This is a genomic window from Oryzifoliimicrobium ureilyticum (genome assembly GCF_037199735.1).
Taxonomy (GTDB): domain Bacteria; phylum Pseudomonadota; class Alphaproteobacteria; order Rhizobiales; family Rhizobiaceae; genus Rhizobium; species Rhizobium ureilyticus.
Window position 1 is genome coordinate 1 of sequence record NZ_JBBBVQ010000021.1, and the last position, 114,142, is coordinate 114,142.

97 protein-coding genes, 1 pseudogene and 1 riboswitch are annotated in these 114,142 nt (G+C 55.6%); of the genes and pseudogenes, 55 read left to right on the forward strand and 43 right to left on the reverse strand.

What is annotated here, in order from left to right:
- Positions 1-270: 270 nt before the first annotated feature.
- The 9 genes from VQ830_RS22880 (at position 271) to VQ830_RS22925 (ending at position 9,512) form a co-directional block, all read left to right on the forward strand.
- A complete protein-coding gene (locus VQ830_RS22880) occupies positions 271-486 on the forward strand; it encodes a hypothetical protein (protein WP_337270475.1) in 216 nt (71 codons plus the stop codon).
- Positions 487-496: 10 nt separating this feature from the next.
- Entirely contained in the window at positions 497-877 is a 381-nt protein-coding gene (locus VQ830_RS28860) for a hypothetical protein (protein WP_438618524.1), read from the forward strand.
- 226 nt (positions 878-1,103) lie between these two features.
- Positions 1,104-3,302 (forward strand): EAL domain-containing protein, encoded by a 2,199-nt coding sequence (locus VQ830_RS22895; RefSeq protein WP_337270477.1) that lies wholly within the window; start codon positions 1,104-1,106, stop codon positions 3,300-3,302.
- Between the two features lie 230 nt (positions 3,303-3,532).
- Positions 3,533-3,654: riboswitch (TPP riboswitch) on the forward strand.
- 95 nt (positions 3,655-3,749) lie between these two features.
- On the forward strand, positions 3,750-5,573 hold the full coding sequence (gene thiC / locus VQ830_RS22900; RefSeq protein ID WP_337270478.1) for a phosphomethylpyrimidine synthase ThiC: 1,824 nt from the start codon (positions 3,750-3,752) through the stop codon (positions 5,571-5,573).
- Positions 5,573-6,562, forward strand: a complete 990-nt coding sequence (thiO, locus tag VQ830_RS22905) for a glycine oxidase ThiO (RefSeq protein WP_337270479.1) — start codon at positions 5,573-5,575, stop codon at positions 6,560-6,562. The genes thiC and thiO overlap by 1 nt, the downstream gene beginning before the upstream one ends.
- Complete coding sequence (gene thiS, locus VQ830_RS22910) at positions 6,559-6,756, forward strand: sulfur carrier protein ThiS (RefSeq protein ID WP_337270480.1); 198 nt, start codon at positions 6,559-6,561, stop codon at positions 6,754-6,756. Before thiO ends, thiS begins: the two co-directional genes overlap by 4 nt.
- A 3-nt stretch (positions 6,757-6,759) precedes the next feature.
- Positions 6,760-7,533, forward strand: coding sequence for a thiazole synthase (locus tag VQ830_RS22915; RefSeq protein ID WP_337270481.1), 774 nt, complete (start codon positions 6,760-6,762; stop codon positions 7,531-7,533).
- Positions 7,530-8,150: a thiamine phosphate synthase gene (locus tag VQ830_RS22920; RefSeq protein WP_337270482.1), complete on the forward strand. Its 621-nt coding sequence runs from the start codon at positions 7,530-7,532 to the stop codon at positions 8,148-8,150. The genes VQ830_RS22915 and VQ830_RS22920 overlap by 4 nt, the downstream gene beginning before the upstream one ends.
- 282 nt (positions 8,151-8,432) lie before the next feature.
- Entirely contained in the window at positions 8,433-9,512 is a 1,080-nt protein-coding gene (locus VQ830_RS22925) for a capsular polysaccharide export protein, LipB/KpsS family (protein ID WP_337270483.1), read from the forward strand.
- 47 nt (positions 9,513-9,559) lie between these two features.
- Here VQ830_RS22925 and rhaI read toward each other — a convergent pair whose 3' ends face one another.
- Positions 9,560-10,852: an L-rhamnose catabolism isomerase gene (gene rhaI, locus VQ830_RS22930; protein WP_337270484.1), complete on the reverse strand. Its 1,293-nt coding sequence runs from the start codon at positions 10,850-10,852 to the stop codon at positions 9,560-9,562.
- A gap of 106 nt (positions 10,853-10,958) precedes the next feature.
- Between rhaI and VQ830_RS22935 the strand changes: the two genes are divergently transcribed.
- Positions 10,959-11,117 (forward strand): YqaE/Pmp3 family membrane protein, encoded by a 159-nt coding sequence (locus VQ830_RS22935; protein WP_337270485.1) that lies wholly within the window; start codon positions 10,959-10,961, stop codon positions 11,115-11,117.
- A 51-nt stretch (positions 11,118-11,168) separates the two neighbouring features.
- On the opposite strand, the gene VQ830_RS22940 is transcribed toward VQ830_RS22935, so the two are convergent.
- A complete protein-coding gene (locus tag VQ830_RS22940) occupies positions 11,169-13,265 on the reverse strand; it encodes a bifunctional rhamnulose-1-phosphate aldolase/short-chain dehydrogenase (protein ID WP_337270486.1) in 2,097 nt (698 codons plus the stop codon).
- Between the two features lie 194 nt (positions 13,266-13,459).
- On the opposite strand from VQ830_RS22940, the gene VQ830_RS22945 reads away from it, so the two are divergent.
- The 7 genes from VQ830_RS22945 (at position 13,460) to VQ830_RS22975 (ending at position 20,674) form a co-directional block, all read left to right on the forward strand.
- Complete coding sequence (locus tag VQ830_RS22945; protein WP_337270487.1) at positions 13,460-14,272, forward strand: DeoR/GlpR family DNA-binding transcription regulator; 813 nt, start codon at positions 13,460-13,462, stop codon at positions 14,270-14,272.
- A 36-nt stretch (positions 14,273-14,308) separates the two neighbouring features.
- Positions 14,309-15,304, forward strand: coding sequence for a rhamnose ABC transporter substrate-binding protein (gene rhaS / locus VQ830_RS22950; protein ID WP_337270488.1), 996 nt, complete (start codon positions 14,309-14,311; stop codon positions 15,302-15,304).
- 96 nt (positions 15,305-15,400) lie between these two features.
- Complete coding sequence (locus VQ830_RS22955; RefSeq protein WP_337270489.1) at positions 15,401-16,939, forward strand: sugar ABC transporter ATP-binding protein; 1,539 nt, start codon at positions 15,401-15,403, stop codon at positions 16,937-16,939.
- A gap of 9 nt (positions 16,940-16,948) precedes the next feature.
- Positions 16,949-17,950, forward strand: coding sequence for an ABC transporter permease (locus VQ830_RS22960; RefSeq protein ID WP_337270490.1), 1,002 nt, complete (start codon positions 16,949-16,951; stop codon positions 17,948-17,950).
- A complete protein-coding gene (locus VQ830_RS22965) occupies positions 17,947-18,957 on the forward strand; it encodes an ABC transporter permease (RefSeq protein ID WP_337270491.1) in 1,011 nt (336 codons plus the stop codon). The genes VQ830_RS22960 and VQ830_RS22965 overlap by 4 nt, the downstream gene beginning before the upstream one ends.
- On the forward strand, positions 18,954-19,283 hold the full coding sequence (rhaM, locus tag VQ830_RS22970; protein ID WP_337270492.1) for an L-rhamnose mutarotase: 330 nt from the start codon (positions 18,954-18,956) through the stop codon (positions 19,281-19,283). Before VQ830_RS22965 ends, rhaM begins: the two co-directional genes overlap by 4 nt.
- Positions 19,280-20,674 (forward strand): FGGY-family carbohydrate kinase, encoded by a 1,395-nt coding sequence (locus VQ830_RS22975; protein ID WP_337270493.1) that lies wholly within the window; start codon positions 19,280-19,282, stop codon positions 20,672-20,674. Before rhaM ends, VQ830_RS22975 begins: the two co-directional genes overlap by 4 nt.
- 50 nt (positions 20,675-20,724) lie before the next feature.
- Here VQ830_RS22975 and VQ830_RS22980 read toward each other — a convergent pair whose 3' ends face one another.
- Entirely contained in the window at positions 20,725-22,005 is a 1,281-nt protein-coding gene (locus VQ830_RS22980; protein WP_337270494.1) for an ABC transporter substrate-binding protein, read from the reverse strand.
- A gap of 146 nt (positions 22,006-22,151) precedes the next feature.
- Between VQ830_RS22980 and VQ830_RS22985 the strand changes: the two genes are divergently transcribed.
- From VQ830_RS22985 to VQ830_RS23000, 4 genes are read left to right on the forward strand one after another with little or no spacing between them, the layout of a single operon-like run.
- Positions 22,152-23,174 (forward strand): LacI family DNA-binding transcriptional regulator, encoded by a 1,023-nt coding sequence (locus VQ830_RS22985; RefSeq protein WP_337270495.1) that lies wholly within the window; start codon positions 22,152-22,154, stop codon positions 23,172-23,174.
- A 10-nt stretch (positions 23,175-23,184) separates the two neighbouring features.
- Positions 23,185-25,038, forward strand: a complete 1,854-nt coding sequence (locus tag VQ830_RS22990; RefSeq protein WP_337270496.1) for a DUF2264 domain-containing protein — start codon at positions 23,185-23,187, stop codon at positions 25,036-25,038.
- Positions 25,035-26,045: a hydroxyacid dehydrogenase gene (locus VQ830_RS22995; protein ID WP_337270497.1), complete on the forward strand. Its 1,011-nt coding sequence runs from the start codon at positions 25,035-25,037 to the stop codon at positions 26,043-26,045. The genes VQ830_RS22990 and VQ830_RS22995 overlap by 4 nt, the downstream gene beginning before the upstream one ends.
- Positions 26,042-26,824 carry a sugar phosphate isomerase/epimerase family protein gene (locus tag VQ830_RS23000; protein WP_337270498.1) on the forward strand — a complete coding sequence of 261 codons (783 nt, stop codon included), beginning with the start codon at positions 26,042-26,044 and terminating at the stop codon, positions 26,822-26,824. Before VQ830_RS22995 ends, VQ830_RS23000 begins: the two co-directional genes overlap by 4 nt.
- 40 nt (positions 26,825-26,864) lie before the next feature.
- On the opposite strand, the gene VQ830_RS23005 is transcribed toward VQ830_RS23000, so the two are convergent.
- The 6 genes from VQ830_RS23005 to VQ830_RS23030 all read right to left on the reverse strand — a co-directional run bounded on the left by VQ830_RS23005 (position 26,865) and on the right by VQ830_RS23030 (position 33,569).
- Positions 26,865-28,130, reverse strand: a complete 1,266-nt coding sequence (locus tag VQ830_RS23005) for a Gfo/Idh/MocA family protein (RefSeq protein WP_337270499.1) — start codon at positions 28,128-28,130, stop codon at positions 26,865-26,867.
- 24 nt (positions 28,131-28,154) lie between these two features.
- Entirely contained in the window at positions 28,155-28,979 is an 825-nt protein-coding gene (locus VQ830_RS23010) for a sugar phosphate isomerase/epimerase family protein (RefSeq protein WP_337270500.1), read from the reverse strand.
- The gene (locus VQ830_RS23015) at positions 28,979-30,409 is read right to left on the reverse strand and encodes a mandelate racemase (protein WP_337270501.1); all 1,431 of its coding nucleotides are present in this window, start codon (positions 30,407-30,409) and stop codon (positions 28,979-28,981) included. The genes VQ830_RS23010 and VQ830_RS23015 overlap by 1 nt, the downstream gene beginning before the upstream one ends.
- Before the next feature lie 3 nt (positions 30,410-30,412).
- The gene (locus tag VQ830_RS23020; protein WP_337270502.1) at positions 30,413-31,579 is read right to left on the reverse strand and encodes a dihydrodipicolinate synthase family protein; all 1,167 of its coding nucleotides are present in this window, start codon (positions 31,577-31,579) and stop codon (positions 30,413-30,415) included.
- Positions 31,580-31,581: 2 nt separating this feature from the next.
- Positions 31,582-32,727, reverse strand: a complete 1,146-nt coding sequence (locus tag VQ830_RS23025; protein WP_337270503.1) for a Gfo/Idh/MocA family protein — start codon at positions 32,725-32,727, stop codon at positions 31,582-31,584.
- 146 nt (positions 32,728-32,873) lie between these two features.
- Entirely contained in the window at positions 32,874-33,569 is a 696-nt protein-coding gene (locus tag VQ830_RS23030) for a TetR/AcrR family transcriptional regulator (protein WP_337270563.1), read from the reverse strand.
- A 172-nt stretch (positions 33,570-33,741) separates the two neighbouring features.
- Between VQ830_RS23030 and VQ830_RS23035 the strand changes: the two genes are divergently transcribed.
- From VQ830_RS23035 to VQ830_RS23060, 6 genes are all read left to right on the forward strand, one after another.
- Positions 33,742-35,028, forward strand: coding sequence for an ABC transporter substrate-binding protein (locus VQ830_RS23035; protein WP_337270504.1), 1,287 nt, complete (start codon positions 33,742-33,744; stop codon positions 35,026-35,028).
- 79 nt (positions 35,029-35,107) lie between these two features.
- Positions 35,108-35,998, forward strand: a complete 891-nt coding sequence (locus VQ830_RS23040; protein ID WP_337270564.1) for a carbohydrate ABC transporter permease — start codon at positions 35,108-35,110, stop codon at positions 35,996-35,998.
- Complete coding sequence (locus VQ830_RS23045; RefSeq protein ID WP_337270505.1) at positions 35,991-36,872, forward strand: carbohydrate ABC transporter permease; 882 nt, start codon at positions 35,991-35,993, stop codon at positions 36,870-36,872. The genes VQ830_RS23040 and VQ830_RS23045 overlap by 8 nt, the downstream gene beginning before the upstream one ends.
- A gap of 17 nt (positions 36,873-36,889) precedes the next feature.
- Positions 36,890-37,915: a Gfo/Idh/MocA family protein gene (locus VQ830_RS23050; RefSeq protein ID WP_337270506.1), complete on the forward strand. Its 1,026-nt coding sequence runs from the start codon at positions 36,890-36,892 to the stop codon at positions 37,913-37,915.
- Between the two features lie 4 nt (positions 37,916-37,919).
- Positions 37,920-38,990: a Gfo/Idh/MocA family protein gene (locus tag VQ830_RS23055; RefSeq protein ID WP_337270507.1), complete on the forward strand. Its 1,071-nt coding sequence runs from the start codon at positions 37,920-37,922 to the stop codon at positions 38,988-38,990.
- A 38-nt stretch (positions 38,991-39,028) separates the two neighbouring features.
- The gene (locus tag VQ830_RS23060) at positions 39,029-40,129 is read left to right on the forward strand and encodes an ABC transporter ATP-binding protein (RefSeq protein WP_337270508.1); all 1,101 of its coding nucleotides are present in this window, start codon (positions 39,029-39,031) and stop codon (positions 40,127-40,129) included.
- A 213-nt stretch (positions 40,130-40,342) separates the two neighbouring features.
- Here VQ830_RS23060 and VQ830_RS23065 read toward each other — a convergent pair whose 3' ends face one another.
- From VQ830_RS23065 to VQ830_RS23085, 5 genes are all read right to left on the reverse strand, one after another.
- Positions 40,343-40,648, reverse strand: a complete 306-nt coding sequence (locus tag VQ830_RS23065) for a hypothetical protein (protein ID WP_337270509.1) — start codon at positions 40,646-40,648, stop codon at positions 40,343-40,345.
- A 285-nt stretch (positions 40,649-40,933) separates the two neighbouring features.
- Positions 40,934-41,920, reverse strand: coding sequence for a dihydrodipicolinate synthase family protein (locus VQ830_RS23070; RefSeq protein ID WP_337270510.1), 987 nt, complete (start codon positions 41,918-41,920; stop codon positions 40,934-40,936).
- A 6-nt stretch (positions 41,921-41,926) separates the two neighbouring features.
- Positions 41,927-42,349, reverse strand: coding sequence for a hypothetical protein (locus tag VQ830_RS23075; protein ID WP_337270511.1), 423 nt, complete (start codon positions 42,347-42,349; stop codon positions 41,927-41,929).
- Positions 42,350-42,671: 322 nt separating this feature from the next.
- Positions 42,672-44,567 carry a methyl-accepting chemotaxis protein gene (locus tag VQ830_RS23080; protein ID WP_337270512.1) on the reverse strand — a complete coding sequence of 632 codons (1,896 nt, stop codon included), beginning with the start codon at positions 44,565-44,567 and terminating at the stop codon, positions 42,672-42,674.
- Between the two features lie 272 nt (positions 44,568-44,839).
- Positions 44,840-45,934, reverse strand: coding sequence for a GGDEF domain-containing protein (locus tag VQ830_RS23085; RefSeq protein ID WP_337270513.1), 1,095 nt, complete (start codon positions 45,932-45,934; stop codon positions 44,840-44,842).
- Positions 45,935-46,465: 531 nt separating this feature from the next.
- On the opposite strand from VQ830_RS23085, the gene VQ830_RS23090 reads away from it, so the two are divergent.
- From VQ830_RS23090 to VQ830_RS23150, 13 genes are all read left to right on the forward strand, one after another.
- The gene (locus VQ830_RS23090; RefSeq protein ID WP_337270514.1) at positions 46,466-48,166 is read left to right on the forward strand and encodes a type I secretion system permease/ATPase; all 1,701 of its coding nucleotides are present in this window, start codon (positions 46,466-46,468) and stop codon (positions 48,164-48,166) included.
- Entirely contained in the window at positions 48,163-49,479 is a 1,317-nt protein-coding gene (locus tag VQ830_RS23095; protein WP_337270515.1) for an HlyD family type I secretion periplasmic adaptor subunit, read from the forward strand. Before VQ830_RS23090 ends, VQ830_RS23095 begins: the two co-directional genes overlap by 4 nt.
- An 81-nt stretch (positions 49,480-49,560) precedes the next feature.
- Positions 49,561-51,009, forward strand: a complete 1,449-nt coding sequence (eglC, locus tag VQ830_RS23100; protein ID WP_337270516.1) for an endo-1,3-1,4-beta-glycanase EglC — start codon at positions 49,561-49,563, stop codon at positions 51,007-51,009.
- A 251-nt stretch (positions 51,010-51,260) separates the two neighbouring features.
- Positions 51,261-51,923 carry a response regulator gene (locus VQ830_RS23105; protein WP_337270565.1) on the forward strand — a complete coding sequence of 221 codons (663 nt, stop codon included), beginning with the start codon at positions 51,261-51,263 and terminating at the stop codon, positions 51,921-51,923.
- Positions 51,920-53,293: a sensor histidine kinase gene (locus VQ830_RS23110; protein ID WP_337270517.1), complete on the forward strand. Its 1,374-nt coding sequence runs from the start codon at positions 51,920-51,922 to the stop codon at positions 53,291-53,293. Before VQ830_RS23105 ends, VQ830_RS23110 begins: the two co-directional genes overlap by 4 nt.
- Positions 53,294-53,426: 133 nt before the next feature.
- A complete protein-coding gene (locus tag VQ830_RS23115) occupies positions 53,427-54,128 on the forward strand; it encodes an MtnX-like HAD-IB family phosphatase (RefSeq protein WP_337270518.1) in 702 nt (233 codons plus the stop codon).
- A 12-nt stretch (positions 54,129-54,140) separates the two neighbouring features.
- Positions 54,141-55,553: an aspartate aminotransferase family protein gene (locus tag VQ830_RS23120; protein WP_337270519.1), complete on the forward strand. Its 1,413-nt coding sequence runs from the start codon at positions 54,141-54,143 to the stop codon at positions 55,551-55,553.
- A gap of 4 nt (positions 55,554-55,557) precedes the next feature.
- Positions 55,558-56,511 carry an arginase family protein gene (locus VQ830_RS23125; protein ID WP_337270520.1) on the forward strand — a complete coding sequence of 318 codons (954 nt, stop codon included), beginning with the start codon at positions 55,558-55,560 and terminating at the stop codon, positions 56,509-56,511.
- Entirely contained in the window at positions 56,508-56,858 is a 351-nt protein-coding gene (locus tag VQ830_RS23130; protein ID WP_337270521.1) for a DMT family transporter, read from the forward strand. The genes VQ830_RS23125 and VQ830_RS23130 overlap by 4 nt, the downstream gene beginning before the upstream one ends.
- Positions 56,855-57,730, forward strand: a complete 876-nt coding sequence (locus VQ830_RS23135) for a fatty acid desaturase family protein (protein ID WP_337270522.1) — start codon at positions 56,855-56,857, stop codon at positions 57,728-57,730. Before VQ830_RS23130 ends, VQ830_RS23135 begins: the two co-directional genes overlap by 4 nt.
- On the forward strand, positions 57,720-58,532 hold the full coding sequence (locus tag VQ830_RS23140) for an alpha/beta hydrolase (protein ID WP_337270523.1): 813 nt from the start codon (positions 57,720-57,722) through the stop codon (positions 58,530-58,532). Before VQ830_RS23135 ends, VQ830_RS23140 begins: the two co-directional genes overlap by 11 nt.
- A complete protein-coding gene (locus tag VQ830_RS23145; protein ID WP_337270524.1) occupies positions 58,516-59,688 on the forward strand; it encodes a GNAT family N-acetyltransferase in 1,173 nt (390 codons plus the stop codon). The genes VQ830_RS23140 and VQ830_RS23145 overlap by 17 nt, the downstream gene beginning before the upstream one ends.
- Positions 59,675-60,049, forward strand: a complete 375-nt coding sequence (locus VQ830_RS23150) for an EamA family transporter (RefSeq protein ID WP_337270525.1) — start codon at positions 59,675-59,677, stop codon at positions 60,047-60,049. Before VQ830_RS23145 ends, VQ830_RS23150 begins: the two co-directional genes overlap by 14 nt.
- On the opposite strand, the gene VQ830_RS23155 is transcribed toward VQ830_RS23150, so the two are convergent.
- The 3 genes from VQ830_RS23155 to VQ830_RS23165 form a co-directional block, all read right to left on the reverse strand.
- On the reverse strand, positions 60,050-60,880 hold the full coding sequence (locus VQ830_RS23155; RefSeq protein WP_337270526.1) for a MipA/OmpV family protein: 831 nt from the start codon (positions 60,878-60,880) through the stop codon (positions 60,050-60,052).
- A 164-nt stretch (positions 60,881-61,044) separates the two neighbouring features.
- Entirely contained in the window at positions 61,045-62,577 is a 1,533-nt protein-coding gene (locus VQ830_RS23160; RefSeq protein WP_337270566.1) for an aldehyde dehydrogenase (NADP(+)), read from the reverse strand.
- Between the two features lie 278 nt (positions 62,578-62,855).
- Entirely contained in the window at positions 62,856-63,725 is an 870-nt protein-coding gene (locus VQ830_RS23165) for a MerR family transcriptional regulator (RefSeq protein WP_337270527.1), read from the reverse strand.
- A gap of 279 nt (positions 63,726-64,004) precedes the next feature.
- On the opposite strand from VQ830_RS23165, the gene VQ830_RS23170 reads away from it, so the two are divergent.
- Positions 64,005-65,825: a methyl-accepting chemotaxis protein gene (locus tag VQ830_RS23170; RefSeq protein WP_337270528.1), complete on the forward strand. Its 1,821-nt coding sequence runs from the start codon at positions 64,005-64,007 to the stop codon at positions 65,823-65,825.
- 245 nt (positions 65,826-66,070) lie between these two features.
- Positions 66,071-68,020: an adenine deaminase C-terminal domain-containing protein gene (locus VQ830_RS23175; RefSeq protein ID WP_337270529.1), complete on the forward strand. Its 1,950-nt coding sequence runs from the start codon at positions 66,071-66,073 to the stop codon at positions 68,018-68,020.
- 99 nt (positions 68,021-68,119) lie between these two features.
- Here the strand turns inward: VQ830_RS23175 and VQ830_RS23180 are convergent, their stop codons facing one another.
- On the reverse strand, positions 68,120-68,557 hold the full coding sequence (locus VQ830_RS23180) for an Lrp/AsnC family transcriptional regulator (protein ID WP_337270530.1): 438 nt from the start codon (positions 68,555-68,557) through the stop codon (positions 68,120-68,122).
- A gap of 125 nt (positions 68,558-68,682) precedes the next feature.
- On the opposite strand from VQ830_RS23180, the gene ocd reads away from it, so the two are divergent.
- Complete coding sequence (gene ocd / locus VQ830_RS23185; protein WP_438618541.1) at positions 68,683-69,732, forward strand: ornithine cyclodeaminase; 1,050 nt, start codon at positions 68,683-68,685, stop codon at positions 69,730-69,732.
- 27 nt (positions 69,733-69,759) lie between these two features.
- Here ocd and VQ830_RS23190 read toward each other — a convergent pair.
- The 9 genes and pseudogenes from VQ830_RS23190 to VQ830_RS23230 form a co-directional block, all read right to left on the reverse strand.
- A pseudogene (locus tag VQ830_RS23190) lies at positions 69,760-70,008 on the reverse strand (LysR substrate-binding domain-containing protein); the annotation flags it as partial.
- A 15-nt stretch (positions 70,009-70,023) separates the two neighbouring features.
- A complete protein-coding gene (locus VQ830_RS23195; RefSeq protein ID WP_337270532.1) occupies positions 70,024-70,923 on the reverse strand; it encodes a carbohydrate ABC transporter permease in 900 nt (299 codons plus the stop codon).
- A gap of 10 nt (positions 70,924-70,933) precedes the next feature.
- Entirely contained in the window at positions 70,934-71,800 is an 867-nt protein-coding gene (locus VQ830_RS23200) for a carbohydrate ABC transporter permease (RefSeq protein ID WP_337270568.1), read from the reverse strand.
- Between the two features lie 154 nt (positions 71,801-71,954).
- Entirely contained in the window at positions 71,955-73,265 is a 1,311-nt protein-coding gene (locus VQ830_RS23205) for an ABC transporter substrate-binding protein (protein WP_337270533.1), read from the reverse strand.
- Between the two features lie 124 nt (positions 73,266-73,389).
- A complete protein-coding gene (locus VQ830_RS23210) occupies positions 73,390-74,457 on the reverse strand; it encodes an ABC transporter ATP-binding protein (RefSeq protein ID WP_337270534.1) in 1,068 nt (355 codons plus the stop codon).
- Positions 74,458-74,554: 97 nt separating this feature from the next.
- Positions 74,555-75,340, reverse strand: coding sequence for an SDR family oxidoreductase (locus VQ830_RS23215; RefSeq protein WP_337270535.1), 786 nt, complete (start codon positions 75,338-75,340; stop codon positions 74,555-74,557).
- A complete protein-coding gene (gene denD, locus VQ830_RS23220; protein ID WP_337270536.1) occupies positions 75,337-76,323 on the reverse strand; it encodes a D-erythronate dehydrogenase in 987 nt (328 codons plus the stop codon). The genes VQ830_RS23215 and denD overlap by 4 nt, the downstream gene beginning before the upstream one ends.
- A gap of 38 nt (positions 76,324-76,361) precedes the next feature.
- Positions 76,362-77,129: a FadR/GntR family transcriptional regulator gene (locus VQ830_RS23225; RefSeq protein WP_337270537.1), complete on the reverse strand. Its 768-nt coding sequence runs from the start codon at positions 77,127-77,129 to the stop codon at positions 76,362-76,364.
- A 173-nt stretch (positions 77,130-77,302) separates the two neighbouring features.
- On the reverse strand, positions 77,303-78,613 hold the full coding sequence (locus VQ830_RS23230; RefSeq protein ID WP_337270538.1) for an MFS transporter: 1,311 nt from the start codon (positions 78,611-78,613) through the stop codon (positions 77,303-77,305).
- A 438-nt stretch (positions 78,614-79,051) separates the two neighbouring features.
- Here VQ830_RS23230 and VQ830_RS23235 point away from each other — a divergent pair, with 438 nt between their 5' ends.
- Entirely contained in the window at positions 79,052-79,240 is a 189-nt protein-coding gene (locus VQ830_RS23235) for a hypothetical protein (RefSeq protein WP_337270539.1), read from the forward strand.
- Positions 79,241-79,266: 26 nt separating this feature from the next.
- On the opposite strand, the gene hpaI is transcribed toward VQ830_RS23235, so the two are convergent.
- Positions 79,267-80,076, reverse strand: a complete 810-nt coding sequence (gene hpaI / locus VQ830_RS23240) for a 4-hydroxy-2-oxoheptanedioate aldolase (protein ID WP_337270540.1) — start codon at positions 80,074-80,076, stop codon at positions 79,267-79,269.
- Positions 80,077-80,198: 122 nt separating this feature from the next.
- On the opposite strand from hpaI, the gene VQ830_RS23245 reads away from it, so the two are divergent.
- Positions 80,199-80,906: a GntR family transcriptional regulator gene (locus tag VQ830_RS23245; protein ID WP_438618556.1), complete on the forward strand. Its 708-nt coding sequence runs from the start codon at positions 80,199-80,201 to the stop codon at positions 80,904-80,906.
- A gap of 108 nt (positions 80,907-81,014) precedes the next feature.
- Positions 81,015-81,953, forward strand: coding sequence for a dihydrodipicolinate synthase family protein (locus tag VQ830_RS23250; protein ID WP_337270542.1), 939 nt, complete (start codon positions 81,015-81,017; stop codon positions 81,951-81,953).
- Positions 81,954-82,048: 95 nt separating this feature from the next.
- Here the strand turns inward: VQ830_RS23250 and VQ830_RS23255 are convergent, their stop codons facing one another.
- The 11 genes from VQ830_RS23255 to oiaX form a co-directional block, all read right to left on the reverse strand.
- Positions 82,049-83,029 carry an aldo/keto reductase gene (locus VQ830_RS23255; RefSeq protein ID WP_337270543.1) on the reverse strand — a complete coding sequence of 327 codons (981 nt, stop codon included), beginning with the start codon at positions 83,027-83,029 and terminating at the stop codon, positions 82,049-82,051.
- 234 nt (positions 83,030-83,263) lie between these two features.
- Positions 83,264-84,325, reverse strand: coding sequence for an ABC transporter ATP-binding protein (locus VQ830_RS23260; protein WP_337270544.1), 1,062 nt, complete (start codon positions 84,323-84,325; stop codon positions 83,264-83,266).
- A gap of 65 nt (positions 84,326-84,390) precedes the next feature.
- Positions 84,391-85,908, reverse strand: coding sequence for a DUF5060 domain-containing protein (locus VQ830_RS23265; protein ID WP_337270545.1), 1,518 nt, complete (start codon positions 85,906-85,908; stop codon positions 84,391-84,393).
- A gap of 30 nt (positions 85,909-85,938) precedes the next feature.
- Positions 85,939-86,826, reverse strand: coding sequence for a carbohydrate ABC transporter permease (locus tag VQ830_RS23270; RefSeq protein ID WP_337270546.1), 888 nt, complete (start codon positions 86,824-86,826; stop codon positions 85,939-85,941).
- Positions 86,823-87,740 carry a carbohydrate ABC transporter permease gene (locus VQ830_RS23275; RefSeq protein WP_438618547.1) on the reverse strand — a complete coding sequence of 306 codons (918 nt, stop codon included), beginning with the start codon at positions 87,738-87,740 and terminating at the stop codon, positions 86,823-86,825. Before VQ830_RS23275 ends, VQ830_RS23270 begins: the two co-directional genes overlap by 4 nt.
- A gap of 69 nt (positions 87,741-87,809) precedes the next feature.
- Positions 87,810-89,039: an ABC transporter substrate-binding protein gene (locus tag VQ830_RS23280; protein WP_438618558.1), complete on the reverse strand. Its 1,230-nt coding sequence runs from the start codon at positions 89,037-89,039 to the stop codon at positions 87,810-87,812.
- Between the two features lie 90 nt (positions 89,040-89,129).
- Positions 89,130-91,016, reverse strand: a complete 1,887-nt coding sequence (apnL, locus tag VQ830_RS23285) for a D-apionate lactonase (RefSeq protein WP_337270548.1) — start codon at positions 91,014-91,016, stop codon at positions 89,130-89,132.
- Positions 91,013-92,047: a Gfo/Idh/MocA family protein gene (locus tag VQ830_RS23290; protein ID WP_337270549.1), complete on the reverse strand. Its 1,035-nt coding sequence runs from the start codon at positions 92,045-92,047 to the stop codon at positions 91,013-91,015. The genes apnL and VQ830_RS23290 overlap by 4 nt, the downstream gene beginning before the upstream one ends.
- A gap of 80 nt (positions 92,048-92,127) precedes the next feature.
- Positions 92,128-92,955 (reverse strand): phosphogluconate dehydrogenase C-terminal domain-containing protein, encoded by an 828-nt coding sequence (locus VQ830_RS23295; RefSeq protein ID WP_337270550.1) that lies wholly within the window; start codon positions 92,953-92,955, stop codon positions 92,128-92,130.
- Positions 92,956-93,029: 74 nt separating this feature from the next.
- Positions 93,030-94,361 (reverse strand): four-carbon acid sugar kinase family protein, encoded by a 1,332-nt coding sequence (locus VQ830_RS23300; RefSeq protein ID WP_337270551.1) that lies wholly within the window; start codon positions 94,359-94,361, stop codon positions 93,030-93,032.
- Positions 94,362-94,366: 5 nt separating this feature from the next.
- A complete protein-coding gene (oiaX, locus tag VQ830_RS23305) occupies positions 94,367-95,623 on the reverse strand; it encodes a 3-oxo-isoapionate-4-phosphate decarboxylase OiaX (RefSeq protein ID WP_337270552.1) in 1,257 nt (418 codons plus the stop codon).
- Positions 95,624-95,782: 159 nt separating this feature from the next.
- Between oiaX and VQ830_RS23310 the strand changes: the two genes are divergently transcribed.
- Positions 95,783-96,487, forward strand: a complete 705-nt coding sequence (locus tag VQ830_RS23310; RefSeq protein ID WP_337270570.1) for a transcriptional regulator NanR — start codon at positions 95,783-95,785, stop codon at positions 96,485-96,487.
- 83 nt (positions 96,488-96,570) lie between these two features.
- On the opposite strand, the gene lacZ is transcribed toward VQ830_RS23310, so the two are convergent.
- The 3 genes from lacZ to VQ830_RS23325 all read right to left on the reverse strand — a co-directional run bounded on the left by lacZ (position 96,571) and on the right by VQ830_RS23325 (position 101,631).
- Positions 96,571-99,594: a beta-galactosidase, LacZ type gene (gene lacZ, locus VQ830_RS23315; RefSeq protein ID WP_337270553.1), complete on the reverse strand. Its 3,024-nt coding sequence runs from the start codon at positions 99,592-99,594 to the stop codon at positions 96,571-96,573.
- Between the two features lie 276 nt (positions 99,595-99,870).
- Positions 99,871-100,776 carry a proline iminopeptidase-family hydrolase gene (locus VQ830_RS23320; protein ID WP_337270554.1) on the reverse strand — a complete coding sequence of 302 codons (906 nt, stop codon included), beginning with the start codon at positions 100,774-100,776 and terminating at the stop codon, positions 99,871-99,873.
- A gap of 87 nt (positions 100,777-100,863) precedes the next feature.
- Entirely contained in the window at positions 100,864-101,631 is a 768-nt protein-coding gene (locus VQ830_RS23325) for a LuxR family transcriptional regulator (RefSeq protein WP_337270571.1), read from the reverse strand.
- Positions 101,632-101,845: 214 nt separating this feature from the next.
- Between VQ830_RS23325 and VQ830_RS23330 the strand changes: the two genes are divergently transcribed.
- The 4 genes from VQ830_RS23330 to VQ830_RS23345 are packed head-to-tail and all read left to right on the forward strand — an operon-like array spanning position 101,846 to position 106,802.
- Positions 101,846-102,784 (forward strand): ABC transporter permease, encoded by a 939-nt coding sequence (locus tag VQ830_RS23330; RefSeq protein WP_337270555.1) that lies wholly within the window; start codon positions 101,846-101,848, stop codon positions 102,782-102,784.
- Between the two features lie 20 nt (positions 102,785-102,804).
- Positions 102,805-103,605 (forward strand): ABC transporter permease, encoded by an 801-nt coding sequence (locus VQ830_RS23335; protein WP_438618561.1) that lies wholly within the window; start codon positions 102,805-102,807, stop codon positions 103,603-103,605.
- Positions 103,602-105,260, forward strand: coding sequence for a dipeptide ABC transporter ATP-binding protein (locus VQ830_RS23340; RefSeq protein WP_337270557.1), 1,659 nt, complete (start codon positions 103,602-103,604; stop codon positions 105,258-105,260). Before VQ830_RS23335 ends, VQ830_RS23340 begins: the two co-directional genes overlap by 4 nt.
- 27 nt (positions 105,261-105,287) lie before the next feature.
- The gene (locus VQ830_RS23345; protein WP_337270558.1) at positions 105,288-106,802 is read left to right on the forward strand and encodes an ABC transporter substrate-binding protein; all 1,515 of its coding nucleotides are present in this window, start codon (positions 105,288-105,290) and stop codon (positions 106,800-106,802) included.
- A 134-nt stretch (positions 106,803-106,936) separates the two neighbouring features.
- On the opposite strand, the gene VQ830_RS23350 is transcribed toward VQ830_RS23345, so the two are convergent.
- Positions 106,937-108,709 (reverse strand): methyl-accepting chemotaxis protein, encoded by a 1,773-nt coding sequence (locus VQ830_RS23350; RefSeq protein WP_337270559.1) that lies wholly within the window; start codon positions 108,707-108,709, stop codon positions 106,937-106,939.
- A gap of 338 nt (positions 108,710-109,047) precedes the next feature.
- Here VQ830_RS23350 and glgX point away from each other — a divergent pair, with 338 nt between their 5' ends.
- From glgX to VQ830_RS23370, 4 genes are all read left to right on the forward strand, one after another.
- Entirely contained in the window at positions 109,048-111,135 is a 2,088-nt protein-coding gene (gene glgX, locus VQ830_RS23355) for a glycogen debranching protein GlgX (protein ID WP_438618552.1), read from the forward strand.
- A 48-nt stretch (positions 111,136-111,183) separates the two neighbouring features.
- Positions 111,184-112,962, forward strand: a complete 1,779-nt coding sequence (gene treZ / locus VQ830_RS23360) for a malto-oligosyltrehalose trehalohydrolase (RefSeq protein WP_337270561.1) — start codon at positions 111,184-111,186, stop codon at positions 112,960-112,962.
- 403 nt (positions 112,963-113,365) lie between these two features.
- Complete coding sequence (gene rfbC / locus VQ830_RS23365; RefSeq protein ID WP_337270562.1) at positions 113,366-113,929, forward strand: dTDP-4-dehydrorhamnose 3,5-epimerase; 564 nt, start codon at positions 113,366-113,368, stop codon at positions 113,927-113,929.
- A gap of 62 nt (positions 113,930-113,991) precedes the next feature.
- Positions 113,992-114,142 (forward strand): NAD-dependent epimerase/dehydratase family protein (locus VQ830_RS23370; RefSeq protein WP_337270572.1); only part of this gene is annotated, 151 nt, incomplete at its 3' end.

A 114,142-nucleotide genomic window follows, 5' to 3' on the forward strand; every position in this document is an offset into this window, starting at 1 on the left:
GTCCTGATGGTAAATTAGCGAGCCCGGTAGAACTGGGCTGCGCTCTTGAAGGAGAATGGGAAGCCGGGAGCCGAACGTCACTCTGTGACCGAAGCCAAGGCATCAGGTCACGCATTGGAGAATGGTTCAAGAACCGAAGGACAACTCCGTCCTGCGGACGGAAGAGATTTAGCCGATCGGTGCAAACGCCGGTCAAAACATAACCGAACCCAAGGAAATTCCCGCAAATGCTGGTGTTTTGCCCCTTGTGTTCTTTCATTGGAGGAACCCATGGCAAAAGCGGACAGAAAGCATATGGGCGCCGGCTCCCACGGCAAGGGTGACGGCAGCGGCGCAATGACGGATTTGGATCCGAATGTACTGCCGGATAATATGGTGTTGTCCAATAGAGACAAGGCGCAGCACACACGCGAGCGTGGCTTGGACGGCAAGTTTATCCAGACGGAACAATATGGCGATCACAACGCCAATCGCGACCCTAATTGAGGAAATCAAGATGAGCAGCAAACTTCCGCCACGCCCCACCGAGAATTCCAGTCCAAAGGGGACCGGCGAGGCGTCCTCTGCACCGTCAACGCAGGCAGCGGCCAAAACGTCGTCCGTGAATCCCGATAAGATCGGTCAGCAAGGCAACAGCAAGGTCAAATACGACCCACCAAGGATACCAACAGGATCGTTAGGATATCAGATGTCCACTTCCGACAAAAATCCTTCAACAATCCGGCAAGGCGGTCCTGGTTCCTCACATGAAAACGCCGCGGCTCCAGTGGAAATAAAGAAGCCACCTGCGGCTGGTGATCGCCAGTCCCGCAGCCATGTCTCCAGCGGCGGCGGGGAGCAGGACAGTCACCATACACATGAGGCAAACCGGAAATAGGCCGCCCTTCTAAGAACAGATCGATGCCCGTGCCGGTTTTGCGCTGGCTCGGGCGCGACCGCGACAATGACGCAACGACACACTTCATTGAGCGCAATGACCTGAAACGGTTGAGCAAAACCGAGGAGTCATCGGCTGTTAACCAGGAATCGCATTGGCGTCCTGGAGCGGGAAATTATTAGGGGATGACCGATAGTGTGGGCTCTCACCTTTCGTAGAGACCACCATGATCAAACTACGACATAGTTTTTCGCTGACGCAATCCATTTTCATGGTTGTATTCCTTGTGCTTGTTGGCGCGCAAGGCACAGGGATTGTGGTAGAAGCGATTGACGAGCGAAATGAAATTGAAGAGACGGCGGAACGTCAAGCTGTTGCCGCTCTAGATATGCTCCAATCCATACACACGCAAGTCATGCGCGAACGTAGAGCAAATGATGACAGCGCGTTACAAACGCTGAAAGGGGCGATGGAGCTCTTCTCCAACCAGTCGAATGGGACGCGTCTCTGGGTGTTCATGGGCCCGAAATTGCTCGATTATCAGAACTCCATCGGTGCTTCTGAAATCGCCCCTCCGCTTGACGACATCGATGAAAAGGTCAGCCGCACTTCAAAGATGCATAAAGTCGTCGAAGGTAATACCTTTCGATACACGCGGCCAATTATCCTTGGCCGCGGTAGTGCCTCCGACCAAAGCTGCGCGGAGTGTCATACAAAGTTAATGAATATCATGCCGGGGGAACTGATTGGTGGATACAGCGTCGCAACCGACATTTCCGAGAACATATTAGGCTGGCAGCAAAGCATCTTTAAGAGGGTGCTCGGGACTTTGATCACCCTTATCTTGATGCTTGCGGTCATTGCGTTTCTCATAAAGCGCTTTGCGCTTCAGCCGCTCTCCAGGCTGACGACCTCAATGAGGCTATTGGTCGCAGGAACGACTGACGTGGAGGTTGGCTTTGAGAAACGCCGCGACGAGATCGGGGCTCTTGCCGACGCGCTGCGATATTTTCGTACGACATTGATCTCCAGCCGGCGGTTGGAGGCGGCGAATGCCGACGCTGAACGCCAGCTTGCCTATCTGGCCTCCCATGACAAGCTCACGGGACTGGCAACCAGAAGTCTGTTCGTCGAACGCGTTGCTGCAGCACTTCGCAGCGAGGAGCGTGGGGACAAGGAAGTCGTTCTCGCCTGTATTGACATAGACGGCTTCAAGAAGTGGAACGATACGCTGGGTCATACCGGCGGTGACGCCATCATCGAACAACTTGCCGAGCGGGTTCGCAGATTGGCGGGAGAAAATGGCGCGGCGGCACGCCTTGATGGCGATGAGTTTGCTCTCCTGCAAATGAAGGACGCAGGGATATCCCCACAAGCGCACGGTGACGCGCTTATGACCCAATTGAAAAGACCCTTTCTTATAAATGGAATGGAGATCAAACTTAACATCAGCGTCGGCATCTCGATTGAGCAGCTTGCCGACACAGATGAGGAGATGCTGCTCAAACAGGCCGATGTTGCGCTTCGTCAGTCGAAGGCGGAAGGATTGTCGAGCTACAAATTCTTCTGTCAGGACATGAATGCAGCGGTCGAGGCAAGCCGCCAAATTGAAGCCGACCTGCACGAGGCATTCAGAAAGGGGCAGTTTGAGCTTCACTATCAGCCGCTGGTATCCAGCAAAAGTCGCAAGATAATCGGTGTCGAAGCTTTGATGCGCTGGCATCATCCGGCGCGCGGCTGGATTGGCCCGGCTCAATTCATTCCGATCGCTGAAGCCACGAGGCTGATCGTTCCGCTCGGTAAATGGTTGATGGAAACAGCATGCCAGCAGGCGATGAACTGGCATGGCTTGACGCTCGCCATCAATGTATCTCCTGCGCAGTTCAAGGATCCCGACTTTGTCCCCTTCGTGCGCGATCTTCTGGCAAGGACCGGTTTTGATCCCTCTCGACTGGAACTGGAAATCACCGAGGGACTGCTCCTCGATAATAGCTGCAAGCCTCTCGAAAGCCTGAATGCGCTAAAGTCCTTGGGTGTGAAAATCGCAATGGACGACTTTGGGACGGGCTTCTCGAGCCTGACATATCTGCAGAAGTTCCCATTCGATAAAATAAAGATCGACCGTTCCTTCATCAGCTCGCTGGAGAGCGACCGGAACTCTCTTGCCATCGTCCGCTCTGTGTTAGGTCTTGGCCATAGCCTCGGCATTATCACCACCGCAGAAGGGGTGGAAAACCGCGAACAGCTTGAAATCTTGTGCGCGGAAGGCTGCGATCAAATGCAGGGATACCTGTTCTCCAAGCCGTTGGAACATCTCAAATTGACGAGTCTGCTGATGACGTGGGAGGAAACTCCGGCAGCTTCGCCGCCGCCGAAAAAGGTCAAGGCCAAGCGCCCTCGCCTAGCCACGACGACTCAGCTTTAACATATTTCATTCCTCCGGCGATCAGAACAAAGCAGTTATCGTCCCGAATTGCATGATCCGTTGCTCCAGATCAGTTCCTTCCAAGTTGTTGCAACATGACGCGATTGCCCGCCGCAGCCACGCTTTCGGACGACCGGTTGTCACGACCTGATGCCGATCGGCCTGACCGAGCGGACACTTGTTGCGGTGTCATCCTTCTTGACAGGTAGAATCACGAGGTCTAGCCTTATCGCATTCACCAGGGGTGTCCCGACAAGGGGCTGAGATTCCGCTGGGCCTTGATTGGCAGCGCGGTGACCCGTTGAACCTGATCCAGTTCATACTGGCGTAGGGACGGTGCAAGCGCTGTTATGAAAAGCTCCCTTTTTCCGGGAGTCCGATTCCAGCCTCCTTGATCCTTCCGGCTAACATGACTGGGTCTCCAACTTTTAAATTTGGAGCCTCATAATGAATATCGCCCCTCAGCTTCCCAAGCTTACCGTAACCACAGGTCCGCTTCCCGCCTCGCAGAAGGTGCACGTCGCGGGGGAAATCCATCCGCATATCCAGGTCCCGATGAGGCAGATCAGCCTTCATCCGACATCGGGTGAGCCGCCCGTTACCGTTTACGATAGCTCCGGGCCTTACACCGACCCTGCAGCTGAGATCGCAATCGACGCCGGCCTTCCTGCATTGCGGCGGGCCTGGGTGCTGGCACGCGGCGATGTCGAAGCCTATGAAGGGCGCCAGGTGAAGCCTGAGGACAACGGCTTCGTCAGCGCAGATCGCCTGACGCCCGAGTTCCCTGTCCGGAACCAGCCGCTCCGCGCCAAAGGCGGTAAGGCCGTAACCCAGATCGCCTACGCGCGTGCGGGCATCATCACCCCAGAAATGGAATTTATCGCTATTCGCGAAAATCTGGGCCGCAAGGCAGCCAAGGAGGCGCTGAAGCGTGATGGGGAAAGCTTCGGGGCGCATATTCCCGATTACGTGACGCCGGAATTTGTTCGCCAGGAAGTCGTGGCCGGGCGCGCCATCATTCCAGCCAACATCAATCATCCCGAGGCCGAACCGATGATTATCGGCCGAAACTTCCTCGTGAAGATCAACGCTAATATCGGCAATTCAGCCGTCACCTCCTCGATGGCGGAAGAAGTAGAGAAGATGGTTTGGGCGATCCGCTGGGGCGCCGATACCGTCATGGACCTTTCGACCGGCCGTAACATCCACAACATCAGAGAGTGGATCGTTCGCAATTCGCCGGTGCCGATCGGTACGGTCCCACTTTATCAGGCATTGGAAAAAGTCGGCGGCATTGCCGAGGATCTCACATGGGAGGTCTTCCGGGACACGTTGATCGAACAAGCCGAACAGGGCGTGGATTACTTCACTATCCATGCCGGCGTGCGCCTTCCCTACATCCCGCTCACCGTCAATCGCGTCACTGGCATTGTTTCGCGCGGCGGATCGATCATGGCGAAGTGGTGCCTGCATCACCACAAGGAAAGCTTCCTCTACGAACACTTCGAAGAAATCTGCGATATCTGCCGCAGCTACGACGTTTCCTTTTCTTTGGGTGACGGTTTGCGCCCGGGATCGATTGCCGATGCCAATGATGCTGCCCAATTTGCGGAGCTGGAAACCCTGGGGGAGCTGACGAAGATTGCCTGGGCCAAGGACTGTCAGGTCATGATCGAAGGGCCTGGGCACGTGCCCATGCACAAGATCAAGGAGAACATGGACAAGCAGCTGAAAACCTGCGGAGAAGCACCCTTTTATACACTCGGCCCTCTTACCACCGACATCGCACCCGGTTACGATCACATCACGTCTGGAATCGGCGCCGCGATGATCGGTTGGTTTGGCACCGCGATGCTCTGCTATGTTACGCCAAAAGAGCATCTTGGTCTGCCCGACCGTGATGATGTGAAGACCGGCGTCATCACCTACAAGATTGCGGCACATGCCGCCGATCTCGCCAAAGGCCACCCCGCCGCGCAGGTGCGTGACGACGCTCTCTCGAGGGCCCGTTTCGAGTTCCGCTGGGAGGACCAGTTCAACCTGTCGCTCGACCCCGAAACGGCTCGCAACTTTCATGACGAGACCCTGCCGAAGGAAGCGCACAAGGTTGCGCATTTCTGCTCGATGTGCGGCCCGAAATTCTGCTCAATGCGGATTTCTCACGATATTCGAGCCGAAGCGCAGAAGGAAGGTATGGAAGCCATGGCTGCCAAGTATCGTGCCGGCGGTGACCTTTATATGCCGGCGGAAAGCATGCCCGGAGCAGATTGATGCAACGAGTTCTGATCCAGGGAGCCGGCGTTGCCGGCTTGACGGCAGCGCTTGAAATGCGTCGCCGAGGTTTTGCCGTCGAGATCATCGAAAAAGGTCCGGCAGCGGGACTTGGTGCATCGCATTATGCGGGCGGCATGCTGGCTCCCTATTGCGAGCGTGAATCGGCCGACGAGGCTGTTATCAAGCTCGGCCGCAATGCAGCCGATTGGTGGGCGGCCGAACTTCCGGGGGAAGTTCACCGCAATGGGACGCTTGTCGTAGCGCAGCCGCGCGATCTGCCTGAGCTTGAAAGATTTGCAGCCAGAACGCGAGGCTTTCGCCGCATCGAAGGACCTGAAATTGCAGCTCTCGAACCGGCCCTGGCAGGCCGCTTCGAACGGGCGCTTTTCTTCGAGGACGAAGCCCATCTTGACCCTCGAAAGGCTCTTACCGGTCTTGTCGCAAAGCTCCGCGCACAAGGTGTGATCTTTCACTTTGAAGCACATGAAGTCCCGATCGGCGAAATCTACGATGCTGTGATCGATTGCAGGGGGCCCGCCGTGATCGCCGACCTACCGCAGCTCAGAGGCGTGCGGGGCGAAATGCTCTATCTGCACTGCCGCGACCTGACTTTGTCTCGGCCCGTGCGGATGCTGCATCCGCGTCACCCGATCTATATCGTACCGCGGGAAGACCATCGTTTCATGGTTGGGGCGACCATGATCGAGAGCGAGGATGATGGCCCAATCACCGCGCGCTCTATGATGGAATTCCTGAATGCGGCCTATGCCCTGCATCCATCGTTCGGGGAGGCTCGCATTCTCGAGACGGGAACAGGCGTGCGCCCGGCGTTTCAAGATAACCTTCCTCGTGTTGCCAAAACAGCAGCTGGCTTTTTCGTTGGCGGAATGTATCGCCACGGCTTTCTGCTCGCTCCGGCACTGGCGCAGGAGGCCGCTGATCGCCTGACGCGCCGCTTCCACAAATCCGAGAGGCTGACGGCATGAGATTGATCGTAAATGGCGAACCGGAAACAGTCACCGCCGATACGCTGAGCGAGCTTCTGGCACTGCTCGAGTTTGAAGGCGAGTGGTTGGCAACTGCGGTCAATGGCGAAATCGTCCACCGCGAAGATCGCGCTGCGCTTCAGTTGCAGGAGGGCGATCGCATTGAAATTCTGTCCCCTATGCAGGGAGGATGAGCCATGTTGAAACTTTACGATACCACCGTTTCTTCGCGCCTTCTGCTTGGAACGGCACGCTATCCTTCTCCGACGGTATTGGCGCAGGCCGTTCAGTCCTCCGGCAGTGAGATCGTTACCGTCTCGCTCCGGCGCGAGACGTCCGGCGGCAAGACCGGTGGCGCGTTTTTCAATCTGATCAAGGAACTCGGCGTCAGGGTTTTGCCCAATACTGCCGGCTGCCATAGCGCGCCCGAAGCAATTCTGACAGCGAAGATGGCCCGCGAAGTCTTTGCAACCGATTGGATCAAGCTGGAGGTCATCGGCCATCACGACAGTCTGCAGCCAGACGTGTTTGAACTGGTCGAAGCAGCGCGTATTCTGGCTTCTGAAGGCTTTTCCGTTTTCCCGTACACCACGGATGATATTGTGGTAGCCGAGAAATTGCTGGCTGTTGGCTGCCAGGTTCTCATGCCCTGGTGCGCACCGATTGGCAGCGCTGCCGGGCCGCGCAATCCGGCTGCACTGACCGCAATGCGGGCCGCCTTTCCCGAGATCCCGCTGATCGTCGACGCCGGAATCGGACGGCCCTCGCACGCGACGACAGTGATGGAACTCGGTTATGATGCGGTCTTGCTCAATACCGCTGTTGCCGGCGCAAGCGACCCGGCTTCCATGGCGTCGGCATTTGCTAAAGCGATCGATGCAGGCCACCTTGCCTATCGATCAGGCATGCTGGAGCCGCGTGACATGGCCGTGCCTTCGACGCCGGTCATCGGTAAAGGGGTCTTCGCATGAAGCTCGACCCATTCTACCTCATCGTAGACAGTTCCGCCTGGATCGCGCGGCTGGTTCCTATCGGCGTCAAACTCGTGCAACTGCGAATCAAGGATCGTCCACACGAGATTCTGTCGAAAGAAATCCGGCGCGCGAAGGCAATCTGCGCCCAATATGGCTGTCAATTGATCGTCAATGACTACTGGGAGATCGCAATCGATGAAGGATGCGACTTTGTTCATCTTGGCCAGGAAGATCTCGTGGAGGCCGACTGCGCAGCTATTCGCCGTGCTGGAATAAAGCTCGGCGTTTCCACACATGACGACACGGAGCTGGAAAAGGCGCTTGAAGTGGAACCCGATTACGTCGCCCTCGGCCCGGTCTGGCCGACCATTTTGAAGAAGATGAAATGGGCGCCTCAGGGTCTTGATCGCGTGAAGACATGGAAAGACAGGGTGGGAAAAGTTCCATTGGTCGGAATCGGCGGAGTGACTGCCGAACGTGCACCTGAGGTGCTGCGTCACGGTGCAGATATCGCTGCTGTCGTTACCGACATCACGCTCAATGCAGATCCGGAAGCACGGACAAGGCAATGGATTGAGGCGACAGCAGACTGGCGCCCACGAAATGCGACCTAAAGGCTTTAATCTCAGAAGCGGCAACCCTTCCGATTGCGTAAATCGTTCGATCACCTAGTGGCCTTGAGATCGATATTTATGGGACAACCCACCGATCCGCGAAAAAAGGGTGAGCATATCGGGGACGGTCATTCCGACGACTGCCTGCCTATGCTACTGCATGTCTCGCTCAGATGAATTTCTTTGAGCGAAACGACGATGCATCAGAACATCAACGTACGGCAATATGCGCGTCTTTCGCAGAAAGTGCCAGGCTGTGGCGGCTGAGACAGGATGATCTGAATGCCTGGACGCTTGATCGTCCATGAGCAAACGATAGCGGTAGGAATGCTGGAAAAGACAAGGCAAAGCGAACGTATCGGCCAAAAGGACTGGTATCCGCCGCGCGGGATGCGGCTTGGCGCAACACACTTCTTACGCAGCGATTTTCCATGGCTACATCACTACCTGGATCTGCCTGAACTATCCTCCACTCTCGCGCCGGGAATAGGCGGGACGGTGTCCTGGGGAGGACGCATCGCCGCCAAGCTAGGCGAAGCGGTGGGTCGGCTCAGAGGATTGCCACATTGGCATATGGAGGATGGCTTTCTGCGCTCCGTTGCGCTCGGCAAGGCGGGGTCGGTGCCTTTATCGATCGTGATGGACGATCTTGGTCTTTCCACGAAGGCCGCAGCGGGGTCACGTCTAGAACGATTGATTATCGAAGCCGACGAAAATGATGCCGAGAAAGGCCGACAGGCTCGGGACGCGATCGTTTCCCACCGGCTTTCGAAATATAACCATCTCCCGCATAAAGAACCATTTCTTCCTCCTGCGGGCGGGCGACGCCGGATCCTGCTGGTGGACCAGGTCAAGGGCGATGTATCGGTGCCTTTCTCGATGGGTAGCGAACAGTCGTTTCAACAAATGCTGACTGACGCCATCGCAACCAAGGCACAATGTGTGGTGCGGACCCATCCCGATGTCGTTGCCGGCTACCGGAAAGGCTATATGACGGAGCTTGCCGCCAGGCACTCCGATATCGTTCTCTCATCTGAAGCCATCTCGGCCGATGCCATGATCGCAGCTTGCGACGAAGTCTGGACGGTTGCCAGCCAGTTCGGCTTCGATGCCCTGTTACGCGGCAAACCGGTCCGCTGCTATGCAGCGCCTTTCTATGCGGGTTGGGGCCTCACCACCGATATGATGACCCAAAATGCGCGCACGACCATCCTTGCTCGCCGCACTGCGCCCCGCAGCATCGACCATCTGGCGGCGGCGGCCTATCTTGAATATCCGCTCTATCGGAATCCAAAAGACTGGCGCCAAGTCAGCTTCTTCGAGGCGGTCGAGCTCATTCTGGCCGGTCAGTCCTCGAATTGACATCGTCGACAGCGCATAGCGCAAGCACTTAGCCTTCGCACCTTGCTTCAGACGATACCGCCGCTGCCAGCGACAGAGGCCGGACGCTCGGCCGCGACTTTCTGTCGGTAACCGCTCGCGCGATAGGTGGCTACAGGATCAATCGCTCCACCGTGACGACGACGCGCTTCGGCCAGGATCGGCTCGACATCTGTCCGGTAAGCGCGCTTCAGCGTTTCTGTCGCCATCAACGCGTCATTGTCATCCTGGTAACCTTCGAGTGCTGTTCGGTCGACGAGCAGGGCCTGTGCATAGGCGCGGCGGATTTCGTTAGCGCTGGCCATCAGGCTTTCGATCGGATCGGTCACGTTATGTGACTGGTCGATCATGTGCGCCGGCTCAAAGCTAGACACGCCGCGATGCTCCGCATCGACCAATTCGTTGAACACCAGAAACAGCCGGTAAGGTTCGACTGAGCCTGCATCGAGATCGTCGTCGCCATATTTGCTGTCGTTGAAGTGGAAGCCGCCGAGCTTGCCGAATTGAATTAGCCTGGCAACGATCATCTCGATGTTGGTGTTCGGCGCGTGATGTCCGAGATCGACAAGGCAGAAGGCCTTCGGGCCAAGCGTCGACGCGATCAGATAGTTGGTTCCCCAATCCTGGACGACGGTCGAATAGAAAGCCGGTTCGAACATCTTATGTTCGGAAAACAGCCGCCAGTCGTCTGGCAGCGCCTTGTAGATCTCAGCCATGGAAGCGAGATACCGCTCGAAAGCGCGGGTAAAGTGGCTTTGGCCGGGGAAGTTGGAGCCATCGCCGATCCAAACCGTCAGAGCTTTTGATCCAAGCGCTTTGCCGATTTCAATACATTCGAGATTATGCTCGATCGCTTGTCGGCGTGTGGCGGCATCCGTGTGGCTGAGCGAACCGAATTTATAGGACTTTGACTGCTCGGGCGCATCAGAGAAGGTGTTGGAATTCATCGCATCGAATCCAAGACCTAGGGTCTGCGCCTTTGACAGCAACTCGCGCGGATCGGCTTTATCCCAAGGAATGTGCAGAGATACGGTGGGCGTAGCACGCGTCAGTTGTTGGATCACCGAGCAATCATCAAGCTTATCGAATATTCCGCGCGGCTCACCGCCGCCTGGAAACCGCGCAAAGCGTGTACCGCCGGTACCGACGCCCCAGGATGGCACGGCAACCGAGAATGCTGCGACCTTGGTGACAACGGACTCGATATCAACGCCACGCCGGGAGAGATTGTCACCGAGCGCGGTGAAATCGCTGGTCAGGGCGGCGGCACGCTTCTCATTTTCCTTGGCAATAACATCCTGAGATATTTTCAACTCTACCATTCTTTCCTCCCGCGAACGAACCAACGTGCCAGTTTACGCGTTTAGGTCCGCTTTTTGATGTCAATTTTGTCGGCGCTTCGGCGCAAAAGATAGATCAGGAGATATTATGGATATCATCCGCATTTTGCTCGCAATCTTCCTGCCGCCTGTCGGCGTTTTTCTGCAAGTCGGCATCGGCTTGCAATTCTGGCTCAATATTCTCTTGACCCTGCTTGGTTATATTCCAGGCATCATTCACGCGATCTGGGTGATTCTCAGAAAATAACGTGACCTCATGGGATGCGCCTCGGATGAGGACGCATCCCGCCATTTGGCGCTAGCGCGGAAAGCTCTGCGCGTTACCTGCATCCACGTTGATGATGTTTCCTGTCGACTTCGCGGAAAGATCCGAGGCTAGAAAGTAGATCGCCTCCGCAATATCTTCGGGCAGGACATTCAGCTTTAACATCGAGCGCTTGCGATAATGCTCCTCAAGATCGCTGACCTCAATTTTTGATGATGCTGCGCGCTGCTCTCTCCATTCGCCGTTCCAGATCTTCGACCCACGCAGGACCGCATCCGGATTGACGGTGTTGACGCGAATGCCGGCCTCGGCGCCCTCGAGGGCGAGGCAGCGTGCGAGATGAATTTCGGCCGCTTTCGCTGTGCAATAGGCAGCAGCGTTGGGCGAGGAAGCAAGACCGTTCTTGGACGCGACGAAGACGACGTTCCCGCCGATATTCTGCTTGCGGAACAACCGGAATGCCTCACGCGACACCAGAAAGTACCCCGTCGTCAGAATATCGATGTTACGATTCCACATCGAAAGTTCGGTGCTCTCGATAGGCGCAGAGGACGCGATCCCTGCATTCGAAACAAGGATATCGACGCCGCCGAAGGCGACGCACGCCTCGCGGAAGGAGGCAATGACATTATCCTCCTTCGTCACATCAAGCTTGGCGCTGTAAACAGCATCGGAGCCAAAGACTTTTGAAAATTCCGCTTGCGTGGCATCGAGCGCATCCGCATCGATGTCAGCCAAGACCACACAAGCCCCTTCGCTGATGAGACGTGCCGCCGTTGCGCGGCCGATCCCGCCGGCGCCTCCTGTCACGAAGGCAACGCGACCGGCGAGGCTCTTGGGCTTCGGCATGCGCTGGAGCTTAGCCTCTTCGAGAAGCCAATATTCGATATCAAAGGCTTCCTGCTCGGGCAGGCCCTGATATTCCGAAACGGTCGATGCTCCCCGCATGACGTTGATTGCGTTGACGTAAAATTCGCCAGCGATACGCGCAGTAGCCTTGTCCCTTGCAAAAGAAAGCATTCCCACCCCGGGAACAAGAAAAATCACCGGATTCGGATCGCGCATCTTCGGTGAATTCGGGTGTTTGCAGCTTTCATAGTAACGTGCGTAGTCGGCGCGATAGTCCTCAAGAGCCTTGTCCAGGCTCGCGACGACAGCATCGGCGTCCGGCCGAAGAGGATCGAAATCGACGATCAGCGGTCGGATCTTCGTGCGCAGGAAATGGTCGGGGCAGCTCGTGCCCAGGGCACCGAGCGAACGCAGATCGCGCGAGTTAACGAAGTCCAGGACGGCATCCTGATCGTCAAAATGGCCGATCTTACGTTCTTGCCTGCCGATGCGGCCGCGAATCTCCGGCATCAACTGCGCGGCAATAGCGCGGCGCGTCTCAGCCGGTAAACTTTCGCATACCGCCCCGCCAAAGATCGTCTTTCCTGCTGTCCGCTGCGTAAACCAGCCAATCGCCGTATTGATGATATCGAGCGTCAATTCATAACAGCTCTTGGCATCGTTCGCCCAAGTGAAGAGACCGTGGCTCTCAAGAACCACACCCTGCGCATGCGGGTTGGCCTTTACAAATGCCTCAAGATCAAGTCCAAGCTGGAAACCAGGCCGGCGCCAAGGCAGCCAGCCAATACGACTTCCGAAGATCTCCTCCGTCAGCGCTTTCGAATTCTTCGACGCGGCAATTGCAATAATGGCATCGGGATGCATGTGATCGACATGTTTGAACGGCACGAAGCCATGCAAGGGCGTATCGATCGAGGCGGCGCGCGCGTTCAAATTGAAAGTGCAGTGCGGCAGGAAGCCGACCATACGATCTTCGTCTTCAACGCCTTTATACAGACCTTTGAGCGCTTCAAGCTTCTGCTGATAAAGCGTCGCAAAGCCGTCCAGCTTGATTGTGCCGACGTCGCCTCCGGAGCCCTTGACCCACAGCACCTCAACATGATCGCCAGTTAGCGGATCGACTTCCATAACCTTTGCCGACGTATTGCCGCCGCCGTAATTGGTGATGCGCTTATCGGCGCCAAGAAGATTGGATCGATAAAGAAGCTTGCCAGGCTCATCGAGCCCTCCCGCATATGCCTCATCCCAACGATTTTCCAGAAGCCGGGCGTCCGCCGCCATGTTCATCCTCCCATGTAAGCTTATTCTCCGCACTCTGTCCGGAGCCTATTGTCGTCGATATCGCGCAAGTTTGCATCACCTGTCAATCGAAAACGATCAAATATGATTATACTGCAGTGCAATAAGATTTATTTTGATCGGTTATGATTGACAACGCGCGATTTAGGAGGAATTAACTAGGGGCAGGAGGAGCCATGCACGAACGTGAACGCCATCGCATCATCTTGAGCGCGGTTCAGGAGAAATCCGTAATCACCGTGCAGGATATCTGCGAACTGACAGAAGCATCTGAAGCAACGATCCGCCGGGACATTGCGGCTCTGCATGTTCAGGGCAAGATCAGACGCGTTCGCGGCGGCGCCGAGGCGGTCCACCCCCCGCAGCATGGCACAGTCGCTGGCAGACCTTTCCGCGTGGCCGAATCCATCAATATCGACAAGAAACGCGCAATTGCCCGTCATGCAGTCGGTCTTTGTGAAAACGGCGACGCTATCATTATCAACGGCGGCACCACGACGTTTCAAATGGTGCATTTCATGGCAGGTCATCGAATGCAGGTGATGACCAATTCCTTTGCGATCGCCGAGCATCTGGTCAAGCATTCCAAGAACACCGTGACGGTACCTGGAGGCGTCATCTATCGCGAGCAAAGCCTGATCTTGTCGCCATTTGAAAACGACACGACACGGAATTTTTATGCGCGACGCTTTTTCTTTGGCGCCCAAGGTGTGGGGCCGCTCGGCATCATGGAAGCCGATGCACAAATTATTCAAAGCGAACAGAAGCTGATGCGTCAGGCCGAGGAACTGGTTTTGCTGGTGGATTCCAGCAAGTTCAGACAGCGCTCAAGCCTTATTCTGTGTCCGCTCGAACGCGTCTCGACGATCATCACCGATGACGGAATATCCGAGGAATCCGTCAGAATGGTTGAAGATGCAGGTGTTGCGCTCGTGATCGCAAAACCTGCCGCGCAATCGACCGGAGGAGAAGCCTCATCGGTCGCGTAATATCTGCCACATGTTTTTTCACTGGGAGGAGAGACTATGAAACTGACGAGAAGACTGACAATTGGGGCGGCACTGGCGCTTGCTATGATGGGCGGCGCCGCGCAAGCGGCGGAAATGAAGATCGCTCTTGTCGTGAAGTCCCTTGGCAACGGGTTTTTCGAAGCCGCCAACAAAGGCGCCGAAGAAGCTGCCAAGGAACTCGGCAACGTCAAGATCATCTATACAGGTCCCACGTCGACAACTGCCGAGGGTCAGATCGAAGTCATCAACTCGCTGATCGCTCAAGGCGTCGACGCTATCGCGATTTCAGCCAATGATCCGGATGCCGTCGTTCCGGCGCTCAAGAAAGCCAAGCAACGCGGCATCAAGGTCATTTCGTGGGACTCCGGCGTCGCGCCTGAAGGCCGCATCCTGCAGCTCAATCCTTCGTCGAACGAGCTTATTGGTAAAATGTGCCTGACCCTGGCAAAGGACCATCTGCCAGACGGTAAGGGCGATTTTGCAATTCTTTCGGCAACCACCACTTCGACGAACCAGAATATTTGGATTGGCGAGATGAAGAAGCAGCTCAAGGAGTTCCCAGGTCTCAATCTTGTGACGACCGTCTATGGCGATGACCTATCTGACAAATCCTATCGTGAAGCGCAGGGCCTCCTGAAGTCTCACCCCGAGGTAAAGGTCATTGTGGCACCGACCACCGTTGGCGTTCTCGCAGCCTCTCAGGCTGTCAAGGATGCCGGCAAGATCGGTCAGGTATACGTCACGGGTCTTGGTCTGCCGTCCGAGATGGCGGGCGCCATCAAGTCGGGCGCGACGAAGGAGTTTGCGATCTGGAACCCGATCGACCTTGGCTATTCGGCCGCACAGATTGCCTACCATCTTGTCAAGGGCGACGCCGATGGCAAGCCGGGCAGTGAAATTCCCGCAGGCCGCATGGGTAAGATCAAGATTGGGGAAAATGGCGAAGCCGCGATGGCAGATCCGTTCGTTTACAACGCCTCCAATATTGATCAGTTCTCGAAGGTCTTCTGATCGAAGCCAACAAGGAGCCGGCTCGACGAGCGAGCCGGCTTTCCAAAAGACTGGCCAAAGCCAACATTACTTAACAACATATATTTGGTGGTGCTGATGAAGCCCGCACTTCAAAACGTTTCTCCGGCCGCATCGGCGTCCGGCAGCGAAGCTGCCATTCTTGAAATGCGCGGCATTTCGCAAATCTTTCCAGGCGTAAAAGCGCTCGATGGGGTCAGCCTGTCGCTGTACCCTGGAAAAGTGACCGCGCTCATCGGCGAAAACGGTGCCGGAAAATCGACGCTCGTTAAAATCCTGACTGGAATTTATCGCCCGAACGAGGGCGAAATCATCGTCGATGGTCAGCCTATGGCATTTGCCAATGCGCAGGCAGCGATGAATGCGGGTGTAACGGCTATTCATCAAGAAACCGTCCTGTTCGACGAGCTGAGCGTTGGCGAAAATATATTTCTTGGTCACGCGCCGCGGACGCGCTTCGGCACCATCGACTGGTCGAGAATGATGAAGCGCTCGGCTGAGCTTTTGCATCGCCTCGAGAGTAACATTGATCCGCTGGTACGCCTAAAAGACCTGTCCATCGCGCAGCGTCATCTTGTGGCGATCGCCAGGGCGCTCTCCGTCGAAGCGCGCATCGTCATCATGGATGAACCGACGGCAGCGCTCTCGCGCAAGGAAATCGACGATCTTTTCCGGATCGTTCGGTCGCTGAAATCGCAAGGCAAAGCCATCCTTTTCATTAGTCATAAGTTCGATGAGCTTTATGAAATTGCCGATAATTTCGTCGTGTTTCGCGATGGGCGCGCTGTCGGTCACGGCCGGCTTGGCGAGATTGGCCAAGATGAAATCGTTCGCATGATGGTTGGCCGCGAAGTCAAGGATGCCTTCCCAAAGCAAGTCGTCCGGATCGGCGGTCCGGTTCTGGAGGTTGATAACTACTGCCACCCCACCGAGTTCAAGGACATCTCCTTCAATCTGAAACGAGGCGAAATCCTTGGCGTTTATGGGTTGATTGGCGCCGGTCGTTCCGAACTTTGTCAATCCCTGTTCGGCATCACCAAGCCGGCCAAGGGACGGCTGCGACTGGAAGGACGCGATCTTTCGATCCGCTCACCTTCGGACGCGATCAGCGCAGGCATTGTTTATGTCCCGGAAGAACGTGGGCGGCACGGTCTCGCATTGGCGATGCCGATCTACCAGAATATGACGCTGCCATCCCTGACGCGGACGTCGCGCAAGGGCTTTCTTCATGCGGCAAATGAGTTCGCTCTTGCCCGTCGCTATGCGGAAAGACTGGATCTTCGTGCCGCTGCCCTTTCTGTGCCGGTCGGAACGCTCTCCGGCGGCAACCAGCAGAAAGTCGTCATTGGCAAGTGGCTGGCGACACAGCCGAAGGTCATCATTCTCGACGAGCCAACCAAAGGCATAGATATTGGATCCAAGGCTGCCGTTCACGCCTTTATCAGCGAGCTCGCCGCAGAGGGTTTGAGCATCATCATGATTTCCTCCGAACTTCCGGAGATCTTGGGAATGTCGGACCGGGTCCTTGTGATGAAAGAGGGCCTGATGGCCGGCATGTTTGATCGCGATGGTCTGACACCGGAAGCCCTCGTTCGCGCCGCCACCGGTAATGCCTGAGGACACGCCATGATTTCTTTGCTGAAAAGACGTGAAACCCTGCTCCTCCTGATCATCGTCGTGATGATCACGGGCTTTTCGAGCCGCGCCGACGGTTTTGCTTCGCCAACCAACCTCGCCGGGATCTTCAACGACACATCGATCCTGATCATTCTGGCGCTCGCGCAGATGACCGTCATCCTGACGAAGTCGATCGATCTGTCCGTTGCCGCCAACCTTGCTTTTACGGGAATGGCGATCGCAATGATCAACGCCGCCTACCCGGGTATTCCCCTTGTTTTCCTCGTCCTTGCAGCGATCGCAATCGGAGCCGCTCTCGGAGCGATCAACGGCTTCTTTGTCTGGAACCTGGAAATGCCGCCCATTGTCGTTACACTCGGTACGCTGACGATCTACCGCGGCATGACCTTCGTGCTCTCCGGCGGTGCATGGGTGAACGCCCATCAAATGACCCCGACATTCCTAAATGTACCACGCGCCTCAATTCTCGGCCTTCCGGTTCTTGGCTGGATAGGCATCGTCATCGTCGCACTGATCTATCTCATGCTGCGCCATTCGCCGATCGGCCGCTCGATCTATGCCGCGGGCGGAAATCCTACAGCTGCGGTTTATGCGGGTATCGATGTAGGGCGAACCCGATTTTTTGCCTTCGTGTTGTCGGGCGCCCTAGCCGGGCTCTGTGGTTATCTTTGGGTCTCGCGTTATGCGGTTGCCTATGTCGATATCGCCAATGGTTTCGAACTCGACAGCGTTGCAGCTTGCGTTATCGGCGGCATCTCGATTGCAGGCGGTGTAGGTTCGGTTGTCGGTGCTGTGCTGGGATCGCTGTTTCTGGGCGTCATCAAGAATGCACTTCCCGTCATTGGCATCTCGCCTTTCACGCAGATGGCGATTTCAGGCACGGTGATCATCTTCGCCGTCGTCTTCAATGCACGCCGGGAAAAGAATCGCGGCCGCATCATCCTGCGCAATAGATCGGTTGAAGAACCCAGCCAGGAGGTACTGGCATGACGCATCCGTCAGAAGAAACCCAAAAGCGTATCATCCCGGACCGGCTTGGGACCCGTTTCAGCCGACTGCTGACCCGTTGGGAAACGCTCCTGTTCGGGGTTGCCGTCCTGATCTTCATTTTCAACGCATTGGCATCCCCATATTTTCTGAACGCTTGGAACCTTTCGGATGCGACCTTCAACTTTACCGAAAAGGCAATGATTGCCTTTGCTATGGCCATGTTGATCATTGCAGGCGAGATCGATCTTTCCGTGGCTGCAATTATTGCTCTTGCATCAACGGCTATGGGCGCGGCAGCACAAATCGGCGTCGACACGCCAGCGCTGGTGGCCATCGGGATCGGTGTCGGCGTGGCTTGCGGCGCCTTCAACGGCTTCCTCGTCTCGGTGATGAAGCTTCCGTCGATCGTGGTGACGATCGGAACGATGAGCCTCTTCCGTGGTATTTCCTACATCGTGCTCGGCGACCAGGCCTATGGCAAATACCCTGAGAGCTTTGCCTACTTCGGCCAGGGCTATGTGGTGTGGGCATTTTCTTTTGAATTCGTCTTGTTTGCCGTCCTCGCGGTCTTCTTCGCAGTCTTGCTTCACGCCACAAACTTCGGCCGTCAGGTCTTCACGATTGGCAATAACGACTTCGCAGCGCGTTTCTCCGGTCTGCCCGTGGAGCGGATCAAGTTTATCCTTTTCCTTCTCACGGGCTTGATGAGCGGCATCGCCGCCGTTTGCCTCACATCGCGCCTTGGCTCGACCCGACCCTCGATCGCGCAGGGCTGGGAGTTGGAAGTCGTCACCATGGTAGTGCTTGGCGGGGTATCCATCCTCGGCGGTGCAGGGACGATTGGCGGCGTGGTAATTGCCGCTTTTGTGATGGGACTGGTCACTTTTGGTCTGGGACTGCTCAACGTACCCGGCATCGTGATGTCCATCTTTATCGGTCTGCTTTTGATCATCACGATCGCTGTCCCGATCCTTGGCCGCCGGTTCAAAATGATGAGCTCAAAATGATCAACGGGACGCACGAAAAATACGCTTTCAAGATGAAGCTCAATCCTGGAATGGAGGACGAGTACAGGCGTCGTCATGACGAAATCTGGCCCGAGCTCGTAGCGCTTCTCCACGATGCGGGTGTTTCGGACTACGCCATTTACCTCGATCGCGAAACCGGCATCCTCTTTGGGGTTTTGACACGCGCAAGCGCTCACGGAATGGCGGCGCTTCCCGATCATCCGGTGATGAAACGATGGTGGGCACATATGGCAGACATCATGGAAACCAATGCGGACAATTCCCCCCTCAGCCATGATCTGACCTCCGTGTTTTACATGCCATGACACATGCGATCACCACCGCTTATCGCCGAATTGCCGTTCTCGACATCGGCAAGACAAATGCAAAACTCGTGATTGTCGAAGCTGACACGGGCGCAGAAATCGCGGTGCGCAAAACCCGCAATAAGGTGCTCGCGATCGCGCCCTATCCGCATTTCGATATAGACGCGCTGTGGGCTTTTACGCTTGAGGCGCTTGCAAGCTTCGCCTCAGCACCCGGCTTTGATGCAATTTCCATCACAACACATGGCGCTGCAGCTGCCCTGCTTGATGCTGATGGCGAACTCGCTCTCCCAGTGCTGGACTATGAATACAGCTATCCAGCGGCGATCGTCGAGGAGTACGACCGCTTGCGCCCGCCGTTTTCCGAAACCTTCTCACCGCGCCAGCCCATGGGCCTGAACCTTGGTGCGCAGCTGCATTTCCAGAAAACTGCGTTCCAAGAAGCATTCTCCTGCGTTCAAACCATCCTCACTTACCCGCAATATTGGGCATGGCGCTTAACGGGCGCGGCGGCGAACGAGGTGACATCTCTCGGCTGTCATACCGATCTTTGGGCTCCGGAGCATAACCGATATTCCAAGCTCGTCGACAGGCTGGATATCGGCGGGCGAATGGCACCGCTCCACTCCGCCTTCGACGCTCTCGGCGTCCTTAAGCTTGCGATTGCCGTGGAAATCGGCGTTACAGACGAGGTTCCGGTTTATTGCGGCATCCATGATTCAAACGCTTCTCTCTTGCCTCATCTTGTAAAGACGAAGCCTCCTTTTGCCGTCGTTTCAACCGGAACTTGGGTTATTGCCTTCGGCGTGGGGGGCGACCTTGCTCAACTCGATCCAGCGCGCGATACGCTTGCCAATGTGGATGCCTACGGCAGGCCAGTACCGTCGGCGCGGTTCATGGGCGGGCGCGAATTCGAGATCCTCGATCGAAGCATCGCAAACGCCAAGCCGGAAGAAATCGAAGCCGCGCTTCCTGAGGTGTTGGCAAAAGAACTCATGCTTCTTCCAAATGTCGTGAAGGGCTCCGGCCCCTTCCCGACAATGGAGGGTGTCTGGATCAACGACGGCTCGGTTAGCTCTACGGAGCGTCGCGCCGCTGTCAGCCTTTATCTTGCGCTCATGACGCAAACATGTCTCCAACTGGTCGGCGCTAGAGGCCCTGTCATTGTCGAAGGACCTTTTGCTGCCAATAGCCTTTATCTCAAAGCCCTTTCGACCTTGATCGGCAGGCATGTCATTTCGTCGGCAGGCGCAACTGGAACAAGCCAGGGCGCTGCCCTTCTTACTGGCATTGCACTTTCAGACAAGGCCGGCAAGGCTATCGTGAGTGATGTTTCCGCTCTGGCATCCTATGGTGCGCGTTGGCGAGAAGAGATCGCAACCCGGCGATGAAAGGACGGCGTGCTTGCCAGACATACCGAGGCACACGCCAAGCTTGATGTTTAGACCCGGATCACCCGCTTGCCTTCGGTGACAAGCTTCTCGGCGGCCTCGGCAACGCTGGTTCTTCCAAAGGCAAGTTCGTCAGCGGTCGGCCGCAATATCTTCTGGTCGAATTCAGTGGACCCCATTGGCGCTGGAGATGGGTAATCGCCGACCTGGTCCTTTAGAAGATTGATGTAGTCCACGGTCTGTCGCTCCGTTGGATTAAGCTGCGGCAAGATCGCCTCTCGTACCTTGGGCGAAAGAGGCACACCTCTTTCAACACCGAGGATTTTTCCCGCATCGATATCATTGACGAAAAAATTGATGAATTTTGCGGCTGTCTCCGGATTTTTGCTGGTGGCTCCCAGACTCCAGATCAAAGCTGGACGGTAATAATGGCCCGATGGTCCACCCTTGGTTTCGCGCGGCAGCAGCGTGATATCGAGCTTGTTCTTGATGACAAGCTGGTAACCGACGAGTTGATTGGAATAAGCCATTCCCATGGCCGATTTACCCATGGAAAGGCAGTTACTTTCAATGGTATTTTGATCGAGCGTTTGGACGTCGGCAGCCACGGTGCCGCCTTTCTGGCGCAGATCCTCCCAGTAGCTGAACCATTCCTTTGCTTCGTCGACGCCAAAGCCAAGCCCGCCCTCTGCGGCGTAAAGGCTCTTGCCGCGCTGGCGTAGCCAGGCATCGAAGACGTAGTTATACCGCGCACCGTAGGGGCCACCCGCGTAGCCGCGGCGTCCCGCAGCCTTCGTCACTTCCACCGCAATCTCGGCATATTCCTTCCAGGTCGTATCGGGCCCGGGTGCCGGGATGCCTGCTTTTTCGAAGGCGACGGTATCGACAAGCAGGGTAAAGGAATTAAGCCCCAATCCAACGCCCCACAGATGATCGCGCATCGTGGTGAGCTTCAGCATGTCCTGCCCGAAGTCATCGACCTTCAAGATAGACGGTACGAATTTCTCAAGGGGCATGCATGCGCCGCGCTGTGAGTAATCGGAAATTGTGCTGGGCTCGAGTTGGAAGACGTCGGAGATATCCTGGCTTCCCATCTGCGTTGCAAGCTTCGTCCAATAACCATCGCCGCTAATCGCCTCGCCAACGAAGGATACGCCTGGGTTCTTCTGGTTGAAGAGATCTATAACGCTCATCGTTCGCTTGGTGCGATCGTTCGATCCCCACCACAGTGCGCGCAGGCGTTGCTCTTGCGCGAACGTAGCGCGGCTGAAGCTCAGCCCTGCAGCTACTCCCGCTGATGCCAGCATAAAGGATCGGCGCGTTACATCCATGAAAGTCTCCTCCTTGGCGATCGGGCACGTGATCCTCCATCGCGCGACCCGCTGAACTGCGAGCCGCCATAATGCAAGAAAATTTTCTTTTTGCAATAAAATCCATTTATATTGCAAATTTGCATAATTTGCGCAAATTATTGGACATGACTGACTCTTCGCCCAAGCGCCTTCGACAAGCTGACATTGCCGCTGCCTGCGGCGTGTCTATCTCAACCGTTTCTCGCGTTCTGTCCAACGAACAGGGCATTAGCGAAGCCATCCGGAATTCGATCCTAAAAGTGGCGAACGAGATGGGTTATCGCGTTCGGTCGCCACATGAAGCGTCCAACGGCGTCCTTGCGCTCATTGCCAGTGACAGCGCGACCGGCGGTCTCAGTGTGTTCTATGAAGGGATTGCCGAAGGTTTGCGCGCAGCTTCGGATGAGCGTGGAATAGGATTCGACATGCGTCTCATCCGACAATCGACGATGCGGACAGAACAGATCGAGGACTATCTGACACAGACGGGCGCGGTGGGACTGGCCCTGGTCGGCATTGATCCGACTGAGGATCTGCGAGAAGGTCTGATGCAGCGCGGTATCATGACGGCGCTGGTCAACGGGATCGATCCTCTCATGCATTTTGATAGTATCTCGCCCTCCAACTTTTACGGCGCATATGCGGCGACCCAAAGGCTGATCGCCGCTGGTCATCGCAGGATCCTGCACTTGACCGGCTCTCATCGCCATACAATCCGCGAACGAATTCGTGGGTTCAAAACGGCTATTGCCGAAAGCGACGGATGTGAGGGCCGCGTCATCACCCTGCCATTCAAAGCCGTGACCAGCGAGGAGGCACACGAAGCCACCATCGCTGCCCTGGCGGGAAAAGAAGGTTTTACCGCAGCCTTTTGCATGAATGATTTCATCGCGGTCGGCGTATTGGATGCCGTTCTGGAGGCAGGCCTGAGCATCCCGCATGACTTTTCCGTTGTCGGCTTTGACGACCTGCCATGCGCCCAAATGACGGATCCGCGCCTTGCAACAATGAGGGTCGACCGCGCAGCGCTGGGGAAGGAGGCCATCAATCTTCTCACGACCCGTCTGCGTGATCGATCCATCCCGTGTCGACAAATCCTACACGCCGTCACGCCAATTGCTGGCGGAACACTTTCCGAAAATGGTTGAGGAGCCGGTCATGACCTTTGATGCAGCAACCGCCAACCCGCTCTTCGGCAATATGATGCAGACACGCGAACAGATGGCGAAAGGCCTTCTGGATCTTTTCGATCCTCTTCTTCCTTTTTTCTCAAACGGCAATGCACGGGTCCGGCTCGATGCTGTGGGGGCCCATTTCGATCGCGCAGCAGCGGATCTAGAAGGATTTGCCCGTCCGCTCTGGGGTCTTGCCCCATTTGCGGCCGGAGGTGGGCGCTTTGCGCATTGGGATCGATATGCGGAAGGCATAGCCAACGGGACTGATCCGAAGCATCCCGAATACTGGGGGAGCGTGAACGGGCGCGACCAGCGGATGGTGGAGCTTGCAGCCTTGGGCTTTGCTCTAGCCCTTGTGCCAGAGCGCCTCTGGGATCCTTTGAAAGGAGAAGCACGTGACCGTCTCATCGCCTATTTAAAGCATGCCCGACAGTTCGATTACGCGGAGAACAACTGGAAGTTCTTTCGGATTCTTGTCGACATCGCACTCGACCGGCTCGGTGTCGACTTCGATCGTAGTCTCACGAAAGCCTATCTTGCTGAACTCGACGGCTTTTACATCGCTGACGGTTGGTATCGGGACGGCAACATTCGTCGGATTGATCACTACGTACCCTTTGCGATGCATTTCTATGGCCTGATCTATGCGAGGTTGGTCGATGATGATCATGGGCAACGATACCGAGAAAGGGCACGCCTCTTCGCAAGAGATTTCAGCACCTGGTTTGCCGAAGATGGAGCGGTCGTCCCCTTCGGCAGAAGTCTGACCTACCGCTTCGCTTGCGCCGGCTTCTGGTCTGCCCTTGCTTTCGCGGGGGAAGAGGCTCTGCCTTGGGGCGAGGTCAAGGGACTGACGCTTCGCCACATCAGATGGTGGTCTCGTCAACCGATCGCAAATAGCGACGGCGTCTTGTCGATCGGCTATGCTTATCCGCAACTGACCATGTCGGAGAGCTATAATTCCGCAGGATCGCCTTATTGGGCTTTCAAGGCTTTCCTGCCCTTGGCATTGGAAGAAGAACATCCGTTCTGGACGGCACCCGAGGCATCGCTACCACAGGCGCCGATCCACCATCCCCTCCCGCATCCGGGCATGATCATGATGCGGTCGGGACAGGATGTCGTGGCGTTGTCGTCAGGACAGGAAAACCTGCAGATGCGCTGCGGGCCGGAAAAATACGCCAAGTTCGCTTATTCAGCCCACTACGGTTTCAGCATCGAAGTCGACGAGCGAGGCTTTGCCACCGGTGCTTTCGATTCCATGCTGTCCTTGAGCGACGACCGCATTCACTATCGTGTTCGCGAAACGAATGAAGATGCGCAAATTGCCGGCGATGCAGTTTACGCAAAATGGCATCCATGGCCCGAGGTCACGATCGAAACCTGGCTGGTCGCCGCAGCGCCCTGGCATCTCCGCATTCATAGAATCAAAACTCCCCGCTCCCTGAAATGCATCGAAGGCGGTTTTGCCATTGCAAAGCGCGATGGCGACCTTGATCATTCGACCTCAGCGAACCGATCAGCAAGCGCGCTGGGTGAATTTGATTTCTCGGGTATCGTCGATATCGGATCATCAGTTCCAAGAGAGGGTTTCGTGCAAAAGCCCTTGCCGAACACCAACCTGATGGTCTCAAAGACCCTTGTTCCGCAACTACGCGCTGACATTCCTGCCGGACAAACAATTCTGTGCGCAGCCGTGATGGCTGTGAGGGGTGGAAGCTTCGACGATGGTTGGAACAACCCTCCTGATGCGCCCACTTTGGCGGATCTCGAAAGGCGTTTTGCTGAAACGGGAACGAGGGTTAGCGCTATTGAAGCGCCAGGTAGCATAAAATGACAGGCCCCGTCATCACGATCGCTATGGATCGGAAAAGAACAACCTACGTCCTTCCCGATCGGCTCAAAGAGCGGCTCGGCTCCCTTGGAAGGCTTTCAACCTCATTTCCTCTCCAGGACCTTTCTGCCACCGACCTTCCAATCGCAGTTCACGAGACAGAAATTCTGGTGACCGGATGGGGAGCCCCTCGCATCGATGCAGCTTTTTTACGTCAGATGCCGCAGTTGAAGATGATCGCCCATGCTGCCGGAACCGTCAAAGGTTTGATCGACGGTTCTGTCTTCGATGCGGGCATTGTCGTCACGCATGCTGCGGACGCAAATGCACAGCCAGTTGCAGAATTCACCCTGGCAGCAATCCTTTTTGCCGGAAAGAAGGTCTTCCGCTTCCGTGACCTCTACATCAATGATCGCGGGCGCGCCCGCACGCGAACCATGCAAGCCGAACCGATCGGAAACTATCGCCGTATCATCGGACTGATTGGGGCATCGAAAATAGGCCGACGGGTCATTCAGCTCCTGAAACCATTCGACTATCAAATTCTGCTTTACGATCCGTTTGTGAGCGAAGCCGAGGCGGCTGATCTTGGCGTGACACTCAGCTCACTGGAAAATTTGATGGCAGAAAGCGATATTGTCTCTGTCCATGCACCTTCACTCGCGTCAACCAGGCACATGATCAATGACGACTTGTTGTCGTCGATGAAAGAGGGGGCAACTTTCATCAACACGGCGCGTGGCGCACTGGTGGACGAGGCTGCCTTGCTGAAGCACCTCCGCGTTGGGCGGATCGATGCAATCATCGATGTCACGGAGCCTGAAATCCCGCAGCAAAACAGCGATTTCTACGATCTTCCGAATGTCTTCCTGACACCGCATATTGCAGGTGCGATCGGCTTGGAACAGACCCGGCTGGGCGAAATGGCCGTCGATGAAGTTGCCCGATTCATCAACGGAGAACGCCTCCATCATGCAATTTGCAAGAAAGACCTGGAGTATATGGCATGACGGCGTTCGAACCGGCGCTGTGCTCGGTGACCTTTCGCAATTTGGCTCCGAAGGAGATTGTGGCTCTCGCGAAGCAGGCGAGACTTGAAGCAATCGAATGGGCCGGCGACGTCCATGTGCCACCGGAAAATCTTGAAACGGCGAAAGAGGTTTCGGTGCATACAGGCGAGGCCGGGCTCGCTCTTTCCTACGGGTCCTATGTCGCCCCGCCCACGGACGATCACGCCCGTTTTGAGATCGCGCTCAAGACCACAATGGAGCTCGGCGCAACCAATATGCGCATTTGGCCAGGCACAAGGGGCCGCGACTCGATCTCGTACTCACCCCAAGAGCGCGAGCAGACTGGCCGTCTGATCCGAGAAATGGGCCAGACCGCAAAGGAGGCGGGCGTAACGCTTTCTCTGGAGTATCATCCGAAATCGCTGACGGATACGACCGCTTCTGCCAAGTCTCTGATCGAGGCGATCGCTCACGAGAACGTCTATCTCTATTGGCAGCCAAGACCGGGGCTTTTGATCGGTGATGCGCTCCAAGAAATTCGTGAGATCGGCCATCACATTTCCCACGTGCACGTCTTTGCCTGGGACGCTGATCGAAACCGGTATCCGCTCGCAAGTGCCGCCCGTTATTGGGAAACTGCTCTTGCCGCCATTCCGGAAGGGCGATGGGGAGATCGACGCTATGCGATGCTCGAATTTGTCAAAGACGACCGCCTCGAAATTCTGTTGCAAGATGCCAAGTGTCTTATTGATATCCTGAAGCGCCTGCCGTCCGCATAGTCTGCAGCGGTTGCGGCCGGCTGGCAACAAGGTCGGCCGGTTAAGCGCGCTCTAAAAGACCGAGGGCGCTATCATCGCCCCAAACATCCGAAATCGATACTGGCTTACCGCTTCGGCTGCTTTGCAGCGCCGCAATACCGCACAAGACCGACATGGCACCGGCGCGCGATCCCGCTCTCTGCTTCAGCTCGTCATTCGGCTTATTCTTGTTGAGCAGCATGTTGCGCAGCCGGTCATCGCCGCCGTAGTGGCCTCCGGAGGAATGTGGTACCCAGATGCGCTCGACCGGTTCGAAGCTACGCATCACGACAATCTCGTCCGCTGGCGGCTCCGTCCAGGGTTGCTTTTCATATTGGCGCAGCTCGATACGGCCTTTGTGCCCATTGAACGCGATATGATGGCCTTCGATGGGCATGTAAGTGTTGAGCGAATAGGAAACGTGGACGCCGTTCTTGTAGCGGATCGAAGTGACCATCGTGTCGGGAATATCGATGTCTTCGCGAAAAACACAGGCATCGCGAACATAGCCGTCCTCGCCAGAGGGATCTTCATAAAGACTTTCGAGGAGGGGAACAGCGCTGATATCGAAATAGTAGTCGCATTCGTTCTTGTGAGGACAGGTGCGACAGCGCTCGCCCCGAAAAGGTCCTTTGCGGCCGTAGTGCTTTAGATCGGCGAAAGCCGACACCATTTCCGGATCTGAATCGAGGTACCAATTGAGAAGATCGAAATGATGGGTTGCCTTATGAACGAAAAGGCTTCCTGAATTTTCCGTAAAGGCGTGCCAGCGCCTGAAATAATCGGCACCATGGCTGTTATCCAAATACCAGTGGAAGTCCACGGACGTGACGTCGCCGATCACACCGGAACTGAGGAGCTCCTTGATGCGAGCCGAGGTTGGCGCAAAGCGATAGTTGAAAGAAATATCCAATCGCCGACCGGTCCGACGCTCCGCATCGAGAATACGTTTGATCTTCTCAGCGGTCGTCGTCATCGGCTTTTCGCTGATGACGTTGGCGCCGGCCTCCATTGCCTTGACGATCAGGTCGTCATGCGTGGAGTCTTTCGTGCAGACGATCACCAGCGCGGGCCGCTCGACGCGCAACATCTCGTCGAAATCCGTATAGATCGTGACGCTTGCGCCCATATATCGAAGGCTTCGCTCGGCGCGAAGGGAGTTCAAGTCGCAAACGGCGACCAGTTCCACTTCACCATGCCACCGCTCGACGATATCCTTGCCCCACATGGTCGTACCCCGGTGGCCGGTGCCAACCAGGGCATAACGCGTTCTTGTTGACTGCTGCATCTCTATCCTCCCACCGACCAACGGTCAGCACACTGTTTTGAAACGCTCTATGACAGTATCGAGCACTTCGCCGCCGGGCTTCTTCCACCAGTTTTCGGCTGAAAAGATCTCGACTTCCTGCGGACCCTGATAGCCTGCCGCTTCGATCATTCTGCGGATCGACTTGAGGTCGATAACCCCATCGCCCATCATGCCCCGATCAAGAAGAAGGTCACGCGTCGGCACCAACCAATCGCAAATATGATGGGCAAAAATCCGGCTTTCGCGGCCGGCGCGGGCGATGCCTTCGGCAAGATCCGGATCCCACCAGACGTGATAGACATCGATGGCCACACCAACGTCCGATCCCAGCCGACCAGCAAGATCGAGACCCTGCTTCAGCGTATTCACACAAGCGCGATCAGCCGCGTACATCGGATGAAGCGGCTCTATGGCAAGTTTCAGTCCAGCTGAGCGCGCATGCGGCAGGATAGCGTGAAACCCATCTTCCACCATCTGCCGAGCGGCAGCGATATCCTTCGAGCCAGCCGGCAAGCCGCCGACCACAAAAACCAGACAATCTGCATTTAATGCGACCGCTTCATCGATGGCCCGTCGATTGTCATCGATGGCGGCCTGACGGCCGGCGGCATCTGGCGCTGGAAACATGCCGCCGCGGCAGAGGCCTGTGACGCGCAACCCGTTCTGACGGACGATCCGCGCTGCTTCTTCGATGCCGATGGCCGCAACCTGATCACGCCAGGGTGCGATGGCCGTAATCCCGCGTGCCAGGCAACCGTCAACGGCCTCGGCAAATCCCCATGCGCCACGCAGCGTCGCAAGATTAATGGACAGTCCTTCAAGCGCCATCAGCCTCTCCCTTGCGACATTGTTTGCATGACCGTCCAGTCGGGTTCCACAGCCGATCCAAGCCCGATGGCATCAAGAACACTGCCTAGCTCAATGCGGCCATTATTTATTTTGAGGCGTGCCGCGTCATGTGACATGGCATAGAGATCGCCATGCGCGTTAACGAACCGGGACTGTTCATCGCGCGGCGCACCCGCCATGCCGTCGACATAGTGGTGACCGTTGCGCTCGACATGACCCATGCCGATCAACGCAGCCAGCGCGAGGTCCTGCTGGACGGCAAGTCCGGCCTGTGTGGTAAGATCCTCCGCAGACATGAAGTAATCCTTGCCATCTTCAGCATGCCACTTTTCGACCCGGGCGCGATTGAGCAAGGAACGATAGAAACCCTTGCAGGATTTTGACGATATGCCGGTGTAGCCAAGCTCCCTGGCCGTTGGGAACGCCTCCATATTCGCATCCGATTCATCGATTTCGATCGGACGAAATGCGCGGAGCTTTTCGACGGGTTTTTCAAAGGCATGGGCACGTGCGATCGGCTGCTCGATAAAGAGGATCGAGCGGGCGAATTTGGCAAGGCGAGCATCGCCCTCAACTTGCCTGAACAGTTCTCCAACCGCATCGGCCGACGCAAATTGCTCATTGCCATCAAGCGTCACGGAATAGGTTTTGACCTTGCGGTCGAGAAGGTGAGCGATGCGATGAAGGCGATCAAGATCTGCCGCAATATCGCCCGACACTTTCACCTTGAAGAAGGTCAGGCCGTAAGTCTCTATCGCCTGCTCAAGGCTCTCGGGAAGGCCATCGCCAAGAGCTGCACCAGCATCAATCTCTTCGGTCATGATCGCGTCGACCAATCCGACGGTGTGTCTCGCCGCGATCGTTCTGGAGGGCCTGAGACCTGACAAGAAAGAGTTGAAGTCGAAGCCATCGAGATCAGGTGCCGTTGCGCCATGCAAACCAGGAAGATTGACGTTGATCGCTGCGGTGATCGTTCTGCCGCTCAAGCGGCATAGAGCATCAAGAACGGCACGATTGATCAGGGCCAAGCCAAAGGATGCAACAAGACCATTCAATCCCTGCTCTGCCATACGGGCGTGGTGATCAGCTTCAATGTCAACATGCAGTCCAAATGCCGTATTCATTCCAGCCAATTTCATGGCATCAACAGCCAGCATCAATGAGCGCCGTAGTTGATCCTCATTGTCCGCATTGGACAGGTTCGGCGACTTGTCGAACCACTTTGGAACCATCAACTCGGCTGCCATCCCGGTGGAACGGCGGGCGCCATCGTCTTCCAGAACGATCCGAACGAAGGCCTGCTTGGCTTCACGAAGCGTGGCCGCTCCAAAACGGAAAGGCAAACGGAGCTTGACGGGCCGTTCGAACATTTCCGCGTCAACAAGCTTGATCTTCGGTGCGTGGCTCATCGATCAAGCAATTCCCTGAGCTGCTAGGAACTTGCGCATGCGATCAGACGCGCGATCTGGATCGGAAAGAACGCGTGCTTTGTCGGCAAGCTGGAATAAGTCCGACAGGTGAATGAGCGATCGGGCGCTCTCCTGCCCTCCGACCATTCGAAAATGGTCTTGCAGACCATTCAGATAGGCTAAAAAGACAACCCCTGTTTTATAAAAACGGGTTGGAGCCTTAAAGATATGACGTGAAAGGGGAACCGTCGGATCGAGCAGATCGAAAAATTCCCGCTCTTTGCCCTCTCCCAGCGCAGCCAAAGCTGCTGAGGCCGCTGGCGCGATAGCATCAAAGATACCAAGCAGAGCGTCGGACGCATGCTGGCTATCGCCGGCAATCAGTTCGGCATAATTGAAATCGTCTCCCGTAAACATGCGAACGCCGTCTGGCAGACGCGCTCGCATCGCTACTTCCTTTTCCTTCGAAAGCAGGGAGACCTTGATGCCATCGACTTTGTGCGGATGAGCTTGAATTGCTTGCAGGCACGTCTCCATTGCCGCCCAATGGTCCTTCGAACCCCAATAGCCCTCGAGAGCTGGGTCAAACATCTCTCCCAGCCAATGGATGATGACGGGTTCGCGCACCTGTCTCAATATTCGATCGTAGACTGCGAGATAGTCTTCAGGCCCCTTTGCGACGGCGGCAAGCGCGCGCGAAGCCATCAGGATGATACGCCCGCCCATGCCCTCCACTGCGGCGACCTGTTTTTCATAGGCCGTCATCACGTCATTGAGCGACAGGCCAGGCACAGGCTGCAGGTGATCTGTGCCCGCACCGCCCGCAATCAAGGCATCGGAGCGTCCCCTTGCCTCCTGGAAAGATCGACGCATCAAGTCTTTCGCCTCAGTCCATCCAAGACCCATACCGCGTTGAGCGGTATCCATGGCTTCCGCGACACCGAGACCCAGGTCCCAAAGCCTGTGGCGAAAAGCCAATGTCTTGTCCCAATCGATCGCCGGCGTCAGCCATGGATCATTGTCTGCGAGAGGATCTGCAACGACATGGGCCGCAGCAAAGGCAATACGGGGAAAGCTCGTCGCAGAGCGGCGTGCCAAAGGGATCGGCACGCCTGTCATCTTGTAGTTTTCAAGACGACCATCTGCGTTCGGCAGGGTCAGGCTCGCCATGGTCAGATCTCCAAAGGGCGTACATCAAGCCACCGGCGTTCTCGCCAGCTCTGCAAGCCAAGAACGGCCAGTTGAACGCCTTTTGCGCCTTCTTCGAGAGTAAAGCGCCAGGGCGCATCCTCAAGCACATGCCTGAGGAACATCTCCCACTGCACCTTGAAACCATTATCGTAAATTTGGTTGTCCGGAACCTCGTCCCAGGTCTTATAAAAATCGATGGTCTGGGGCTGGTCGGGGTTCCAGACCGGCTTTGGCGTGTTAACGCGATGCTGGGTCCAGCAGCGCGTTAGCCCGGCCACTGCAGAGCCATGCGTGCCATCGACCTGGAACGTCACCAAATCATCGCGGCGCACTCTCACCGCCCAAGAGGAATTGATGTGCGCGATCACGCCACCAGCGAGTTCGAAAGTTGCATAGGCGGCATCGTCGGCATCTGCGGTATAAGACCTGCCGGCTTCATCGACACGTTGCGGAATGTGCGTTGCGCCGAGACAGCTGACCGACTTGACCTCTCCGAAGAGATTATCGAGCACGTATCGCCAGTGGCACAACATATCCAGGATAATGCCGCCGCCATCGGCCGTGCGATAGTTCCATGACGGACGTTGCGCCGCCTGCCAATCGCCCTCGAAAACCCAGTAGCCGAACTCTCCGCGGACCGAGAGGATTTTACCGAAAAAGCCGGAGTCGCGCAGCATTGCGAGTTTGCGCAGACCGGGCAGGAAAAGCTTGTCCTGGACGACGCCGTTCTTGAGCCCGGATACCTTGGCTTTGCGGGCAAGCGCCACAGCCGCGTCGAGATCATCCGAGATGGGCTTTTCGCAGTAGATATGCTTACCTGCATCCAGCGCTTTGGAAAGCAGGGTTGTCCGCATCTGCGTCGTTGCCGCATCGAAAAAGATGATATCGTCAGGATTGGCTAAGGCCGCATCAAGATCCGTCGTCCACCGCTCAAGACCGTAGGTTTTCGCCAGCTCTTCGAGCCGCGCCGCGTTGCGGCCGACCAAGATAGGATCAGGCATTACCCGCTCCCCGCTGGCAAGCTGAAGGCCGCCTTGCGCCCTCAGAGCGACGATCGATCTGATCAAATGTTGATTGAGCCCCATTCGGCCGGTGATGCCATGCATAATGATGCCAAGGCGTTTCATGAGCGTCCTCCCGAAGTAAACCGAGCAAACGAATTCCTCCACGAATTCAGTCACTTACTCGGTCGCCACATGTAACTATCTGGTTACAAGATCGCGCAGGGAAATCGGTTTTGTCAATCTCCCTTCGAAAAAAATCTCGTTCGCCCTTAAAGTTTGATGGATGCGAGTGTGACGGAGACGATGTGCTCGCCCCAGGCCTTGATCGCTGCGGCAGCGCTCAGATCTCTCTCGAAGATGGTCGACAGCGTATGGCGGTTCGATAAGTAAAAGAAGCCAAGAGCGGCAATGGTCAAATAGACCGATAGCGGATCTATCCCCTCACGGAACAGTCCTTTTACCTGACCCAGTCTCAGAACCTCAGACAGCTCGGCAATGAAATGAGAATGCATGGCAGCGATCGTGTCCGACCGCTTGAGATAACGAGCTTGGTGCATGTTTTCCGTGACCAGAAGGCTCAAAAATTCGGGGTGCTTCAGAAAATAATGCCAGGTGAAAAGAGCGAGCTCGCGGATCCCCTCCTCGGGATCGCGATGTGTCAGATCCAGTGTCTTTTCCGCATTTCGGATGGAGGTGTAGCTGGCTTCGAGTACTGCAAGATAGAGCGCCTCTTTGTCTCCAAAATAGTGGTAGAGCATGCGCTTGTTCGTCTTGGCTTTTGCGGCGATCGCATCAATGCGTGCGCCCCCGAACCCATGAGCCATGAACTCATCGGTCGCGGCAGCAAGGATGGCTGCATGCGTCCGCTTCGGGTTTCGCGATACCTTTTTCGGCTCTACGCCGGCGTCGGCCTCAAGAGCCTTTGCCCGCCGCGAACGGCTTGCCGCGTTTTTTTCCATGTCCATCGGGTTATGTTCCATCTCGTCCATGCGCAGCGATCCATATCCAATTTGCGAGCAGATCAAAATCCCTTTCGAACCGCTTGACAGCCGTTCGGTTTCTCTTCAACTTGTAACCAAACGGTTATTTACTGCAATGCAGTTTCGTCAAGTTCATCGGTACTACTGGGAGGAGACCATGACACTAACGATCGACCGCCGAAGCCTATTGGTCGGCGCCGCAACCGCTTTCGGGTTGGGAACGCTAGGCCTTGGCCGTGCGGCAGCCGCAACTTCGATGCGCTTTCTCTGGTGGGGCTCGAAAGAGCGTAGCGACAGAACGCTAAAAGCAATCAAGGCCTACAGCGACAAGCACTCAGACGTCACCATCGCCGGCGAATCCTTTGGCTGGGATAACTATTGGACGCGGCTGGCGACGCAGACCGCGGGAGGAAATGCGCCAGACCTGATCCAGATGGATTATCGCTATATATTCGAATATGCGCGACGCGGCACGCTGCTCGACCTGTCCCCCTATATGGGCAAAGCGCTTACGATTGACGACTTTGGAGCAGCGAATATCGATTCCGGAAAGGTTGACGGCAAACTCTACGGCGTCAATCTGGGCGTCAACTCCAGTATTGTGATCATCAACAAGGACGCTTGGGCGGAAACCGGGGTTGCGCCGCTGACCGATGACATGACCTGGGAGCAGTATGGCGAGGCCTGCGCCAAGGTCACCGCAGCACGCAAGCGTCGCGCGTTTTATGGCTCGGTCGACGGTAGCGGTGTCGAGCCGGCCCTCGAATGCTGGCTGCGTCAGCGCGGCAAAGCGCTTTACAATAACGACGGCAATATCGGTTTTACGGCCAAGGACATTGGCGACTGGTTTGCCTATTGGGCCGATCTTCGCAAGGAAAAAGCTTGCGTGCCGGCAGATATTCAAGCGCTGGACCAGCTTACCATCGAGACGGGCATGGTGTCCCTCGGGAAGGCGGCGACAAGCTTTGCGCACTCCAATCAGTTTATCGGTTATCAAGCCATAAATAAGGATAAGCTTACGATCACCAGCTATCCGATCAAAGGCAGTGACGGCCAGCCCGGTCAATATCTGAAGCCCTCGATGCTCATTTCGATTTCGGCAAACTCAGCAAATAAAGATGCTGCTGTCGATTTTGCCAATTTCTTGGTGGAGGATCCGGATGGGGCGAAAGCCCTGGGGGCGGAACGGGGCGTGCCGGCGTCGGAGAAAATTCGCAGTGTCTTGAAGCCAGACCTCGATGCGAACTCGAAGGAGATCTTCGATTATATCGAGCGCCTGACACCCAAGGTCGGGAAACTGCCGCCCCCGCCGCCAAATGGCGCTGGCGAAAACTCGTTCCTGTTGAAGAAAGTCGCTGAAGAAGTCGCTTTTGCACGTTCCAGCCCAGAAGAAGGCGGGGCGAAATTCGCCGAACAGGCAGCATCCAATCTTAAGCGAGGATAAGATCGTGGGAAGCCGGACGGATAGCGTGGCCGAGAGCAACTCTCTCGGCCTGCGAGGGAACTCGCATGCCGGAATTGCCATGAAGGCACCCGGCTTCTTTGGAAAGAATGCCTATGGCTATCTCTTTCTCTTGCCCTGGTTTATTGGCTTTTTCGGGCTGACGCTTGGGCCGGCTCTCGTATCGCTTTATCTATCCTTCACAGACTACAATCTGTTGCAGACGCCAAACTTCGTCGGCGTCAGCAACTATGCGCGCATCGCGGTATCAGACGACAAGTTCTTTGCGTCGATGAAAGTTACGCTCTTCTATGTCGTCTGTTCGGTCCCCCTGAAGCTTGCCTTCGCGTTGATGGTGGCGCTTTTGCTCAACCGGGGCATTCGTGGCCTGACGGTGTATCGTGCGATCTTCTATCTGCCATCACTGTTAGGCTCCAGCGTGGCTATCGCCGTGTTGTGGCGGCAGATCTTCGACGGCGACGGGGTGATCAATATTCTTCTGTGGCAATTCGGGATCGAGGGGCCAAGCTGGATCTCCAATCCGGATTACTCGATCTACACGCTTGTCGTCCTCGCGATCTGGCAGTTCGGTTCGCCGATGATCATCTTTCTAGCCGGCCTTCGGCAGATCCCCGTCGATATATATGAAGCAGCAAGCCTCGACGGCGCATCGGCAACGCGGAAATTCTTCAAGATCACCCTCCCGCTTCTGACGCCAGTCATCTTCTTCAATGCCGTCGTCCAGACGATTGACGCGTTCAAAGCCTTTACCCCCGCCTATGTCATATCGTCAGGAACGGGCGGGCCGATCAACTCAACCCTCTTTTACACTCTCTATCTCTATCAGGAGGCATTCGGCTTCTTCCGCATGGGATACGCAGCAGCGCTTGCCTGGATACTGGTGATCATCATCGCAATCTTTACCGCCTTCTCCTTCCTCTCCGCTCGCTATTGGGTTCACTACGATGACTGATACGACGCTCGCCAACTCCACAGCCCTCGATCAGCAACCTCGACGTCCGCTGTGGCTCTCGATCATCATCCATGCAGGATTGATCGCCGCCTCGCTCGTCATGCTCTATCCGCTTTTGTGGATGCTGTCGGGATCGGTGAAGGATCAGAACGAGATCTTCGGCCAGGCTTCCATCATCCCGTCAGCCATCGACTTTGGCTCCTATGTGAGGGGATGGTTCGGAAATCAGGTGACCTTCGGTACCTTTTTCTGGAATTCGCTGGTGATTGCCGTTCTTTCCGTCATCGGAAATGTCATGTCCTGCTCTCTGGCAGCCTATGCTTTTGCTCGGTTGCGATTTTGGGGCCGTGACTTCTGGTTTGCGCTGATGCTGGGCACCTTGATGCTGCCCTATCATGTCACCCTCATCCCGCAATATGTTCTGTTCCTCAAGCTCGGTTGGGTCAACACCATCCTTCCGCTCGTCGTCCCCAAGTTCTTGGCGGTCGATGCGTTCTTCATTTTCCTGATGGTGCAGTTCTTCCGCGGCATTCCGCGTGAGTTGGATGAGGCCGCGGAGATGGATGGCTGCAGCCCGTGGCGGATTTACTGGAAGATCATGCTGCCGCTTTCCTTGCCGGTCCTGGCGACAGCAGCTATCTTCTCGTTCATCTGGACCTGGGACGACTTCTTCGGCCCCTTGATCTACCTCAGCGATATCAGGAGCTATACCGTCCAGCTCGGCCTGCGATCCTTCGTCGATTCCACCGGCAGTTCGGATTGGAGCAGTCTGTTTGCGATGTCGAGCTTGTCGCTCATTCCGGTCTTTCTGATTTTCCTCTTCTTCCAGCGACTCTTGATCGAGGGGATCGCGACAGCGGGTCTCAAGCGATAGTTCCAAAGGATTAGTTCATGGCTTCGATACGTTTTGCCGTCATCGGCATCAACCACGATCATATCTTCGGCCAGGTCAATGTCATGCTGCAGGCCGGCGCTGAACTCGTAGGATTTTACGCCGAGGAAGATGATCTTGCAGCAGAGTTCACGAAGCGCGTACCACAGGCTGTACGCATCCCCGAGAAAGCCCGCATTCTCGAGGACCGCTCGATTGACCTGATTGTCAGCGCTGCCGTTCCTGACCAGCGCGCCGGTATTGCCATTTCGGCAATGCAGCACGGCAAGGACGTGATGCTCGACAAGCCAGGGATGGTTAGCCTCGAACAACTGGCTGAAGTCCGCGAAGTACAGGCCCAGACGAAACGTATCGTCTCTATCCTTTACTCGGAACATTTCGAGACTGCGTCGACGGTAAAGGCTGGAGAAATTGTTCACTCGGGGGCGATCGGCGAGGTTATTCACATCACCGGTCTTGGACCGCATCGGCTACGCAAGCCTTCCCGCCCAGACTGGTTCTTTCAGCGCGAACGCTATGGCGGCATCATCACGGACATCGCATCGCATCAATGCGAGCAATTCCTGTTCTTCACAAAGGCGCTGGACGCGGAGATTTTGTCGGCAACCGTTTCAAACCGCGCCAACCCCGACCAGCCCGGCCTACAGGATTACGGAGACATTCATCTGCGAACCCCGAAGGCAACCGGTTACATCCGTGTCGATTGGTTTACGCCGGAAGGCCTTTCGACCTGGGGCGACGGACGGCTCTTCATTGTTGGAACAGAAGGAACGATCGAGCTTCGAAAATATCTCGATGTGGAGGGCAGACCAGGAAAGGACCACCTCTTTTTAGTCGACCGGAAGGGAATGCAGCACATCGATTGCACTGCGGTCGAGTTGCCCTACGGACGTCAGCTCGTTGCCGATATCCGCGATCGTACCGAAACGGCAATGTCGCAGGAGCACTGCTTTAAGGCGATGGAGCTTGCTCTCAACGCACAGAAGTTTGCTGAGGCGCATGCCATGAAAGACGGGCAGAGGTAATTTCATGTCACAGAGAAAGAAAGTCGCGATCATCGGTCTTGGTATTGGTCGCTCTCACATCGTCGAGGGATACCTCCCGAACAAGGAGCAATTCGAAGTTGCCGTTGTGTGCGACCTTGATGACGAGCGGCTCGCAAAAGTTGCCGATGAATTTGGCATCGCCAAGCGCACAAAGGACTTTGCCGAGGTGCTCTCCATGCCGGACGTCGATATCATCGATATCTGCACGCCGCCGGGAACCCATTATAAACTTATTCTGGAAGCGCTGGCTTCGGGCAAACATGTGGTTTGCGAAAAGCCTTTGGTGGGTTCGCTGGCCGATGTCGATGGCGTAATCGCAGCTGAAAAAACAGCAGCTGGCCGCCTCATGCCTATCTTCCAGTACCGTTATGGCGACGGCGTTCAGAAGGCAAAGGCAATCATCGATGCAGGTCTTGCGGGCAAGGCCTATGTAGCGACGTGCGAAACGCATTGGCGGCGAACGGCGCAATATTATGCGGTACCTTGGCGCGGAAAGTGGGCAACGGAACTGGGAGGCGTCCTGATGACCCACTCGATCCATCTCCACGACATGCTGACCTACCTGATGGGACCGATCGACGGCCTGTTTGGTCGGATCGCAACACGTGTCAATGACATCGAGGTCGAAGATTGCATCAGCGCAAGTCTCGTGATGGCAAACGGGGCTCTGGCCACGATGAGTGCCACGCTTGGCTCTGCAGACGAGATCAGCCGGCTTCGTCTCTGCTTCGAAAACATCACCTTCGAAAGCAATCATGAGGCTTATAGTCCCGGACGGGACCCCTGGACTATTCTTCCGAGCAATCCGGAAACGGGAAAGCAAATCGAAGAGCTGCTGGCAAATTGGACACCTGTACCGAACCGTTTCCAGACACAAATGAAGCTTTTCCACGAAGCTCTGATAACGAACGGCCCGCTTCCGGTGACGACCGCAGATGCTCGACGATCACTGGAGTTGGTCACTGCCTTTTACCAGTCGGCGGAAACCGGTCACGAAGTTAGGTTTCCGCTCGGACCTGAAAGCCCGAAATACAAGAGCTGGAGGCCGGCATGAATATGCGCCCGGCACCAATCCAAAGGGAGGAGAAATCCATGGCGACGCGCGTATCTCTTCATAAGGTCGTCAAGCGATATGGGGAATTGGAAGTCGTACATGGTATCGATCTTGAGATCGAGCCGGGCGAATTTACCGTATTCGTTGGCCCCTCCGGCTGCGGGAAATCGACATTGCTGCGGATGATTGCCGGTCTAGAGCCCATCTCAGGCGGTTCTCTCTTTCTGGACGGCGAGCGCATGAATGACGTCCCGGCGGCTAGGCGCGGTATCGCGATGGTGTTTCAGTCCTACGCACTTTATCCGCATATGACTGTCTATAAAAACCTTGCTTTCGGTCTGGAGACGTCGGGGATGAAGAAGAAGGATATCGAGCCGCGCGTCGAGCGCGCCGCCGAGGTCCTGCAAATCAAGCAGCTTCTCGCTCGCAAACCCAAGCAGCTTTCCGGCGGCCAACGTCAGCGCGTCGCCATTGGCCGAGCGATTGTGCGCGAACCCAACATTTTCCTCTTCGACGAGCCTCTCTCCAATCTCGATGCAGAACTACGCGTCCAGATGCGTGTCGAGATCGCAAAACTTCACCAGCGCCTTGGCAACACAATGATTTATGTGACGCATGATCAGGTGGAGGCCATGACCATGGCCGACAAGATCGTCGTCTTAAATGGCGGCCATATTGAGCAGGTTGGAGCGCCTCTCGATCTTTACAACAAGCCGAAGAACAAGTTTGTCGCCGGCTTCATCGGATCACCTAAAATGAACTTCGTTGAGGGGATTGTTGGCGGCTCTTCGTACGCCCCTTCGGTGGAAGTCAACGGACAAGTCATTGCCCTCCCACGCGCCGTTGGAAAGATAGCACCTGGCGATAAGGTGACGTTTGGGGCTAGACCCGAACATCTCACGGTCCATGCAAAAGGCCTAGCCCTCGGTCCAGCGAAGGTGGATCTCGTCGAACATCTCGGTGGGCAGACAATCCTTTATGTCACGTTACAGAACGGCAAGAGCTTGACTGTGGCACTCGAAGACCAGCAACCGATCCGCGCTGGCGAAACGGTGACCATCTATGTTGATCCGGAACGATGCCATCTGTTCGACACCAAGAACGTCGCCATCGGGGCCCTTGAGCGTGATGCCTCGTGAATGTCACGTTGCATCACCTGTTATAAGGGCCTCACGTCTCGCTTAGTGTGGCGGCAGGACAATCGATATCAGCCGTGCGATCGCCAGCAAGAGCCCAAGGTCTATAACAAGGCCGATCACTGCTGTGGCGGGTCCCACCGTCTTTGACGGTGCACGCTTAGGGTAAATGGTCCAAGACATCGAGGAGAGAAGACGTGAGGCTCGCATGATCGGTCAACCCGCACGCTGATGCCAGGTGCTGCTTGTTCCGAGAGCGAAAGACCGCCTTCCTCGTCTCTGCTTGCGTGCGCTGAATATATCGGCGACCTCCAAAACGCTTTGATCAGGCAAGCAGGCAACAGCCTCCGGATGCCTGCCGCTTTCGGTGACGGCAAATCGGATCGCTGAGGCGCGATCAACGAAGACGCCACCGACCAAGCCGAGACAATCGCAGACCAGCCATCGGCCATCGGCATCGTGTCCGATGGTAAAGCGTTGTGAAATGGTGTGCGATTCATCTGAAACTTGTATGTCGTCCATGAAAATCTCCATGCGAAAGCATGCTCCAGACGCCGCGTTGCGGCTGGATTGCGTGCTTGAGTTTTGTGGTGAAGGGCGGAGGTGAAAGAGGCTACATCAGGCAATGAGACGTAGCGGGGGCGCTCTATCACTACTAGGTGTCTGGCTCACACGCATAGAAGCGAAACTCCAGACGTCGGCACTGATCATTGACATTTGCCTTCTTCGCAAATTGTTCGACGATGAAAGAATAAGAGGTCATACGTAGGTTTTCGATGGGAGCAAAATAGCAACGGTATAGGCATTTCATAAAGAAAAGGGCGGAATGTCCGGTGGTGCCGCTCTGCGCGTTCTCGCGGCCTCAGCGATAAGATCAGAGGCTTTTTTTGTGATGTCCTCATCGCGTAGATTGCGCATAAGACGCTTTATGACCTGTGCTGTCTCTTCCGAGATGGGGAGGAGAGGTAAGCGAAGGCTATTGTCGAGGCCTCTTCTGGCCGTCAACGCGTATTTCAATGCGGCAGGTGCGCTCTCTGAGCCTATTGCTTCTACGAGAGGACGCAACCGGTCGGAAAACTTTGTGGCGTAATCGAGAGCCCCTGATTTGCGTGCCTCGTACCAGGCGCAGACATGCCCAGGATAAAGATTTGCAACAACGGAAACAAAGGAGCCGTGATCCAAGGCGGGCGGCGCCGATAGTTCCACAGCCTCGCTTCCAATACAAAAGGTGCCTACGCAAATATCTTGCATCAGTTTGCGCAGCTCAACGGCGTCACGATCCTCATCAATGATGCCGATGACATTGGCATTATCCGATAGTGCATGGATTGTATCCGACCTCAGCTTCACGGCAGTATGCGTAGAGGCATTATGTACGATGATGGGAATTTTCGTCGCTTCGGCAATCATCGCGTAATGCTGCAGAATGCCTTTCTGGATCGGGCGGCTGTAATAGGGCACGGTGATGAGCGCATAATCTGCCCCCTGGGCTTGCGCCTCCAGCGTTCGCTCTAGCGTCTTGGCGGTACAGTTCGTACCCGTTGCGGCAATGACGGGAACGCGGCCCTTGGCGATTTGCAGGCAAAGAGCTAGAAGGCTCCGCCTTTCTTCCTCTTCCAATGTCGGCCCCTCGCCGGCAAGCGAATTTACTAGAAATCCCTGTACGCCCTCCGAAATCTGCCATTCGACGAGATGAGCGAAACCGGCATAATCCACATCGCCGTTCTTGAAAGGCGTGACGAGCGCGGTGATAGGACCTTGAAGCAGAGGAGCGTTTTCGGCGTTAAGCTGCATGTCCGACTATCTTTTCGAAGCGTTTGTTGCTTGATCAATCTTCGCAGGCGCTATTCGGCTTAATGCTTGTTGCTGCAGCGAAAGTAGGGAGATCAGGCAGGCAGCAGGAAGATCCGTGTGAAAGCCACGCGCGATAAGCGCATTGCCATGGTGATACTGAGAGGTCTGGCATTTCCAACCTTGCTTGGCTCTCTGGATGAGATCCAGTCGCGCGGCAATGAGATGTTCCTCCAGCATGATTGCCAGCGCCTCAAAAAGGGCATTCGCGTTGACCAATGCGCGGAACCGCAGCGCCGTTGACTTTTCCGTCTTCGCGAAATCTGGACAAATGAGTTTTGCGAAGTTCCAGACGTGATCTTCACGCAGTTTCGTCGCAGCTTCGACGCGCTGGCGCAAACCATCAATGTCAAAATCGTATTCAGCAGACATGAGTGTGGAACCACGATGTTATGGTCACATCACTAGCTGCAGCCGGCATAGAGATTCGATTGGGGAGGATGAGTTACGATATAAGAAACCCATATGGATGCGGGCAATTTACCCGGTCTTCACCAGGTTTCCGGCCCCGACGCAATTTTGTCAGATAGAATATTGGGCACTTTTAGAAATAATGCGGGAAAGGCGGTTCTTCTCAACCTGCACCAGCAACACGCGCCGCACATCTATTCGATGTACGGCGCGGTATTTGGACTGGGTCTCAGGTTTTCTTGGCATGCCGTCGGACTGCCAAGCCGATGCTGTTGCTCTTAGGTTAGAACTCAGACCACTCTGTTGTGGAACGAGAGCCTCCACCTGCGGCCGCCATAGCCCGTGGTCGCGGGGATAGCGCGGCTTGACGGGGCGCTTCGCGCATGGCAGCGGCCTGTGCATGAAGCGGACTGCGGCCGCCAGACAGCGAGAACTGGTCGATCAGACCTTTTAGCTTTGAAGCTTCCTGAGTAAGGGTCGAGCTGGAAGCACTGGTCTGTTCAACCATGGCGGCGTTCTGCTGGGTGACCTGATCCATCTGATTGATGGCTGAGTTCACTTCGCCCAGAGCGACGCTCTGCTCGCGTGAGGATGTGGCGATGGCTTCCATATGCTGGTTCATCGTGACGATCTGTTGCTCGATCGTCTTCAAAGCGTCGCCGGTGTCGCGAACAAGCTTCACGCCGCCGCCAACCTGCTCTGTCGAAGTGCGGATGAGGTCCTTGATCTCGCGTGCGGCAGAGGCGGAGCGCTGAGCAAGCTCACGAACTTCCTGCGCAACGACGGCGAAACCTTTACCAGCTTCCCCAGCACGTGCCGCTTCAACACCAGCGTTGAGCGCGAGAAGGTTGGTTTGGAACGCGATCTCGTCGATGACGCCGATAATGCTCGCAATCTGCTGCGAGGATGCCTCGATCCGTTCCATCGCCTGCAGGGCATTGCCGACGACCTCACCGGAATGCTTGGCGCTACCGTTCGCTTCAATGGCAGCAGCACGTGCCTCGTTCACTCGCTGGGCGGAGTTTGTCACATTCGTGGTGATTTCATCGAGGGCGGCCGCCGTTTCCTCGAGCGAGGCAGCCTGCTGCTCCGTTCTGCGAGACAGATCCATTGCGGCCCGATTGATCTCTTCGCTGCCGGTATCGATCGATCTCGTGGCATCAGATACGGCGAGCAAAGTTTGCGTGAGCTGAGTGATCGTCGCGTTGAGGTCATGACGAAGTGATTCAAATTCTTGAGCGAATGGCTCCTGGATCTGGAATGACAAGTCTCCCGAAGCCATACGCTTAAGGGCACTTGCTATGCGCGTCGTTGCGTCGGCTAGCTTCTGCTGCGCAAGAGCCTCTGCCTCGGCGGTGGCCCTGCGATCACGTTCTTCGCGCGTGCGAGCCTGCTCTGCCTCACCTTCCAAGGTATATTTTGCGCTCGCAGCCTCGCGGAAGACTTCGACCGCGCTCGCCATCTCGCCAATCTCGTCCTTACGATCTTTATGCGGAATTGCGCTGTTTCTGTCGCCGCCAGCCAGACGCAGCATCGCATCGCGGATGGATTTGATGGGCCTGACAACATTGGCGTTGATAAAGAAGAGCCCGGCAATTGCGAGAACCACGATGAGAATCGAGCTTGAAAGCGTGGTGATTTCGACCATCGAAGCCGTCTTCTCGGCAACCTGCGTGCGCTCGGCAAGGAGGCTGCTCTCCATGTCCTTCATCTCTTTAATCTTGGCGCGGATACCGTCCATCGACTGCTTCCCGGCGCCAGAGATCTCGATTGCCCGCGCCTGATCCCATGTCTTGGGGTCCTGCATGAGGGGGATTTCCGCATCGACGATCTTCGTTTTCCAAGTCTGGGCGAGAGCATCAAGCTCATCGAGCCGTTTCTGCTGAACCGGATTGTCCGCAGTCAGAGCCCTGACTTTTGCAAGATTCGCCTGGTAAGCGGCGGCTCCGGCTTTTTGGGGCTCGAGAAATTTGCTGTCGCCAGAGAGCAAGAAGGCTCGCATCCCGGTCTCTTGATCCACCATGGCGGCAATAACTGCATCTAAGGTCTCAAGAACGGTGTAGGTGTGAACCGTGATCTGCGCCGTTGCTCTTTGGCGTTCAAGACCATGGTAACCTATAACGCCGCTCACCGTGCTAAAGACGATCAAGATCGCGAGCGTTATCGCGATTTTAGTCATTATCTTAAAATTGCTAATTGTCATCTCAAAGCCCCTAACTTAAACCTCCGCCCCCGGAGGTCTCGGCATCAACCACGCCTTCAGGTGATGCTTTTTGCCGAACAGTCACTGGTGTACGCTAACGGACTTAAGGATTAATAAAAAAATGGAATTCTGATGAATACCCGCAAGATAAGCGAGTAAGTATACGTTTGTAAAAACGACCATGAATACAGCATAGTCACTTAATTTCAGAGATATTTCTGTATTCGTTATAGAAGAGCCGCTGCTTACTAAGCGACAACTTCTATCTCTACTCTGTTACGCCCCGATTGCTTTGCGCGATAAAGCGCTCGATCCGCAGCATCCAACACATTTTGAAAGTCGGGAGGAGAGGTAAGCGAGGAGGCAATACCGATACTGACGGTGATTTTGATCTGTTCATCGCCAGCGGCTACGCTGTTGGTGGCGACGCCTTGCCTTATTTTTTCTCCGACGATTGCTGCCTGCCGGTCATCGGTATTCGGCAAGAGGACGACGATTTCTTCTCCGCCATAGCGCGCCGCAATATCCGTCCTGCGAACCGATGCACGGATAACATCCGCGGCACCTGATAGGACCGTATCGCCTACGCTGTGCCCCCATGTGTCGTTGATCTTCTTAAAATGATCGATATCAAGCATGACAACCGAAAACGGTGTCTGCTTGGTTTGCATTTCGGCTGCGCAACGATCACCAGCTCGTTGCAGAACGCGCCGATTGGGAAGCTTCGTCAGAGGATCGACGCTTGCCTCGTTTTCCAGCGCTCTTTGGATACGAATTCGGTAGCGCTCCCGATCCAGAAGATCGCTCAGCAGGAACACACCTACAACATTGATGACGAAAAGTGGCGCTAGGGCGTGCGTCAGAACCTGATACGCTATGTCTCGAGGAAGAAAGGGAATAACCGCAGCCCCGCTTAACGTGGCGAGAGCATAGAGTGCTGTACGACGGTGCCCGGCTCCAAGAAAGCGGACAGGAAGCAATGTCAACATATAGCCTGCCAACGTCACCAGCGCGACGCCAACCGCACCGCCGGGCGCCCCTGCTCCTCCAATGAATAACCTATAGCTTCCCATCATAGCTGCAGCCACGATTGCCGCGAGCCCACCCCCATAAGCAGGCGCAAGGACTGCAAGCACCAGCCTGCCATCATGGATGATCCCCGGCATCCAGGTGATCGGGTCGCTCATGGACAGGACACCGCCGGTACCAAAGAGAAGTCCAATCGTGAACCGCCTTAGGAGCGGCCTTCCGATCGTTCTGACGACCACGGCATAGATGTAAACAATAATCGCCGCTTGTCCCAGAATTCGGACAGAAGAGATCACAAAAGTGTTGAGGTCCATAAAGCTCTCATTTTCGATGCTGTGGGAAAATTGGAGCATTAGGCGTGGAGTAACAACCCCTACCGGTTGCAATATTATGGCTCTCGATGGTGTAAAGCAAAAATGCCCGTTTAAAGTGCACACGCCATTTGAAGGGTTGCGCGAAAGAACGAACGAACTCTCAACATAGTCTTTTATACCCAAAGTATAAAAAAATTAGAACGCTACTAAAGTTATAAAAGCTTATATATTAGGCATCTAATTTTCACGTAACTAGATCGCCGGAAACATTTGAAATAAAACGTATTTTTCCAAAACCCCCTAAAACTGGGCTGTGCGGCGTTTTTACACTTAACTTTTCCCGAGAATTTGTTTAAATTAAGCGGCGAGGGGCAGCATTGAGCTGCGAAAATTTCTGGATCGACAGGACGTCTTTCCTGTTGAAATCCACGCCGTCATTTTGCGCATGAAGCGCATCCATCAAATTTTTGTTTCCGGGGTTTGTCATTGCTTCAGGGCTCTTTGGCATCGCGGCGTCTGCCGTTCATAGAAATGTTATCAATGCTCAGGAGCGCAGCCGTTGGGATCGGCGTAACGAGTGCGATCGTCAACATACTGGCGCTCACCGGCTCTATGTTCATGTTGCAGGTCTACGACAGGGTTATACCCAGTCGAAGCCTGTCTACGCTAACGGGCCTCACCATCATCATGGTGTCGCTCTTCGCGTTCCAATGGGCCTTGGAGCTCATCAGGGCCTTGCTGCTCGGCCGCATTGGGTGCCTTGTCGAGGAAAAATTTCGGTCTCAAGCATTTTATAGCTTTGCACAGGCTGCTAAGCGCAAACCTGACAGGGGTGATGGGCTGCAGCCCATTCGAGATATCGATACGATCAGAAACTTTCTATCCGGCAGCGGACCCACCACCTTCTTCGATCTGCCTTGGGTGCCGGTTTATCTGGGACTAGCATTCCTGTTTCATTTTTGGATCGGTGTGACAGCGCTTGTAGGTGCCCTTATCCTGGTTGGGCTGGCAATCCTCGCCGAAATAAAGTCCAAAGATCCATCTCACAAGGCAGCTGAACTTCTGGAAGAGCGGATGGCGTTTGCCGAGGCGACCCGCCGCAATTCCGATGCCGTGACAGCAATGGGCCTGTCTCATGCCCTTCTGAAACGCTGGGAAGAACTAAGCCGCCGCCAAATGGAAAATCACCTTCGGTCCACCTCGGTCGTTGGCTCTCTATCAACCCTTTCAAAGGCTGCGCGAACATTGCTGCAGTCCTGCGTCCTTGCCGTAGGCGCCGTTTTGGTCATCCATCAGCAGGCCACCGGTGGGATCATCATCGCAAGTTCGATCCTGGTGAGCCGGGCCCTTGCGCCAATTGAACTCGCGATCGCCAACTGGAAAGGCTTTACCTATGCGCGTCAGGCCTATGCACGCTTGGCCATGACACTTCCTCAATCAGAGCTTGAAAACCAGGACGTAACTTTGCCTGCGCCCTGCGAAGTGCTGAAGGTCGAGAACCTTCACCTCGGGCCGCCAGGATCGCTCGTTCCCATCTTGCGTGGCGTATCGTTCGAAGCATTTGCGGGAGAGGCAATTGCTGTCATCGGACCAAGCGCCTCTGGAAAATCGTCTCTGGCGCGGGGTCTCGTTGGACTATGGTCTCCCCTTGCGGGCAGCATTCGGCTTGATGGCGCATCCCTCACGCAATGGTCCTCCGATCTTCTCGGTCGCCATGTCGGCTATCTGCCCCAAGAGGTATCGTTGTTTGACGGCACCATCGCAGAAAACATCTCACGGTTTGAGCCGGATGCGCCGTCGGATCTGATTATTGCCGCTGCAAAGGCTGCCGGCGTCTATGACATGATCGTCCATCTGCCAGACGGCTTCAGCACTCGGATCGGTGAAAGAGGCATGGCGCTGTCGGGTGGCCAACGCCAAAGAATTGCACTTGCGCGCGCCCTTTACCGCGATCCATTTCTTGTCGTTCTCGATGAGCCAAATTCCAATCTCGATGCGGACGGAGAGAAGGCTCTTTCCCGTGCTATCGAGGGGGTTCGCGCCCGCAAGGGCATCGTTCTCATCATTGCCCACCGCCCCACGGTTCTGTCGGCGGTCGATAAAGTGCTGGCTCTTGACGAGGGTCGCCCTCGGGCCTTTGGCCGAGCAGATGAACTGGCAAAGAAAATGCAGCGGCCCAGTGCAGCTTCAGCGTCTTTTGTTAGACCTCTTCGCGTGGAGGCTTCGCAATGACCACAGGTCCGGTATCAACGCACCGCGCAATACGCCGTCTCACCGCCCTTTCGCTCGGCGGTGCCATCCTTCTCGTTGGCGTCGTCGGCGGCCTTGCGGGCAACATCAAGCTGAACGGCGCGGTGATTACCTCAGGCAACCTGACAGTCGACAGCTATGTCAAATCCGTGCAGCATCAGCGCGGAGGAACTGTCAGCCAACTTCACGTGCATAACGGCGATCGCGTGAAGGTCGGCGATATCCTTATCCGCCTTGACGACACCCAGACAAAGGCAAACCTCGCCATCATTTCCTTGCGTCTTCGCCAGCTCGCAATGCGCTCAGCGCGACTTGCGGCGGAAAGAGACGGAAAAGACAGCTTTGAACGCCCGGTCAAGATCGGCCCGACGCAAATCGATGCCGATACCGCAGAGCTTGATGCCATAGAGCAATCGGAACGCCGGCTTTTCGAAGATCGGCGATCCTCCATGGAGGGCCGCATCTCTCAGCTCCGGGAAAGGATCCGGCAGCTTGATCAGGAAGCAAAAGGCTTGGTTTCTCAGGAGGACGGCAAGAAGCGTGCGGTGGAAATCATCAATCGCGAGTTGGCAAGCCTGCAGCCTCTTCTCGATCAAGGCGTCATCCCGGCAACGCGTGTTTATTCGCTGCAGCGCGATGCAGCCAATCTTGCCGGAGATATCGGCAGTCTTGAAGCGTCCGCCGCCGAGCTGAGAGGCAAGATTGCGGAAACGGAACTGCAGATCATACAGGTGGGTGACGATCACAGAAGCGAAGTCTCGGACCAGTTGCGTCAAGCGGAGAACGATCTTGGAGAATATGCCGAGCGGCTCGTCGCGGCACAGGACGAGCTTGCACATGTCGATATCCGGGCGCCGCAGGATGGGATTGTACATGAGTTGAATGTTCATGCGGCGGGCGCAGTCGTTGCGCCCGGACAGACGATCATGCAGATCGTCCCTGACGAAGACAATCTGATCCCGGAATTGAAGATCGCTCCCCATGATATCGACCAGGTCAGAATAAACGGGCCAGTCGGCCTTCGCTTTTCGGCGTTCAGTTACCGAACCACGCCGGAACTGACCGGACAGGTTGTAAGCATCGCCCCTGACCTGACGGTCGATCAGCACACCGGCCAAACCTACTACACCGTCAGGGTGTCCGTGCCGCAAAGCGAGTGGCACCGGCTGGGCGATCTCAAGGTGGCAGCCGGCATGCCGGTCGAAGCATTCATTAAAACCGGTGAACGCACGGCTCTCGCCTATTTGGCACAGCCCTTCACCGATCAGATCAATCGGGCATTCAGAGAAGAGTGACCGACTGACGATGCCCAGATGTCATGGGCATCTCTTTTCATGGGGGTGCGGGGCCCTCGTGACTAAAGCAAAGGGAATACAATGAGACAGCAAATCCTGAATGCCCTTGGAACGCCTCTTTATTACAGCGACACCTCAACGGCCTGGTTTTCTGCCACAAAAGCCGGAAGCGTTCTCAATGGAAGCTCGGGCAATGATTCCATGTATGGCGATAGCGCCGTCAACGTCACGATGCAGGGCGGAGCAGGTGACGACATCTATTATCTTTACTCATCCATCAATCGTGCGGTCGAAGCGCCAGGCGCCGGCATCGATACGATCAATACCTGGATGAGCTACACGCTCCCTGCCAATTTCGAGAACCTGACGGTGACTGGTGACGGTCGCTATGCCTTTGGCAACTCTCAAGACAACATCATCACCGGCGGCAGCGGCAGCCAGACCATTGACGGCGGCGCTGGCAACGACGTTCTGACGGGCGGCGGTGGCGCGGACACCTTCATCTTCACACGCGGCAATGGTACTGACCTGATTACCGACTTCAGCAGCGACGACAAAGTTCGCTTGAACGGCTACAGCTATTCCTCTTTCGAGCAGGTCCTGTCTCATACGACCCAGCAAGGCGCCAATCTGAAGCTTGACCTTGGAGGCGGCGAGGCAATTGTCTTTGCAAATACAAAAGCATCAGACCTACAGGCGTCGCAATTTCAGCTGGCGCTAGATCGCTCTCACCTCACGACAACATTCGATGACGAATTCAACAGTCTTTCGCTGAGGAGCGGAACAACCGGGACCTGGGATGCAAAATTCTCCTGGGCGCCTGACAGCGGCGGAACGCTCCACACGAACGGTGAGCTTCAATGGTATATTAATCCTAGCTATGCGCCGACATCTGCTGTCAATCCGTTCTCGGTCAGCAATGGCGTCTTGTCGATCACAGCAGCGCCGGCATCGGCGTCCATCCAGCCGGAAATCAATAATTACAAATATACCTCAGGGCTTTTGACGACGCACTCGTCTTTCGCGCAGACCTACGGCTACTTCGAAATGCGGGCGCAAATGCCTCACGATCAGGGCGTGTGGCCGGCTTTCTGGCTTCTTCCAGAGGACGGCAAATGGCCGCCGGAGCTCGACGTCGTCGAAATGCGCGGACAGGAGCCCAATGTCGTCAATGTTACCGCGCATAGCAATGACGGTGGCTCGCATACCCTTCAATCGTTTCCCGTGAAGGTTCCGAGCACCGATGGCTTCCACAACTACGGCGTCTTGTGGGATGCGAATAACATCACCTGGTACTTCGACGACGTAGCGATCGCTCAGGCCGCAACGCCGTCAGACATGCACAGCGACATGTATATGGTCGTAAATCTCGCCGTGGGCGGGACCGCAGGTACGCCGGCAAACGGCCTGGCAGGCGGTTCCACGATGAAGATCGACTATATCAAGGCATACTCGCTGGCGAGCAGCCCTGTAACCGCAGACAGCCATACCACGGTTCAAAAAGTTATCAGCAGCGATTGGCATATCTAGAAGGCAATTATTGAGTCTCGGCGGCGGCGTGTGCCCGCCGCCACAGCAGTTTTGATAATGACTTGCTTCAGACATCCACCTCTGTAGCCTCAAGATTTATACATTGATTATTTGAATTACGGGGCGTTCGACCCTGAAAAAGTCGCGCATCAGCGGAGCGTGCGGCGAAAAATCTGCATTCACAAAACTGAAATCTGTCGTAATCAATAGGGACGCTGCGGACACGAGGTCCAATGCGACTGAGGGAAGTGATGCGCATCCTATTGGTGGAAGACGATCAAATTTTGGGTTCGGCACTGAAAAAGGCGCTGGAAAAACATGCCTATGGCGTGGATTGGTTCCGCGATGCCGAGAACGGGTTGCTGGCTCGCCAAGACGGTGAGTACGTCGCGCTTATTCTTGACGTAAACTTGCCGGGTATGAGCGGTTTTGACCTCTTGCGGCAATTGCGGGTTCGCGGCGACGATACGCCCGTCATTATGTTGACGGCGCTTGATGGCATCAAGCATCGGGTCGAAGGTCTTGACGAAGGCGCCGACGACTACCTTGTGAAGCCGTTTGATCTTGAGGAACTTCTGGCGCGGTTGCGTGCCGTAATTCGTCGTCGCTCGGGCCGTCGCGAAACCGTCTTGCGATGCGGAGATGTCGAACTCGATCCGGCCGCCATGGTTGCCCGGCAAGCTGGAACGCCTGTCCATATGGCTGCCAAAGAGTTTCACCTGTTGCGGCTGTTGATGGAACGAGCGGGACGTTACGTGACCAAGGTCGATATCGAATACGCCCTTTATGACGTCAACTCGACGGTGGAAAGCAACACGATCGAAGTGGCCGTCTACAACCTCAGGAAAAAATTCGGTTCCGATTTCATCAAGTCGATCCGCGGCGTTGGATATATGATCGAGCGTAAGTCATGACCTTTACGCTCAGTCAGCGTCTCTTCTTTCGAATTCTGCCGACGCTCATTATCGCAATCGCCGTGGTCGGCGTCTTTGCCTATCGAAGTGCTATTCGCGAGATTAACAATATCTACGACGCACAGCTCATCAGCGACGCCAATGTCCTTTGGTCCTTGCTCGGCCACAGGCTGGAGAGACCTCGGGAGCGGCCGACTGTCCATGTGCCGGACATTGATTTCAGCATGGACAACCAGTTGGCGCTCAATGAAGATGCTGACGACTTTGCGGATGCACATTCTTACAGGCTTTGGAAAGGCGATACGCTTGCCATCGCCAGCAGCAACGCCTTTCCCGACAACATCCCGCAATTCCATCCCGGTTTTGCAGAGACCCAGTACGACGGCTCGACGTGGCGCATTTACTCCCTCGCCATCCCGAATAGCGAGGTGACTATCGAGGTTGCGGAGGATATCAGCCTTCGCGAGCAGCTTGTCGAAAATATCCTGCTCAACCTCGCATTTCCTCTTCTCATTCTCATTCCGGCTATTGCTGCATTGATTTGGTACGGGATTACAGACGGCTTGAGCAACATCCGCGGGCTGGTTCGTCAAATCAGGTCTCGCAACCCGGACGACCTCACAAAGATCTCGTCTGTCGCACTTCCGAAAGATCTGACACCGCTTGTCGGATCACTGAATACATTGCTCGAAAAGCTTGAACGCTCGCTGGCTTCGGAAAGGCGGTTTTCCGACCTCGCGGCGCATCAGTTGCGGACACCGCATGCGGCAATCAAGCTGCTGCTGCAATTGCTTGCCCAGGCGGATACAGAAGAAGAGAGGCAGTCTCTGATCAACGATCTCGTTTCCAGCAACGAGCGCTCAATGCATATGATCGAGCAGCTTCTGAAACTTGCGAGGATCGGTCACGAAAAGATCAATTTGGCACCCGTTAATCTTTACGACATCGCAGCCTCGACGCTGGCCGACTTCGGCAACCTGATCTCGCTGAAGAATTTCGAGGTCGAGCTTGTCGGCGATGAAACTGCGCAGGGCCTCACCGATGCTGCGCTCCTGAGATTGATGCTCGACAACGTATTGGACAACGCCATCAAATATGCTCCGGAGGGCGGACGGCTGGAGGTTTCAGTGCGGCAGGAAGACAGTCAGTGGCTGATTTCCATCGCCGATAATGGTCCAGGTATTCCAGCCGAAGAGCGTGAAGCGGCCTTTCAGCGCTTCAATCGACTGAAAGCAATAGACCGTCAAGGCGTGGGTTTAGGTCTTGCTATCGTTGCCGATATCGCAGCGCGGCTGGGAACAGAGATAAAACTCGACACACCTTCATGGGGACGCGGGCTTCAGTTTTCCCTCTATTTTCCAAAAGTTTAAGTAGTTAACAGCTGAGCGTATCGGCAACTTCCAACAAGATTTCATGCAATTTCAGTTTCAGCTCATTTTGGACTAATGCTGCTTTCAGTTCGCAGACCTAGAAGCTCCCCCATAGCTTATTCGGGAGCATTTTATGCAGGCCTTTTGCGACTTTGACGGGACGATATCGAAGCGGGATGTGACAGATCTTGTCCTTGGCCGATTTGCGTCGCCGGAATGGACGAAGGTTGAAGACCTCTGGGTTGATGGCAAGATCACTGCCGGCGAATGCATGCAGAGGCAGATCGCCATGCTGGACGTATCGCTGGAAGCGCTCGGCGCATTCCTCGATACGGTCGAGATCGATCCCAAGTTTGACGCCTTCAAACGCCTTTGCGACGATGCCGGCATTAGCATCACCATCGTCTCCGACGGCGTGGATTTCTTCATAGAGCGTATTCTGGCCGGCCATGGTATCACCGATATTCCTGTCATCGCCAACAAGCTGGTGGTTCATTCCGAGCCTTCGGGACGCACGCGCTTCTCGTTGGAGCTTCCTTATGCCGATTCAGCCTGCCTTGCCGGCAGCGGGGTCTGTAAGTGCCGCGTCGTACGCTCCGCCGCCGACGCGGCTGAAACGAAAATATATGTCGGTGACGGTCGGAGCGACTTCTGCGTCTCCAACGAGCCGATGTTTGTCTATGCCAAGGCATCGCTGTCAGAGCACTGTCGCGAAAATGGTATTCCCTTCATAGCCTTCAAAGACTTCGGAGATGTGACCCGGAGCCTCCAGGCATTCCTGAACAATGCGGCCCGGCCTTTGTCCATGCCAGTATTGTCGAACTCCGCGTCATAAGAGGTATATTTAATGCGCGCACACCTGAAAATCGCCGATGCCGGCGGCCTGTCCGCAACCGAAGACGAACTGCGGCAATTGGAAGCCCAGTACTGCTCGCACGGCGACACGGTCCATTATACGGATCATCCGAAGTTCTTCGAATCCTGCGAAGGCTCCTTCGTTTATGACGCGTCGAATACGCCGTTCCTCGATTTGCAGATGTGGTACTCGGCCGTCAATTTCGGCTACCGAAATCCGCGTCTTAACGAGGCGGTGCATCGCCAGCTCGACACACTGCCGCAGGTCGCCTCACAGTATCTTCACCGCGAAAAGGTTGAGCTTGCAGCGTTGATCGCACAGGATGCCGAACAGAAATTCGGCTATAAAGGCCGCGTTCACTTCAATGTTGGCGGTTCACAGGCCGTCGAAGACTCTCTCAAGCTGGTCCGCAATTACACCGGCGGCAAGAGCCTGATGTTTGCCTTTGAAGGCGGCTATCACGGCCGGACCCTCGGAGCGACCTCGATCACCTCAAGCTATCGCTATCGCCGCCGTTACGGTCATTTCGGCGAGCGCGCACAGTTCATCGAGTTCCCATACCACTTCCGTGGGCCGAAAGGCATGTCGAAGGAAGAATACGGTCATTACTGCGTTCAGAAATTCGCTCGTCTTTTCGAAAGCGAATATAACGGCGTGTGGGATCCGAAGGCTGGAAAGTCGGAATACGCCGCATTTTATATCGAGCCGATCCAAGGCACAGGCGGCTATGTCATCCCGCCGATGAACTTCTTCGTAGAACTGAAGAAGGTTCTTGACGAGCACGGCATCCTCCTCGTTGTCGACGAAATCCAGATGGGTGTCTACCGGACCGGAAAGCTCTGGTCGATTGAACACTTCGGCGTATCGCCGGACGTTTTGGTCTTCGGCAAGGCTCTGACGAACGGCCTTAACCCGCTCTCCGGCATTTGGGCCCGCGAAGAAATGATCAATCCAACGATCTTCCCGCCCGGCTCGACCCACTCCACCTTTGCGTCCAATCCGATGGGAACGGCAGTTGCGCTCGAAACCATGAAGATGGTGTCCGAGAACGATTTCGGCGCAACCGTGATGGAAAAGGGTGCGCGCTTCCTCGATGGCCTGAAGGAACTTCAAAAGCGCCATGCGACTGTCGGTGACGTTGACGGCTTGGGTCTCGCGCTCAGAATGGAGATTTGCAAGTCGGACGGCTTCACGCCTGACAAAGCAACGCTCGATTGGATGTCCGATGAGGGCATGAAGGGCGATCTGCAGTTCGAAGGCCGCAACTACGGTCTCGTTCTCGACGTCGGCGGGTACCACAAGAACGTCATCACGCTCGCACCAAACCTCATGATCAGCCATTCCGAGATCGATCTTGCACTCGAGCTGCTCGATCAACTCCTCACTCGCGCTGAGCAGAGGTAAGTCAATGCAACTCCTTCTTCTTCATTTTGATGATGCGTTGGAGTTGCAACCCGACTTCAGGCACTCCTGCCTCATGGCAGGAGCCCGTGAACTTGTTGATAAAGAAAACGGCGGTCTAGTCCGCCTTTGGGCGAAACAGCGCGCGCTGGACGAGATCTATCGCGCGCTCTCTCCACTTTGCTCAACTATCGCGAAAAAGCCGCTGCTCTGCTTTCTAGGCTCCGGTGATTTCCACCATTTGTCTGCCATGCTCGTTGCATTGGCAACCGAGCGGAACGGCCGGCCGGTGACGATCGTGCACATTGACAACCACCCCGACTGGGTCCGGTTTGCCGGTGGAATGCATTGCGGATCCTGGATCAATCGGGCTCTCGAGAATCCACTGATCGAAAAGGTCGTGACGATCGGGGTTTGCAGCAACGACCTGCGTTCGCCAGAGAGAAAGGGCGCCAATCTCGCCAATATCGCAAGCGGGAAACTGGAACTCTATCCTTACGCACACCCACCGAGCCGGGTTCGCGCTCAGTATGGCGAGGGTGCAAGCTTTTCCCAGGTTGGCAATCAGATCCACTGGCGCACGATCTCTGAGATGGGCGAAGCTAATTTCATGGATCGTCTTCTCGACCGGATCAACACCGAGGACGTCTATATCACCATCGATAAGGACGCACTTTGTCTTTCGGATGCGGTTACCAATTGGGACCAGGGCTCCATGCGCCTTCCCTATGTTCTCTCGATCATCAGCGAGATCGGGGCACGCCATCGGATCATCGGTGCGGATGTGATCGGAGATTATTCGCGTCCCGCCTATAGCGGACCGGTTTTCACCCGCGCCATGAAAAGAGCGGAAATCGTCATCGATCAACCCGCCGCACGCCGACAAGGCGAAACTGTCAGAAACATCAACAGCGCCGCGAACCACGCCTTGCTGGAGGTTCTTTCAGAGGCGATGGCATGAGCAGCATTCTACATCCACAAGTATTTGCCGTCATCGTGTTTTGTGTGCTGACGGAGACAGGCAGGGAAGTCTGCTTCAAACGGGCCGCGCTATCGGGCGGCACCTCGATGTTCTTCAATCCCATCGCTCTGACTGGGATTGTGTTTTGGGCGGTGGAGCTCCTGGCGTGGACCTATGTTCTTGGTCACGTCGCACTTTCTATTGCCTTTCCCATCATGGCGTCGAGCTATGCCGCGATTGCGCTGGCCGGCGCCGTTTTCTTCAAAGAAACCATCAACCTTCGCCACGCTTTCGGCATCCTCTTGGTAACGGCGGGCGTGATTTGTGTTGGAGCAACAGGGCTATGAAAATATTCACTTATTCGAAATGGGACTTGGCTCCCGTTCTTGCCGCCATCGCTCATCTTGCGTTCAATGTCTATCTAATTGTCGGCTTTGAGAGCCGACCTCTATGGTTGTCGTTCATTCTCGGCATCCTTTACGCGATCTCCATTTCCTGGAACATCAACAGCATTTCGCATAACTTCATCCACACGCCTTACTTCACGAAGGAATGGATGAATAACGCCTTCAGTCTGCTGGAGTCGGTCACTATTGGCTTCTCCCAAAAATACTATCACTGGGTTCATATGCGCCATCATTCGGGCAACAGCGATAGACCCAACGACAAGGGAGAGACGGTCGATCTTCTGTCGATCTACCGGCACGGGAAGAATGGGCAGCCCGAAAATGTCTGGTCTTACACCTTTTTGAGCTTCTTTCGCGACGATCTTGGCGAAATTCATAAGGCCATTGCTGCAAAGCGGCCCTTCGAGGCAAAGTTCGGCCGGATTGAGCTGATCACGTTCGTTGCGATTGTTGGGCTCGCTCTGCTTTACGACTGGCGTGCGGTCCTGTTCTTCGTTCCGTTTTACTATCTCGGCAACTGCCTGTCGTCCCTGAACGGCTATTACGAACATCTGCACGGCGATCCGGATGAGCCAATCGCCTGGGGTGTCAGCAGCCACAAGTCGTTCTATAACTGGCTATGGTTCGGCAATGGCTATCACGCCGAACATCACTACAGGCCCAAGACGCACTGGACGAAGCTCAAGGATTTCCACGAGCAGATCAAGGCCGAACAGGAAGCCGCCGGCGTCCACGTCATCAGCACATGCCACGCACTTGGCTTCATGGCGCCTGAAAATCGCCACGCCGAGGATCTGCGCGATGCAAGCTGAGGATCTTTCCTTTTTCCAGGAAGGCTCCAATGGCAAGGGCGTGCTGCTTGTGCATGGCCTTACTGGAGCGCCAGCTGAAATGCGGCTGATGGCAAGGCAACTGCACAAGCGCGGCTATAGTGTCTATGCCCCGCTTCTTGCGGGCCACGGCAAGGGCGAAGCCGTGCTGCGGCGCTCGCACTGGCAGGACTGGCTCGAAACCGTCGAGACTGCCGGTCATTGGCTTTCCGAAAGAACGGACCGTGTCTATTCCGCCGGTATTTGCGTCGGAGGAAAACTCGCGCTTTTGGCGGCTGATCGGAACAAGTCAAAGATCGGCGCTGTCGCCCTCTACTCGCCGTGCTTCCGCTACGACGGATGGAATGTGCCGAAGTCCTATATCTGGATGTCCTCGCACATCAGGTTTCTCGCGATGATCCCTTTCCTTGATCGGTTAAACTTCAAGGAAACGCCATCTCTCGGCATCAAGGACGAGCGGATCAGACGCCGGGTGGCACAGATGACCAATGACGGAATGCTGGAGCATTTCCCGGGCCGCGGCCTAGTCGAGATGAGTAAACTCGGTGAGCATTTGAAGAAACAGCTGCCGCAAATTTCCACGCCGACCCTGATCGTTCACTCTCAGGACGATGATCTGAGCAGCCCGGAGCACGCGCGCTACATCGCCAGTCATCTTGGCGGACCTGCTAAACTCCATTGGCTGAACGACAGCTATCACATGATTCATGTCGACCGGCAACATTCCGAGGTTGCCACCATGTCGGCAGAATTTTTTGAGGCTGATTATGCCGAATGCGCTTAAGGTGATGGACGCCGACTTCGGACGCCGCGTCCACAGCCTGCCTTCCGTCGAGATAGTCGCAAGCATCCGCCAAATCGAGCGCGACGCGTGGGATGGATGTTTTCCCGGTGAGGTCGAAAACTGGGACTATCTTGCCGCGGTTGAAGAAGCGGGCATCGACGGTTTCGAGTTTCTTTACGTTACGGTTAGGGACGCTGGTCGGCTTGTGGCGGCCATGCCCGCTTTTATGTGTTCTTATGGCTTGGAAACAACCCTTGACGAGCCGAAGATTAGAAAAAGCGTCATGGCAATCCGCCGTGTAATTCCACGTTTCCTTATGATGCGCCTCGCTTGTCTGGGGTCACCTTGCACGGAAGTTGGCCGTATCGGTCTTCATCCTTCGGCCACAGGGCGCGCCAAGGAACTGTTCGGCGTCCTCCTCGACGGCTTCCAGGCGCACGCAGCAAAGAGAAATTGCTCGTTGATCGCGCTCAAGGATATCCAACTGCCGGCTGCTCCATTCGATGAACCGATTGCAGCACGCGGGTTCGTCGCTCTGGACGGAATGCCGACAGCCTGGATGGACGTTCGCTTCAAGTCCTTGGATGACTATCTCTCCAGCCTCTCGTCCGGAACGCGCAAGGATATGCGCCGCAAGCTTCGTTCGAAGCAGGACGTTCGTATCGAATACTGCACCGACTACAACGGTCTTCTGCCAAGGATCATCGAGCTTTATCGATCTACGCGTGAGCGCAGCGACTGGCAGTTCGAAGAATTGACACCAGCCTATTTTGAAGGCGTGCTTCACGGAATGAGCGGCCGCTCGCTTTGCATCATGTACTACGTGCAAGATGAGCTTCTCGCGGCCAATCTGGTCCTCTGTGACCAAGGGCAGCTGATCGACAAGTTCTTCTGCATGGACGGTGAGCTCGGGAGAGAGTTCAACCTCTACTATCTAAGCTGGTTCACCAATGTGAATTACTGCATCCAGCATGGATTACATCGCTATCAAAGTGGCCAAGCTTACTATCAGAACAAGGTGCGTCTTGGCAGCAGCCTGACCAAAAACGCGATGTTCTTCCGGCATCGAAACCCAGTGCTGCAGTGGGTTTTAAAAACAATCTCCCCCTTGTTTGCAATCAAGGAAGGTGAGGATAGGGCCAATGAAGCATCTTAATTCACTTTGGATCGCGATCCCGCTTCTCAATACCGCGCAGCAGTTTTTCCTGAAACATGGCGCGGAAGGAAGCGAGGGAGCAGGTCTGAATTGGCTCTCACAGGTTCTGTCGTCGCCTTGGTTTATCGGTGCCGTGATCGCGGAGCTTGCTTGCTTCATCTTATGGATGCGCGTGCTGTCTGAGCACGATCTTGCCAAGGCTTTCCCGCTCTCGGCGATCAGCTATGTCTTCATCATGGCTTCCGCCTGGCTTATATTCGGTGAAACAGTGAGCGCTGCGAGCATTCTGGGCAGCATTCTCATCCTTGCCGGCGTCTGGTTCATCGCAACGCCGGGAAAAGGCGGAAAAACCACCGCCTAATCAGAAATCAATCGTGAAAGCCTTCGTTAGGGTCACTCCGAAGGTGAATTGATTTGGGCTGCCAAAACGAGCCACAATCGGGCTGTCCGCCGCATCTCCCACCAGACAATCATAGCGATGATAAACCTGAACTGACCAATCAGGTGTCACATCATACTTTGCCGATATCGCTAGGCCCACGGATGAAATTCCAGCACCTGCATTAAATGGTGTGATGGACCCGTTGGCAGCAGCATCTTGAGGCGTGACGCTGAAATAGGTCTTCATATAGCGCTGATTGGCAAAGGATAAGCGGGGGCCCGCGGACAAGACGATTTGATCGTTGATTGGCAGAAACCAATCCGCGCCAAGATCGGCCACCAATCCACTGTCATGAAGCACGGCGTGACGAAGTTCGCCGCGCACACGAAATTGGTTCTCAGAGATCCAGTATTGGGCGAACAGACCGAGGTCGAAATCCCATTTGACCTCATGGACCCCTCTTAGCTTACGCTCGTCGGACAGTATTCGACTATCTCGAAAGCCGAGGACAGGACCGATTTCTACCCCGTTAAACTCTAAGAGCCCATAATCGATATTATCGTCTGGTGCGCTGAACTCATCAGGCTCATCGGCAGAGCGAATATCAATTGAGGGCATGCCGCTGTAGCTTGAATGTTTGGATCCAGGGAAATTGGGCCCGTATTCGACACTGGTGCCTAGGGTAACTACCCACTGAGACGAGTTATCCGCATTGGAATTTTTCTTATCTTCGGCATGGGAGCTCGCTGTCGCGCTGGCACAAGCCATACCGGACATCAGCATCATAAAGAGATGCCGTTTCAGACGCATTACATTCCCCCTCAAGCAACCCAGCTAGAGAGATATGCCGTTGAATGCACAACAGGTCAAGCAACCTCAGGATTAACTCGACCTGCATCCCCTTATTGCAACTTCTTCTCTCCGCTGTAAGGCGGAAGGGGAAGCCGCCATGAATGGCCGCTTCCCCCACGACATCAGGCCTTCTTGAAAGGAGCCGGCAAAAGCGCCTCAGGAAAATCCTGGTAGCAAACAGGGCGAAGGAAGCGGTAAATGGCCAAGGTGCCAACGGAGGTGGACCGCCCATCGGATGTTGCCGGGAACGGACCGCCATGGACCATAGCCGGAGACACCTCAACGCCGGTGCCAAACCCGTTGATCAGCAGCCGCCCTGCGAGCAGTTCGAGCTTTGGAACCAACGCCTTTGCAGCGGGAACATCTGCCTCATCGATGTGAAGTGCAATGGTCAATTGCCCTTCGATGTGGTCAAGCACGTCGGAAAGCTCGGCTTCACTCATGCATCGTACGATGAGGCCGGCCGCGCCAAAAACTTCTTCCTGAAGCTCGGTGTGAGCCAGGAAAGACTTTGCGTCGGTTTCAAACAGAGCGGCGGCCCCCTGGAAGTCAGCGCCATCGGGTCCACGCACCAACTGCTTCACCGCAGAATGGCTCTCGAGCTTCTGAACCGCCGAGCAGTAGGCTTTAAAGATACCACCGGTTAGCATGGTCTGCGCAGGCGCTTCCTTCAGCGCTGCAACGGCCGCAGACTTGAAGCTTTCCAGACCCGAGCATTCGAGCGCAATAATCAGTCCCGGATTGGTGCAGAACTGTCCTGCGCCCAAGACGAGCGAGCCTGCAAACGCCTTGCCGATCGCTTCCCCGCGCTGGGCAAGCGCATTTGGAAACAGGAGCACGGGATTGATGCTGCTCATTTCCGCATAAACCGGAATGGGCTGTTTACGCTCGGACGCAGTTTTCATCAATGCAAGACCGCCGCGGCGCGACCCAGTAAAGCCAACGGCCTGCACACGCGGATCGGCAACGAGCGCCTGGCCGACTTCAAAGCCTGTGTCGAACAGCATGGCAAAGGTTCCGACCGGAAGCCCGCTCTCGGCAACCGCTTTTTGCACAGCGCGACCCACCAGTTCGGACGTGCCGGGATGAGCCGAATGCGCCTTGACGATGACAGGGCAGCCAGCGGCCAAGGCAGATGCCGTATCGCCACCCGCGACGGAGAAGGCGAGCGGAAAGTTGGATGCGCCGAAGACAACGACAGGACCGACGCCCAGATTACGAAGCTTCAGATCCGGCTTGGGAGCCGGCTTACGCTCAGGATTGGCAGGATCGAAGCGCAGTTCCTGGAACTTGCCTTCACGAACCTCCTTCGCAAACAGGCGCAGCTGGCCTGCGGTACGACCGCGCTCACCCTCGAGCCGTCCTCTGGGCAAACCGGTCTCGGCCATCGCGCGCTCAATAAGCTCATCACCAATGGCTTCGATTTCGGTTGCAATCCGTTCCAGAAAATGCGCACGTTCTTCAAGGCCGGTTTCGCGATATGTTTCAAAAGCTTTCCAGGCCAGAGCGCTTGCCTCTTTGACGTCATCAACCGTAGCGCCAGCAAATTCCACTGGAAGATTCTGACCGGTCGCAGCTTCGATCCCGTAGAAGCTACCCCCTCTTCCACGTCTGGCCTGTCCGCCAATAAGCAAATCACCGTTCAACATCGTCATACCTTTCACTGTAGCCTCTCAAGGCCAGCCGCTAAAAGAAAGCCAATCCGCCAACAGGGGCAGAAAAAACTGCAAGGCGCAGACCAAGCCAACCTACCGAACTTTCTCCGGAAAGGCACAATCCGCTTCCTATATTACTGGCATATGAAGCTCGCTGCTGCTTTTCAAGCCCTGGCGACCGCCATCGCGAAGAATGGCGGTATATCCCTGCCGGCATCCCGTTGCTATCACCGCTCGTCGCAAACGGGCGACTGCACGCTCGCGCCGAACTTTCGGCCTCATTGCGCAGATGCTGGAACCGTGCCGACCAACGCTGCAAACTCCTGAATAGATTTGACGACAAGAAGACGCGCGCCGCCTTTAATTTTTCTCGCGCCCTTACCTCCGACACAAACGATGGCGTCCTTGGCAGTGACGTCGACGATCCGTTCGAGTTCAGTCTGGGCTGAACCGCGATCCTCGCTCGTCAAGCCGATAGTAATGAGTTTTGGCCTGGAATGGCGCGCAACGTCGATAATTTCATCGACCTGCAAATTGGGACCGAGATAAAGGCATGCCCAACCGGAATATCTTGCAACGAGGGCGGCTGCCAATATTCCAAGCTCATGTCGCTCATCCGACAGGGTCGTAAAGAGCGCGGTCTTGGCTCTCCTTGCGATCGGGGTGATACGCAATTCGGCGGAAATATAGATCCGCAAAGTGGATGTCGCGAAATGCTCCGCTGCTACCGAGAGCTTGCCTGCCTCCCACTCCTCGCCAACCTCAGCCATAAGAGGAAGTGCGATCCGGGTGGTGAAGTCCAAGACACCTAATCTTTCACAGAACGCTGCAACTTGGCTCTCAAAAGCGGCAAAGGCGCGGGTTCGTAGCAAATTTAGAAGTTCGATCAGCTCAGGAGCGCTTTGATGGTAAAGCGCCACAACAAGTTCTTCGTCCTTTAGCGTCGCAACCGAACTTATCTTGCTCCCCTTCCCCACAAGCTTTTGCAAAAGACGGATGCGACGCACGGCAGAGGCCTCGTATTGGCGTCGGCCTGTAGCGCCCTGCGTTGAGACGACCGCGGCATAGCGGGCTTCCCATGCATAAAGAAGCTCCTTTGAAATCCCCGTAGCAGCAATGATCTTCGATGTCGTGAACGTAGTCGGCACAATTTGGTCCAGATGACGTGATCGCGAAATGTGTACATCCGGGCGAAATATTTTCAACATGTTGTAGATCTTAGTAAAATTTCTACGTTTCTCCGGGAAGGTGATCTTCATCGGCACCATTATTACGAAGCATAACCGGAAGTTTTTGAGATTAACGCATCCAGGTCGCCTCTTTTTTCTCGGGCGAAGGCAAAGTCATAAGATCGTGTCAGCCGAGGCATGATCTTGATCAAAGTTGAATTTAGAAATTGCCTTTTTGGCATCTTGACGGGTTTCATCATGCGCAGCCTTACCATCTCACGTTTGCTGATCTTATTCGGACTGGCAGTTACTGCCGGTCTTACGGCCTCAATCGGCCTTCAGACCGTTGCCCTAGGCGAACTCAAGATTGGAGGCCCGGCGTTCAATAGCATAGCCAATGGCAAAGACGTCGTTGCGGACATTCTTCCTCCGCCTCTCTACGTTGTTGAAGCCTATATGTTGGCGAATGAAAGCACCGTCCGTCCCGATAGAACCGAGATCAACCGCCAGAAAATTGAGGAGCTTCGTAAGTCGTTTGCAGAGCGGAAAGCATATTGGAAAACGGCTGGCCTTGATGATGCCCTGCGAGACAATCTTGAAAATATTGTCGTGCCGGCAGGCGAGGCATTCTGGTCATCGCTCGATCGGCTGGACAAAGCTGCCCCCGCGCAAAAGGCAGCCGCTTTGCAGGATGTCATGACCGCCTTCTATGTCCAGGACGCGAAGGTGCGTGACTTTGCCAACATCGCATCCAAGGAGTTGGACGAAACGGTGGCTGAGGCTGATCATGCCAGTCAGGAATATACGATTTGGACCGCTATAGGCAGCGTCGCTTCCGTCGCACTATTTCTCGGCGGTCTCTGGTTTTTAAAGCGCAGAGCAATCTCCCCGGTGATCAAGATTGCAGACTATATGAGCGTTCTGGCGAAGGGCGACTATTCACAGGACGTGCCCTTTACCGAGCGCGGCGATGAGATCGGCACCATGGCGCATGCCGTCGATGTCTTCCGCACAGCTTCTATCGAACGACTGCATTTGCGTGAAGCGGTTGAGAAAGATCGGTTGGCAACCGAGTCGCAACGGGCCGAGCAAGAAGAAAGACGCGCGCTATCAGCTGAGGAGCTGAGGCTCGTCATTGAAAAGCTGGGTGCGGGGCTGAACCGGCTTGCAGAGGGCAACATCCGTATCACAATCGACGAACCCTTTGCAGGTCGCTTTGAGCCGTTAAGACATGACTTCAACAATGCTCTTGCGACATTCCAGCAGACGCTGGAGCGTGTGATGGAGAAGACAGGCGAGGTTGCCGAAAACGCGGCGGAAATGAACCACGCCGCGGAAGAGCTGTCCAAGCGGACCGAACAGCAAGCGGCCGCAGTCGAAGAAACGTCGGCATCGTTGGAACAGGTTGTGCAAACGGTCAAAATTTCGACCAATCGCATGCAGGAGACAAGAACGTTGGCGCGTTCAGCCAATGATTGTGCAGCCTCATCGAGTGCCGTTGTGAAGAATGCCGTTGAGGCAATGCGCAGTATTGAAGATTCGTCGCAAAAGATCGGTCAGATCATACACGTCATCGATGAGATCGCATTCCAAACGAACCTGCTTGCGCTGAACGCTGGTGTGGAAGCGGCAAGAGCCGGCGACGCCGGCAAAGGCTTTGCCGTGGTTGCACAAGAGGTTCGCGGGCTTGCACAGCGAGCCGCGACTGCAGCCAACGACATTACGGCGCTGATCAAAACCTCGAGCGACGACGTTTCCAATGGCGTACGGCTTGTCAGTCAAACGGGTTCGGCGCTCAACACGATTACCCAATTCGTCAACGACATCGTTTCACAGATTGACGAGATCGCGACAGCCTCCAAAGAGCAGAGCACCGGACTTTCGGAAATTGGCAATGCGATTGTATCCATCGATAAGATGACGCAGGCCAATGCAGCCATGGTCGAAGAAACGGCCGCCATCAGCACCAATTTGTCCAGCGACGCAGCTATTCTTGCCGAGACGGTCAGCAAGTTCAAGCTCAATCGGCGTAAGACAATTCGCGATGGGGAAGCCCTCCGCCCCTCTCGAGCAGCTTGATCCCATATTATTGCGTCTGCGGCATATGTCAGTGCGAGAAGCCGCAGACGCCGAAACCTGCGAGATCTCTGCACGAAGGCTGCAGTTGATTCCCAAAAGCCGACATGCCTAATCGCACTCATGCCGTCTCACGCTGACTCTCAATAATCCCGACGACTTTCGCATTCATTGGTATGACCGTTGCGCTGCCGCTTCAACCAGCGCATGAATGGGTTGCTGATGATGATCGACCGAGGGAGAATATGATGGCTCGTCTTACACGCATGTCTGTTGCACCGCTTTCCACGATGACACGGCATCTTGCCGATGTTGCATCCGGACGGGCTGCGCCAGATTTGGTCATCAAAGACGCGCGCGTGCTATCGACCTATTCGGAACGCATCGTGAGCGATCGGGAAATTTGGGTTGCCGGCGGGCGCATTGCTGCGGTCAAGGCGGCGGGGACACATAAAGGGGGCGGCAAGGTCTATGACGCCAAGGGCGGCATCATTGCGCCTGGCCTCGTTGACCCGCATCTTCATATTGAAAGCTCCATGGTTACGGCCTGCGCCTATGCGGAGGCGGCGCTGCTCAATGGCACGACGACCATCTTCTGCGACAGTCACGAAATCGGGAACGTCATGGATGTTGCGGGTGTCGAGGCTATGCTGGAGGATGCCCGACATGCACCGTTGTCAATTTTCCTGACAGTCCCCTCAACGGTGCCGGCAACATCGCCGGACCTTGAAACGGCCGGCGGCGACCTGACGCCTGAAAAGATTGCTGCCCTTTTTGACAAATGGCCGGAAGCCGTCGCGCTTGGCGAGAAAATGGACTTTGTTCCTGTTGTCATGGGGGATGAACGCAGTCATGCCATTCTTGCCGCCGCGCTATCGCGCGGCAGGCCAGTCTGCGGGCATATCTATGGCCGCGAATTTGTGAGCGCCTATGCTGCATCCGGCGTAACGGACACGCATGAGGCAATTGACCGCGACATTGCCGATGATTTGCTGGACGCCGGCGTCTGGCTTTTCCTGAGAGGCGGTCCGCCAACGACGCCATGGCATTCCTTACCGCAGGCGATCAAAACGATTACCGAGCTTGGAGCTTCTCATAAGCGCGTAGCCGTCTGCACAGACGATCGCGATGCTGATGACCTCCTGGCATTNGGCGTCTGGCTTTTCCTGAGAGGCGGTCCGCCAACGACGCCATGGCATTCCTTACCGCAGGCGATCAAAACGATTACCGAGCTTGGAGCTTCTCATAAGCGCGTAGCCGTCTGCACAGACGATCGCGATGCTGATGACCTCCTGGCATTCGGCCTCGACTGGGTGGTCCGTGAAGCCGTAAAGGCAGGGATGTCGAAGGAGCAAGCATGGTCGATAGGCTCCTTGCATGCGGCGACGCGCTATGGCCATGACGGCGAGATTGGCGGCCTTGGCGGAGGCAGGCGCGCTGACATCGTCATGCTCGACGATGATCTAAATCCGGTCAGCACCTGGTATGGCGGCGAGCTGATGGTGGATCAGAAAAAGATCACGCCAATCCTCGACGAAGCGCTGTCGAACCTTTGGCGCTATCCAGAGGCCGCCTATCATACGGTCAAGCTTCCAAATTCCGTCAAGCTCACTCCCGAGCTCCCGACGGAAGCGGTCATCGCCAACGTGATCCGCACGCAACTGCCGGGAATCATTCTGGGCCATGAGAAAGTCAGTCTCGCTCCCGCCAATGATTGGCAGACCCATTTCGACCGCCATGGCCTCTGCTTTGTCACAGTCATCGAACGACACGGAAAGTCGGATGGCAATGTCGCCCATGGTTTACTGTCTAACTTTGCTCTCAAGAGTGGCGCTGTGGGATCCTCGGTCGGTCACGACAGCCATAACATTATTATTGCCGGCACGAACGAAAGGGACATGCAAGTCGCTCTGCGCGCCATCGAGGGGCAGCAAGGCGGCGTATGCGTTGTACAGGATGGCGAAGTGACGGCGATGGTTCCGTTGCCGATCGCAGGGCTACTTTCGGACAAGCGCGTGCATGACGTCGCCGAAGAAGTGAAGAAGCTGAAAATCGAATGGGAAAAAGCCGGCTGCACCATCCCTTATATGGGCTTCAATCTCATTCCCCTGTCCGTCATTCCCGAGATTCGCATCACCGACAAAGGTATGGTGAAAGTGCCGGAGATGCAGATCGCACCACTCTTCGAACCTGCCTGATCATCGCTGTAGACATCGCTTCTCAAAGACCCGTCCCTTCGGCGGGTCTTTGACATCTTGATCGACTGGTCTCTGCGGATCGTCGTTGTGATGCTCGCCTTAAACGCTGCTCAGCAATAAGCTGGTCTCGCTGTTCGATACTCCATCGATCATGCGCACCTCTCTTAAAACCCTGTCGAAATCCGAAAGGCTTGCTGCCCGTATGGCCGCAACGAGGTCCCAGTTGCCATTTGTCGTGTGGAGTGAAGAGATCTCTGGAATGCCTCTTAATCTGCGGATGACCTGGTTTGTCGCCCTGCCAATGACCTCAATCATCATCACGGCTTGAATGCTGCGATCATCGTAGTCCTGCTTTACCCTGATGGTATATCCGAGCAGGATGCCTCTTTCCGTCAGCCTGTCGAGCCGGCTTTGAACCGTGCCGCGTGCGACGCCGACCGCATCGGCGAGTTTGGCCAGCGAGGCGCGGCCGTCAACGCGCAGATGCGCGATGATCCGCTGATCGAGTTCATCAGGAATATACGGCTTGATGGACATGAGACCCTGACAATTCCGACAAACGCACTGTCAGATTTGCTCAATTGACTGCATAAAACAAGACAGTTTTGTCATTTTAGATGAGATGCACGTCTTGTTACACTCAGCTTTTGCGAAAGAAGATCATGACGCAAGCGCCCTCTGAAAAAGCCTATGTCCCCTTCGTCAGTGTCGCCGATATGATGAAACTCGTTCATCATATCGGGCTTCAGGACATGCTTCTGGAGCTGACAGATGCCATTGAGGCTGATTTCGGACGCTGGGAGAGCTTCGAAAAGATACCTCGGGTTGCCTCGCATTCTCGCGATGGCGTTATCGAACTGATGCCCGTTTCGGATGGCGAAGTTTATGCGTGCAAATATGTGAATGGGCATCCCAAAAATATGTCGAGCGGCTTGCAGACCGTGACGGCATTCGGCCTTTTGGCAAAGGTCGATACGGGGTATCCTGTTTTATTGACCGAGATGACCCTTCTCACCGCGTTGCGCACCGCAGCAACATCCGCAATGGCAGCGCGACATCTTGCGCCCGCCAATTCGACAACGATGGCGATGATCGGCAACGGCGCACAGGCAGAGTTCCAGGCGCTCGCGATGCAAACGGTGCTGGGCATCGAGGAGGTCAGGCTCTACGACATCGATCCCCTCGCCATGAAAAAGACTATGAACAATCTTGCTGGCTTTGGCCTGAGGACCGTAGCCTGCACTTCGGCTCAATCGGCGATTGAAGGCGCAGAGATCATCACGACCTGCACTGCCGACAAACAATTTGCAACGATCCTTTCTGACAACATGGTCGGAGCCGGAGTTCACATCAATGCCATCGGCGGCGACTGCCCTGGCAAAACAGAGCTGGCACCCGACATTTTGCTGCGCGCCGAGACATTCGTGGAATATACGCCGCAGACACGCATAGAAGGCGAAATCCAGCAGATGGCGCCGGATCACCCTGTGACGGAACTCTGGCAGGTCGTGAAGGGTCATAAGACAGGACGAAGCAGCCCACAGCAGATCACCCTGTTTGACAGTGTCGGCTTTGCCATCGAGGACTTTTCAGCCCTTTGCTATGCCGGTGAGAAGATCAAAGGAACCGACTTTTATCAGCAGATTGATATCATTGCCGACCCCGATGAACCGCGTGATTTGTTCGGCATGCTGCAAAGAGCCAGGTCCTGATCACGCTTGCTATCTTTCTTCCGCTGATCAAAGTCTTTCGGGGCTCTTCATCGCGAGTTGCGCCACAATCTCGGTGCGTTGCCAGTCGATCGACAAGAAAACCGACAAAGCTGTGGACTTTGGTTGCGATAGTCGGTTTGCCGGATAGACCACATGTACAGGGATCGTGGCGATCTCCCGGCCTTCGAGAAGTCGAACAAAGCGACCGTCGCGCAGTGCCGCCCCGACAACGAATGTTGGAAGCAAGGCTATTCCCGCGCCTTCCGAAGCCGCAGCAAGAAGGCTCTGTCCCTATTCCTTAACGGCGCCCGTCATGGACGAGACGTAGTAATCGACAAAGAAGGAATAGAGGATAACGACCGGTAGCGATCCGAAAAGCGCGCCGGCCATCAAGGAACCCCATTCAAAAATATCGCCGCGGACCAATTCTGTCAGCACGCCAACGGGAACCGTCTTGTTTTCTGAGGACTGGATAAAGGTCAGCGCGTAGATGAATTCGTTCCACGACAGGGTGAAGGCAAAAATTCCTGCAGAGATAAGACCCGGAACTGCCAGTGGCAGAATGACCTTTAGCAGGATTTGCCATCGGTTTGCGCCATCGACCAATGCGCTTTCTTCAAGCTCGAAGGGAATAGAGCGAAAATATCCCATCAGCAGCCAGGTGCAAAACGGAATGAGGAACGTGGGATACGTGAAAATCAGCGCCAGCCGTGAATCGTAGATCCCGATTTTGAAGACAATAAAGGCAAGCGGAATGAACAAGATGGAAGGTGGCACGAGGTAGGCAAGGAAAATCATGAGCCCGACGGAGCGTGAGCCGCTGAAGCGGATGCGCTCGATCGCGTAAGCACTCAGGACGGAGGTTGCAAGGGAAAGAAGTGTGGCAGCCGAAGCAACCAGCATCGTATTCCACAGCCATCCGGGATAGGACGTCTCGAACAACAGATATTTGATATGGTCGAGGGTCGCGCCGACTACCCAGAAGGGGCTGTAGTTTTCATAGTCCGTCAGCTGCGAGTTCGGCTTCACGGCGGTGATCGCCATCCAGTAGAATGGAAACAACAGGACGAAAACGAACACAGCCATCGGCAGGTAGATGGTTACAATCCGACGCGGCAATCGGTTGAGATAGGACATGCCCTGACTGTTATCGGTAAGCGCAGTGTCGGCACTTTGTAGCTTTACGTTCATCTTCGACCCCTCAATCGCCGCCGCCCTGCTGCCACTTGCGTCGCTGCAGACCGAAAAACGAGAACATGATGGCGGCAAGCAAAAAGGGTATCATCGCAACCGCAATGGCTGCCCCTTCACCAAGTTGACCGCCCGGAATAGCGCGCTGGAAAGACAGGGTCGCCATCAGATGCGTGGCGTTCACAGGCCCACCCTTCGTGAGAACATAGATCAGCTGGAAGTCCGTGAAGGTGAAGAGCACCGAAAACGTCATTACAACGGCGATGATGGGAGTCAGCATCGGGAGCGTCACATAGCGGAAGCGCTGCCAGCTGGACGCGCCATCCAGCGATGCTGCTTCCTGAAGCGAAGCAGGAATGGTCTGAAGGCCTGCAAGCAGCGAGATGGCGACAAAGGGAATGCCCCGCCAGACATTCGCGGCAATGACCGAGAGACGCGCATTGGCGGGGTCGCCAAGAAAGTTGATCGGCTGGCTTATCAGCCCCAGTTTCATCAATGACCAGGAAACAATGGAAAATTGAGCGTCGTAGATCCACCAGAAGGCAAGGGCCGACAAGACGGTGGGCACGACCCAGGGCAACAGCACAATCGCGCGAAAGAACGACTTGAACGGCAAATGCTCGTTCAGCAGTAAAGCAAGCCATAGCCCAAGCGCGAATTTCAACACGGACGCCACAGCTGTGTAGAGCATCGTGTTGAAGACGGACAACCAGAACACGTTGTCGTCCCAGAGAAATTCGTAGTTCTCAAGCCCGATGAACACACCATCCCGGCCGATCTTGGTATCGGTGAAACCCAGCCAGACCCCTAGACCCAGCGGATAGGTCAAAAAGCAGATCAGAAAGACCGCCGCCGGCACCATGAACAGGAAACCCATTACGTCTCGGTTATTGCCAAGACGCGACAGCAACGATCGCTTTGGCAAGCCTGGCTGGGTCGTCGTCGTCGTCAAAGTCATGATCATTCGCTCCGCAAAACCATCTGTGTTGGGGAGCGCAGCCAATGCCGCGCCCCCGAGGGTGTCCTGGCGGCTAAATCCGATAGTAGCGATTGGCGCGTTTTTCTGCGGCCGCAACGGCATCTTCGGGCGTTGCAGCGCCCGTGACGACGGAGGCAAACATATCGACGAGCACGTAGTCTGCCATCACGGCGGCGGATGCGAGCCCGAGCGGGCCGGCATAACCGTTTGGTCTCAAGGTTTCAGAAGCGCGTGCATAAGGTGCGTGGATCGGATTTTCCGTCCAGACCGGATTATTGGCAAAGGCCTTGAGCGGCTGGCAGCAATAGGCGCTGGAGCCCTTGATCCAAGCATTTATCTGATCTGCCTCCATCATGAATTTGATGTAGGCTTTGGCGGCCTCAGGATACTTCGTGTGTTTGAATAAGAGCAGCGAGCTCGTCTGATGAAGTTCCACACTCTTTCCGACCGGGCCAACAGGAAAGTTGATGCTACGCATGTCGTTGGCGATTTCCTGCAGCTTGGGATCGTTCTTGGCAGCGTAGTAGATGGAAACACCGTTGGCGGTGAGCGATATCTGCCCGGCCAGGAATGCGCGGTTGTTGTTGATATCGAGCCAGCTTTCCGTGCCGGGGATGAAGGTGGCGTAGAGCTCCTTGGCATAGTTCAAGGCAGCGATGGTCTCTGGCGAATTGATGGTAACCTTCCCACTTTCATCCACCATCTTGCCGCCATGGCTCCACAAGAGCCAATGGGCATAATTATTGCCATCGCCAACGGCCTTGCCATGCGGAAAGCCTGCAGGCGTTCCCTTCGCCTTCATGGCTTTGCAAAGCTCGAGAAAGCCCTTGGTGTCCTTTGGAAGCTCATTGAAGCCCGCCGCCTTCATATGACTTTCGCGGTAGACGACGGCATTGCCGATCGCTGTCAGAGGCATCGCGATGAACTTGCCGTCACGCGTCGCGTAGCCTTTCAGCCCATCGTAGAAGCCGCCATATTTTCCGTCGAGATAAGTGCCAAGTTCCGTCAGCTCGGTGAGCTTGTCTGGATACTGATGGGCATCGTCGAACCAGCACATGACCAGATCGGGTCCCGAACCAACATTGGCAGCGACGGCCGCCTTCGGGCGGATATCCTCCCAGCTTTCCTTGTCGATCCGAACATCGACGCCGGTTGCCTCGGTGAACTTCTTGGTATTGGCGAGCCAAGCCTCCTCATCGCCCTTTACAAACGGCGTCCATCTTAGCAGACGCAAACTTGCACCTTTCTCTGGCGTATAGCTCGGCTCAGCCGCAAACGCCGGCCCGAGACCAAGACCCGACAAGCCTGCGGCGCCGACAAGGCCGGCCGTACCGGCAAGGAATGTTCTTCTCTTGAACGTCATGATTTACCTCCTCCAAGGTCGGGACTTTTCATGGCGGCTAGGCTGTCCCAATGCGAAAGCCGCGGCGGCATATCCTATCAGGTGCTCGACAGCGGCTCCTCTCCGCTGCCAAGCCCTGTGGCACTCAATCGAGAAGCCGCATGCCGGTCTGTTCGTCGAACAGATGAACATGCTGGTGATCGATGGCGATGGTGATCGATTCGCCAGGTGCAACCTGCACCCGCTCACGGAAGATACAGGCGACCTCCGTGCCGCCGAATTTGGCGACGATATGCGTTTCATAGCCCGTCGGCTCAATGACAACGACTTCAGCCGGCTGGCCGGCCGCATCGAGGCGGATATATTCGGGTCGCAGGCCATAGACGAGAGCTTTGCCGACAGCGTTGGGAAAGGCATGCGGCAGCGGCAGGCGCGTCCCATCGCCCGAAATGAAAACATCGGGGGCCGATGGAGAGAGCGTTCCCTTGATCATGTTCATTGCGGGAGAACCAATGAAGCCCGCAACGAAGAGGTTGTTGGGTCGGTCATAAAGCTCCAGCGGAGATCCGATTTGCTCAACTCTTCCATCATGCATGACCACGATTTTGTCTGCCATGGTCATCGCTTCGATCTGGTCATGCGTGACGTAAACCGTGGTGGTTTTCAGTCGCTGATGCAGTTCCTTGATCTCCGCGCGCATCGCTACCCGAAGCTTGGCATCCAGGTTTGAAAGCGGTTCATCGAACAGAAATACCTGCGGGTCGCGCACGATGGCTCGCCCCATGGCGACACGCTGCCTTTGCCCCCCGGACAACTGCCGAGGATACCGGTCAAGCAGCGTGTTGAGACCAAGAATACCGGCGGCATAGTTGACGCGCTTATCGATCTCTTCCTTTGAAGCGGAATTGAGCATGAGCGAAAAGGCCATGTTCTTCGCCACGGTCATATGCGGATAAAGCGCATAGTTCTGAAACACCATGGCAATGTCGCGCTCTTTGGGCGGCAGATGATTGACGGATCGACCACCGATCCGGATCTCTCCGTCCGAAATATTCTCTAGCCCGGCCAGCATCCGAAGCAGTGTTGATTTCCCGCAGCCAGAGGGCCCGACCAGAATAACGAACTCGCCGTCCTCGATAGCGATATCAACGCCTTTGATGACCGGAAAAGCCCCAAAGGACTTCCTCACCCCCGCGAATTCCACGTTCGCCATGCTATTCCTCCCCCAATACTTACATCAACTTTTCCAAAGAACCGCCGCGGTTTCCTCCTGACCGCTACGGCTCTGTCTTGTCGCTCTGCCGTACGACCTACCCCCGGCCGACGAAGGGCATTTTCGTTGCCATGACCGTCATCGTCAGCACATTGGCATCAAGCGGCAGGCTGGCCATATAGAGCACTGCATTGGCGACATGAGCTGCGTCGATCGTTGGCTCTACTGCGGTGGTTCCATTCGCCTGAGGGACCCCGGCACTCATCCGTTGCGTCATTTCCGTAGTCGCGTTGCCGATATCGATTTGTCCGCAGGCAATATCGAAATCACGACCATCAAGCGCGGTGGATTTCGTCAAACCGGTGATCGCGTGTTTGGTTGCCGTATAGGGAGCGGAATTCGGGCGAGGCGTCGTTGCTGAAATCGAACCATTGTTGATGATGCGGCCGCCGCGCGGCGACTGAACCTTCATCAAGCGAAAGGCATGTTGGGTGCATAAAAACGCGCCCGTCAAATTGACGCTGACAATGGCGCTCCACTGCTCGAAGCTGATCTCCTCCATCGCCACGCCCGGCAGGCCCATGCCGGCATTGTTGACGAGAAGATCGAGCCTGCCGAATTCTCGGCTGACGACATCAAAGAGTGCGGCGACCGAACTTGGCTCCCCGACGTCCGCAGAGATGGCGCGAAGGCTACCGCCCGTTTCGGCAGCAAGGTCATCGGCTGCCTGCTGCAAAACATCCATGCGCCGGCCGGTAATGATGACCTTGTAACCGTCTGCCGCAAGCGCCTTTGCGATGGCTTTGCCAACCCCTGTGCCACCGCCCGTTACGAGAGCGACAGCTTTACCGTCCTGCGATCTGCCGCTGGCAGGCATACTCATTGCAGATTTCCTCCAAGCTCGTCTTCAATATGGATTTTGATGATTTCATCGAAACTTGTTTCGGCGCTAAATCCAAGAGATTGCGCACGCGAGGCGTCGAACTGCGTCGGCCAACCCGCAACGATCTTTGCAATCGTCGGATCGGGCTCATGACGAATGAGACGAACGGCTTTTTCCCCTGCGATACGCCTTAGCGCCTCGATCTCTTCGCCAACGAGAGCCGACAAGCCCGGCATCGTCAGATTGCGGCGCGGCCCAATCGCGGCTGTATCCATTTGAGCTGCGTGGAGGAAAAAGCCTACGGCGGCACGCGGGCTTGCAAACCAGTGCCTGACGTTTTCATCGACCGGCAGAACTGCCTCCTTGCCGGACAACGGTTCCCGCAGAATGTTGGAAAAGAAGCCCGACGCGGCCTTATTGGGAGTGCCGGGCCGAATGCAGATCGTCGGCAGCCGTATCCCCACCCCATCGAAAATGCCGCGGCGCGAATAATCAGCCAGGAGGAGCTCGGCAATGGCTTTTTGGGTGCCATAGCTGGTAAGGGGCGTTGTGAAAAATTCCCCTCCAATGACTTCGGGAAAGGGGGCGCCGAAGACAGCGATCGAAGATGCAAACAAGACACGTGGGACGTAATGTTCCCTCAGGCCTTCATGCCGGATTGCCTCGAACAGATTTTGCGTTCCGGTAAGATTGACGGCATAGCCTTTCTCAAAATCAGCCTCTGCCTCGCCCGAAACGATCGCAGCAAGATGGATGATGAGGTCGGGACGGCTGGCAATTAAGGAGGCGGCCGCCTGCGAAGTCGCGAGATCAAGCGAGCGACTGGTCGTTATCGATGCCAGGTCAGCGGGCACAGAAGGCGCAATGACATCGGCAAGCGTCAATCGATCAATCGGGGTCCCGTTGATCGTCTGCGTTGAAGCGAGAGCCTCAACCAGCTTCCTGCCGATCATTCCGGCCGCTCCGATAATCATGACATGCATATGCTGACCTCCCTTCTCACCTCCCATCGCCGGCTTGCTTATGCCGAAGCAGGAACAGTTCTTTTATTCTTTCCCGGTATTGGTGCTAAAGCGCGTGTGGTCTCGTAAATTCGCATCAGGTGGCGACGGAAAGCGCTCGTCACCCGTTCCGGATCCTTCTGCTTCAAACTCTCGACGATCTCCGCGTGGTCGGCGTAGCTGGAATCGATTGCTCCGGGCAGCGCCATGGCGAGACGCCGATGATCCATGAGGTAGCCGTAGAGATCGATGACAAAGTCACGAAGCAACGGATTTGGACAGCTGCGATAGATGGCCAAATGAAATTCCCGGTCGCAGATCAAGAACCGCATCGTGTCTGCACCGATCTTAGATTGAACGTCCAGCAACGTCTCTAAGTGCTCGATCGTCTCGCGAGACATCGCTTCAGCGGCACGCGCTACGACATCCAGTTCGACGAGAAGGCGAGCTCCATGAACGGCATCCAGATCATATCGATCTATGGCGCCCGACGATGCGATAGTGATCGGCAAATCGCTCAAGTCGACGTTGGCGACACGGCTCCGCGCCCCTTGGGAAACTTCGACAAAGTTCTTGCCGACAAGGGTCTGGATCGCAGCCCTGACCGTTTCCCGACTGACACGCAGGAGATGAGCGAGCTCTCTTTCACTCGGAAGTTCGTCTCCAGGCTGCAGCATACCGGTCGCGATCAATGTCGTCAGCTTTTGCGACACGAGATCCCGCGCCGTCAGACGCTCGACCGCCCCGCCCATGATTTCAGTTTTCTGGAGAATGCCACTTCGCTTCATGCTGCGCCATCTCTCGCTGCCGGATTGCCCGACCGAACTGGTCTGCTGGCCCGACCAGCGCGCCAGTGGTACCGCCATCTCGACACACGGTCAACGCGAATTCGTCGCTGCACTGCAGCAGGAAAATGCCTTACCGCTTTCAATATGGCGAAGGCAGCGGAGAGGCGCACCTATCAGTCTTCGTGAATCAGGCTTGAATGTTTGGTGTCTCTCATCCTGACATAAACGATCAAGGAAAAGCCGATCATGATCGTGACGTACCAGAAGAACCAACTCTCGTGCCCGATGTCCTTGAACTTCAGTGCTACCCATTCGGCTGTTCCACCGAAGATCGTGTTTGCAAGCGCATAAGGCAGCGCAACGCCCAGTGCGCGGATATGGGCTGGGAAGAGCTCCGCCTTTACCACCGCATTGATCGAAGTATAGCCGGTGACGATGAGGAGACCGGCCAGGACAAGGAAAAATGCCACTATTGGATCCTTCGTCCCAGAAAGAGCTGTAAACAGAGGATAAGTGAAGAGAACGCCAAGGACGCCAAAGCCGACCATCAATGGCTTGCGACCGATCCGATCGGACAGCATGCCAGCAAGAGGCTGACACAGCATGTAGATGAAAAGAGCAAGGGTGGTGATTTCAGTCGCACTCTCTTTCGAAAAACCCGACGTGTTGACAAGAAATTTCTGCAGATACGTCGTGTAGGCATAGAAGGCGAGCGTGCCGCCTGCCGTCAGGGCCAAGACCATCAGCGCTTCCTTGGGGTAGTGCTGAAAAAGAGCAAAGCCGGTCGACTTCGCTCTATCTTGAGGAGTGGCATTTTTAAAGGACTGGGTCTCAAGCAATCCGCGGCGAATGTAAAAAACCGCAATTGCGAGGACGCCGCCAATGCCGAAGGGAATTCGCCAGCCCCAGGCCGAAAGCTGATCCGGCGTCATGAGGCGTTGCAAAATGAGCAGGACGACAAGAGCGAGCAACTGCCCGGAAATCAACGTCACATACTGGAAGCTCGAGAAGAAGCCCCGCCGCTGTTTTCCAGCCATTTCGCTGAGATAGGTCGCGCTGGCTCCATATTCACCACCGACACTGACACCCTGCAAGAGCCGCGCCAGAACGAGGATGGCAGGGGCTGCAATGCCGATACTCTGATAGCCGGGTGTCACCGCGATCATCAAGGACCCGAGGCACATCAGTGTGACGGAGAGCGTCAAGCCTGCCTTGCGACCATGCCGATCGGCATAGATGCCCATGAACCAGGCACCAATCGGCCGCATCACGAAACCCACCGCGAATACAGCGGCGGCGCTCAACAGCTGCGCTGTGGCATTGCCGGAAGGAAAGAAGATCGGTGCAAAATAAAGAGTAAAGGCGGAATAGACATACCAGTCATACCACTCGACCAGATTACCGGCAGAGCCGCCAATAATCGATTTCAACCTGCTCTTTTGGCTGAGATCGGAATTCGGCGCTGGCGAGATATGCGTGTGCATGACTGCTCCATCGGTAAGCAACGATCGGGGGCGGATGGCCAAACGCGGAACAGGAAGCAAGTCGCAGCCGTCTCCTAGCTTGAGACGATCTTTGGCAATACGACGACAAACCTCCCTTGATCGTCTGCGCCAATAAGCTCTGAAAACGCCTCCCCGCGAATGTCAGCTAACAAATCATCATTGCAGTCGAAGAGCAAGTTGCGGCAGTGACAGTAAATCCCGTCAATTCACCTGAGAAAGCTTATCTTAGACACGATGGACTTGTTGCATGGCAGGACGAGTCCTAATTCTTGCCAATGTTGCGACTAGCATTCAGTCGATCGACATCGAATGTCATAACAGGAATGGCGCTCTTAAGTGACCGTCTTTAAATACACGCGGGACATTCTTGCAGGCCGTGACGGATGCGATGGCTGCATCTAAGGATGAGGAAGACCAATGTTTCTTGATACAAAGAATCTCGGGCCTCGGCCCGAACCGCTTCCCGAACGCCCAAGACCGAAGCTTTCTCCTCGCCAGGAAAAGACCTTGGTCTGGATCGTGACCTTCAATCTGCTCTTGATGCTGATCGCGCCGATCGGCGGCGCAACCGTCATCAATGGGATCGTTGCTCTTTTCACACGCTGATACTCCAGCGCTGCCGAATAAACGTTTCAGTAGACCTTGACGTCCGTTGTACGACCTTCAGCCGGCACGGCTGCATCGAAATTTTCGCGTAGCTTTTTCGTAGCTTCAGCGAACAAGGTGACATCGGCGCCAATCGCAATGAAGGCCGCTCCAAGATCAAGGTAGCGTTTTGCAAGACCAAGATCGCCCATCAGGATGCCCGCGGCTTTACCATGCGTTTGGATCCGCTTCAAAGCATCTTCGATCGCCGCCTGCACCTCCGGTGCACTTGGCCGACCCAAAAAGCCCATATCCGCGGCAAGATCGGAAGGACCGATAAAGACTCCATCGATGCCTTTGGTAGCGGCTATCTCGTCCAAGGCGGCAAGGCCCGCACGGCTTTCCACCTGAACAAGCAGACAAATCTCGTCATTCGCATTGCTCAAGTAATCACCGATCCGATTGAAGTCCGAAGCCCGCCCGATCGAGGCGCCGACACCGCGTACGCCATGGGGAGGATAACGCACTGCCTTCACCAGGTTCTCGGCCATTGCCTTGCTATCGACCATGGGGATCAGCAGCGTCTGTGCACCAATATCCAGCAACTGCTTGATGAGATATGTCTCTCCAGCAGGGGGGCGAATGATGGGATGCGCAGGCGAACCGCGCATCGCCTGAAGCTGCGTGACCAAGGTCGGAATGTCATTGGGCGCATGTTCCCCATCCAGCAGCAGCCAGTCATACCCAGCGCCGGCGCAAATCTCCACGCTATAGGCGCTGGCAAGGGCTTGCCACAAACCGATCTGCGGGCGGCCCTCTTTGAGAGCCTGCTTGAAGAGATTTTTTGGCGCGGGCATGGCTTGTCCTTTAGTCGATTATGCGTGACGGATATTACGTGCTGTTATGGCCTTGCTCAGCACAGCGCGTCAAATCGCTTTGAATGGAACTGCTGCTGGATCGGAATAATGAGGGGCGCTTGATCGTGAACGACATTGAAAAACAGACACATCGTAGAGGCTTTGGTGTTTCGACCGTCTATGAAACACTTCGAAATGAAATCATTGAACTGCGACTAACACCAGGCAGCCCGATCGACGAACAACAACTTGCCGAGCGTTTCGACCTGTCACGCACTCCGATTCGAGAGGCACTTGTCCGATTGTCGGCCGAAGGCCTGATCACGACATTGACCAATCGCGCCACGATCGTTTCAAATATCGACTTCCTCGGTCTTCCCGCATTTTTTGACGCCTTGACCTTGATGTACCGCGTCACCACGCGCCTTGCAGCCGCAAATCACCTCGAAGAGGATCTGAAAGGAATTCGCAAATGCCAGAAAGGCTTCGAAAAGGCCGTTTTGGCGCGCGACGTTCTTGGCATGATCTCGGAAAACCGTGCCTTTCATCTCGCCGTCGCAGCAGCCGGACGTAATAAATACTACCTCGATCTTTTCGCTCGTCTGCTTGATGAAGGAAGCCGTCTGTTGAGGCTCTATTACTCTTCCTTCAACGACATTCTGCCTCAGCAATACGTGCGCGAGCACGAGGATATAATTCAGGCGATCCTGCTGCGGGACGTCGCGAAGGCGGATGGACTGGCCCTCGCCCATGCAAACCAGATCGTTCAGCAAATCCGCGATTACATCACGGAGGACAAGCGCCAGAATCTCGACCTTTCCTTCGGTTGATTTACAGAAGCTTTGTATTTTATTTGTCGACAAAGCTCGGCTGGAATGGTAGTGAAGGCTTACCGTTCAGTCCACGGCGAAAAGCCACTATCAATCGCGAGATACACAATGACGACGTCCGTATTTCAGGGTTGCATCCCTGCCCTCATGACCCCGTGCCGCTCCGACCGTACACCAGATTTCGACGCGCTGGCCCGAAAGGGTAAGGAACTGATCGAGCTTGGCATGTCCGCTGTCGTTTATTGTGGCTCCATGGGCGATTGGCCGCTTTTGACAGACGAACAGCGCCAGGAAGGCGTCAAGCGCCTTGTGGAGGCCGGCGTACCGGTCATTGTCGGCACGGGCGCCGTTAACACGAAGTCGGCGGTCGATCATGCCGCGCATGCCGCGAAAGTCGGCGCAAAGGGGTTGATGGTTATCCCGCGCGTTCTGTCGAGAGGCTCGTCCATCGCAGCGCAGCGTCATCATTTCTCCGCCGTTCTGGAAGCAGGCAACGGCCTCCCCGCTGTCATCTACAACAGCCCCTATTACGGTTTTGTCACACGTGCCGATCTGTTCTTCGAACTACGCGCGCGCCACGCCAACCTCGTCGGCTTCAAGGAGTTCGGGGGCAAGGCTGACATGACCTATGCGGCGGAAAACATCACCTCGGGCGACGACACCTTAACGCTCATGGTCGGCGTGGACACTGGCGTCTATCATGGCTTTGTCAATTGCGGCGCAGGCGGCGCGATCACCGGCATCGGCAATGCCTTGCCGAAAGAGGTGCTGCATCTGGTGGATCTCTGCGAGAAGGCAGCGCGCGGCGATGTTGACGCACGACGTGACGCCAAGGAGCTCGAAGAAGCGCTCATGGTCCTATCGACTTATGACGAAGGGCCCGACCTTGTCCTACATTATAAGTATCTCATGGTCCTCAACGGCGAAGAGGAATACGCGCTTCATTTCAACGAAACGGACAAGCTTTCCGAGGCACAGCGTCGCCATCTGGAAAATCAGTATCGTCTGTTCAAGACATGGTACCGCGCACGTTACGCAGCGGCCTAACGACCGAACGCTATCGACAGAAGAAGCGGCACCTGATCATTACAAGATCATGGTGCCGCCGCTCATTCAGTGCAGGAGATCAAAGAGACCGGCTCTCAAGAGAAACCTGCAACTGAGTGGGCAACATAGGGTACTTCCAATTCTGCCTTTTCTTCGGCGCTCAGCTTTACGCTCAGGGCCGCGACCGCATCATCAAGATGCTGAAGTTTGGTTGCGCCGATGATCGGGGCGGTAATTTCGGGCTTACCCAAAACCCAGGCCAGCGCGACCTGCGCGCGGGCGATGCCGCGCTTTTCAGCAACCGCGGCAACGGCGGAAACCACGCGCTTGTCAGCATCTGCGGTCTTGGCATAGAGGGTTTTGCCAAACTCGTCGGTTTCGGCACGGGCGGTCTTATCGTCCCAGTCACGCGTTAATCTGCCGCGAGCGAGCGGGCTCCAGGGAATGACGCCGATGCCTTCTGCCTTGCACAGCGGGAGCATTTCCCGCTCCTCTTCTCGATAGAGAAGATTGACGTAATTCTGCATGGAAACAAAAGGCGCCCACCCATTTGCCTTCGACGTTGCGAGCATTTGCGCAAACTGCCAGGCAAACATGGAGGAGGCACCGATGTATCTCGCTTTACCGGCGCGCACGACGTCATTGAGCGCTTCAAGTGTCTCCTCAATCGGCGTTTCGTAATCGAACCGGTGAATCTGATAGAGATCGACGTAATCGGTGCCCAGTCGCCTGAGACTGTTATCGATTTCGGACAAGATCGCCTTGCGCGATAGGCCTGCGCCATTGGGGCCGGGCCGCATGCGACCATGCACCTTCGTTGCAATCACCAATTCGTCACGCTTGGCAAAATCCTTGAGGGCTTTGCCCACGATCTCCTCGCTCGACCCATCCGAATAGACATTCGCCGTGTCGAAGAAATTGATGCCGAGTTCAAGTGCCTTGCGAATGAATGGGCGACTTTGCTCCTCTGGCAAGGACCAGGAATGGTTGCCACGAGCCGGATCGCCATAGCTCATACATCCGAGGCAAATTTTAGAGACTTGAAGGCCGGTACGGCCAAGACGGGTATATTCCACAGGAACTATCCTTCTCCAGATTTCATCATGACGATGCTATTGGGGGACTGGCAACCGCCACGAGCTGTTTCTTCCGAGGGTCCGGGGGCTTTATTATCTATGGAATGCGATGGCTGCATTCATCAGGCCCAGGACAATGTTAGAGATAGGTCCCGTTACAGGTTTTGAAAGTGACTAAGCAGAACCAATACCATATGTAGAAATTCTACGATCTCGCACTTGCCTGACAAAAGGTCACAGTCTCAGCTGCGTCGTCGGATCGAAGAAGTGCAGCTTGTCCATGTTGAAAGATAGCTTCACGTGATCCTCAGGCGAGATCCCGATACGCTCGCGCGCCACCCAAGTAAGCTCTTGCCCGGCAATCTCGACAGAAATTAGAGTCTCGGAGCCTGTCGGCTCGACCACCTTTACGATCCCTTCGATGCCGTTTTCGGGATCGAGCCTGATCTCCTCGGGCCTAACTCCTATGATAACGGACTTCAATTGGGTGGCGGGCAGAGCGTTCATAGCCAGATGGCTTCCATCCGACAGACGAACACCTGTCCTTCCTTCTTTCACAAGAGCTGTCTCAAGGAAGTTCATGGCTGGCGAACCGAGGAAGCCGGCAACGAAGATATTCCTCGGCCTGTCGTAAAGCTCAAGCGGAGAGCCGATCTGCTCGACCTTTCCATCCTGCAGCACGACGATTTTGTCCGCCATCGTCATAGCCTCGATCTGGTCATGGGTGACGTAGACAATGGTCGATTTCAAACGCTGATGAAGCGCCTTTATCTCCGCCCTCATTTTGACGCGGAGCTTCGCATCCAGGTTGGATAGAGGCTCATCGAACAAGAAAACCTTGGGATCGCGCACGATGGCACGTCCCATGGCAACGCGCTGTCTTTGGCCGCCCGAAAGCTGACCGGGCTTTCGCTTCAACAAAGGTTGCAGACCAAGAATGCTGGCCGCCTCCCCGACCTTCCGCTCGATCTCGGCCCGCTTGACCCCTGCAAGCTCCAACGCGAAGCCCATGTTTTGCGCCACTGTCATTTGCGGGTAAAGCGCATAGTTTTGGAAGACCATCGCAATATCGCGATCTTTTGGCGGTAGATGATTGACGACCCGACCGCCGATGCTGATCTCGCCGCCGGAAATGGTTTCCAGCCCTGCGATCATCCGAAGCAGCGTCGATTTTCCACAACCCGACGGACCCACAAGAATGACGAACTCGCCATCGGTAATTTCGACGTCAACGCCTTTGATGACATCGACGGCACCGAAGGATTTCTTGACGTTGTTGATGGTCAGTTCAGACATGAAGGTTTGTTCCTTGCCGCTCGATAGCCTGTGCAATCCTGGTTTGGTTACGATCAATCGAGACGCTAGCGCTTCATTGGTCGGACGCGCACAGCAAGATATGGCTTACCAGGCAGCTCAATGCCGAAGGCCGCATCAGGCTTTCCACCGCGCACAATATCTCCATGCCGCGTGGGATGCGTGACGGGAGCCTCTACCTTCTTTGCGGGAGTGACTGTCATGTTCCAGGTATCGATAATATCGACCTCGTAGTGGTCACCATCCATGGGCAGACCAGAAGACCAAACAATCGGTTGATGCTCGCCAAAATAGATCAGTCGGACATCGCCGTCTCTGGCGCCCGATACGCGGCTCCATGGCCAGTCGTGAACAGACCCTAACGGCTCAAATCCGCTGTTTGCATCCTCTTCCAGAAGATCGCGAAGGAAGCCTATGCGTTTCCATGCTTCGCCTCGCAGTTTGCCACCCTTCGCCCACCAGATGAGATCTTCCGGATGAGAGTAGGTTTCACCGTGGCCTGCATAGCCTCCACGGGTCAGCGTGATCCAATAGCGGTGGACCAGCTCTTGCGCAGTGATGTTGCCCCAGCACTGGATGATATTGCCTTCGTATTCCGGCTCGTCATTGATGACGGGCTTTCCATAGTCGTCGCGCCATTCCTGGGTGCGCTTTACATCCCAATTCTGGATGCAGGTATGAGTCACCCAGGGCTTGCGGTGATCGAAGTTCATCCGAACATCGCCGTTATGGATCGAGCGCAAATGCTGGTAGGGATCATTCTCCTCCAGAATGTGGAAATATCGGTCCCACTGAGCCAGCGGCTTTGTGTTCAGGAGAAAGTCGTATTCATTGGCGAGAGACCACCAAACATTTCTATAGGCCGAGAGCCGCGCGGCAAGATAAGCGACATAGCGATAATCCTGCTCTGCCGACATGTCGGCATATCCCCATCGATCATAGGGATGGAAGATGATGATATCGGCCTCGATGCCGATCTCGCAAAGCGCCGCCACCTGTGTTTCGAAATGTCTGAAAGCCAGTGGATTGGGCTGATCGAAATCTTCCTTTCCATCAGGACCAGACAAAAAGCACGCATAGAGCGGCTCATTCGTGTTGTAAGGGTAATCTTTCGGGAAAACCCCCATGCGGATCTTGTTGAAACGCGTCTGCTTCAGGGTCTCGAGCGTTTGCGCCTGCATCGCAAGCGGCTGATGCGTCCAGGCATAGCAGGTCGTGCCGAAGGGCAGATAGGGTGAGCCATCCGCATAGCCGAAATGAAACTGATTGCGGACTTTAACAGGCCCATGATTGTTTTTCGTTGCAGGACCGACAGTCAGCTGACCGGTCTGGCCGTCAAGTTCGGCCTGCTCCGAACGCGTGATGAAACGCCACTCGCCTTCTTCGTCGGGCATGAACCGGATCTTGTAGATCCCATCACCATCGTAAAAGCCGGGCACCCGAACCTCGCGGCTTTTCTGCTTGAAGATCGCGTCGAAGGCGATCTCAAGGAAGGGATTTCCGGTCGAAGGTCCTTGAAAAGATGCCTCAAACATCCCCCACTTCTCAACCGTAACGTCCGACATCGTGTTCTCCTGCATTCGCATTATCGGAAATCAGCCCTTCACCGCGCCGGACGTCAGACCGGAGACGAAGTATCGCTGAAATATAAGGTAAACGAGGGTAGCGGGCATGACCGTCATGACGATCGCTGCATTAAGCTGCCCATAGTCGCTGGAAAACTGCCCCTGGAACGACATCAACCCTAGCGGCAATGTCCACATGGTCTGATCCTGCAAAAGCACCAGCGCCATCGCAAATTCATTCCATGTCGACACGAAGTCGAGAATGAACAGTGCCGCGAGAACGGGGAGGCAGACCGGAAGGAAGATGCGCCGGAACACTGTGAAATGGCTGGCGCCATCGATCAGAGCGGCCTCCGAAAGTTCCTTAGGAATCGCCTTGAAGAAGCCGTGCAAGATAAAAACCTGATAAGGCACACCGAAGGCGATGTAAGGCAGGATGACCCCGGGATAGGTATCGATCAATCCAAAGGAGTTCACCATCGTGAAGATCGGAGCCAGCATCACCTGGAAAGGGATCATCGTTCCAAACACGACGACAAGCAGCAGCAGCTTGCCGAACCGGAGTTTCATCTTTGCCAGCGCATAGGCCGCCATGGCTGAGAGCAGAAGACCCAATGGCACCTTGATGACGCTGATGATCACGCTGTTCAGGAATGACGAGGCAAAATTTCCGCGGCTCCATGCGCCAGAAAAGTTGTCGACTGCAATTTCCGTCGGAAGCGAGAAAGGACCAAAGCCGGTGATATCGGCCTGTGTTTTGAGAGACGTCAGAACGATGAAAGCAAAAGGAGTGAGCCAGATCGCTGCAAGAATGATCAAGGCGACCCACAGGATGATCAGAACCGGATCGCGCCGCGAACCAACAATGTCTGACGTATGATCAGGCTTTGCGGTGACCTTCGGGACAACGGTGCTCATTGCTCGCTCTCCTCGCGTCGCTGGCTCCATCGAAGGTAGGGAATGACGATGCACATGGTGATGAGAAGGAGCACGACAGAGATTGCCGCGCCTCTTCCAAAGTCGAAGATCTGCATGGCTTGCGTAAAGGCCCAAAGCGCCAGCATCTGCGTCGACTGCGCAGGTCCGCCTCCCGTCAGGCCATAGACGATATCGAAGGCCTTCAAAGAGGAAATGATCGAAAGGACGAGAACGATCGTAATTGTTGGCCGCAGAGCGGGAAAGGTCACATGCTTGAAGATTGCCCAGCGTCCCGCGCCGTCGATCCGCGCGGCCTCGACCAAGGTCGCCGACACGTTCTGCAGGCCAGCCAGAAACAGAACCATCGAAAATCCAACGGATTGCCAGAAATAGCCGATGAAGGTCGAGTAAAGCGCGACATTTCGGTCACCAAGCCAGTCCTGGATCCAGCCTGGCAGGCCGAAGGACGTAAGCAGTTGGTTGAAGAGGCCGAAGAACGGGTCGTACATCCACTTCCACATCGTTGCCACGGCAATCGGGGCGATGATCACAGGCAGATAGAAAATGGCGCGCATGACATTGCGCCCAAAGATTTTCTGATTGAGGCCAAGCGCCAAAAGCAGGCCCAGAGAGGGCGGAAAGATCAGACACATTACCGTCCAGATGACGGTATTCTTGAAAGCGATCCAGAAAACAGGGTCATTCGTCAGGATATATTGGAAGTTTGCAAGGCCTACAAAGTCGCGATGCGGATCAAGACCGTTCCATTTTTCGAAGCTCAGGATGACGACGTCGAGCATCGGATAGAGCGCGAAAATGGCGTAGATGATGATAGCCGGGCCCAAGAGAATAAGGGCCTGAAAGCGCGTATTGTGGAAATAGCGTTGCACGAAGGACTTCCTTCTGCGGTTCATGCAGATCTGTGCCGTCAAGGATGATCCTCGCCCGTATGCGCTATGCGCGAAAACGGGCGAGGCAAACAGTTAGTGGCGGTTGCTGATAAACGTCTGAAGCTGTTTGCCAGCAGCGGTCGGCTCCATATTTCCGCCCGCGACTTCGTTGATCACCCGGAAATATTCCGTCGTGACATCGAGCGGGAAGGCCTGATCGCCGTTCATGTAGATCTTGTCGTAGGTCTTGAAGATATCCAACCACTTGGCATCGAGCGGACGTTGATTGGCATATTCGACATTCTTGTTCACAGAGGTCGAGCTGATCTGTCCCAAAATGGCCTGCTGCGTATCTTTCGAGATGAAATAATCGAGGAATTTCGCAGCAAGGTCCGGGTTTTTGCTCTTGGTGCTGACGTAGTTGTATTCGGCAAAGCCATAAAGCCGCTTCGTGTTTGTCGGGAACGGGAACATCCCGTAATCGTCAAGCTTTCCAGCATCGGCGAGCTGCGAAACCAGCCAGTCGCCCTCAAGCATCATCGCTGCGCGGCCGGCGACAAAAAGACGGAACGACTGCTTGTTATCGATCCCCATGAAAGGTTGGAGCGTGTAGTCCTTCGTCCACTTTGCAAATTCTGTAAACGAGTCATTGACGCAGGGTTCTGTCGACCAGTCCGCTTTCATCTGTTTCAAGGCATCGTGCTTTTCCGCACCGCACTTGGTCTCAAGGATCACATCCATCAGACGCATAACGTGCCAATTGACGGAGCCGCCGAAGGTGAAGGCCGGAATTCCGGCAGCCTTGAGCTTTTCGGCATCGGCGAGGAGCTCTTCATAGGTCTTGGGCTCTTCTTTAATCCCTGCCTTCTCGAAAAGCTTCTTATTGTAATAGACAGCTTCGCCTTTGAAGGTAAACGGCACGCCATGGATCCCGCCGGGATAAAGATCGCCGAACGCCGCCGCCGAAGGCAGCAACTCGTCCTTCCACTTGTATTGTTGGTAGTATTTGTCGAGCGGGAGAGAAAGACCTGCCTTCACATACTCCCCGCCAAGACCCAGTCCAGCCCAGCTGAAATAAATGTCCGGGCCGCGGTTGGAGCCTGCGGCCACGCGCAGCGCCGTCTTATGCTCGTCGACAGCCCTCTGCACGAGATCGACTTTGACGCCGGGATTGGCCTTTTCAAAATCGGTAATGACCTTCTTGAGCGCCTGATTGGCCGAAGGTGCGTCGTAGTTCAGCGTCCAAAAAGTAAGTGTTTCCGCACGTAATGTCGTTGCAGCAAAACCGGCCGCCGCCACGGCGACCGCCGCAACCTGAGCCATCCTCCTCATCAGCATGATATTTCTCCTCCTATGTTATAAATAATTGTGCAAATAGCAGCACATCTGTCAACTGGTATAATGAGGTGATGATTATCTGATTCGGTCTCGGCTTTGAGCGGTCAGCGGGACCGTCAGGATTTCGAAAGGATCGAGACGCCTTAAACCTTTGCTCTCAAAATTAGCGACCGAAAAAGCCGATAAATCGACATCTTGCTGGGATGGCGTCAGATTCACGAGATGGAGCGCAGAGTGATTTTCTCGCTGAGCGATTGCCGCTAAAACATCAGTCGGCGAAGCCGATATTGCCTCAAGCCAAACCGTACCTGCCAGTTCGATCAAAAGCTTGATTGCCGAATATATTGGCCTTAAACCCCCGGGCGCAGTTGGCTCGCCCTCTTTGGCGACAAGCCCAAAAGGCCCAGTGAGAGCCGAGAGCGTCAGGCATTCAAGCTCCGCATCGAGCATACGTATGGCGTAGCCCATGGCGAAGGCTTTGCCGAACTTTCCATTATGTCTTGGATCGCGGTTGGCCATCGCAATACGGCGGTTATCGGGGTTGTCCATCGTTCGGCTGCCATACGGATTTTGCCGCATGGCGATGGTGGACGGTCCGATCCGATAGGCTTTGTCGCCGTAAATGGCGCGCGTCGACCGCGTAATGAAGGGGATTGCTTCGAGTGTCTGCATGATGCTGAGGTCGTCGGCGGCATGCACGATCGGGTTGGTGCAATGGCTGATGAACGATAGCTGCGATGACGGGACGCGCTTGCGATTGAGTTCCGTAAAGTAGCTCAGCATTCCGCCGCCGATCCGGCTCTCCGGGAAAGCAATATGCGCGGCCGCATAGATGTCTTCAGGCGGCGGGCAGTCGGGCCACGCACTGCCAGGCGGCGTTGACTGACGGTCGATCGCGGGCGATATCATGATGGCATCTGGTTTGAAGCCTGCCGCCTGCATCTGAGAGGCGATCTCGCGGCACTCGTCCAGCGGGACGTTCTGACAGGGCAGCGCGATTTCGAGTGCTGTGGCGACCGGATATGACTGCGCGATTTTGGAAAAATCTTTGAAGACTTCTCCGGTGTGGCCGGCAAGAGGATCGAAATGAAAAAGCAATTCCTGCGGCGCGAGTTCTGAAAGCAGCGTGGATTTCTTGATGGTATCAAAGGCGTCTTCTGGGCGGACGATTACGCCGATCTTGGGAAACAACCCAGACTTGGTGCCAGGCGTAACTTCTATGGCGGTCTTCTTTGTTGCTTTGGCGCTTGCCGCTTGCGGGCGGGTATCGCGTATCTTCAAGACGACTTTCTGGCCGGTCGTCTCGTTTGCCGGCACGAGATAGGGCCAGGGAAGCGCCAAAGGCCGGACATAGGTTTTGTAGGAGGCATCAGACCAATTTCGCTGATCCTCCATCTCAAAGGTATCTCCTTCCATCCTGCACTCTGCCTCTACGCCGTCGCAGACCGGATGCGTGATCGCACGCATTGCCATGAAGGGTTGCCACGGCTCGATCAGATCAGGAAGGTTAGTCTCCTCGGTAGAACCGTCTGTGTGTTCAACGGTAACGGGGCGGCCCGCAACGCCGGTAATCGGGTGAAGGATGCAGAAGCCGCAGCGGTTGGTCTCGAAGCCGGTCGGCGAAGAGGCGTCGGCCTCGAACACAAGCCCGTCATTTCCGCCGGTGATGCTGACCGCAAACATAAGCGACGTTTCGTTGGGCCCTTTGCAGTTTGCCCGATATTTGATGGCAAAGCCTTTGTCCGTCTGATCGATATCGAGATCTTCGATGGTCGGGCTATATGTTCCCCAGTCCCGATCTCGAACGACATAGGCAATCGCACGCAAGACCTCGACGCCGTCATAATGGATGCTGCGCAAATTGCCACCGACTAGATCGACCTCAAGAAGACCAGCCTTCAGCCGAACCGGGGGATCTTCCCGATCCCGCGTTCCGTATAAAAGAAAGACATCGTCGGTCATCGCAGTAGACTTTCGATTTCGACGGGCTGCTTGGTTCGCGCGCTTTCATAGGCAGCTTCCACCAAGGCAAAGGTCTTCAAATTGTCCGCCCCTGACGTCGAAGTTTCCTGTCCTGATTTCAGCCGTTCTATCCAATGCGCTTGGATGGCGAAGACGCTTTCTTGGATATTGTGCCAGGGACGCGAGGCCCAGCTCAGAAGTTTCGGCGACACATCGCTGACACGCGTTCCGGCATCGTTGGTAATCTCCAGCCGATAACCCTGATGCAAGCGCAAGCTACCTTTGCTTCCATCCAGCTCGATCAGCGTTTCGGGGAATGGCTCCTTCGAAAGTTTGCTCGCATAGCTGACATCAACAATTGAAGTCACCGCGCCTTCATGATCGAGCAGCATGGTCGCCACATCTTCGCCCTTGATCTGCGGGTTTACACGCTTGGTGCGGGCGATCAGTGCTGTGACGTCGCCGAGAATGTAACGGGCAATATCAAGTGTGTGAATGCCGAGATCTTCAATGATGAAACGCTTACCTTCCGCGAGGTAGGGTTGGCCCGAGAAGACATCGAATGCCGAGCGAAAAGAGAACCGACCCCAGAAAACGTCACCAATAACGCCGCTGTCGAGCGCATGGCGGACGGCCTGTATCGGCGCTTGCCAGCGAAAATTCTCATGCACCATCAATGGCACACCTGCGGACCTGCATGCCGCGACCATCGCCTTGGCATCTTCTAAGCTTGGAGCGAAGGGCTTTTGACAAATAGCCGGAACGCGATGCGACGCCGCCATTTCGACGAGGAGCCTATGGCTTTGGACCGTCGTTGCGATATCGACGAAGTCAAATCCGCCATCCTTGAACAGCTCCGCCGCATCAAGATACCGCCTCCCGATGCCGAACTGATCTCCAACGAGACTGAGGCGCTCCGGGTCACGATCGCAGATGGCGACAATCTCGGCATCCGCCACATCGCGCCACGCATGCATCTGATTGACAGCAAAAAATCCGCAGCCAATCAACGCTCCACGGTACACGGCCATTCCTCACTCCTCCCAACGGCATAACCGAAACTCCTCCAGGCGAGATAGGGGCCAATGCATGGCCCTTCCCGCGCTGCAGGTCAGGTAATTCGCTTGATGCTGTCGGTGATTTCCTGCGGCTCGAATACCTTTTTCCAGTCATCGCGCATGAGGGCCGGAATACCGAATTCGATGGCCTTGTTGCAGGCATCGGAGAACACGCCCTGCACCTCGCCAAAAATGACAGCACCCAGAACGTTCATGTGGCCCAGGAGGAAATCTCGCGCCGCTTCTTGCGGCACGCCGCGCCGAACGCATTCGTCCATCGCCTGCTTCATCACAACAAGCAACGAGGCGCAGACAGTTTCGGAAAGTCCCGGCTCCAGCAAAGCCATCTGCTCAACGGTCACCCGATGCGAGCGCATGACCGGCGCCCAAATCGTCTCGGCGATCTCTTCGCCAAGAGCATAGGCCTCTTCTGGACCCTGCATCAGAGCCGATACGATATGCTGTTTTGCAAAAAGACCGCCGAAATGATCCTTTTTCGCCTGCATATCGGTTTCATCATTGAAAATAGGCGGATGACATGGATGGGTCACAAAATAATGTAGGTCGGACCGCTCGGGAAGGTGACCGGCAAACGGAGCAGCGGCATCAAGCGCAATGACCATCGTACCGGGCTTCAGCTGATCGACGATCCCTGCCGCAACCTTGCCAATAGCCGTATCTGGAACAGCAAGGATGACAACACCGGCGCCATCAAGGCCTTCCTGCGGTGAAACGCAGTCGAGCCCGAGCTCGTCTTTCAGTCGCGCCTTTCCGGCGTCGCTTACCTCGACATGCCGCACCTCAAAACGAGATCCCTTTAGATTTTTAGCAAGCCGGTAGCCCATTTTACCGCCGGCACCAAACAGAGCAATCTTTGTCATTTTCACACCTCTCGCGAAGCATTGCTAAGCCAACTGGTATAATGAGTCAATCACTACATCACTTGACTTTGCTTCTACCTGTGACTTTGACCGTCGCGAATTTGGGAGAAATAATCGTCGCCGCCGACTTGGCCGCCCTTCAAGGCGATCTGCAGACCATCTGTAGGCGGATATGCGCCATGGGCTGTGCAGAGCGGGGACCCAGGTGTTTGCGGCAAGGGAAGAAGCGTCGTCAAAGCGTCGACATGAAGCTTCTTCAGAGCATGGCTTGACGTATCGCCACCGGCAATTACGGCGCGGGGCAATCCTTCGCTTTCCACCAGCCTGCGGAGGATATCTCCAAGATATTGACCGATCAGGTGGCGAGCGCCGGCAACATGATCAATGTCTGCACCTCGATCCGCCTTCGGACCGAGCGCAGTATGAAGGATGACGCTTCGTCCCGATCGAAGGACGCGCTCCGCCCTCTCCAGAGCCTGCCGAATTTCAGCTTCAGGGTCCGATAGAAGAGAAACGGGATCAAGATCGATACCATCGAAGCCGTCTTTGAGTGCTGCCCTGATCTGTCTTTCGGTGGTGGGAGAAACGCTGCCCGAAACGACCGCAAGGCGCTCCACTTTTCCGGGCGGCGCAAACTCTACCGCCTCGCCAAGCAAGCCTTCCTCCCGCCAAGCCTCGAGCAGCGCATATTCGATGCCTGACGATCCCACCACGAAGCGCTGGCCTTTTCGCACAAGACGCCAGAGTTCGCGGCCGACAGCATGCTGCGTTTGCGGACCATCCACGTCGAGCATGAGAACGGATGCTTCCTCGACAAGTTTATCGAGGACCTGAGAAGATCGAGGCGCAACAAGCGTGGCAAGATCGGCCAGCGCGATCGGTAGCTCAGTCTGTTTGGAGAGATGGCGCACAAGATCGGCTTCGTCCATCGGTGTGACCGGATGGCGGCTCATGACCGGATGGCGATCGATGCGATAGACATGTCCCTGATAGGCCGCGAAGAGATTGCCGAAGCAAGTGTAGCGCTTCAACTGCGGCGCGCCGACGACAAGGGGAACGCAGGACTGCTGAAAGAGCTCTCTGCCTATCTCGATCGCCCTCCCGACGCTGCCGATGCCGGGACTGGAATCGAAAGTCGAGCAGACCTTGTAATGAGTCACATCAGCCGAAAGCGACCGAAGCCACTCGAAGGCGGGCCCTAGATTAGCCTCCATCCATCCGGGGGTCTCGCTGCGGCTTGTTCCTGCAATTCCCATGGCGCGGCAATCGGCGAACCTTCGGCGCATGTCCGTCGTCGGGATACCCAGGAAGAGCACGGTCGACACACCCCGCGACGCCAGCGCCTCCATCACGTCGGTCGAACCCGTGAAATCGTCTCCGTAATAGCTCAAAAGCAGATTGGTCATGACCGTTACGCCGCCTTGCCGTCGGAGAATTTTGCAATAGAAGCAGCAAGTTCAGGATGATCCTGCGCGTAAACGCCAAGCGGAATATTCGAAACAGCGGCCTCCCAGGCCTGCTGGACGGCCCGCACGCCAGCTGCCGGTCCGCCTGGATGACTGACGATGCCGCCACCGCACAGATAAAGAAGATCGGTGGTACCGCCCGTCCTCTGATATGTCTCTGGTGCCTGCCCGCCCCATTGGCCCGATCCGGCCACCGGCAGGGGCCGATCCTCTGGAGCAAACAGAGGCGCTCTCAGCGCCTCGAACGAGCGGACAAAACTGTCGTCCGGTTCCCAATATTTGACTTTGATGCCATTGATCTGGAACTGGTCAACGCCGAGCAAGCGCCAGAATTGCTGATAAACCTTGAAATCGAAGCCAGCCCCTGGATCACGCGTCAATATATCCCAGCCGTTGCGATGCGCGTGCAAAACGAGCCCGCAGCGCTTGCGCAGAAAACTCATGCCGCCGAACCCGACAGAGTTTATGTTGATGACCGCGCAATTGCCGCCAGCCTCAAGCACCAGATCGTGGTTTCGCATCATTTCGTCCGGATCGGCATGTGAAATGCCAAAGGCGTACATCACCTTTTTTCCGGTTTTCTGTTCATGATCGAGAATGCGGGGCATGATGGCCGCAATACGGTCTTTCAGCGGCGAGTAGGCAGGGCTCATCAGTTTCTCATCGTCCTTGATGAAGTCGACGCCCGATTCCACCAGTTCGCCGACAAGCTCAGCCGTCTCATGCGGCCTCAAGCCAAGGGCCGGTTTCACGATTGTTCCTATAATCGGCCGGCCTTCCACACCGGTCAGCCGTTTGCTGCCCTCAATGCCAAATTGCGGACCGGGATGCGCATGTTTGAACTCGACCGGCAGCTTCATGTCGACGACCCTGATGCCCGTCATCCCCTTGATGGAGAAGACACCGCCGATCGCGATGGTCATTAAGGCCCCTAGATCGGTTCCAATGGCCTCGATCGGGAATGCAATATCAACGTCGGCGCGGTGGAAGGGACCTGCCTCGACTGGCGCCTCGGGCCAGGTCGGCGTGCGAACATCCTCAAGCGGGCGGATGGCGACGACACGCGCGGCAACGCGCGCCTTCAATTCTTCCGTCTCGCCGGGGACGGCGACGAAGGTGCCGGTCGATTGATCGCTGGCGATCTTGGCTGCCATGGCCTCGACACTGCCGGCCGTTTCGATGCGGTAGGTCAGGATTATCATGGTCAGGCACCTCCCTCTGCGCAGTCGTTGAAAGCCAACGCCATGGCTTGGGTGGTATAATGAGTATGCCAACTTTGCAATTGGATTTTTTGTGGTAAAAGATCGTGTTGTTGCGAGACGAGGGAATGATAAGACAAGCCGATGAACGAGCGAGACATCATGCCCACGACGATTGAGCCCATTATCCGCCGCAAGCTGGCCGACGAAATTTTCGATCGGCTCGAGCGCATGATCACAACAGGCGAATTGCAGCCGGGTGACGAAATGCCGTCGGAACGGGCCTTGATGGAGCGCTTTGGTGTCGGCAGACCAGCCATCCGAGAAGCTATGCAATCCCTGGCCGGCAAGGGCCTTGTGAGCATCAGCCATGGTGAAAGGGCCAAGGTGCTGAGGCTGACAGCGCAGTCAATCTTCCGGCAGGTCGATCTCACCGCAAAGATCATGCTCAACCAATCGTCCGACTCGCTCGAGCATTTGAAAAGCGCAAGGATATTCTTTGAGCGGGGCATGACGAGAGAAGCAGCTCAGCGCGCCAGTGAGAGCGATATCACGGAACTGCGTGAGATTATCGACCTTCAGCGGAAATCGCTTGGAAACGCGGATGATTTCATTTCGGCCGATATGCGCTTTCACACGCGCATTGCGCAAATTTCAGGCAACCCAATCTTCGTCGCGGTCAGCGAGGCGATGCTGGCTTGGCTCAAGCAGTTTCATGTTCAAATGCTGATCTGGACCGGCAAAGAAAAATTCACGCTTGTCGAACATGAAGAAATTGTCGAGCGGTTGGCGGCCCGGGACGCTGATGGTGCGGAAGCCGCGATCTTAAAACATCTGGAGCGCTCGCGCGCACTTTACGGGAAGTAGAACCTCACGTGCGGCTTTGAATTTTCGTATCAGCATTCGATGCGGGGTGAGGCTGTTGTGATAGCCCCACCCCTTCAAGCACCTTACAAGGCTCTGATCTTGAAATCGATGCGCAGCGGCTCGCCGGCCTCGATGAGATAAGGAGGATGGGCGAGTGAACCCCAGCTGTCGTCGCCGCCGACGCCCATTTGCCGCGCGATCACGCTGACAATGGTGCGGTTCGGCTGCGGTAGATCCCAAGGTCTTGCCGCCGTTTCAATCTGAAAAGATGTGTAGGGCGAAACGCCAAGCTCAAAGGGTGCACCGTCCTTCTCGATGCGAAGCTTGTTGCCCTCCTGATCGAAGAACTCGGCCCATCTGACACCGGTTCGGTTTCCCGACTCCTGAGGCTTTGCGTAGGGCGTTACATTTTCGACGACGCTGCGCTCGAAGATGCCAAGGCGTGCACCTTTGTTGCGATCGGCATAGTTTTCATCTGGCCCGAGCCCGTAAAAGCGGAAATGGTCAAAGGCTTTCGGTAAAGCCATGGTCACGCCGAAAAGCGGCGGCGGTGGAAGCGCGGCATCGCCCGGCCAGAGGGCGCTAACGGCAATCGATCCGTCAGCCTGATAGCGATAGGCAATCTCGATCTGTTGCGCCGATGTCGGCACGCTAAAGCGGTATTCGGCGCCTTGCTCCGTGTAGCGGTAGGAAACTTGCCTTGCATCGAGGCTCGCCGAGCGCCAGAACCCGTAAGTCGAGCCGAAATGAGCCCCTCTGTCATTATCGACAGGCGCGCGCCAGAAAGTCACGCGCGGTGGCCTTTCCAGAAATTCACGCCCCATGGCATTAACAAGTGATACCGGTCCCCCAAAGCGCCGGCAGAACAGCGCGCGGCTTGAGCGATCCGAAACCCCATAGTTAAAATCTCCCTTGACCCGCACGAGCTTCGACGCCGCAGTCTCTGCCACGGGCGGATTTCGGGTCCAGATATGCTCGCCGAATGCGACCTCATGACCAGCAGACGCCCAAGGACGATCAAAACGTTCTTCGAGACTGCATTGCAGACTATATTCGCCGGGCTCTGAGATCGCTGGAAGATCCAGCTTCACATATGTCTCCTCACCTGCTGCGAGGTCACTATCGACAATGCCGGCATGGACTTCCGAACCGTCGCGAAGGAGACGGTATGAAAGCCGATAGCTTTCCAGCGACACGAAGAGATTGTCGTTCAGCAATCTGACACCATGCTCGTCCGGCAGGATGCGGACCGGGCGATAGAGAAACTTGATCTCCTGCATCTTTGGCGTTGTTTGTCGATCGCCAGTTACCACGCCGTCAGCGCAGAAATTGTAATCGGTGGGTCGATCGCCGAATTCTCCGCCAAAGAGAAGCTGTTCCGATCCATCGGGGGCCGGTCCATATAAGGTTTGCTCGATGTATTCCCAGATGAAGCCGCCCTGGCATTGCTCGTATCGATAAGTCAGGTCGGTGTAGAAATGCATGCCCCCGCACGAATTGCCCATGGCATGCGTGTATTCGCAGGAAACGAAAGGCTTTTGCGGATTGGACCGCAGATAGTCTTCAACCGCCTGCGGCCTCGCATACATGCGGCTTTCCATGTCACTGGTTTCAGCATCGAACCGACGATCGTGGAAGACACCCTCATAGTGAACGAGGCGCGACGGATCACGTTCGCGGAAATAGTTGGCCATATCCGCCAGAACACGGCCGCCGTAGCTTTCATTGCCGCAGGACCAAATGAGCACACAAGGATGGTTCTTGTCACGCTCCAGCATATTGGCCGCGCGGTCGAGGACAGCAGGACGCCATTCGTCACGGTCGCGCGGGATGACCTGTTCCGGATTGGTTTTTTCGGTCTGCCAGGTGCCATGGGTTTCCAGGTTCGCCTCGTCGATGACGTAAAGGCCATACTCGTCGCAGAGCGCGTAAAATTCGCTGCGGTTGGGATAATGGCTGGTGCGAACAGCATTTATATTGTTCTGCTTGAAGAATTTTACGTCCCACAGCATGTCTTCCATCGTGACGCTGCGACCGCGCCGCGGGTGAAACTCGTGCCTGTTGATGCCGCGAAAGACGATGCGCTGCCCATTGAGACGCATAAGGCCATCGCGCATTTCGAAACGGCGAAAGCCGATCTTTTGCGGTACGACTTCACGGACAACCCGCTGACCATCCATGAGCACGATAAGCAACCGATAAAGATAGGGCGATTCAGCGCTCCAAAGCTTTGGCGTTTGCACGGCAAAGCTGAGATCGATTTCGTCGGATGCCTCTCGCTCATCTTGCAGGACCACCCTGCCCGCAGCATCGAGAAGCATTAACCGCATCAGTCCAAGATCGCGCTGGGGAAGATCGAACTGCCCCCGCAGCCGCAGGTTTGCCGACGCCATGTCATCGGCAAGATCGGTCGTCACGAATAGATCTCTGAGATGCCGCTCTGGCCTTGCTTCAAGGTAGACGGGACGCATAATGCCGGATAGGCGCCAGAAATCCTGATCTTCCAGCCAAGCGCCAGATGAACGTTGATAGACCTCCACCGCCAGCAGGTTATCGCCCGAGATAAGATGCTCCGTCACATCAAAGCGTGAGGGCGTAAAACTGTCTTCGCAATAGCCGAGGAACTTGCCGTTCAACCAGACGTAAAAGGCCGTCTCAACGCCCTCGAACGTTAAAATCGCCCGCTTGCCGGTAAAGACCGGATCTGGTCTGAAGCTGCGGACATAGCAGCCAATCGAATTGTCGCGTGGAACCTCACCTGGCCGCAGCTCTTCATGGCCATCCCATGGATATTGCGTGTTCACATACTGAGGCCGCCCATGACCCTGTAACTGAATGGCTCCCGGAACCTCAATGACGTCGAATGCCGAGCGATCGAAATCGAGCCGATAAAAACCCTCCGGCCGGGTATCTATGGTAACAGCCGACTGGAATTGCCACTCACCATCGAGACTTTGCCTCCAAGGAGACGGCAAACCAGAGCATGCGGTTGTTTCATCCGGATAAGCGACATGATCTGAATGAGGCGCTAGGCGGCCAACTGCAAACACACCTGGATCGGAAAGCCAGTCTAGATTCTGTGCTTGGGGTGTTGGCTGATACGGCATTGGCAATCCTCCACTCATCGCTGCCTCCGAACCTTGATTCACAAGTCAGGACTTGACCTAACAGGTCTGGCGCGACGGGCAAAGATACTATCCCTGCCCTATGACGGATCGATGTAACCCAGCGACCCGCAAAAGGTCGACCTCAACTTTTGACCAGAGCAGGCTGCCCATTCGCACGGTGCATGTCGTAGAAAGCGCTGCACTAGAGGTGCTTAGCGCTTGAAAGTCTGCGACCAACTTACCTGCTTTTCCAGGTGCGCGAGGCACCTTCAGACCTCAGTCGTGTTCCTGAAGGAATGCAGAGACCTTTGCGAGGCATTCCTCCTTTTCCTCCACATGCGGCATGTGGCTCGAATTGGGAAAGAGAATCCAGGTGCAGTTCGTGACACTCTCCCGATAAGGTCTGACAACCTCCGGCGTCGCTTCGTCATAAGCGCCGGAGATCAAAAGCGTCGGCGCTACGATGCGACTTAGCCTGTCTTCGATCGTCCAGTCCTTCATTGTCCCGATCACGTGAAATTCAGTCGGACCGTTCATATGACGATAGACGGTATTGTCCTCATCCATAGCGGCGAAGGTTCTCGCAACATCCTCAGGCCAAGGTGTGACACGGCAGACATGCCGATCATAGAATACTCTGGATGCGGCCAAATAGTCGGGATGCGTCAACGTTCCCTCCGCCTCGTGTTTCAAGAGTGTCGCCTGCACATCCTCAGGCAGCTCCCGTCGAAGACGATTGGCCTCGGCGACCCAGGTCTGCATATTCGCCGGCGAATTGGCGATAATGAGAGCTTTCAGCCCCGCCGGCTGGCGAACCGCGTGCTCTGCCCCCAGCATGCCACCCCATGACTGACCCAGAAAGGCGTAGTGCTGCGAAATGCCGAGATGAGCAAGCAAGGCATCGAGCTCCTCAAGGAAAAGCTCAACTGTCCAGAAATCGGCGCCCTTGTCGGGGAGATGCGTCGATTTGCCATTGCCCAGCTGATCGTAATGAATGACGGCACGACCGTCGATTTCGGCAATGCCCTTGAATGCATCCACGTAATCATGGGTACATCCGGGGCCGCCATGCGCGACGACAAGGGGAAGACGGCCATTGCCATCCAGCTTACCCGTCACTCGGTACCAGGTCTTATAGTCGCGGAAGGGCATATAGCCTTCGCGGATCTCGACAGCGCTCATTGCCTGTTCTCCTTTCGCCAATTCGACGACTGAGAAGCTATCGGTGGAGGCAGCTTAATATCAGCTATCACAACTGATAGGGTGCCGCTAATGGCTGGGCTGGTCGAACAGCCTCAGATGCGCGGCGCGCACCGCCGCATGCGCCCGGTTCTTGGCGCCAAGCTTTCGCGTCGCCGCATTTAGATGCATGACGACCGTCGGCACCGAGCGACCGATGACGCGTGAGATTTCCTTGGCGGAAAGTCCCTCGGCCGAATGAGCAAGGCATTCACGCTCGCGAGCGGTGAGCCGCACGAGACCGGCGTAGCGTTGTTCAGGGGTAAGCGCCGCCTCGGCTTCGCGTTGAAACAAATGGGCGGCAAGCCCGAAATCCGCTAGATAGTGGCTGGCGTCCTTCGCCAACTTTCGCCGGTTGCCTCGCATGATGCCAGTCACTGTGGCGTAGTCACCTTGCGGCAGATGAATGGGCACCGTGACGCCGGCGGTCAACTCGCGCTCCGCCAGGAAGGCGGCGACAGGCGCACAGTCTTCCGTCATGAAGGTGCGGATCAACGTTTCCGCCTGAGGATCATAGCTCCAGAAAAACGGAGCCGTCGTGCGAAGCGCAACACGCTGCACAGGATCGATGCGGATATAACCCTGGCCCGACCAGTAATCGCGCATGCTTTCATCCACGTTGCGAAGTTCGAGCACGGACGGGATCATGATCTGTCCGTCTAAATCGTAACGGATCGGCGTGTAGTCGTAGATCAAAGCATCGAAGCCAAAGCCCTGTACCAGCTTGAAGAGACCATCGACCTTTTCCTCAAAGCTTTCGCCCTTAGACACAAGTTCTTCAATCGCCGTCACGTCCATGGACACCACGTCAGCCCCTGCTGAAAGTCGCTCACCGTGTTGACCCTATCACTTGTGATAGCTGGTGTGAAACGGCATTTGTTCTAAAAATTGGGCATGCTTAATTCATGTGCAGATTGAGGCGGGTCGTCGATGGCAAAAAGAAAAACTAGATTTGCATCGCAGAGGGCCACCGACATTTTTCCTCTCCTGAAACACCGCTAGGCGTTCGAGGATGCATCGCTATCGCTTCATCCTGACGAGGCCATTGCAGTTTCTTCCTGTGATCTTCGGCGTCAGCATCGTCACCTTTGTTCTCGTTCGACTCATTCCCGGAGATCCCGCCCGCGTTCTTCTTGGTGCTCGTGCAACGCCGACAGCTTTGGCCAATGTCCGCGCTCAATTCGGCCTCGATGAACCACTTTGGCTCCAGTATTTATACTTTCTGCGCAACTTGGCGCATGGAGAAATGGGAAAGTCGATCACCTACAAAATCGACGTCCTGCCGCTGATCTTGACGCGGATCGAGCCTACGCTTGCCTTGGTTGCGTCAAGCGTCCTCCTTTCTGTCACGATCGCAGTGCCCCTTGCAGCACTCGCGGCGCGCAACAATGGAGGGATCGTCGATCATGTCATTCGCACAGTAACCACTTTCGGGATTGGCTTTCCGCAGTTCTGGCTCAGCCTGATGCTTATCCTGCTCCTTGCCGTGGCAATACCGTTGTTTCCAGTCTCGGGTTATGGCGGCGACATCGTTGACAAGCTGATGCATCTGGCATTGCCATCGTTGACCGTGGCTCTGTCACTCTCCACGGTCTTGCTGCGATCTCTTCGCTCGGCCATGATCGACTGGCTGAAATCAGACGTGGCAACGGCAGCGCGTGCCCGCGGCATGCCGGAAAGCATTGTATTCTGGCGTCACGTTCTTCCGAATGCCCTGGCGCCGACCATCAATCTTTTGGCCGTTAATATGGGTTGGTTGATTGGCGGTACGGTCGTAGTGGAAAGCGTCTTTGCGCTGCCAGGCCTCGGACAGCTTCTGGTTAGAGCGATCTTCTCGCGCGACTATATGGTCATTCAGGGGATCGCAATGGCGTTTGCCTGCGCAACGGTTCTGATCAACTTCCTCGCCGACATCGCCACGGTTGCGGCAGATCCAAGGGTGCGGCTTTGACGACATCCTCTTCTGCTCGAATTGGTTTGCGACCTCTTGCCCCTGGCCTCGTCATTCTTGCCGCTTTCCTTTTGGTCGCAATCCTGGCGCCTGTCATTGCCCCCTATGATCCCGTCCTTCAAGATCCTCTTGCAAGGCTTCAGCCGCCGTCGCTGGCACACATCTTCGGCACGGACAATTTCGGCCGCGATATCTTCTCTCGTGTCCTGCATGCCTGCCGCGTCGATTTGCAGATGGCGATCATAGGCGTTGTCTTTCCATTTCTCATCGGAACGGTGGTCGGTTCTTTGGCAGGCTTCTTCGGCGGTATCATCGACCTGTGTGTCATGCGGCTGATCGACATCGTTTTGGCTTTTCCGTTCCTCGTCCTGATGCTGTCGATCATCGTCATTCTCGGTCAGGGGTTGACCAGCTTCTATGTTGCCATGGCGCTCGTCGGCTGGGTCTCTTATGCACGTCTCATTCGCGCACAGATCCTAGTACTCAAGACGACGGACTACGCAATGGCGGCGACGAGCCTCGGCTTTTCAAAGATGCGGATCCTGTTCAAACACCTTCTACCAAATGCCGTGGCTGGCTCTTTGGTGTTTTCAATGTCGGACGCTGTTCTCGTGCTGCTGTCAGGGGCAGCGATCAGCTACCTCGGCCTCGGCGTACAACCTCCCACGGCCGAATGGGGTGTCATGGTCGCCGAAGCACAAGGTTTTGTGACTCAAGCCTGGTGGATAACCTTATTCCCCGGCTTATCGATCGTTTTGCTGGCATTCGGCTTCTCCCTGCTTGGCGATGCAATGGGCGAAGTTATGGGGGTTCATGAATGACAGCTCCCCTTCTGTCGATCCGCGGCCTTTCGGTCGTTGCCCGCTTGCCGGACCACGAGCACACTCTGTTGAACAATATATCGCTCGATGTCGGTAAAGCAGAGGTTGTTGGCCTTGTCGGCGAAAGCGGTTCGGGAAAAAGCCTGTTATGCCGCTCGATCATCGGCCTGATGCCATCTCGCTCGCTTGTTTTGACGCACGGGAGCGTCTTCTTGAGAGAGCGTGACATTGCTCGCGCATCCGACGCGGAACTACAAAAAATTCGTGGCGGCGAGATCGGCATGATCTTTCAGAATCCGACCAGCCATCTCGATCCTGTCATGCGGATCGGCGACCAAATCGTCGAAGGCATCGTATTTCATCGCAAGGTGGCATACGGGGCGGCCAAGGCCGCCGCTCTGGATATTATGGCGCAGGTCGGCTTCACCGATCCGCCACGTCAATTCATGAACTACCCACACGAATTTTCAGGTGGCATGCGCCAACGTGCAATGATTGCGGTCGCCCTCAGCTGCGATCCGGAACTCTTGATTGCCGACGAGCCGACAACCGCTCTCGATGTTACGATCCAGGCCCAGATATTGAAACTGCTTCTCGATATCAGGGACGCCCGCGGTTTGTCGATAATCCTGATTACTCACGACCTTGGCGTTGTCGCCCAGACCTGCGATCGTATCGCCGTCATGCAAGCTGGCAAGATCGTTGAGCAAGGAGACAAAAGGCAGATCCTGAGAGCGCCGGCCGCCGCCTATACCAAGAAGCTGATCGCCAGCCACGGCCCCTTGCCCGATGAGGATCTTCGCGAGCGCCAGAACGCACGCCTCGGCCATATCCGACCGATCCTGGAAATCGACGATCTTTTCGTGCGGTTCCCGACCTCCTCGGGATGGCTTTCAAAGCGGCGGAGTTTCGCAGCTGTCGATGGCCTGTCCTTGCAGGTGATGCCGGGCGAAACAATTGGCATTGTCGGAGAAAGCGGCTCGGGAAAATCCACCTTGGCGCGCGCCATGCTTGGCCTGCAAACCACGTCATCCGGTCATGTCACGTTCGACGGCGTCAGCCTTAGATTGAAGCCTCGCGAAGCCTTGGCGAAGCTGCAATCGGAGGCGGCGATGGTCTTTCAAGACCCTCTCAACTCTCTCAACCCGCGCTTTACCATCGGCGAGACTTTGGCCGAAGTCCTGCGCGTGCAAGGAAAAGTCGCACCGGACAAGATCGAAGCGCGGGTTGGAGAGCTACTCGATCTCGTCGAACTGGATCGCAGCTTTGCAGGGCGCAAGCCGCGCTCGATGAGCGGCGGTCAGTGCCAGCGAGCAGGCATTGCACGGGCGCTTGCGGTAGAGCCGAAACTTATCGTCGCCGACGAATGTATCGCCGCGCTCGATGTGACCATCCAGGCCCAGATCGTCGCGCTGTTCCGCCGACTTGTCAGGCAGATGAACCTGACGCTCGTCTTCATTGCTCATGATCTTGCTGTCGTGCGTTACCTTTGCGAGCGGGTTGTTGTGATGCACCACGGCAAGATCGTCGAAGAAGGGCCGTCCGACATTATTCTGGCTAAGCCAAGGCGAACCTATACCGCCAATTTGCTGGCCGCCGTGCCCGACATCGATCCTGACAAATCGCTTTTTCGCCCTCTCCCAATCACCGAATAACAATGAAAACCACCAGAGGATAAACGAATGACCATCAAGCTTTCCAAAGCCGGACCTTTTGCCTTTGCCGCCTGCTTGTTGCTCTCTGCAAGCTATGCGCATGCTGCAGGCGTTCTGACGATCGGGCGAAACGAAGATTCCACCACCTTCGACCCCATCAAATCGGCACAGAATGTCGACAACTGGGTGTTCTCGAACATGTTTGATGTGCTGGTGAGGGTCGACGCCACAGGCACCAAGCTCGTTCCGGGCCTCGCCGAAAGCTGGACGATTTCGGACGATGGGCTAACCTACACATTCAAACTGCGCGACGCGAAATTTTCCGATGGCTCTGCTGTGACCGCCCAAGATGCAGCCTTTTCGCTTCTGCGGATACGCGATGATGCCGGCTCCTTATGGTCCGACAGTTTCAAAATCATCGACACCGCAACGGCACAGGACGACAAAACCCTTATCGTAAAGCTGAAAAGCAAGTCGGTCCCCTTCATCACGATGATGGCTTTGCCGAACGCATCTGTGCTTCCGAAGAAAGTCATTGAATCAGAAGGCGCTGACGCTTTTGCTGAAAAGCCGGTAGGCTCTGGCGCTTTCGTAATGGAAGAATGGCGTCGGGGCGACCGCATTATTCTCAAGAAGAACCCCTATTATTGGGACGCAAATCACGTCAGCCTGAACGGTGTTGAATGGGTTGTCGTGCCGGACGATAATACCCGGATCCTGAACGTTCAAACCGGGCAGTTGGATGCGGCGATCACGATCCCCTTCTCGCGGGTCTCCGAGTTGAAAAAGGACGACAAGCTGACCGTTCGCATGGACCCTTCGACACGTGAGGATCACATGCTGATCAACCACGAGCACGGGGCATTGGCGAAAAAGGAAGTCCGGCAAGCCTTGGATATGGCGATCGACAAAAAGGCGATCGTCGAAGCTGCGACATTCGGGATCGGCGAAGTTGCCAATTCCTACATCCCGAAAGGATCGCTTTATCATTACGATGCGAACCTCCAGCGGCCCTACGATCCGCAGAAGGCCAAAGAAATGCTGAAGGCCGCAGGCGCTGAAGGACTGACGCTCAATTACATCGTCAATGCCGGCAAGGAAACGGATGAACAGATTGCCGTTCTCATCCAACAGCAACTTGCTAAGGCTGGCGTTACGGCCAACCTGCAAAAGGTTGATCCTAGCCAGAGTTGGAACATGCTCGTTGACGGTAACTACGACATCTCAGTGATGTACTGGACGAACGATATCCTCGACCCAGACCAGAAGACGACTTTTACGCTCGGTCACGATTCCAACATGAACTATATGACGCGCTACAAGAACGACAAGGTGAAGGAGCTCGTTGCAGCCGCCCGCCTCGAAACGGATCCGGCAAAACGCGAGGCCATGTATGTCGAACTCCAGAAAATGGCGAAGGAGGACGTCAACTGGATCGACCTCTACTATAGCCCCTACATCAACGTGATGAGCAAGAAGGTCGAAAACTTCTACCAGAACCCCCTAGGCCGCTTCTTCCTGGAAGACACCGTCAAGCATTGATGGCCAAGCGCGGCCCTGCGGTTCAAGCTTTACACATGGCTTCATGGAGACGCAGCGGCTTTTGCCGCTGTGTCTACCGGGAATAATCGGATAAGCTCGGGAGCGGAGATAGGGATGAGCTGTCGTTATTGCGCTTAGAATTCGTCCCAACCCACCTCTTGCTGACCGCCGCCAACCACCTTTGCGAGTTTGGGCTGAGGACGCGACCTGTTTACCATGGGTGGAGATAGTTCTCTTTTCTGCGCCATCGGTCTGCCGGAAGAGGCACCCTCGATCTTGAATTGACTGACGAGATGACGCAGCTTCTCCGTCTCGATCGCGAGATTGGCGCTGCTGGCCGTTGCTTCCTCAACCATCGCAGCATTTTGCTGTGTCACCTGGTCCATCTGGTTTACGGCGGAATTCACTTCGCCGAGCGCTGTTGCCTGCTCCCGGGCAGCATTGGCGATGGCTTCGATGCGATCGTTTACAACCGAGATGTTTCCTTCAATGGTTTTCAAAGCGTCGCCGGTTTCGCGGACAAGATGAACGCCGCTTTCAACTTCGCTCGCCGAGTTCTGAATCAGGCCCTTGATCTCCTTGGCTGCATTCGCCGAACGTTGTGCCAGTTCACGAACCTCCTGCGCAACGACTGCAAATCCCTTTCCGGCCTCGCCGGCGCGTGCCGCCTCGACGCCTGCGTTCAGAGCGAGCAGATTCGTCTGGAAGGCAATTTCGTCGATGACGCCGATAATGTTTGAAATCTGGCTGGACGATGCCTCGATCTTCGCCATGGCTTGAACAGCCTCGGCCACCACCCTTGCCGAGCTTGAAGCATTGGTATTTGCCGTTGCGGCTGCCTGGCGCGCTTCGGTTGCTCTTTGGGATGATGTTGTCACGTTCGTGGTAATCTGATCGAGTGCCGCTGCGGTCTGCTCGAGAGATGCTGCTTGCTGTTCCGTGCGCTTCGACAGGTCTTGCGCGCTTTGGCTGATTTCGCGGGAGCCGCTGTCGATCTCGGCTGCCACCTGCGAGACGGACATCAACGCGCTGGACAACTGATCAACGGCGCGGTTGAAGTTCTCGCGCAACGTTTCGAAATCGGGAGCAAATTTGTCGCCGATCTTGCAGAGCAAATCACCCTCTGCCAACTTGGTAAGGCCAGTGCCGATGGACGTAACGGCTTCGACCCTATCGGTAACGTCGGTGGCGAATTTCACCACCTTGCTCACTCGCCCTCTTTCGTCGAAGATCGGGTTATAAGAGGCGTTGATCACAACCTCCCTGCCGCCTTTGCCGATGCGTTTGAACTCCGCTGCCTGATAACGACCCGCATTCAGCTCTGACCAGAAGGTTTGGTAAGCGGGACTTTTGACGAAGGTTGGGTCCACGAACATGCTGTGATGTTTGCCAACGATTTCCTCGAGTCGATAGCCCAGAGCTTTCAGGAAATTCTCGTTGGCCGTGATCACTTTGCCTTCAGGACTAAATTCGATAATGCACTGGACCCGGCTGATGGCTCCGAACTGGTTTTGATAATCAAGGTTCTTGAGCCGAGCATTTGCATCGAACCACTCGACCGCAAATCCTATGACTTTTCCGCCCTGCTTCAGCGGGGTCACGGTCAAGTCGAAAGCCGAATGGCCGACCCATATCGTTGCTTTATGAACGGTCTGTAGACGCGCCAGCATATTACGTTGATGGGAGGGGTTTTTATGGAAGATGTCGATATTGCTACCGATCAGTTTATTGACGGCAAAAGCAGGAAGCTCCTTCTGTAGATCGCTTTCGGCTTCAATGAGAAATTTCCGGACTGCCTCATTCAGATAAACGATGTTTAGCTTCGTATCGGCAATCATAATGTTTGCTGAAATATCATTGAGCGCTTCTAATCTGAGATGATCCGCCTTGCCATTAAAACCAAGCATAAAAGTCCCCCGCCCTTAATATAACCTCAGAAACCGACTCCCGCCGGTTCGACCACTTGATGCGCGTACAAAAGTGCCCTTACTGATAAGGTTAATAATCGATTGGTAGATGAATATTTGTTAATTTAGGATCGCATTTTATTATCCATGACTTATAGGACTTCCCACGGATTTTTGTCTGCTCCAGCGCAAATTTTCGGTTTGAACACGCCTTCCATGTATCTGAATTGAAAGAGATATTACTCCAGGACGCTTACCCGCACTCGATCTTGGGAGCGAGATAGCGATGAGGTTGCGGAACAAAGGCCCCTTAACGGTGTTCTTCGCCTGCAACTCGAATGGGGATAGCCTTGGCGAACCGATCATCACATGAAATCACAGCGGGCGACTGGACGCGCCTTGGAGCAAACCCCGACGCTGACGGGGTCAACTTCGCACTGTTCAGCGCCTATGCAGAAAGGGTCGAACTCTGCCTGTTCGATGACGATGGAAAAACGGAGCTGCAACGTCTGACCCTGCCGGAATATACCAATGAAATCTGGCACGGATATGTGCCGGGGCTTAAACCGGGCGCTCTCTATGGCTATCGCGTTTACGGCCCTTACGAGCCCGAGAAGGGCCATCGTTTCAATCCCAATAAACTGCTTGTCGATCCCTATGCGCGGGAATTGGTCGGTGAGATTGCCTGGGGGCAGCCTCAGTTTGCCTACGTCATGGACAGCGAAGAAAAAGATCTTTCTTTCGACGAGACCGATAGTGCAGCGTCGATGCCGAAGTGCCGTGTGGTCGATCCCAACGCCAGCGACTGGAAAGCGGATCGCAAGCCTTCAATTCCATGGGGTCAAACAATCTTCTACGAGACTCATGTGAAGGGTTTCACGCAGCTTCATCCGAAGGTTCCCGAAAAGGTCCGTGGAACCTATGAAGGCTTGGCACACAAGGAAATTGTCGACTACATCAAGAGCCTTGGGATCACGTCGATCGAATTGCTCCCGATTCATTGGTTTCCGGATGATGCGCACCTTCTTGATAAGGGTCTGAAAAACTACTGGGGATACAATACGCTCGGCTTCTTTGCGCCCTCATCGCGCTATTTCGGACCTAAAGGCGTTGAAGGATTTCGCGACATGGTTCGCGCCTTCCACGACGGTGGCATCGAGGTGATCCTCGATGTTGTTTATAACCATACCGCGGAAGGTAACGAACTCGGACCGACCCTGTCTTTCAAGGGCATCGACAATTTCTCTTACTACCGCACGCTTCCCGACCAGCCGCGCTACTACATCAACGATACCGGCACTGGTAACACCGTAAACACCTCCCATCCGCGTGTCTTGCAGATGGTGACGGATTCGCTTCGTTATTGGGCCGAAGACATGCATGTCGACGGCTTCCGGTTCGACCTTGGCACGATCTTAGGGCGCGAGCCGGAAGGATTTGATCAACGCGGCGGGTTCTTCGATGCTGTCGGACAGGATCCGGTGTTGTCGAAGCTTAAACTGGTCGGCGAACCCTGGGATATCGGACCAGGCGGGTATCAGGTTGGTGGCTTCCCGCCCGGATGGGCGGAGTGGAATGATAAATATCGCGATACTGTGCGTGACTACTGGCGAGACGAGGATGGAACAACGCAGGATTTCGCGGCACGCGTGCTGGGGTCAGGAGACGTCTACGACCTTCGTGGGCGCAGACCATGGGCGGGCGTTAACTTCATCACTGCCCATGACGGCTTCACGCTGAACGACCTCGTTTCCTACAATGAAAAGCACAATGAGGCGAATGGCGAAGACAACAAAGACGGGCACGGCGACAACAGAAGTTTCAATTACGGCGAAGAAGGTCCAACTGAAAACGAGGGCATCATCGCAGTTCGCGAGAGGCAGAAGCGCAATTTCCTCGCAACGCTTTTCCTTTCGCATGGAACGCCAATGCTCCTGGCAGGGGATGAATTCGGCCGCAGCCAGATGGGCAATAACAACGGATATTGCCAGGACAGCGATCTTAGCTGGGTTCATTGGGACGATCTGCCTGACAGCGCCGATGAATTAAGGGACTTTGCGCGCAAACTGATCGCGCTGCGCCACGAGCACTCTATCCTTAGGCGCGAAAACTGGCGGGACGGCCTCGTGGTAAGCTGGCTTAACCCAGGGGGCGGCGAGCAGACGGAAGAGCAGTGGGCAGATCCGGGAAGCACAACAATTGGCATGCGGCTGTCGCGATCTTCCGAGAATGGCGAAGACGGTTGGAACGACGTCCTTATTTTATTCAATCCGCATGATGGAGACGTCCCGTTCAAGCTCCCGGAGACGGAGACAAAATGGCTTGCCGTGATTACCACGTCAGATCCGGCATTGGTCGACCAGACCATTGAGGAAGATGAATATGTTGCGACCGCGCGAAGCCTGGTTCTCCTGCGCTCTCAATGACGAAAAGGCGATGTTGTAACGCATAAATAGAGGTTGGGGAGTCTGACGTTGAGCAACTTCAAGTTTGGGCCGGTAGTTAGCGATCAAGGTGTCGAATTCCGGATATGGGCGCCGAAGGCGGAACGCGTTGTTCTCCAAATTGACGGCTCTCGCCAGCATGAAATGACCTCAAATGCACAAGGATGGCATGAATGCGCCGTGGCGGCGGCGCATCCAGGCGTTCGCTACAAGTTCGTGCTACCGGATGGGCTGGAGGTGCCCGACCCAGCCTCTCGCTACCAACCCGAAGATGTTCATGGCCCGAGCGAGGTGGTCAACCTCGATGCCTACGCGTGGAAAACCACGCAATGGGAAGGTCGGCCATGGGAAGAGGCGGTGATCTATGAGATGCACATTGGTGCTTTTACTAGAGAAGGCACATTCCTCGCAGCGATCGAGCGGCTCGATCATCTGAAGAAACTCGGCATCACAGCTATTCAGATCATGCCAGTCAGCGATTTTCCCGGCGGATATGGCTGGGGCTATGACGGGGTGATGCCCTATGCGCCTGACAGCAGCTACGGTCGGCCTGAAGATCTGCAGAGGCTCGTCGATGCAGCACATGCACGCGGCATCTGCGTCTTCCTCGATGTGGTGTACAACCACTTCGGTCCGGATGGAAATTATCTGCCTGTCTATTCTCCCCTCTTTACGGAACATCACAAAACTCCATGGGGCAATGGCATCAACTTTGACGGCGATAATTCCAAAGCGGTTCGCGAGTTTGTCATTGAGAATGCGATCTACTGGGTCACGCAATATCGCCTTGACGGCCTTCGCCTCGATGCCGTGCATGCCATCAAAGACGACAGCGAGGAGCATCTGTTAAACGAACTTGCCCGGCGCGTGCGGGAAGCTGCGGGATCACGCCAGGTGCACCTGATCGTCGAGAATGAAAACAACGACAGCGACTTGCTTGCCCGGAACGAGGGGGGTCAGGGCAAACTTTTCACAGCGCAGTGGAACGATGATATCCACCATGTGCTGCATGTTGCGGCAACAGAAGAGACATTTGGTTATTACGCCGATTACGCAGACGACGGCAGCAAGCTTGGCCGTGCCTTGGCAGAGGGCTTTGTTTTTCAGGGCGAGAAAATGCCGTATCGCGGAGAGGCTAGAGGAAAGCCAAGCGCGCTTCTACCGCCGACTGCCTTCATCTCTTTCATTCAAAATCATGACCAGATCGGCAACCGCGCTCTGGGCGATCGAATGATCAGCAGTCACGAGGCCGATCCATTGAAGGCGATTGCGGCTGTTTATCTGCTTGCACCTCAAATTCCCATGCTCTTCATGGGGGAAGAATGGGGCGCAAAAGAACCATTCCCATTCTTCTGCGATTTCAACGAAGAGTTGAACGAAAAGGTTCGCAAAGGCAGACGCGAAGAACTTTCCAGGCTTCCTGGTTTTGACAGCGAGGATCTTCCTGACCCGACCAGCCGCGAGACCTTCGAAAGCGCAAAACTCGACTGGACGAGATTGAAGGAAAAAGAAGCGGAAGACTGGCTGGCATTCTATGAAGGTTTGATTGCAATCAGAAAAGCACGCATCGCGCCGCTTTTGAAAACGATGTCAGGACATGCGGGAAAATCAAGCGCACTCGCTGGCGAAGCGACAGCGGTAATGTGGAAACTCGCCGACAATAAGAAGCTTCAATTGATCTGCAACCTATCGGCGTCGATTGCGCAGCCGTTCGATGCAGAACCAAAGGGAGAGAAATTGTTCGAGCTGGGAGGCGTCGAAGGCAAGGCCATCAAGCCATGGACCGTTTTGTGGACGATCGAAGCCTAGCTAGCACAAAGCCGGAGCAGCTGCCTTCGCCACGGTCCCTTCCTTACGCGGGCGGGAATACTATTCTTCGAAATCATTGACCTCGCGCTTCCTGGAAATAATCCTTCATGAAGCGGAGGTCACACTTTTTTTTGGCGGCATGAGCGCGGGATGGCCTTTATTTCTATCGGTAAGAGTTCCACTTTCACGCCGTAGCTACGGCTATCGTTGCGCGTTCTTGGCGACAGCATGCACTCGCAGCCAACCTATAGGCGGAAGCTCCCCAATACCTTCCGGCGTGCCTTACCAGGACGTCTTCAGCTTTACTGCGATCTCTCTATCCTTTATGGCCGTCATCATGGGCATGGGCCGACATTGCCACACATCGCTCTGCCAAAGATGTAGACGTTCATATGAGGTTCCGATGCAATTCGACGCTTTAGCACTAGACGGGCTTGTTCTGATCACGCCGAAGCGGTTCGGCGATGCGCGGGGCTATTTCGTCGAGACGTTCCGCGAGGATCTCTTCCGGGCCAAGGTCGGAGACTTCAGCTTCGTTCAGGATAACCAGTCTTTATCGGCTGAAGTCGGAACGGTGCGTGGGCTGCATTTCCAGCTGGAGCCGAAGGCGCAGGGCAAGCTGGTACGCTGCATCGCGGGCGCGCTCCTCGATGTCGCTGTCGACATCAGGACGGGATCGCCGACTTTCGGCCAGCACGTGGCTGTCGAGCTGACGCCGGAGAACGGCCAGCAGCTTTGGGTGCCGCCGGGTTTCGCGCATGGCTTTTGCACGCTTAAACCAGACACGCAGATCAGCTACAAGGTCACCAACTACTATAGCGCCGAGCATGATCGCGGCCTTGCCTGGAACGATCCGGCTCTTGATATCCGCTGGCCAGTGGATAGTGAAACAGCCGTTCTGTCCGACAAGGATAAGCGTCAGCCTCTTCTGGCTGATCTCGGTGAGGTTTTCTCTTATCGTTCTTGACAGAGTGGACATTGCAGCCGCGCTCGCTAGTGTGGCGGCCGAATTGAAGCAGAGGGTTTTGAATGCGGGTTCTCGTCACAGGTGGAGCAGGTTTTATCGGTTCTGCCGTTGTTCGCCATCTTGTTCTGGACAAGGGCTATGACGTCCTCAATGTCGACAAGTTGACCTATGCAGGGACAGAGACATCGCTCACCGCCGTCAAGGATCGGCCTG

What these genes read in the sequence shown, in the direction of transcription:
- VQ830_RS23030 (WP_337270563.1), bottom strand. Translation starts at nt 33,569, where the DNA reads ATGGACATGGAAAAAAACGCGGCAAGCCGTTCGCGGCGGGCAAAGGCT.
- VQ830_RS23155 (WP_337270526.1), bottom strand. Translation starts at nt 60,880, where the DNA reads ATGCGTCTGAAACGGCATCTCTTTATGATGCTGATGTCCGGTATGGCT.
- VQ830_RS23320 (WP_337270554.1), bottom strand. Translation starts at nt 100,776, where the DNA reads ATGAGCGCTGTCGAGATCCGCGAAGGCTATATGCCCTTCCGCGACTAT.
- VQ830_RS23215 (WP_337270535.1), bottom strand. Translation starts at nt 75,340, where the DNA reads ATGAGTATGCCTGCCAGCGGCAGATCGCAGGACGGTAAAGCTGTCGCT.
- VQ830_RS28860 (WP_438618524.1), top strand. Translation starts at nt 497, where the DNA reads ATGAGCAGCAAACTTCCGCCACGCCCCACCGAGAATTCCAGTCCAAAG.
- VQ830_RS22995 (WP_337270497.1), top strand. Translation starts at nt 25,035, where the DNA reads ATGACAGGCCCCGTCATCACGATCGCTATGGATCGGAAAAGAACAACC.
- VQ830_RS23160 (WP_337270566.1), bottom strand. Translation starts at nt 62,577, where the DNA reads ATGACGATGTTGAACGGTGATTTGCTTATTGGCGGACAGGCCAGACGT.
- VQ830_RS22955 (WP_337270489.1), top strand. Translation starts at nt 15,401, where the DNA reads ATGAAGCCCGCACTTCAAAACGTTTCTCCGGCCGCATCGGCGTCCGGC.
- VQ830_RS23000 (WP_337270498.1), top strand. Translation starts at nt 26,042, where the DNA reads ATGACGGCGTTCGAACCGGCGCTGTGCTCGGTGACCTTTCGCAATTTG.
- VQ830_RS23020 (WP_337270502.1), bottom strand. Translation starts at nt 31,579, where the DNA reads ATGGCGAGCCTGACCCTGCCGAACGCAGATGGTCGTCTTGAAAACTAC.
- VQ830_RS23050 (WP_337270506.1), top strand. Translation starts at nt 36,890, where the DNA reads ATGGCTTCGATACGTTTTGCCGTCATCGGCATCAACCACGATCATATC.
- VQ830_RS23340 (WP_337270557.1), top strand. Translation starts at nt 103,602, where the DNA reads ATGACAGCTCCCCTTCTGTCGATCCGCGGCCTTTCGGTCGTTGCCCGC.
- VQ830_RS23265 (WP_337270545.1), bottom strand. Translation starts at nt 85,908, where the DNA reads ATGTCGGACGTTACGGTTGAGAAGTGGGGGATGTTTGAGGCATCTTTT.
- rhaM (WP_337270492.1), top strand. Translation starts at nt 18,954, where the DNA reads ATGATCAACGGGACGCACGAAAAATACGCTTTCAAGATGAAGCTCAAT.
- VQ830_RS23140 (WP_337270523.1), top strand. Translation starts at nt 57,720, where the DNA reads ATGCAAGCTGAGGATCTTTCCTTTTTCCAGGAAGGCTCCAATGGCAAG.
- VQ830_RS23275 (WP_438618547.1), bottom strand. Translation starts at nt 87,740, where the DNA reads ATGAACCGCAGAAGGAAGTCCTTCGTGCAACGCTATTTCCACAATACG.
- VQ830_RS23125 (WP_337270520.1), top strand. Translation starts at nt 55,558, where the DNA reads ATGCAACTCCTTCTTCTTCATTTTGATGATGCGTTGGAGTTGCAACCC.
- thiS (WP_337270480.1), top strand. Translation starts at nt 6,559, where the DNA reads ATGAGATTGATCGTAAATGGCGAACCGGAAACAGTCACCGCCGATACG.
- VQ830_RS23205 (WP_337270533.1), bottom strand. Translation starts at nt 73,265, where the DNA reads ATGACGTTCAAGAGAAGAACATTCCTTGCCGGTACGGCCGGCCTTGTC.
- VQ830_RS22940 (WP_337270486.1), bottom strand. Translation starts at nt 13,265, where the DNA reads ATGGCGGCGGACGCCCGGCTTCTGGAAAATCGTTGGGATGAGGCATAT.
- VQ830_RS23330 (WP_337270555.1), top strand. Translation starts at nt 101,846, where the DNA reads ATGCATCGCTATCGCTTCATCCTGACGAGGCCATTGCAGTTTCTTCCT.
- VQ830_RS23065 (WP_337270509.1), bottom strand. Translation starts at nt 40,648, where the DNA reads ATGGACGACATACAAGTTTCAGATGAATCGCACACCATTTCACAACGC.
- VQ830_RS22960 (WP_337270490.1), top strand. Translation starts at nt 16,949, where the DNA reads ATGATTTCTTTGCTGAAAAGACGTGAAACCCTGCTCCTCCTGATCATC.
- VQ830_RS23295 (WP_337270550.1), bottom strand. Translation starts at nt 92,955, where the DNA reads ATGACAAAGATTGCTCTGTTTGGTGCCGGCGGTAAAATGGGCTACCGG.
- VQ830_RS22925 (WP_337270483.1), top strand. Translation starts at nt 8,433, where the DNA reads ATGCCTGGACGCTTGATCGTCCATGAGCAAACGATAGCGGTAGGAATG.
- VQ830_RS23250 (WP_337270542.1), top strand. Translation starts at nt 81,015, where the DNA reads ATGACGACGTCCGTATTTCAGGGTTGCATCCCTGCCCTCATGACCCCG.
- VQ830_RS22915 (WP_337270481.1), top strand. Translation starts at nt 6,760, where the DNA reads ATGTTGAAACTTTACGATACCACCGTTTCTTCGCGCCTTCTGCTTGGA.
- VQ830_RS23310 (WP_337270570.1), top strand. Translation starts at nt 95,783, where the DNA reads ATGCCCACGACGATTGAGCCCATTATCCGCCGCAAGCTGGCCGACGAA.
- VQ830_RS23150 (WP_337270525.1), top strand. Translation starts at nt 59,675, where the DNA reads ATGAAGCATCTTAATTCACTTTGGATCGCGATCCCGCTTCTCAATACC.
- VQ830_RS22895 (WP_337270477.1), top strand. Translation starts at nt 1,104, where the DNA reads ATGATCAAACTACGACATAGTTTTTCGCTGACGCAATCCATTTTCATG.
- VQ830_RS23270 (WP_337270546.1), bottom strand. Translation starts at nt 86,826, where the DNA reads ATGAGCACCGTTGTCCCGAAGGTCACCGCAAAGCCTGATCATACGTCA.
- VQ830_RS23325 (WP_337270571.1), bottom strand. Translation starts at nt 101,631, where the DNA reads ATGGACGTGACGGCGATTGAAGAACTTGTGTCTAAGGGCGAAAGCTTT.
- thiO (WP_337270479.1), top strand. Translation starts at nt 5,573, where the DNA reads ATGCAACGAGTTCTGATCCAGGGAGCCGGCGTTGCCGGCTTGACGGCA.
- VQ830_RS23225 (WP_337270537.1), bottom strand. Translation starts at nt 77,129, where the DNA reads ATGAAGCGAAGTGGCATTCTCCAGAAAACTGAAATCATGGGCGGGGCG.
- VQ830_RS22985 (WP_337270495.1), top strand. Translation starts at nt 22,152, where the DNA reads ATGACTGACTCTTCGCCCAAGCGCCTTCGACAAGCTGACATTGCCGCT.
- VQ830_RS23115 (WP_337270518.1), top strand. Translation starts at nt 53,427, where the DNA reads ATGCAGGCCTTTTGCGACTTTGACGGGACGATATCGAAGCGGGATGTG.
- rhaS (WP_337270488.1), top strand. Translation starts at nt 14,309, where the DNA reads ATGAAACTGACGAGAAGACTGACAATTGGGGCGGCACTGGCGCTTGCT.
- denD (WP_337270536.1), bottom strand. Translation starts at nt 76,323, where the DNA reads ATGCATGTCATGATTATCGGAGCGGCCGGAATGATCGGCAGGAAGCTG.
- glgX (WP_438618552.1), top strand. Translation starts at nt 109,048, where the DNA reads ATGGGGATAGCCTTGGCGAACCGATCATCACATGAAATCACAGCGGGC.
- VQ830_RS23260 (WP_337270544.1), bottom strand. Translation starts at nt 84,325, where the DNA reads ATGTCTGAACTGACCATCAACAACGTCAAGAAATCCTTCGGTGCCGTC.
- VQ830_RS22975 (WP_337270493.1), top strand. Translation starts at nt 19,280, where the DNA reads ATGACACATGCGATCACCACCGCTTATCGCCGAATTGCCGTTCTCGAC.
- VQ830_RS23040 (WP_337270564.1), top strand. Translation starts at nt 35,108, where the DNA reads ATGAAGGCACCCGGCTTCTTTGGAAAGAATGCCTATGGCTATCTCTTT.
- VQ830_RS23085 (WP_337270513.1), bottom strand. Translation starts at nt 45,934, where the DNA reads ATGGACCTCAACACTTTTGTGATCTCTTCTGTCCGAATTCTGGGACAA.
- VQ830_RS23105 (WP_337270565.1), top strand. Translation starts at nt 51,261, where the DNA reads ATGCGCATCCTATTGGTGGAAGACGATCAAATTTTGGGTTCGGCACTG.
- VQ830_RS23045 (WP_337270505.1), top strand. Translation starts at nt 35,991, where the DNA reads ATGACTGATACGACGCTCGCCAACTCCACAGCCCTCGATCAGCAACCT.
- VQ830_RS23200 (WP_337270568.1), bottom strand. Translation starts at nt 71,800, where the DNA reads ATGGGTTTCCTGTTCATGGTGCCGGCGGCGGTCTTTCTGATCTGCTTT.
- thiC (WP_337270478.1), top strand. Translation starts at nt 3,750, where the DNA reads ATGAATATCGCCCCTCAGCTTCCCAAGCTTACCGTAACCACAGGTCCG.
- VQ830_RS23130 (WP_337270521.1), top strand. Translation starts at nt 56,508, where the DNA reads ATGAGCAGCATTCTACATCCACAAGTATTTGCCGTCATCGTGTTTTGT.
- VQ830_RS23170 (WP_337270528.1), top strand. Translation starts at nt 64,005, where the DNA reads ATGCGCAGCCTTACCATCTCACGTTTGCTGATCTTATTCGGACTGGCA.
- VQ830_RS22990 (WP_337270496.1), top strand. Translation starts at nt 23,185, where the DNA reads ATGACCTTTGATGCAGCAACCGCCAACCCGCTCTTCGGCAATATGATG.
- VQ830_RS23195 (WP_337270532.1), bottom strand. Translation starts at nt 70,923, where the DNA reads ATGAACGTAAAGCTACAAAGTGCCGACACTGCGCTTACCGATAACAGT.
- VQ830_RS23235 (WP_337270539.1), top strand. Translation starts at nt 79,052, where the DNA reads ATGTTTCTTGATACAAAGAATCTCGGGCCTCGGCCCGAACCGCTTCCC.
- VQ830_RS23120 (WP_337270519.1), top strand. Translation starts at nt 54,141, where the DNA reads ATGCGCGCACACCTGAAAATCGCCGATGCCGGCGGCCTGTCCGCAACC.
- VQ830_RS23110 (WP_337270517.1), top strand. Translation starts at nt 51,920, where the DNA reads ATGACCTTTACGCTCAGTCAGCGTCTCTTCTTTCGAATTCTGCCGACG.
- VQ830_RS23180 (WP_337270530.1), bottom strand. Translation starts at nt 68,557, where the DNA reads ATGTCCATCAAGCCGTATATTCCTGATGAACTCGATCAGCGGATCATC.
- rfbC (WP_337270562.1), top strand. Translation starts at nt 113,366, where the DNA reads ATGCAATTCGACGCTTTAGCACTAGACGGGCTTGTTCTGATCACGCCG.
- hpaI (WP_337270540.1), bottom strand. Translation starts at nt 80,076, where the DNA reads ATGCCCGCGCCAAAAAATCTCTTCAAGCAGGCTCTCAAAGAGGGCCGC.
- VQ830_RS23025 (WP_337270503.1), bottom strand. Translation starts at nt 32,727, where the DNA reads ATGAAACGCCTTGGCATCATTATGCATGGCATCACCGGCCGAATGGGG.
- VQ830_RS22945 (WP_337270487.1), top strand. Translation starts at nt 13,460, where the DNA reads ATGCACGAACGTGAACGCCATCGCATCATCTTGAGCGCGGTTCAGGAG.
- VQ830_RS23135 (WP_337270522.1), top strand. Translation starts at nt 56,855, where the DNA reads ATGAAAATATTCACTTATTCGAAATGGGACTTGGCTCCCGTTCTTGCC.
- VQ830_RS23015 (WP_337270501.1), bottom strand. Translation starts at nt 30,409, where the DNA reads ATGAGCCACGCACCGAAGATCAAGCTTGTTGACGCGGAAATGTTCGAA.
- VQ830_RS23075 (WP_337270511.1), bottom strand. Translation starts at nt 42,349, where the DNA reads ATGTCTGCTGAATACGATTTTGACATTGATGGTTTGCGCCAGCGCGTC.
- VQ830_RS23290 (WP_337270549.1), bottom strand. Translation starts at nt 92,047, where the DNA reads ATGGCCGTGTACCGTGGAGCGTTGATTGGCTGCGGATTTTTTGCTGTC.
- VQ830_RS23300 (WP_337270551.1), bottom strand. Translation starts at nt 94,361, where the DNA reads ATGACCAATCTGCTTTTGAGCTATTACGGAGACGATTTCACGGGTTCG.
- VQ830_RS23145 (WP_337270524.1), top strand. Translation starts at nt 58,516, where the DNA reads ATGCCGAATGCGCTTAAGGTGATGGACGCCGACTTCGGACGCCGCGTC.
- VQ830_RS23230 (WP_337270538.1), bottom strand. Translation starts at nt 78,613, where the DNA reads ATGCACACGCATATCTCGCCAGCGCCGAATTCCGATCTCAGCCAAAAG.
- oiaX (WP_337270552.1), bottom strand. Translation starts at nt 95,623, where the DNA reads ATGATAATCCTGACCTACCGCATCGAAACGGCCGGCAGTGTCGAGGCC.
- VQ830_RS23055 (WP_337270507.1), top strand. Translation starts at nt 37,920, where the DNA reads ATGTCACAGAGAAAGAAAGTCGCGATCATCGGTCTTGGTATTGGTCGC.
- VQ830_RS23005 (WP_337270499.1), bottom strand. Translation starts at nt 28,130, where the DNA reads ATGCAGCAGTCAACAAGAACGCGTTATGCCCTGGTTGGCACCGGCCAC.
- VQ830_RS23060 (WP_337270508.1), top strand. Translation starts at nt 39,029, where the DNA reads ATGGCGACGCGCGTATCTCTTCATAAGGTCGTCAAGCGATATGGGGAA.
- VQ830_RS22920 (WP_337270482.1), top strand. Translation starts at nt 7,530, where the DNA reads ATGAAGCTCGACCCATTCTACCTCATCGTAGACAGTTCCGCCTGGATC.
- VQ830_RS23350 (WP_337270559.1), bottom strand. Translation starts at nt 108,709, where the DNA reads ATGCTTGGTTTTAATGGCAAGGCGGATCATCTCAGATTAGAAGCGCTC.
- lacZ (WP_337270553.1), bottom strand. Translation starts at nt 99,594, where the DNA reads ATGCCGTATCAGCCAACACCCCAAGCACAGAATCTAGACTGGCTTTCC.
- VQ830_RS23070 (WP_337270510.1), bottom strand. Translation starts at nt 41,920, where the DNA reads ATGCAGCTTAACGCCGAAAACGCTCCTCTGCTTCAAGGTCCTATCACC.
- VQ830_RS23095 (WP_337270515.1), top strand. Translation starts at nt 48,163, where the DNA reads ATGACCACAGGTCCGGTATCAACGCACCGCGCAATACGCCGTCTCACC.
- VQ830_RS23280 (WP_438618558.1), bottom strand. Translation starts at nt 89,039, where the DNA reads ATGGCTCAGGTTGCGGCGGTCGCCGTGGCGGCGGCCGGTTTTGCTGCA.
- VQ830_RS23080 (WP_337270512.1), bottom strand. Translation starts at nt 44,567, where the DNA reads ATGACTAAAATCGCGATAACGCTCGCGATCTTGATCGTCTTTAGCACG.
- VQ830_RS23035 (WP_337270504.1), top strand. Translation starts at nt 33,742, where the DNA reads ATGACACTAACGATCGACCGCCGAAGCCTATTGGTCGGCGCCGCAACC.
- VQ830_RS23010 (WP_337270500.1), bottom strand. Translation starts at nt 28,979, where the DNA reads ATGGCGCTTGAAGGACTGTCCATTAATCTTGCGACGCTGCGTGGCGCA.
- VQ830_RS22935 (WP_337270485.1), top strand. Translation starts at nt 10,959, where the DNA reads ATGGATATCATCCGCATTTTGCTCGCAATCTTCCTGCCGCCTGTCGGC.
- VQ830_RS22880 (WP_337270475.1), top strand. Translation starts at nt 271, where the DNA reads ATGGCAAAAGCGGACAGAAAGCATATGGGCGCCGGCTCCCACGGCAAG.
- VQ830_RS23345 (WP_337270558.1), top strand. Translation starts at nt 105,288, where the DNA reads ATGACCATCAAGCTTTCCAAAGCCGGACCTTTTGCCTTTGCCGCCTGC.
- VQ830_RS23090 (WP_337270514.1), top strand. Translation starts at nt 46,466, where the DNA reads ATGTTATCAATGCTCAGGAGCGCAGCCGTTGGGATCGGCGTAACGAGT.
- VQ830_RS22965 (WP_337270491.1), top strand. Translation starts at nt 17,947, where the DNA reads ATGACGCATCCGTCAGAAGAAACCCAAAAGCGTATCATCCCGGACCGG.
- eglC (WP_337270516.1), top strand. Translation starts at nt 49,561, where the DNA reads ATGAGACAGCAAATCCTGAATGCCCTTGGAACGCCTCTTTATTACAGC.
- apnL (WP_337270548.1), bottom strand. Translation starts at nt 91,016, where the DNA reads ATGACCGACGATGTCTTTCTTTTATACGGAACGCGGGATCGGGAAGAT.
- VQ830_RS23210 (WP_337270534.1), bottom strand. Translation starts at nt 74,457, where the DNA reads ATGGCGAACGTGGAATTCGCGGGGGTGAGGAAGTCCTTTGGGGCTTTT.
- rhaI (WP_337270484.1), bottom strand. Translation starts at nt 10,852, where the DNA reads ATGGTAGAGTTGAAAATATCTCAGGATGTTATTGCCAAGGAAAATGAG.
- VQ830_RS22980 (WP_337270494.1), bottom strand. Translation starts at nt 22,005, where the DNA reads ATGGATGTAACGCGCCGATCCTTTATGCTGGCATCAGCGGGAGTAGCT.
- ocd (WP_438618541.1), top strand. Translation starts at nt 68,683, where the DNA reads ATGACGCAAGCGCCCTCTGAAAAAGCCTATGTCCCCTTCGTCAGTGTC.